Source organism: Isoptericola sp. F-RaC21 (assembly GCF_038593535.1).
GTDB lineage: Bacteria > Actinomycetota > Actinomycetes > Actinomycetales > Cellulomonadaceae > Isoptericola.
In genome coordinates, this window is record NZ_JBCFYX010000002.1 from 287829 (window position 1) to 397350 (window position 109522).

Consider the following 109522-nt stretch of genomic DNA (forward strand, 5'->3'; position numbering starts at 1 on the left):
ACGGCGACGACCGATGACGAGGGCCGCTCCCTGCTGCGCCGTCTCGGCTTCCCCTTCAAGGAGCAGAACTGACATGGCGAAGAAGGCCCTGATCAACAAGGCGGCCGCCAAGCCGAAGTTCGCGGTCCGCGCCTACACCCGGTGCCAGCGCTGCGGGCGCCCGCACTCGGTCTACCGCAAGTTCGGCCTGTGCCGGATCTGCCTGCGGGAGATGGCCCACCGCGGCGAGCTCCCCGGCGTCACCAAGAGCAGCTGGTAAAACCACTACGCCGCAGGTCCGGGCGGTACCTCGGTACCGCCCGGATACCCCGGCGAGGAAGGGCTGGAGCCCAATGACCATGACAGACCCCATCGCAGACATGCTCACGCGTCTGCGCAACGCGAACTCGGCGCACCACGAGACGGTCACCATGCCGCACTCGAAGCTGAAGTCGAACATCGCGGAGATCCTGCAGGCGCAGGGGTACATCTCCGGCTGGACCGTCGAGGACGCGAAGGTCGGCAAGACCCTCACGCTGACCCTCAAGTACGGCCCGAGCCGCGAGCGCGCCCTCACCGGCGTCCGCCGCGTCTCGAAGCCCGGACTCCGCGTCTACGCGAAGTCCACCAACCTGCCCCAGGTCCTCGGCGGCCTCGGCGTGGCGATCCTGTCCACGTCCTCTGGCCTGCTGACCGACCGTCAGGCCCAGGCCAAGGGCGTGGGCGGCGAAGTCCTCGCCTACGTCTGGTAATCCGGAAAGGAGAATCGCCATGTCTCGAATCGGCAAGCTCCCCGTTCCGGTCCCGGCCGGCGTGGACGTCACCATCAGCGGTGCACTCGTGACCGTCAAGGGCCCCAAGGGGACCCTGGAGCACACGGTGCCCGCCCCCATCACGGTCGCTCAGGACGACGGCTCCCTCGTGGTGTCGCGCCCGGACGACGAGCGCGAGTCCCGTGCGCTGCACGGCCTCACCCGCACCCTCCTGGCCAACATCGTCACCGGTGTGACCCAGGGCTACGAGAAGAAGCTCGAGATCGTCGGTACCGGTTACCGCGTCGCGGCCAAGGGGCAGAGCCTGGAGTTCGCTCTCGGCTTCTCGCACCCGGTCGTCGTCACGGCGCCGGAGGGCATCACCTTCGCGGTGGAGAGCCCGACCAAGTTCTCGGTCGCGGGCATCGACAAGCAGCAGGTCGGCGAGGTCGCAGCGAACATCCGCAAGATCCGCAAGCCTGAGCCCTACAAGGGCAAGGGCGTGCGCTACGCCGGCGAGGTCGTCCGCCGCAAGGTCGGAAAGGCTGGTAAGTGATGGCTCTCAAGGTTCTGGGCAAGGGCAAGGCCGTCGCTCGTCAGCGCCGTCACCTGCGCCTGCGCAAGAAGATCAAGGGCACCGCGGCGCGTCCGCGCCTCGTCGTGACCCGTTCCTCGCGCCACATGGTGGCGCAGGTCGTGGACGACACGGTCGGCAAGACCGTGGCTTCGGCCTCGACCCTCGAGGCCGACCTGCGCGCCCTCGACGGCGACAAGACGGCCAAGGCCCGCAAGGTCGGCGAGCTCGTCGCCGCGCGTGCCAAGGCTGCCGGCGTCGAGACCGTGGTCTTCGACCGCGGTGGCAACAAGTACCACGGTCGGGTGGCTGCGGTCGCCGACGGCGCCCGGGAAGCGGGGCTGGAGCTGTGATGGCCGACGTCCGCGATTTCGCACGGAAGATGAGGATCCTCTGATGGCTGCAGGGCAGCGCACCGGCGCCCCCCAGGGCGCCAACGAGTCCAACAAGAACGACGGCCGCCGCGGCGGCGGTCGCCGCGACGACCGCCGTGGCGGTGGCCGCGACGCCGCCGACAAGAACGCCTTCGTCGAGCGCGTGGTGACCATCAACCGCGTCTCGAAGGTCGTCAAGGGTGGTCGCCGCTTCAGCTTCACCGCGCTGGTCGTGGTGGGCGACGGCGACGGCACCGTCGGTGTCGGCTACGGCAAGGCCAAGGAGGTGCCCGCGGCGATCGCCAAGGGTGTCGAGGAGGCGAAGAAGAACTTCTTCCGCGTCCCGCGCATCCAGGGCACCATCCCGCACCCCGTCCAGGGTGAGGAGGCCGCCGGCGTCGTGTTCCTGCGTCCGGCCTCGCCGGGTACCGGTGTGATCGCCGGTGGTCCGGTGCGCGCCGTGCTGGAGTGCGCCGGCATCCACGACGTGCTGAGCAAGTCGCTCGGCTCGTCCAACTCGATCAACATCGTGCACGCCACCGTCGCGGCCCTCAAGGGTCTCGAGGAGCCGGCTGCCGTGGCCGCCCGCCGTGGTCTGCCGCTCGAGGACGTGGCCCCGGCCGCGCTCCTGCGTGCGCAGGCCGCCGGGCTCGCCGAGAAGGCGGCGAAGGCTGACGAGAAGGTGGGTGCGTGATGCCTCGACTGAAGGTCACCCAGGTCAAGTCCGCCATCGGCGGCAAGCAGAACCAGCGTGACACGCTGCGGACCCTCGGCCTCAAGCGGATCGGCGACACCGCCGTGAAGGAGGACCGTCCGGAGATCCGTGGCATGGTCACCACGGTGGCGCACCTCGTCACCGTCGAGGAGGTCGAGTGATCATGGCCGACAACACCGAGAAGTCGCAGCCGCTCAAGGTGCACCACCTGCGTCCGGCCGACGGCGCCAAGACCGCCAAGACCCGCGTGGGTCGCGGTGAGGCGTCGAAGGGCAAGACGGCGGGTCGCGGTACCAAGGGCACCAAGGCCCGCTACCAGGTTCCTGCCGGTTTCGAGGGTGGGCAGATGCCTCTGCACATGCGCCTCCCGAAGCTGCGCGGGTTCAAGAACCCGTTCCGCGTCGAGTACCAGGTCGTCAACCTGGACAAGCTCGCCGCGCTGTACCCCGAGGGTGGCTCCGTCACCGTCGAGGGCCTCGTCGCCAAGGGCGCGGTCCGCAAGGGTCAGCCGGTGAAGGTGCTCGGCAACGGCGAGATCACCGTCAAGCTGGACGTCACGGTCGACCGCGTCTCCGGCTCCGCCAAGGACAAGATCCTGGCGGCCGGCGGCACGGTCTCCGAGGACTGACATCCGCATCAGGGCCGGCGGCGCACACGCGCTGCCGGCCCTGTGTGCTCCCGGCGCGCCTCGGCGGGCGGGGCCACCGCGACGGCGTGTGGTCTGGCTCACTGGTCCGAGGCACGTAGAATCCGTCACGGTCCGCGCCGCGCACCTGATCCGGGTGTCGGCGAGGCCGGGGCCACCCCGGCCGGACCTTGACCGAGTCGGCGTGACGGCGGCGTGGCCCACGGGCTGCGGCGTCGGGAGCTCGCGCCACACCTCGCCGGTCCCCGGCGACACGACAACCCGCCGCGGCGGGCCAGGAGGATAGGTGCTCAGCGCATTCGGCCGGGCTTTCCGGACACCGGACCTGCGGCGCAAGCTGCTGTTCACGATCGCGATCATGGCGCTCTTCCGGGTGGGGTCGCTCGTGCCCTCGCCCGGCGTCGACTACGGCAACGTGCAGCAGTGCGTCGCGGCCCTCGAAGGCAGCACCTCGCTGCTCGGCCTCGTCAACGTCTTCAGCGGCGGCGCCCTGCTGCAGCTGTCGATCTTCGCGCTCGGCATCATGCCGTACATCACCGCGAGCATCATCGTGCAGCTGCTGCGGGTGGTCATCCCTCGCTTCGAGGCCCTGCACAAGGAGGGCCAGTCGGGGCAGTCGAAGCTGACGCAGTACACGCGCTACCTCACGATCGCCCTGGCGATCCTGCAGTCGACGACGATCATCACGACCGCGCGCACCGGGATGCTCTTCCAGGGCTGCCCCGTCGACGTGATCGCGGACGACAGCTTCATGACGGCCACGCTGATGGTCATCACGATGACGGCCGGTACCGGCCTGGTCATGTGGCTCGGCGAGATGATCACCGAGCGCGGCGTCGGCAACGGCATGTCCCTGCTGATCTTCACGTCGATCGCGGCGAGCTTCCCGTCGGCCCTCTGGTCGATCGCGGGCGGCTCGAACGGCCCCCTGAACTTCATCGTGATGATCCTGGTCATCGTCCTGGTGGTCGGGCTGGTCGTCTTCGTCGAGCAGTCCCAGCGCCGCATCCCGGTGCAGTACGCGAAGCGCATGGTGGGCCGCCGCATGTACGGCGGCACCAGCACGTACATCCCGATCAAGATCAACATGGCCGGCGTCATCCCGGTCATCTTCGCGGCGTCGATCCTCGCCATCCCCGGGCTGATCGCCCAGTTCGGCGACCCGACCGCGGGCTGGGTGCTCTGGATCTCGGAGAACCTCGTCCAGCAGTCCGACCCGCTGTACATCGTGCTGTACGTGCTGATGGTCATCTTCTTCGCGTTCTTCTACACGTCGATCACGTTCAACCCGGACGAGGTCGCGGACAACATGAAGAAGTACGGCGGCTTCATCCCGGGCATCCGCGCCGGCCGCCCCACGGCCGAGTACCTCGACTACGTGATCACCCGCATCACCTCCGCGGGCTCGATCTACCTGGCGATCGTGGCGCTCATCCCCACGATCGTGCTCGTGGTGCTGGGAGTCACCACGAACATCCCGTTCGGCGGCACGTCGATCCTCATCATCGTGGGCGTCGGCCTCGAGACCGTGAAGCAGATCGACTCCCAGCTCCAGCAGCGTCATTACGAAGGGTTCCTCCGTTGACCGAGACGACCGAAGGCGGCACCACGGCTGCCACGCCCACCACCCGCCGCGAGCTCCACGGCGCGCGCAGCGCCGAGGCGCGGGTGACGCGCCTGGTGATCATGGGGCCGCAGGGTGCCGGCAAGGGCACGCAGGCCGCGCGCCTCGCCGAGCTGTTCGGCATCCCCGCCATCTCGACGGGCGACATCTTCCGCGCCAACATCAAGGGCGGCACGGACCTCGGCAAGCTCGCGCAGGAGTACAGCGCCAAGGGCGAGCTGGTCCCGGACGAGGTCACCGACCAGATGGTGCGCGCGCGCCTCGGGGAGGACGACGTGAAGGCCGGGTTCCTGCTCGACGGCTACCCGCGCAACGCGCACCAGGTCGAGGCGCTGGACGGCATCCTGGCCGACCTCGGCTGGGAGCTGGACGGGGTCATCGAGCTGACCGCCGCGCGCGACGAGCTGCTGGCGCGGATCGCCAAGCGCGCCGAGATCGAGGGCCGCGAGGACGACACCCCGGACGCCATCGCGCGCCGCCTCGACATCTACGACGAGCAGACCGCGCCGCTGACCGCCGCGTACGCCGAGCGGGGCCTCCTCGCGAAGGTGGACGGCATCGGCGACGTCTCCGAGGTCACCGAGCGCATCGTCCAGGCGCTGGCCGCCGAGCTCGGCTGAGGCCCGCGACGCCATGATCTTCGGTTCGCGCGAGCGCATCGAGCTCAAGACGCCCGACCAGGTGTGCGTCATGCGACGCGCCGGCCTGGTCGTCGCGTCGGCGCTCGAGGCGGTGCGCGCCGCGGCCCGCCCCGGCATGACGACGGCGGACCTCGACGCGGTCGCGGCCCGCGTCATCGCGGAGGCGGGGGCGACCCCGTCGTTCCTCGGCTACGAGGGCTACCCCGCGACGATCTGCGTCTCCGTGTCGGAGGAGGTCATCCACGGCATCCCCGGCGGGCGCGTGCTCGAGGTCGGCGACGTCGTGTCCGTCGACTGCGGAGCGATCGTGGACGGCTGGCACGGCGACTCGGCGACCAGCCTCGTGCTGGGCCCCGACGGCGCGCTGGACGTCGAGACCACCGCGCCGGGCGACGGCGTGGACGCCGCGGACCTCGACCTCGTCCGCGCCACGCGGGCCGGCATGTGGGCCGGGATCGCCGCGCTGGCCGGCGGCAGGCGCCTGGGCGACGTCGGCACCGCGGTCGAGGCAGCGGTGGAGCTGGCCGGCGACCTCTCGGGCGTGGAGTACGGCATCGTCGAGGACTACGTGGGGCACGGCATCGGCACCGCGATGCACCAGCCGCCCGACGTCGTGAACTTCCGCACCTCGGACCGCGGGCCGCGCCTGCGCCCCGGCATGTGCCTCGCCGTCGAGCCGATGGTGACGCGGGGGAGCGGGGCGACCCGGGTGCTGCAGGACGACTGGACGGTCGTGACCGAGGACGGTTCGCGCGCCGCCCACTGGGAGCACACGGTGGCCCTGCTCGACGACGGGATCAGCGTGCTGACCGCCGTCGACGGCGGCCGCGAGGGCCTGGCCCCGTTCGGGGTCGAGCCCGTGGTCCTCGACGTGTGACCGACGACCTTCCGGCCCGTGTTCGCGAGGGCTGTCGCATGGAGTACGATGGTCTGTCGGGTGTAGTCCGTTCGGCAGTTCCTCGATGCAGCCGCGAGCCAGTGGCGCTGCAGACCAGCACCGGTCCGACGTCAGGTCGGCCGGTCGGGACGAGGGTGAGCAGGCGGCACGCACGACATCCGGACCTCCGTCACGTTGCTGGCGGACGCCCGGGGACAGACGAGAGTTAGCGGAGGACATGGCAAAGAAGGACGGCGTCATCGAGATCGAGGGCAGCGTGGTCGAGGCCCTGCCGAACGCGATGTTCCGTGTGGAGCTGGCGAACGGCCACAAGGTCCTCGCGCACATCTCGGGCAAGATGCGTCAGCACTACATCCGCATCCTCCCCGAGGACCGCGTCGTGGTCGAGCTCAGCCCGTACGACCTGTCCCGCGGTCGGATCGTCTACCGCTACAAGTAACCACCACCCCATCGAGCGCCGTCGTGGCGCCGGCACCCGCCGGCGTGCGTACGGCGGCGGAGGAACACTGATGAAGGTCAAGCCGAGCGTCAAGAAGATCTGCGACAAGTGCAAGGTGATCCGCCGGCACGGTCGCGTCATGGTGATCTGCGAGAACCTGCGCCACAAGCAGCGCCAGGGCTGATCGCAGCCACCGCCTGACGGCACACGCTCGCCGTCGGACACAGCGCACCACCACGAACCTCGACCCTCTCTTTCGGAGCGACGCTCCTGCGGGACGGTCGAGGGGAACCTCCGGTCCAGGGGCCGGGGCCCGCGGTCTTCGCGGGAGGGCGGTGCGGCAGACCTCTGGAAGAAGTACAGGAGCCGGAAGGCACATGGCACGTCTGATCGGCGTCGACCTCCCCCGCGAGAAGCGGCTCGAGGTTGCGCTCACGTACATCTACGGCGTCGGCCGTACCCGCGCCCAGCAGACGCTGGTCGCGACCGGGATCAGCCCGGACCTGCGCGTCAAGGACCTCGGTGACGACCAGCTCGTCGCCCTCCGCGACTACCTGGAGGGCAACTTCCAGCTCGAGGGTGACCTGCGCCGCGAGGTCGCCGCCGACATCCGCCGCAAGGTCGAGATCGGCACCTACCAGGGTCTGCGTCACCGCCGCGGCCTTCCGGTGCGCGGTCAGCGCACCAAGACCAACGCGCGCACCCGCAAGGGTCCGAAGCGCACCGTGGCGGGCAAGAAGAAGGCCCGCTGAGAGCAGTCCGTGGCGTGGTCGGCTCCCCGAGCTGAACCGCCCCGGTCCGATCAGACCAGGAGATCAGAGAACACATGCCTCCCAAGACTCGTGCCACGGCCGCGCGCAAGCCGCGCCGCAAGGACAAGAAGAACGTCCCGCTCGGCCAGGCGCACATCAAGAGCACCTTCAACAACACGATCGTCTCGATCACCGACCCGTCGGGCGCCGTGATCTCGTGGGCGTCCGCCGGCCACGTCGGCTTCAAGGGCTCCCGCAAGTCCACGCCGTACGCCGCGCAGCTCGCCGCCGAGTCGGCCGCCCGCCGCGCCCAGGAGCACGGTGTCAAGAAGGTCGACGTCTTCGTCAAGGGCCCGGGCTCCGGTCGTGAGACCGCGATCCGCTCCCTGCAGGCGACCGGCCTCGAGGTCGGCTCGATCCAGGACGTGACGCCCCAGGCGCACAACGGCTGCCGTCCCCCGAAGCGCCGCCGCGTCTGACCCTCCCGACGTCGTCGGGACCCGGGGCCGAGGGATCGGCCCCGGGCCTGTACGACGCCGCAGCCTGCCCGGGCGGGTGGACCGAGTCCCACCCGGGGCCGCGAGCTCTCGCGGATCCGTGATGCGTCATATGGCGGACGCACACTGAAAGGACCTGACCGTGCTGATCGCACAGCGCCCCTCCCTGACCGAAGAGGTCATCTCGGAGTACCGTTCGCGCTTCTCCATCGAGCCGCTCGAGCCTGGCTTCGGCTACACGCTCGGCAACTCCCTGCGCCGGACCCTCCTGTCGTCCATCCCGGGCGCGGCCGTCACCTCCATCCGCATCGACGGAGTGCTCCACGAGTTCTCCACCGTGCCGGGTGTCAAGGAAGACGTCACCGAGATCATCCTCAACATCAAGAACCTCGTCGTCTCCTCGGAGAACGACGAGCCCGTCGTGATGTACCTGCGCAAGACGGGCGCGGGCGTGGTCACGGCCGCGGACATCGTCCCGCCGGCCGGCGTCGAGGTGCACAACCCGGACCTCCACGTCGCGACGCTCAACGACAAGGGCAAGCTCGAGATCGAGCTGACCGTCGAGCGCGGCCGCGGCTATGTGTCCGCGGCGCAGAACAAGAACGACGAGGCCGAGATCGGTCGGATCCCCGTCGACTCGATCTACTCGCCGGTCCTCAAGGTCACCTACAAGGTCGAGGCCACGCGTGTCGAGCAGCGCACGGACTTCGACAAGCTGATCGTCGACGTCGAGACGAAGGCCGCGATCGCCCCGCGCGACGCGCTCGCCTCGGCCGGCAAGACGCTCGTTGAGCTGTTCGGTCTCGCCCGCGAGCTGAACGTCGAGGCCGAGGGCATCGAGATCGGCCCGTCGCCGACGGACTCCGCGCTGGCCGCGGACCTGGCGCTGCCGATCGAGGAGCTCAACCTCACGATCCGGTCGTACAACTGCCTCAAGCGCGAGGGCATCCACCAGGTGGGTGAGCTCGTGGCTCGCAGCGAGGCCGACCTGCTCGACATCCGCAACTTCGGTGCGAAGTCCATCAACGAGGTCAAGGAGAAGCTCGCCGAGCTGGGCCTCTCGCTGAAGGACTCGCCCCTCGACTTCGACCCGTCCAGCGCCGCGTACTTCAGCGGTGGGGACGACGAGGCCACGTACTCGGACGAGCAGTCGTACTGACGTCTCCGCGCCCGCAGCGGCCCGCTCGACCTGACCGGGCCGCGCGGTGCGGAACCACCCTCAAGGAGAACCAGAAATGCCTACCCCCACCAAGGGTCCGCGGCTCGGTGGCAGCCCGGCTCACGAGCGACTGATCCTCGCGAACCTGTCGACGTCGCTCTTCGAGCACGGCCGCATCACCACCACGGAGACGAAGGCGAAGCGCCTGCGCCCCCTGGCCGAGCGCCTCATCACCTTCGCCAAGCGCGGTGACCTGCACGCCCGTCGGCGGGTGCTGACCGTCGTGCGCGACAAGTCCGTGGTGCACACGCTGTTCACCGAGATCGCCCCGGCCATGGCCGAGCGCAACGGTGGCTACACGCGCATCACGAAGATCGGCAACCGCAAGGGCGACAACGCCCCCATGGCGGTCATCGAGCTCGTGACCGAGCCCGTGAGCCCGAAGCAGGCCGTCGTCAAGGAGGCCACGAAGGCCGCCGAGAAGGCCGCCAAGGTCGAGGACGAGAAGCCCGCCACGGACGAGGCCGCCGTCGAGGAGGCCACCGAGGCTCCGGCCGAGGCGCCCGCCGAGGACACGGCTGACGAGAAGGCCGAGGAGACCAAGGAGGCCTGACCTCCCGCGTCCCGCGCCCACGACGAGGCCCCGCTCCACCCCCGAGGTGGCGCGGGGCCTCGTCGTCCCTAGGGTGGGCGCATGGCTGCGCGCACCGGCTCCGGCGGCGTTCCCGTCGTGCTCGTGCACGGCTCGCGCACGTCCGCGACGATGTGGCGCCGCCAGCTCGAGGCGCTGGAGCGCGCCGGCGTCCCTGCCATGGCGACCGAGCTGCCCGGGCACGGCGCGCGCCGGGGGGAGCCGTTCACGCTCGACGGCGCGGTGGCCGCGGTGCGCCGAGACGTGGAGGCGCTCGGCGGGCGCGCGCTCGTCGCGGGGCTGTCGCTCGGGGGCTACGTCGCCATCGAGCACCGCGCGCGACACCCCGAGCAGAGCGCCGGCCTCGTCGCCGCGTCGTGCTGCACGACGTCGTCGTCGGTGCTGCGCCCCGCCTGGCTGTCGCTCGCCCGGTGGATCGAGACATGGCCCGACCACGGGGCGCGGCTGAACGACACCTTCGTCCGCCTCGCCCTCGACGCCGAGGGAGCCCGCGACCTGGCGGCCGGCGGGTTCGCGCTCCGCGCCATGACCCAGGTGCTGCGCGAGCTCGGGCCCACCGACACCCTCGGCGCCCTCGCGGCGGCCAGCAGCCCCGTGTGGTTCGTCAACGGGCGCTACGACCACTTCCGGGCCCAGGAACGGGCCTTCGTCGGCGCGGCCCGTGCCGGCGGCGCCGCGGCCCGGCTCGTCGTCGTGCCGCACGCCCGGCACCTCGTCAGCCTCGACGCCCCGGTCTCGTTCACGCGGACCCTGCTCGAGGCGCAGGCGGTCGTGACGTCCGCCGCGGCGGACCACGCCGCCGTCTCCGCGCCCGCCTCCGTCGCCTGAGCCGGACGTCCGCCGGCGTCAGGCCAACGGCAGGTCCCACGCCCGGGCGCCCCCGACGAGCGCGGCCGAGTTGGGCACGACGACGACGTCGTCGCCCAGCCGGTCGAGGGCGGCAGGGGTGATCCGGCGGGAGTTCCCACCGCCCAGGTACAGCCGGTCCCAGAGGAACACGGGGCGCAGCCCGTCGATCATCGCGACCACGCGACGGGACCACAGGCCGTCGCCCAGACGACGCCGCTCGGGCTCGCCGACGTACTGGTCGTACGTCGCGCCGCGGCGCACGGGCGCGTGCGACCACTCCAGGTGCGGCGCGAGCCGGCCGCCGTCGAACAGGGCGGACCCGAGCCCGGTGCCGAGCGTGAGCACGAGCTCGACGCCGGAACCGGCGACCACGCCGGCGCCGTGCACCTCGGCGTCGTTGAGCACCATGGCCGGCATGCCGAGCCGGGCGGCGAGCGCGCCGCGGACGTCGAAGCTGGCCCACGCCTCGACGAGGTCGGGGACCACCCGCGAGCGGGGGCCCGACCGCGTGATGTAGTGCGGCGTGTGCACCACGACGCCGTGCCGGATCATGCCGGGCATCCCGAGGGTCGCCCGGTGCGCGGCGGGGAGGCGCTCCGCGATGTCGGCCACCGTGTCCAGCAGCAGCGCCGGGGGCAGGGGATAGGGGGTGGGGACCCGCACGGGGGTCGCGTGCGCGGTCCCCGCGGAGTCGAGGACCGCCGCCTTGATGCCGCCCCCTCCGCAGTCCACGGCCAGGGTGAGCACGTCGGAGGGCGCCGGCGCCGGGGAGGTGCCGCCGGCAGGGCGGGGTTCGGGGGTGCGCGCCGTGGCGCCCGGGTCGACCATCACAGGACATCATCCGGCCACAATGGGGCGGTGAGCACGCCGACACCCGCCGCCGACACCCTCCGTGTGCGGCTCGACCTCGCCTACGACGGCACCCACTTCGCCGGCTGGGCCACCCAGCCCCGCCTGCGCACCGTGCAGGGGGTGCTGGAGGACGCCCTCGCGACCGTGCTGCGCACGGGCCCCCTCGGGCTGCCCCGCCCGCGGCTCACCGTCGCCGGGCGCACCGATGCCGGGGTGCACGCCCGCGGCCAGGTGGCCCACGTCGACGTGCCGCGCGGGCGCTGGGAGGAGCTGCCGGGGCGCTCGGACCGGGAGCCCGGGGTCGCCCTCGCCGACCGGCTGGCCGGGGTGCTGCCGCCGGACGTCGTCGTCCATCGGGCCGCCGTGGCCCCCGCCGGCTTCGACGCGCGGTTCTCCGCGCTGCACCGCCGCTACGCCTACCGGGTGGCCGACGACCCGGCCCTGCGCGACCCGTTGCGGCGCGACTGGGTGCTGTGGCACCGTCGCCCGCTCGACGTCGAGGCGATGCACCGGGCGATGCAGCCGCTGGTCGGGCTGCACGACTTCGCCGCCTTCTGCAAGCCGCGCGAGGGTGCCACCACCATCCGCGAGCTCACGCGCCTGTCCTGGGACCGCCCCGTCGACGGGCCGGACGCCGGGCTGGCCGTCGCCACCGTCCAGGCCGACGCGTTCTGCCACTCGATGGTGCGCGCGCTGGTCGGCATGTCGCTGGCCGTGGGGGAGGGGCGCCGTCCCCCGCAGGACCCGGCCGCGGTGCTGGCGGGCCGGACCCGCTCCGCCGCCGCGGGCGTCGTCGCGGCCCGGGGGCTGGTCCTCGAGCACGTCGCCTACCCGGACGACGACGCGCTCGCCGCGCGCGCCGAGCGCGTCCGCGCGAAGCGGGAGCCGGGCGAGGTCGAGGCCGGCTGAGCCCATCGCTGGTCGAGCTGGTCGACACCCGGTACAGGGAATTCGACAAGCTCGATCAGCGAGGGTCAGGGTTCGTCGACCCAGTGGACGGCGGCCTCCTCGGCGCTCGCACCGGCGCCGTCGATCCCCGCGTCCTCGCCGTAGACGTCGTTCTCGCGGTCGCCGTCCTCGCCGGGGTCGGCGAACGGGTCCTCGGCGAGCCGGCCGGCGCGCGTGGTGTCCGGACGGTCGAGCGGGTCGTGCTCCCAGACGTCGGGCTGCTCCTCGCCGAGCCGCTGGTCCAGCGGCTCGCCGGCGGACTCCTCCCACGCCGTCTCGCCCCAGTGGTTGGACCGCGTCCGCTCGAGCGGCGAGTAGCCCTCGTCGAGGACGTCGTCGAGCTCGGGGTCCTCGAGCGTGTCCTCCTGCGGGAGCTGGTCCTCGTCGCCCTCGGCGCCCGTCTCGGGGTCCGGGGTGGTGCCGGGTGTCTCCTGGGTCATGTCACCACGGTGCACCCGGACCGGGGACGCTGCAACGAGGCCGGCGAAGCCGTCGCTCCGGCGTGACCGGCGTCGCTTTGACCCTCGCACCCGGCCACCGCTAAACTGACTCGTCGTTGTGCTATGCCTCCGGCGTCCCGCGTCGTCAGCGCGCCCACTCGCACCGACGATGCCCCGGCCAGGACGCCACCGGAGCACCCGCGCACAACACACCTGACTCATCGGGCGCCGCTTCTCGCCCGACGACACCGAACATGAAAAGGTGACGCAACCGTGCGTACGTACACCCCCAAGCCCGGCGACGTCCAGCGCGACTGGTACGTCGTCGACGCGACCGACGTCGTCCTGGGCCGCCTCGCGAGCCAGGTCGCGACCCTCCTGCGCGGGAAGCACAAGCCGACCTTCGCCCCGCACGTCGACGGCGGTGACTTCGTCATCGTCATCAACGCGGACAAGGTCGCTCTGAGCGGCAACAAGCGGGAGACCAAGCTGGCCTACCGCCACTCCGGCTACCCGGGCGGCCTCCGCTCGGTCAACTACGGCGAGCTTCTCGAGAAGAACCCCGAGCGGGCCGTGGAGAAGGCCGTGCGCGGCATGCTGCCGAAGACCTCCCTCGGGAGCGCGCAGCTCGGCAAGCTGAAGGTCTACCGCGGCGCGGAGCACCCGCACGCGGCCCAGCAGCCCAAGCCGTTCGAGATCACCCAGGTTTCGCAGCAGGCCTGAGCCGCTGCCGGATGCAAAGCGAAGGAATCACAGTGGCCGAGACCACCGTCGACACCGAGCTGGACGAGAACACGCCCAGCACCTACACCTCTGAGTCCGCCGCGCCCGTCGCGGACGGCGGCCAGTCCATCACCGCGCCCGGCGCCGCCGTCGGTCGCCGCAAGGAGGCCGTGGCGCGCGTGCGCCTCGTCCCCGGCACCGGGACGTGGAAGATCAACGGTCGCACCCTCGAGGACTACTTCCCGAACAAGGTGCACCAGCAGCTCGTGAACTCGCCGCTGAAGCTGGTCGAGGTCGAGGGCCGCTTCGACGTCATCGTCCGCATCACCGGCGGCGGCCCCTCGGGCCAGGCCGGCGCGGTGCGCCTGGGCATCGCCCGCGCGCTCAACGCGATCGACGAAGAGGCGAACCGCCCCGCGCTGAAGAAGGCCGGCTACCTCACGCGTGACCCGCGTGCGGTCGAGTCCAAGAAGGCCGGTCTCAAGAAGGCGCGCAAGGCGCCGCAGTACTCGAAGCGCTGATCGAGCGCTCCTTTCCCGCGGGCGCTGCCCTCGGGATCGACAGGAGCGTCAGCGCCGTGGACGGCCCCGTCGGAATCGCTCCGGCGGGGCCGTCCGCACGTCCGGCTACGATCGGTGCGGCGTCCGCGGGGGCGCCGTGGGGTGTGCGTGCGGATCCGCCGCCGCGCCCGGAGGAGGAGACATCGTGCGACTGTTCGGCACGGACGGGGTCCGTGGGCTGGCCAACCGGGACGTCACCGCGGACCTGGCCCTCGGGCTCGGCAGCGCGGCCGCGCACGTGCTCGGCACGTCCGGGGAGTTCGCGGGGCACCGCCCGCGCGCCGTCGTCGGGCGCGACCCTCGGGCGTCCGGGGAGTTCCTCTCCGCGGCCGTCGGCGCGGGCCTGGCCAGCTCGGGGGTGGACGTGGTCAACCTCGGGGTGCTGCCCACCCCGGCGCTCGCCCACCTCGTCGGGGCGATGGACATGGACCTCGGCGTCATGATCTCCGCGTCCCACAACGCGATGCCGGACAACGGGATCAAGTTCTTCGCGCGCGGCGGCCACAAGCTGGCCGACCACGTGGAGGACGAGATCGAGGCCCGCCTCGGCCAGGACTGGGAGCGGCCGATCGGCGCCGACGTCGGGCGCATGCGCTCCGACACCGGCATCGCCGCCCAGCAGTACGTCGAGCACCTCGTGGCGAGCGTCGGCACGACGCCGGACGTCCGCCCGCTGGAGGGCCTGCGCATCGCCGTGGACGCGGCGAACGGCGCCGCGAGCCAGGTCGGCCCGGAGGCGCTGCGCGAGGCCGGGGCCGACGTCGTCGTCATCAACGCCAGCCCCGACGGCCGCAACATCAACGAGAAGGCGGGCTCCACCCACCCGGAGCAGCTGCAGGCCGTGGTCGTGGCCGCGGAGGCCGACTTCGGCGTCGCCTTCGACGGCGACGCGGACCGCTGCCTGGCCGTCGACCACGGCGGTGTGCTGGTGGACGGCGACCAGATCCTCGGCATCCTCGCCCGCGCGCTCAAGGACGAGGGCCGGCTGCCGTCGGACACCCTCGTCGTCACCGTGATGAGCAACCTGGGCCTGCTGCTCGCGATGCGCGAGTCCGGCATCACGACCGTCCAGACGGGCGTCGGCGACCGGTACGTGCTCGAGGAGATGCGGGCGCACGGGTACGGCCTCGGGGGCGAGCAGTCCGGGCACATCATCCTCGCCGACCACGCGACCACCGGCGACGGGGTCCTCACGGCGCTGCACCTCGCCGCGCGCGTGAAGGCGACCGGCCGGCGGCTCGCCGACCTCGCCGCCGACGTCCCCCGCCTGCCGCAGACGCTCGTCAACGTCAAGGGCGTGGACAAGGCCCGCGCGGCCGACGACGAGGGCGTGCGGGCCGCGATCGAGAGCGCGGAGACGTTGCTGGGCGAGACGGGCCGCGTGCTGCTGCGTCCGTCCGGCACCGAGCCGCTGGTGCGGGTCATGGTCGAGGCGGCCACCCAGACGCAGGCCGACGGCGTGGCCGACACCCTCGCCGCCGTCGTGCGCGACCGGCTGGCCCTGTGACGGACCCCGTGGCGGGTGCCGCGCGGGCCGGCGCCGTGGACGAGGCGCTGCGCGCCGCCGTCGCCGACCTGCTCGACCGCGCGGACGCGGCGGCGGGCGGCCCGGGGGTGCTGCCGATCGTGCAGGCGGGGGCACCCGTGCTGCGCACCCCCGCGGCCCCGTACACGGGGCAGCTGGGAGACCTGCTGCCGCGGCTGCTGGCCGCGATGCGGCGCACCATGCACGCCGCCCCGGGCGTCGGGCTGGCGGCGCCGCAGGTCGGCATCGGGCTGGCGATCGCCGTCGTCGAGGACGCCGGGATCTCACCAGACGCCGACGACCCGCGGGAGCGGACGCCGCTGCCGTACCGGGTGCTGATCGACCCGCGGTACGAGCCCCTGCCCGGCCCCGACGGCGAGCCCGAGCGGGCCGCGTTCCACGAGGGCTGCCTGTCCGTGAGCGGCTGGCAGGCCGTCGTCGCGCGGCACCGGCGGGTCCGGCTCACCGGCCGTGACGAGACCAGGGCGCCGATCGACGAGGTGCTCACCGGCTGGCCCGCCCGCATCGTGCAGCACGAGACGGACCATCTGGCGGGCGAGCTGTACCTGGACCACGCGCGCCTGCGCACGCTCACCTCGAACGAGAACCTCGTGCGCTACGGGCAGGTCGTGGGACAGGGGTTCGTGGAACAGGGGTGAACATTCGGCGTTCAGGGTGGAACGGGGGGTATCCCCCATGCAGCCGGTGCCCCGGGACTGCCTAGGCTGGTGCCGTGACGCCGCCCGGCGTCGTGCGACCGCCGGAGGCACGCCTCCCGGCCGACGAACCGAGGGACCGACCTGGTGAACCTGTCGACGATGCTGGCACAGCTGGAGGGCTGGGTCCTCGACCTGGGTGCGTCCTTGTGGATCTACCCGGCCATGTACGTCTTCGCCACGATCGACGGGTTCTTCCCGCCGATCCCCAGCGAGTCGGTGGTCATCACCCTGACCGTGCTCGCCCACTCCGAGGGCGAGCCGTGGCTGCCCGGCGTGCTGGCCCTCGCCATCGCCGGGGCCTGGACGGGCGACCAGATCGCCTACCAGATCGGCCGCGTCGTCGGCACCGAGCGCTTCGGCTTCCTGCGCTCGGCCCGCGGGCGCAAGGCGGTCGAGTGGGCGCGGCACGCGCTGGACCACCGCGGGGCGTCGTTCATCCTCGCGGCCCGGTACGTGCCGATCGGTCGGGTGGCGGTCAACATGACCGCCGGCGCCGTCGGCTACCCGCGCAGGCGGTTCATGGTCTACTCCGGGATCGCCGCGGTGACGTGGGGCATCTACTCGATGCTCATCGGGCTGGCCGCCGCGTCGTGGCTCGGCCACAACACGCTCCTCGCCATGGCCGTCGGCGTGGTCGCCGGCATCCTGCTCGGCGTCCTGGTGGACCAGGTGGTCCAGCGCCTCGCCGGCCCGCCCAGGACGCAGCCGGTGCCCGCCGACGACGAGGACGACGAGACCGACGCCGAGCCCACGAGCCGGGCGGCCTGACCGGGGCTCGCGGGCCTCTCAGAGCTTGCGCAGCCGCACCCGCTGCACGGAGTGGTCCGAGCCCTTCGTGAGCACGAGGGTGGCGCGCCCGCGGGTGGGCAGCACGTTGTGCTCCAGGTTCGGCGCGTTGATCGACTCCCAGATGGACAGCGCGCGCTCCGTCGCCTCGGCGTCGGACAGGTCCGCGTAGCGGCGGAAGTACGACTCGGGCTTGCTGAACGCCGTCCTGCGCAGCTGCAGGAAGCGCTCGACGTACCACTGCCGGATGTTGCGGGTGCGGGCGTCGACGTAGATCGAGAAGTCGAAGAAGTCGCTCACCGCCACCGTCGACTCGTCGACCGCCGACGGCCGCGCCGGCTGCAGCACGTTGAGGCCCTCGACGATGAGCACGTCCGGCTTGCGCACCACGACCTCCTCGCCGGGCACGATGTCGTACACGACGTGGGAGTACACGGGCGCGCGCACCTCGGCCTGGCCCGCCTTCACACGGGACAGGAACCGGATGAGCGCGCGGCGGTCGTAGGACTCGGGGAAGCCCTTGCGGTCCATGATCCCGCGGCGCTGCAGCTCGGCGTTCGGGTAGAGGAAGCCGTCGGTGGTGACCAGCTCGACGTGCGGGGTGTCCGGCCAGCGGGCCAGCATCTCGCGCAGGATGCGGGCCGTCGTCGACTTGCCGACCGCGACCGAGCCCGCGACGCCGATGACGTACGGGGTGCGCGGCGGCTCCTCGTGGAGGAACGTCGACGTCGCGCGGTGCAGCCCGGCGCTCGCCGCCACGTACAGGTTGAGCAGCCGGGACAGCGGGCGGAAGACGTCGTCCACCTCGGCGAGGTCGATCGGGTCGCCCAGGCCGCGCAGGCGCTCGACGTCGGCGTCGGTCAGCGGCAGCGGGGTCGACGCCGACAGGCGGCTCCAGGCCGCGCGGTCGAGGTCGACGTACGGGGACGCCGGCGCGAGCCGGGTGAGGTGCTCGCCCAGGGGCTGCGGGGCCGTGCCGGGTGCGGTGTCGGAGGACTGCGGTGCCACCCGCACGATTCTGCCCGAGAGGGGCCCGTGCGCGACAACCGTGGCGCCGCGGCGGGGTGCGCCGTCACGGGCGGCCAGGGCTCGGCGACGTCGCCGAGCCGCTCCAGCAGGCGGCGGGCGTCGCGCGGCGCGTGGGCGTCGCCGTCGTTGTCGAGGTACACGACGACGTCCTGCCCGGCGTCGTGCCGTCGGCGCACCCAGTCGGCCCAGGAGTCCAGGCGCGCGTTGTCGTAGCGGCTCGCGTAGAGCCGGGTGGGGCCGTGCAGCCTCAGGTATGCCAGGCCGGAGGTGGGGTGGTCCAGCAGCGGCCAGCGACCGGCGCCGTCCGAGACGACCAGGGCGACGTCGTGGTCGCGCAGCAGCCCCAGCGCGGCCGGGTCGGCGAACGAGGCGTGGCGCGCCTCCAGGGCGTGCCGCAGCGGCCTGTCCGGGCCGGGCTCGGTCCAGGCCTCCGCGCGGAGTCGGTCGTCGTGCTGCTGCGCCAGGCGCCCGGCCGCCTCGGTGGTGCGCGGCAGGAGCTCGAGGAACGGGGAGAGCACCTCCGCGTCGAAGGACGCGCGCTCGGGGAGCTGCCACAGCACCGGGCCGAGCCGGTCGCCGAGGGCGAGGAGGCCGCTCGCGACGAAGTTGGCGAGCGCCGTGCGCGGGTCCCGCAGCCGCTTGAGGTGGGTGAGGTAGCGGCTGCCCTTGACGGCGAAGGTGAAGCCCCGCGGCACCTCGTCGCGCCAACGGAGGAACGACGACGGCCGCTGGAGGCCGTAGAACGTCCCGTTGAGCTCGAGCGACGGGAAGCGGGCCGCGGCGTACGCCAGCTCGTCGGCGTGCCGCGTGCCGTCCGGGTAGAAGGGGCCGTGCCAGTGGGCATACTGCCAGCCCGACAGGCCCACGCGGACGCTCGCCACGGCGCCGAGCCTACGGGCGGTCTGGCGGGGCTCGCGCGCGGGACGTGCCGCCGACGCCGTCCGGGGGTGCATCATCGGCGGATGGAGCTGGCCGAGCTGTCCGACGAGCTGGAGATCATCTCGCGCGTGTACGAGCGCCGCTTCGGCGTCCCGCGCACCGACGACTGGCTGGTGCTGAAGCTGCACGAGGAGGTCGGGGAGCTCACCCAGGCGTACCTCGCCCGGTCGGGACGGTCGCGGGACCGCGGGGCCGGCGCCGGGGAGGTCGACGCCGCCTTCCGGGCCGAGCTGGCCGACGTGCTCGCCCAGCTGCTGCTCGTGGCGCGCCGGTTCGACGTCGACCTCGAGGCCGAGCTCGAGCGCAAGTGGTTCCGCTGGCGTCACCTGGTGGAGCCGCAGGACGAGGCGGGCGTCCGCGCCGCGGCTCCGACCGAGCCCTGACGGCTACCGCGCCGTCGCCTCCTCGACGCGGTCGAGCCACTCGCCGACGAGGGCGTCGAACAGCGCCGGCTGCTCGATCTGGAGGTTGTGCCCGGCGCGGTCGAGGACGGCGAAGGTGGCGCGCGGGTAGTGCTCGAGGAGGCGCCAGGCGTCGCGGTAGCCGGTCGAGGAGTCCTGGCGGCCGAGCAGGAACAGCGTCGGGCCGGCGTAGGTCCGGGGCTCGAGCGGGAACGTCCCGGCGTAGCGCGACTCGATGCGTCGGACCGTCTCGGGGTCGGCCGCGGCGAGGCCGGGCACCACCTCGGCCTCGGTGCGCCGCCAGGTCTCGGGGGTCTGCACGACGCCGACGTCGTCGGCGTCGAGCGCGGCCGCCCCGACGTCGGACAGCAGCGCCGGGTCGCGCACCAGGACGCGGTGCGGCGGCACGTCCCGGCGGGCGTGCTCGGGCACGATCATCGGGCACAGCAGCGCGAGCCCCCGCACCCGCGCGGGCTCGGCGGCCACGAGCCCGCGCGCGAGGTACCCGCCGTACGACTCGCCGACGACGACGTACGGGCCGGGGACGAGCTCGTCGACCGCGGCCCGGACGACCGCCAGCACGTCGTCGGTGCTCGCGACGCCGGACGCCGGGCTCGCGCCCATCCCCGGGAGGTCGAGATAGACGCGGCGCCAGTCCCGCCGTCCGGCGAAGGCGCCCTCGAACGCGGTCAGCATGAGGCGGTGGTCCACCGGGAACCCGTGCAGCAGCACGATCGTGGGGGTGTCCGGTCCCGGCGCGGCTCCGCGCTCGACGACGTGGACCGGGGAGCCTGCGGCATCGATCATCACGGGCGGCACGCTACGGCGGGCCGCCCACAGGGGCCGGTCGCCGACCTAGGCTGTGGCCCATGATCATCGGCGTGGGCATCGACGTGGTGGACGTCGCCCGGTTCATGGCGACCGTCGAGCGGGTGCCGCGCCTGCGCGAGAAGCTCTTCACGGAGGCCGAGCGCGACCTGCCGGCGTCGTCCCTCGCGGCCCGGTTCGCGGCGAAGGAGGCCATCGCCAAGGCGCTGGGCGCGCCGGGGAACCTGCACTGGCACGACGCCACCGTGCACCGCACCGTCGGCGGGCCGCCCGAGGTCGAGTTGCGCGGCACCGTGCGGGCCCGCGCCGACGAGCTCGGGGTGACGGCCTGGCACCTGTCGATCTCCCACGACGCCGGCATCGCGTCCGCCATGGTGGTGGCGGAGGGCTGACGGCCCCGCCGTGCGGGACGTCAGCCGACGGACCGCCACCAGTCGAGCGCGACCGGCAGCGCGGTGAGCACGCTGACGTGGCCCGCGCGGGGCCGCAGCCACAGCTCCGCGGCGGGCAGCGCGTCGAGCAGGAGGTCGGCGTGCTGCCGGGGCACCACGCGGTCGGCGCCGCCCTGCACCACCAGGGTCGGGGGAGCGACGTCGCCGAGCGCCACGCCCCAGGGCCGGACGAACGCGAGGTCGTCGTCGACCTGCCCGCCGGGCCACTCCTGGCCGGACCGCGAGGCGTCGGCGCCCAGCGCCGCCCACGTGCCGGCCAGCGTCGCGTAGTCGTCGGCGGTGAAGCTCGACTCGTCGAACTGCGCCGTCTCGGCGTGCCGCTCGCGGGCGGCCGGCCCGTCGAGGGCGGCGCGCAGGCCTCCGTCGTCGACCATCCCGGCGAACCAGGGGCCGTCCCGGCCGGGGCCGGGGTACGGCGCGACGCCCGCGAGGGTGACCGCGCCGGACACCAGGTCGGGCCGGAGCGCGGCGAGGGCCAGCGCGTGCGGGCCGCCGCCCGAGGCGCCGACGGCGAGGCACCGGGTCACCCCGAGCACGTCGAGGGCGTGCGCCACGTCCGACGCGGCGTCCGCCACGGTGCGCCCCGGGCGGCGGGTGGACCCGCCGTACCCGGCGCGGGCCGCGGAGACCACCCGCAGCCCGCGCTCCCGGGCGGCGTCGACGACCGGCGGCAGCAGCGCGCCGGACTGGGGCGACCCGTGGTGCCAGACGACGGCGTCGGCGGACGGCGGGCCGTCGTCGTACGCGACGAGCCGCCGGCCGTCCGGCAGGTCCAGCTCGTGCCGCGAGCCCGCCCCTGTGCCCACCGGCTCAGCCCTGCAGCTCCGGGATGACCTGCCGCTGGAAGAGCTCGATCTGGTCGCGGTCGGCGGCCGCGTTCGGGAAGTAGGTGATGGCGTACGTCATCCCGAGGTCGCCCAGGCCGGAGAGCTTCTCGACGATCTGCTCCGGCGTGCCGACCAGCGGGCTGTTGCGCCAGCTCGCGATCTCGCTCTCGCCCCGCTCGCCCGGCGCGTACTTGCGGAAGTGGGACTCGATCCAGGCGAAGCGGTCGTCCACCTCGGCCTGGTTCTCCCCGATGACCACGTTGTAGTCGGACGAGCGCGTGATCTCCCCGAAGTCACGACCCACGTCGCGGCAGTGCTGCTCGAGGATCGCCGACTTGCGGGCGAAGCCCTCGGGGGAGCCGTCGAAGTTCGTGTACTGCGCGAACCGCGCGGCGATGCGCAGGGTCTTCTTCTCGCCGCCGCCCGCCACCCACAGCGGGACGCTCGGCACCTCGGCGCCGCCGTCGCCCACCGGGAGCCGCTGCAGCGGCTGCGGGTAGCAGAGCGCGCCGTCCACCTGATAGGTCTCGCCGTCGAACGTCCCGGACGACCCGGTGCGCCACATCTGCGTGATGATCTGCAGCCCCTCGTCGAGGGCGCGCAGGCGCTCGCCCGCGCGGGGAAAGCCGTAGCCGTACGCGCGCCACTCGTGCTCGTACCAGCCCGCACCGATGCCGAGCTGCGCGCGGCCGCCGGAGATCGCGTCCACCGTCGAGGCGACCTTCGCCAGGTAGGCCGGGTTGCGGTACGACATGCACGTGCACATCTGGCCCAGCTTCACCCGCTGGGACGCCGCCGCGAACGCCGCCATCAGCGTCCACGCCTCGTGCGTGGCCTCGGTGCTCGGGACCGGGACGGTGTGGAAGTGGTCGTACACCCAGACCGAGTCCCAGGCCCAGGGGCCGCCGGGGATCGGCTCGCCGGCCGCGGCGTTGTCGGCGTAGTGGAGCAGGGACAGCATCGTCTCCCAGTGCTGCTCCGGGGGGACGTCGGTGAGCGAGTGGCGCCAGCCCTGCGGGATGAAGAGTCCGAATCGCATGGGCCCGAGCCTATGCCTCGACCTGCGGCGACGCTGCGGGGCACGGCGGCGCGCGGCAGGATGCGTCCCATGATCTCCGCCTGGTCCGCCGCCGACGTCCGCGCCGCCGAGGAGCCGCTGCTCGCGGCGGGGGTGCCCCTGATGGAGCGGGCGTCGTTCGCGCTCGCGACGCACGTGCTGCGCGACGTCGCCGCCCGCCGCGGCCCGGTCCGTGGCGCGCGCGTGGTCGTGCTCGCCGGGGCGGGCAACAACGGCGGCGACGCGCTGCACGCCGGTGCGGTGCTCGCCCGGCGCGGGCTCGCGGTCACGGCGGTGCTCGTGGCCGAGCGCTTCCACGCGGGCGGTCGCGCGGCGCTGGAGCGCGCGGGCGGCCGGGTCGTCGAGCTGTTCGCGACGCCCGACGCCCTCGGCGCGGTGGTCGACGACGCCGCCCGCGCCGACGTCGTGCTCGACGGCCTCGTCGGCATCGGCGCACGCGGCCCCCTGCGCGACCTCGCCCAGGACGTTGTGAGCGGGTTCTTGGCCCGCATCGACCGGCGTGTCGGGGCCAAGCACCCGCTCACAGCGGCGGGGGACGACCGGCCGCGGGTGGTCGCGGTGGACGTGCCGTCGGGCGTCGGGGTCGACGACGGCGCCGTGGCCGGCCCGGTGCTGCCGGCGGACCGCACGGTGACGTTCGGCGCCGCCAAGCCCGGCCTGCTGCTGCCGCCGGCGGCCGGCCTCGCCGGCGAGGTGAGCGTCGTGGACATCGGGCTGGAGCCCGCCGGGGCGCCCGCCCTGCGGCGGCTGGGGCCCGCCGACGTCGCGGCCTCGTGGCCGGAGCCCGGCCCTGCGGACCACAAGTACACGCGCGGCGTGGTCGGCGTCGTCGCGGGCACCGCGACCTACCCCGGTGCGGCCGTGCTGACGACCACGGCCGCCGTGCGCACCGGCGCCGGCATGGTGCGGTACCGCGGGTCGCGCGACGTCGGCGGGCGCGTGCTGGCTACCCGGCCCGAGGTCGTCACGGCCCCCGGTCGGGTGCAGTCGTGGGTCGTGGGGCCCGGCGTCCCAGGCGGACCGGAGGCGGCGCGCGCGGGCGAGGACGACGGCACGGACGACGGGCAGCACGAGCGCGGCCGGGCGGCGCTCGCCGCGGCGGCCGGACATCTCGCCGGGACCGCGGGCGGGCCGGTGCCCGCTGTCGTCGACGCGGGCGGGCTGGGGCTGCTCGACGAGCACGTGCCCGCGTGGTTCGTGCTCACCCCGCACGCCGGGGAGCTGACGGCGCTGCTGCGGGCGCGCGGCGAGGACGTGCGCCGCACCGACGTCGAGGCCGAGCCGATGCGGTGGGCCCGCCGCGCGCACGAGCTGACGGGCGCGACGGTGCTGCTCAAGGGCGGCGTGACCGTCGTCGTCGGCCCGGACGTGGCGTACGCCCAGGCCGACGGGCCGGGCTGGCTGGCCACCGCGGGCGCCGGCGACGTGCTCGCCGGGGTGCTGGGCGCGATGCTCGCAGCCCGGTCGCGCGACGTCGTCGAGGAGCCGGCGCTCGCGGCGGAGGTCGCCGCCGCGGCGGCGCTGGTGCACGGTCGTGCCGCGCACCGTGCCCGGCCCGGCGGGCCGGTAGCCGCGCTGGACGTCGCTCACGCGGTGCCCGGTGAGGTCGCCGCGCTGCTGGAGACTGCCCGAACTACCTCGCGGTGACCTGGACTACCTCGCGGGGGGCTGGACTACCTCGGCAGGTGCTTCTCCACCAGCTCGACGACGGCCGGGTCGTCGGGGACGGTCTGCGGGGAGAACCGGTGCACCTCGCCGCCGGGCAGCACGACGAACTTCTCGAAGTTCCAGCGGATGCGCCCGTCGTGCCCGCCGGCGTCGGCGGTCTTCTTCAGCTCGGCGTACAGCGGGTGCGTGTGGCGCCCGTTGACCCGGATCTTGGAGACCACGGGGAACGTGACCCCGTAGGTGGTGGAGCAGAACTCGGCGATCTTCTCGTCGGTGGACAGCTCCTGGAGGAACTGGTTGGAGGGGAAGCCGATCACGGTGAACCCGCGGTCGGCGTACGACTTCTGCAGCTGTTCCAGCGCCTCGTACTGCGGGGTGAGCCCGCACCGCGAGGCGACGTTGACCACCAGCACGACCTCGTCGCGGTGCTCCGCGAGCGTGGTCGTCGTGCCGTCCATGCGCTCGAACGGGATGTCGTAGAGGCTCATACGGCCCATCATGCCGCGCGGGACAATGGTCCGGTGCCACCCGGTCCGCGCAAGCACGTCCCGCCCCTGCCCGTGCGGGACGGCCTCAACCCCACACGCCTGGTGCTGCCCCACGACCCGGCGAGCACGGCCCGGTACGCGACGGCGGCGCAGTACCTGCTGGAGCGGTTCGACGCCGACGCGGCCCGGCTGCGGGAGAAGCTCGCCGCGGGGGAGGTGGTGACGGGGACGGGCGCCGTCGTCGACGACGCGACCCCCTACGAGCCGCGCGGCTTCCTCTACCTGTACCGCGACCCGCCCGCCGACGAGCCGGAGGTGCCCGCGCTCGACGAGCTGGAGGTGCTGCACCGCGACGACGACCTGCTGGTCGTGGACAAGCCGCACCTCGTCGCCACGATGCCGCGCGGGCGGTGGGTGACCCGCACCGTGCTCGTGCACCTGCGCGCGACGCTCGACCTGCCCGAGCTGGTGCCCGCGCACCGGCTGGACCGGCCCACCGCCGGCGTCCTGGTGCTCACCGTGCGGCCCGAGGTGCGCGGCGCGTACCAGACGGCGTTCCAGGACCGGGCCGTGCGGAAGGTCTACGAGGCGGTCGCGCCGCTGCCGGAGCCGGGGGCGGTGCTCGACCGCGACGGCACGACGACGGTCCGCTCGCGCATCGTCAAGCACCGGGGCGTGGTGCGCGCCCAGGAGGAGCCCGGGGAGCCGAACGCGGAGTCGCGGGTGACGCTCGTCGCGCGGGACGACGCCCGCGGCCTCGGGCTCTACCGGCTCGAGCCGCACACGGGCAAGACGCACCAGCTGCGCCTGCACATGGCGTCCCTGGGGCTGCCGCTGCTGCACGACCCGTTCTGGCCGGTGCTGCGCGACGACGCGCCCGACGACCCGGACCGGCCGCTGCAGCTGCTCGCCCGCTCGCTCGCGTTCGTCGACCCGATCAGCGGCGAGCATCGCGAGTTCCGCTCCCGGCGTCGCCTCGCCGCATGGCCCGCCGGTGGGGACACGGGTGACGGCGGGAGCGACGGGACGCGGTGAGAGAATCGATGACCGTGAGCACCGAGGTCCCGTCCGAGGTCCCGACCGACACCACCCCCGCGTCGGCCGGCCCGAGCGTTCCTGACGACTTCCCCGACGACGCGCTGGCGCGCGCCGTCGTGGACCTGTCGGCCGTGCGGGACAACGTGCGCGCCCTGGCGGGCCACGCCTCCGGCGCCGCGGTGATGGCCGTGGTCAAGGCCGACGGGTACGGGCACGGGATGCTCCCGGTGGCGCGGGCGGCGCTCGCGGGCGGCGCGACGTGGCTCGGCACGGCGGTCCCGGCCGAGGCGCTCGCGCTGCGCGCCGGCGGCGTCACGACGGACGACGCCCGGGTGCTCACCTGGCTCGCCACCCCCGGCGCGCCGTTCGACCGGCTCGTGGCGGCGGGCGTCGACGTCGGCGTCGCGGCCCCGTGGGCGCTCGACGAGGTGGCCGCCGGGGCGCGGGCCGCGGGCGAGCCGGCGCGCGTGCACCTCAAGGTCGACACGGGACTGGGACGCAGCGGGATCATGCCCGCGGACCTGCCGGACGTCGTGCGCCGGGCGGCCGCGCTCGAGGCCGAGGGCGTGCTGCGGGTGGTCGGCGTGATGTCGCACCTGGCGTGCGCGGACGAGCCCGGGCACCCGTCGATCGCGCTCCAGGCGGCGGCGTTCGACGCGGCGGTCGCCGTCGTCGAGGGCTCCGGGGCGTCGCTCGAGGTGCGGCACCTCGCGAACTCCGCGGCCGTGCTCACCGACCCGCGGCTGCACTACGACCTGGTCCGCCCGGGCATCGCCGTCTACGGGCACTCGCCGGTGCCGCAGCTGGGCGCGCCGGGTGACTATGGGCTGCGCGGGGCGATGACGCTCCAGGCCCGGCTCGCGACGGTCAAGGACGTGCCGGCCGGCCACGGCGTGTCGTACGGGCACCACTACACGACGCCGCGCGACACCCGGCTGGGCGTGGTGCCGCTGGGCTACGCGGACGGCATCCAGCGGCACGCGTCGGGCGGCAGCCTCGGCGTCGGCGGGCCGGTGGGCGTCGGGAGCGCTGCGTCCGCCCGCGTGTTGCGCGTGGCCGGGCGGGTGTGCATGGACCAGTTCGTGCTCGACCTGGGGCCGGCCGGGACCGAGCGCGCGGGCGACGTGGTGACGCTGTTCGGGGCGTCGGACGGCGTCGACCGCGGGGCGACCGTGCCGAACGCCGAGGACTGGGCCCGCGCCGCGGGCACCATCAGCTACGAGATCGTCACGGGCATCGGGGCGCGCGCGGTGCGCGCGTACACGGGCCTCGACAAGACACCCGACACGGAGACCTGGAAGGAAGTGCAGCGGTGAGCGACGTCGTCGTGCGGACGGAGACGGACCTGCCGGACGCGGAGTCCACCCGCGCGCTGGGGGCGGCCCTGGCGGGGGTGCTCCGCGCGGGGGACCTGGTGATCCTCACGGGCGACCTGGGGGCGGGCAAGACGACGCTCACGCAGGGGCTCGGGGCGGCGCTCGGCGTGCGCGGCCAGGTGGCGTCGCCCACGTTCATCGTGGCGCGCGAGCACCCGCCGCTGCCCCGCGAGGACGGCTCGCGGGGTCCGGCGCTGGTGCACGTGGACGCCTACCGGCTCGGCGGCCTGGGGGAGCTCGACGCGCTGGACCTGGACTCCTCCCTCGACGAGTCCGTCACCGTCGTCGAGTGGGGCCGCGGGCTCGCCGAGGCGCTCACTGACGACCGGCTCGAGATCGACCTGGAGCGGCCGCGCGGCACGGCGGCCGGTGCGGATCCCGACGCCGGCGCCGACGACGAGGCCGACCCGGGCGCCGGGACCCGCCACGCGACGCTGCGCGGCGTCGGCCCCCGGTGGGCCGGCGTCGACCTGGCCGCACTCACCGCGCGCTGACCCGTCGAGCACGTCGCTCCCGGGCGGGCGGCGGGAAACGTAGGCTGAGACCGTGGCAGTTCTCGCATTGGACACCTCCGCAGCCGTCGCCGTCGCGCTCGTCGACCCGGGCGGCGCCCGGCTCGCCGCGCGCTCGGCGGACGAGCGCCGCCGGCACGCCGAGTCGCTGGCCCCGCTCGTCGACGCGGTGCTCGCCGACGCCGGCCTGGACCGCACGGACCTCACGGCGGTCGCCGTGGGCACCGGGCCCGCACCCTTCACCGGCCTGCGGGTCGGCCTGGTCACCGCGCGCACCCTGGCGCTCGCGCTCGGGATCGACGTGCTCGGCGTGCCCAGCGTCGACGCGCTCGCCGTGCAGGCGGTCGCCGACCTCGGCCTGACGCCGGGCGACGAGGTGCTCGTCGCGACCGACGCGCGCCGCAAGGAGGTCTACTGGGCGCACTACCGCGTCGTCGCGCACGAGGGGCCGCACGCCGTGCCCGTGGTCGAGACGCTGGCCGGGCCAGGCGTGGACAAGGCCGCGGCCGTCGCCGCCCGCCTCGCGGACGCCCCCGCGGACGGCCGGCTGGTCGTCGTGGGCGAGGGCGCGAGCCTCTACCCCGAGCACCTGCCCGCCGACGACGACGGCCCGCTCGTGCCCGACGCCGCCGTCCTGGCGCGCCTCGCGCTCGCGCGCCGCGCCGCGGGCGAGGACCTGCCCACCGAGCCGCTGTACCTGCGCCGGCCCGACGTCCAGGAGCCCGCGTCGCCGCGCCTCGTCCCCGCCACCGGGAGCCCGGCATGACCACCGAGCAGCCCACGGTGGGCGAGCCGGCGGCGGAGCGGCCCGAGCAGCGCGAGCCGCCCCACCTGCCGCGCACCGTGCAGCACGTCTACGCGCCGTCGTGCCGGCTGCGACCGCTGGGCAGCGCCGACTTCGACCGGGTGCTCCAGCTCGAGCGGGTGCTGTTCGGCGCGGGGGCATGGACGTACGGGATGCTCGCCGACGAGCTGGCGGCGCTCGGCCGCTGGTACGTCGTGGCCGAGCCGGCGGGGCCGGACGCCGTCGCGGTGTACGGGGTCGGGCCCAAGCCGGTCGTCGGCTACGCCGGGCTCTGGTTCGACGGCGACGTCGCGCAGGTCATGACGATCGGCGTCGACCCGCACTACCAGCGGCACGGGGTCGGCCGGGCGCTCCTGGAGGCGCTCGTGGAGCGCGCCCGCAAGCTCAGGGCGGAGGCGGTGCTGCTCGAGGTGCGGGTGGACAACGAGCCCGCGCTCGCGCTGTACGAGCGGCACGGCTTCGAGCGGATCGGGCTGCGCAAGCGGTACTACCAGCCGGAGGACAAGGACGCCTTCACGATGCGCCTGGACCTGCGGGGCCATCGGGCGCCACGAAGGACGGCGTCGTGACCCGCGAGGACACGCCGCGATCGCGGGTGCTGGTCACGGTCGCCGAGCTCGCGGCGGACCTGCGGCTGAGCGCCGGGCCCGACCCGGCGGACGGCGCGCCCGTGCTGCTCGACGTCCGCTGGGCGCTCGGCATGACCGACGGCCGCGAGCGGTACCTCGGGGGGCACCTGCCCGATGCCGTCTACGTGGACCTGGAGTCCGAGCTGGCCGCGGAGGCGTCGCCCGAGGAGGGGCGCCACCCGCTGCCCTCGGCGTCGTCGTTCCAGCGCAGCGCGCGGGCCTGGGGGCTGCGGGGCGACTCGCGCGTCGTCGTCTACGACACGGTGGGCGGCACGTCCGCGGCCCGCGCGTGGTGGCTGCTGCGCTACTTCGGCGTCGCGGACGTGCGCATCCTCGACGGCGGCCTGCCCGCCTGGGTGCGCGCGGGCTACGCGCTGGAGAGCGGCGACGTCACCCGCGCGCCCGGCGACCTCGTCGTGCGGCCGGGGCACCTGCCCGTGCTCGACGCCGACGACGCGGCGGAGCTGGCCGAGACGGGCGCGCTGCTGGACGCGCGGGCCCCCGAGCGGTACCGGGGCGAGACCGAGCCGGTCGACCCGCGGGCCGGCCACGTGCCGGGCGCCGTGAGCGCGCCGACCACGGAGAACCTCCGCGACGACGGCACGTTCCTCGACGAGGAGTCGCTCCAGGGGCGGTTCGCCGACCTGGGCCTGAGCGCGGCCGACGACGGGGACGCCGACGGCGCGCTCGCCGTCGGCGTCTACTGCGGCTCCGGCGTGACGGCGTCCCACGAGATCGCCGCGCTCGCCTGCGCGGGCATCACGGCGGGCCTGTACCCGGGCTCCTGGTCGCAGTGGTCGAACGACCCGACGCGCCCGGTGGCCGTCGGCGACCGTCCCTCCGGCGATTGAGCCTGTCGAAATCCCGGGACCGGGTTTCGACAGGCTCAACCAGCGGTTCACGGGTCAGAGGATCTCGGCGACCTCGTCGAAGGAGAGCCGCGGGCCGCGCGGGTACGGCGAGCCCTCGCCCTCGGCGTGGCCGACGTTGATCACCAGGAACGACTTCCAGCCGGACTCGGCGAAGAACTCGCCGTCCACGCCGTCGAAGTCCATGCCGTTCATCGGGCCGGCGGCCAGGCCGGCGGCGCGCAGGCCGACGATGAGGTAGCCGGCCTGGATGAGGGCGTTGCTGCGGGCCATCTGCTCACGGACGTCCGCGGCGGGCTCCAGCTGGTCCTTCATGCCGGGGTAGGCGGGGAACAGGGTGTCCAGGTGCTGGTGGAAGGCCGGGTCGGCGGCCAGCACGAGGGAGACGGGGGCGCCGGCGACGCGGTCCTTGTTGCCGTCGTTCATGTGGGTGACGAGGCGCTCGCGGGCGTCGCCCGAGCGCACGACGAGGACGCGCAGCGGCAGCGTGTTCATCGCGGTCGGACCGAACTTGGCCAGGTCCCACGCGGCGGCGAGCTGCTCGTCGGTGACGGGCTCGTCCGTGAAGAGCGAGGTGGTGCGGGCGGCGCGGAACAGGAGGTCCGCCACGTCGTCGCCGACGGCGAGGGGCGTGGTCGGGTGCGTCAGGGTCTCGGTCATGGTTGCCTCAACGGATAGATGCAGACGCATGATTCCGCGGACGGGCGTGACGTGCCCCACACCGCCCTCACGAGGGGCGACGTCGCTCAGAGGGCGGTCAGCGGCTCGAAGTCGAACCCGTCGGCGCGCGCGAGGTACAGCCGCTGCTCGGCGTGGTTGCCGCGGAACCGGACCAGCCCGCGCGGCCCGGTGTAGGTGAGGCCGTCGACGGACCGGTCGGTCGCGGCGACGGCGGCGCTGCCCGCCCGCTCGACGATGGTCCGCAGCGCGAGGATCCCCTCGTAGCAGGCCTCCGCGGCGGCGCCGACGGCGGGCGCGTGCAGCCCGTGGTGCGCCGTGTAGCGGCCGACGAGGTCGAGGGCCTCGCCGGTGGCGAGGCTGCGGAACCAGCCGCCGGCCGAGTAGAGGTTCGCGGTGGCGCCCGCGCCGCTGCCCATGAGCATGTTCTCCTCCATGAGCGTGCTGAGGCGCACCACCCGCTCGTGCAGGCCCCGGCGGGCGAACAGGCGGTTGAACCGCACCCCGTTCTGCCCCACCATCAGCAGCAGCACGCCCTCGGCGCCCGAGCGCTCCACGTCGTCGAGCGTCGCCGCGAGCTGCGCGTCGCTCGCGCCCTGCTCCGGCAGGAAGCGCGCCCCCGCGAAGCCGGCGCCGAGCCCGGCCAGCCGCGGCGCCAGCGCGGCGTACGTGCCGCGGGGCCAGGCGTAGTCGTCCCCGACGACGAACCACCGCCGTGCCCCCGTCTCGGACCGCAGCCGCTCGATCGCGGGGAAGAGCTGGGCCGACGGCACCTCGCCGGTGACGTAGAGCCCGGGCCGGGTCTCGGCGCCCTCGTACGCCGCGGGGTACACGTACGGGACGCGGCGCTGCACCAGCGGCACGACGGCGTGCCGTACCGCCGACGTGTGCCACCCGGTGAGCCCGTGGAGGCGGCCCGCGTCGAGCGCCGCGCCGAGCCGGTGGCGCAGCTGGGGCGCGGGCTGCCCGGCGTCGAGCAGCTCGGCGCGCACGGGGCGGCCGAGGATGCCGCCCGTGGCGTTGAGCTCGGCGACCGCGAGCTCCGTGACGGCCTGGCACGAGGGGCCGTAGATCCCGCCCGGCCCCTGGAAGTGCAGCAGGACGCCGACGACGAAGTCCGACATGACGTCCCGTCCGCGCGAGGGGGCCGCGTCCCGGGCCCCGGCCTGTGATGGCCGGTAGTGTACGAGCACCACGGAAGGCGGGTCAGCATGCGGACGGCTGTGCGGTCGGGGAGCACCACGACGGAGCCCGGTGGGGACGTGCCCGAGGCGCCCGCCGACCTCCTGCGCGACTCCGTGCTCGCGGGGCGTCGTGCCGCGCGCCGTGCCGCCGACGTCCTGGCGCAGGCCGGGTGCACGGTGGACGAGTGGCTGGTGCTCGGCGCGCTGGGCCGCCGCCCGGGCGCCACGATGTCCGAGCTGCGCGCGGCGACCGTCACCGACAAGGCGACGCTCGGACGCCGCGTGGACGCGCTCGTCACCCGCGCGCTGGTGTACCGCGAGGTGGACGCGTTCGACCGACGCGTGATCCGCGTCCACCTGTCGTCGCGCGGGCGGGACGTGCTGTCAGGCCTCGACGCGCGGCTGGCGCAGGCGGAGCATGCCGACCAGCCACGCGACGAGTAGCACCCCGGCGAGCACCAGGCCGTACGGCTCGAGGCTGGCCGACGCCCCCGGCAGGCCGGACAGCGCGGGCACGCGCTCGGCGGCCACCTGCATCAGCGTGACGCCGCCGATGCCCACCGCGGCCGCCGCGGACACCCCGGTGACGAGCACGTCGTAGCGCAGGCGACGCCCGCCGGCGGCGCCTCCCGGTCCGCCGGCCTGGGCGTACGCGCGGCGCGCGGCCGAGCCCTGCAGGGAGTCCAGGAGCGACATGCCCGCCGCGAACAGGACGGCCAGCGGCAGCGGTGCGTACCAGGGCACCTGACCCAGCGCGGCCGACGCCGTCATCGCGAGCAGGCCGATCTCCGTGGCGGTGTCGAAGCCCAGGCCGAAGACGAGGCCGACGCCGTACATCCGGCCCGGGCGGTCGGTGGCCCACGCGAAGCGGCGCAGCGCCCACGAGACGGGGCCGCCCACGGACTCGACGTCGTGGTGGTGGCCGCCCCCACCCCGCGCGGCGCGCAGGGCGCGGCGGAGCATCAGCACGTTCACGACGGCGATCGCCAGCAGGAAGGTGCCGGACACCACCGGCCCCCACACCCCGGTGAACCGGCGCCACGGGGACGACTCGTCCTCGAGCGCGGGCGCGAGCGCCTGCACGCCGACGGCGAGCAGCACCGCGGCGGCGACGACCACCGTCGAGTGGCCGAGCGAGAACCACAGCCCCACCCCGCGGGCGTCGCGGCCCTCCCGCACGAGCCGCCGGGTGGTGTTGTCGATCGTGGCGATGTGGTCGGCGTCGAACGCGTGCCGCAGGCCCAGCCCGTACGCGGTGAGGGCCATGACGAGCGTGACCGCGCCCGCGCCGCCGTCGAGCGCGAGGGTGGCGGCGAGGCCGCCGACCCCCACGACGTGCAGGGCGACCACGACGGGGACGGTGCGGGTCATGCGATCTCCTGACGGGGGAGGGCCGGTACGAGGTCGGACCGGTGCAGCGGGCTGAGATGAGCGGACGTGCCCAGCCAGCGCGTCAGCTCGCCGCCGCGCTCCAGGCGCAGCGTCACCGCGCCGTCGGCGCGCGGGGCGCCGGGCTCGGCGGCCGGCGCCGTCTCGTCCCCGCCGGACCCGTGCAGGCGCGTGACGGTGTCGATCACGCGCAGCCCGCCCAGCACGCCGGGCACGGGCCGGTCGCCCGCGGCGGCGACCTCCTCCACGAGCAGGGGCCCGTCGTCGTCGACCGCCGTGGAGCGCAGCAGCACGCGGCCGCCGGCCTCGCCGTCGCGCCCGAGCACGACGGTCTCGCGCAGCACCAGCCGCGCCCCGGCGCCGAGGACGGCGTCGGTGGACCGGGTCACGTCCGCGCCGGTGGACACGACGAACGGCAGGCCCCACCACGTGAGCCGGGCGCCGGCCCCGAGGCGCACCTCGACGTCCCACCGGCACGGCGCGCCGTCGCCGTCGTACGCGACCGTGCCGCCGACGTCGGTCAGGGTGAGCGCACACCCGTCGGCGACGCGGACGCGGACGGTCACGTGGTCGCCGCCGAGCAGCACCGCGCCCGTCGCGACCAGCGCCACCTCGGCGTGCTCGGTCCCGCGCGCGACGGTCCGCACGGCGAGCAGGTCGTCCCGCGTGCGGACGCGCACGGGCGCGCCCGGCACCGCGGGCCGGTCGACCTCGACGAGCGTGAGCCGCACGTCAGTGCGCGTGCGCGTGCTCGTGCCCGGGCTCATGCGCGTGCTCATGGTCGGCGTCGCCGTCCGCGTGGGTGTGCAGCACGCCGCCGCCCGCCTCGTCGGCGTGGAAGTGCGGCGCCATCGGGCCCGGGTCCTGCGCCACGTGCGCGCCGGCGCGGAACAGGTCGAGCACGCCGAGGAGCCACGCCCGCAGCTCCGCGACGGAGGCCGGGTCCGTGCGGGACAGGGCGACGACGTCCCGCCCGTCGCGGGCGGCCGACGCGTCGGCGACCATCTGCGCGACGTCCACCCCCACGTGCGGCGCGAGGTCGGTCTTGTTCACCACGAGCAGGTCGGCGCGGCCGATGCCGGGGCCGCCCTTGCGCGCGACGTCGCCGCCGCCGGCGACGTCGAGCACGAAGATCTGCGCGTCCACGAGGGCGGGGGAGAAGGTGGCGGTGAGGTTGTCGCCGCCCGACTCGATGACCACGAGGTCGAGGGGCGCGAAGTCGCGCTCCAGGTCCTCGGCGGCCAGCAGGTTGGCGGTGACGTCGTCGCGGATCGCGGTGTGCGGGCAGGCGCCCGTCTCGACGGCGCGGATGCGCTCCGGGTCCAGCACGCCGGCGGAGCGCAGGAAGCGGGCGTCCTCGTCGGTGTAGATGTCGTTGGTGATGACGCCGATCCGCAGCTCGTCGGCCAGCGCGCGGCACACCGTGGCGATCAGCGAGGACTTGCCGACGCCGACGGGGCCGGCGACACCGAGGCGCAGGGCGCGGGCGGGAGCGGGGTTCGTGGGGGGAGTGGTCTCAGGCACGGAACAACCTCTGGGTCGTGAGGGCGTGGGCCTCGGCCCAGCCCTCGGTCAACGGGGCTCCGGAGGCCGGGATGTCCTCCGGGGTGGCGCACGCCGCGACGCGGAGCACGTGCTCCTCCGCCGCCGCGCACGCGTCGAGGACCCACCGCGCGGGGGCGAGGGGGTCCAGCGGCTCGAGCTTGAGCAGGGCCGACGCCGCGGTCTGGGCGTCGTCGTAGACGGTGAGGCGGACGACGTCCGCGGGCGGGAGGCCGGTTGCCGCCGCGATCGCGCCGAGCACGACCGCGCGCGGCAGGGCGCCGGCGCCCCGCGGGCCGCCCGGCGCGTGGCCGTCGGGACGGCGCGATGCCGCGTCGTGGTCCACCAGCACGCGGACGGCCGCGCTGCCCGGCCACAGCGTGCGCGCGACGCGCAGGTAGCCGCGCCCGAGCAGGCGCGAGGCGTCCCGCAGCGCGGGCGACGGCGTCCGCGCCGCCCAGGCGCGGACCACGGCGTCGACCCGGGAGCCGTGCTCGGGCGCCCCCGGCTCGGCGTCGGCGAGCAGCCGCGCGGCGACGACGGCGGTGCCGGCCTCCACGAGGCTGACCGTCGTCGCGCGCCCCACCATCCAGGCGGGCACGTCGGACGGCGGCATGCCGCCGCGCAGCGCGGGCTCGAGGCTCGCGGAGTGCGCGTGGCCGCCGCCGGGCAGGCGGGCGTCGGCGAGCAGCAGCGCGACCGTCGCGGGGTGGGGGGCGAGGAGCGTCATGGAGACCTGGCCCGGCTCAGAACATCGAGTAGAGCTGGGCGAGGGGCAGCCGGGCGGCGGGCGCGGGCTCCACCAGGTCGCCGTCCACCCGGATCTCGAAGGTGTCGGGGCGGATGTCGATGGCCGGCAGTGCGTCGTTGTTGCGCATGTCCGCCTTGGTCAGGCCCCGCGTGGGCGCGACGGCGGCCAGCCCGCGGCGCAGGCCGAGCCGGGAGGCCAGGCCGTCCTCGATCGCAGCCGGCGCGACGAACGCGAGCGAGTGGTCCGCGCCGACCGCGTCGCCGAACGCCGGGCGCTGCAGCACGGGCTGGGGCGTGGGGATGGACGCGTTCGGGTCGCCGAGCGCGGCCCAGGCGATGACCCCGCCCTTGATCACGAGCTCCGGACGGAACCCGAAGAACCGCGGGTCCCACAGCACCAGGTCGGCCAGCTTGCCGGGCTCCACGGAGCCGATGTGCGCGTCCACGCCGTGCGCCACGGCCGGGTTGATCGTGTACTTCGCGACGTACCGCCGGGCGCGCTCGTTGTCTGCCGGCTCGGCGGACGACAGCGCCCCGCGGCGGTGCTTCATCACGTGCGCCACCTGCCAGGTGCGGGTGATCACCTCGCCGATGCGGCCCATCGCCTGGGCGTCGGAGGAGGTGATGGAGATGGCGCCCAGGTCGTGCAGCACGTCCTCGGCGGCGATCGTCGTGGCGCGGATGCGCGACTCGGCGAACGCGAGGTCCTCCGGGACGGCCGGATTGAGGTGGTGGCAGACCATGAGCATGTCGAGGTGCTCGGCCACCGTGTTCACCGTGTGGGGGAGGGTCGGGTTGGTCGACCCGGGCAGCACGTGCGGCAGGCCCGCGATGGTGAGGATGTCGGGGGCGTGCCCGCCGCCCGCGCCCTCCACGTGGTAGGCGTGGATCCCGCGCCCGTCGATCGCGTCGATCGTGGACTGCACGAAGCCGGCCTCGTTGAGCGAGTCCGAGTGCAGCGCCACCTGCAGGCCCCACTCGTCCGCGGCCCGCAGCGCGGCGTCGAGGGCCGCGGGCGTGGAGCCCCAGTCCTCGTGCACCTTGTAGCCGGCCGCCCCGGCGAGCGCCTGCTCGGCGAGGGACTCGTCGCTCACCGTGTTGCCCTTGCCCAGCAGCAGCACGTTGAGCGGCAGGTGGTCCAGCGCGCGCAGCACGGACCGCAGGTGCCAGGCGCCGGGGGTGACCGTGGTCGCCTTGGAGCCCTCCGACGGTCCGGTGCCGCCGCCGGCGACGGTCGTGATGCCGGTGGCGAGCGCCTCGCGCAGCGCGGACGGCGACAGCAGGTGCACGTGCGGGTCGAAGCCGCCTGCGGTGAGGATCCGGCCCTCTCCGGAGATCACGTCCGTGGACGGCCCGATGACGAGGTCGGGGTGCACGCCGTCCGCGACGTCGGGGTTGCCGGCACGGCCCAGGGCGACGATCCGCCCGCCGCGCAGCCCGACGTCGGCCCGCACCACGCCCCACCAGTCGAGGACGACGACGCCGGTGATCACGGTGTCGGGCGCGCCGTCCGCGCGGGTGCGGGTGGACTGCGCCATCGACTCCCGGATCGACTTGCCGCCGCCGAAGACGGCCTCCTCACCGCCGACCGTGCGGTCCTCGGTGACCTCGATCCACAGGTCGGTGTCGCCGAGGCGCACCTGGTCGCCCACCGTCGGTCCGTACAGCGCGGCGTAGCGCGCGCGGTCGATCCAGACCATCAGCTCTCCTCCGTCCCCGCGACGGGCCCCAGGGCGCCGCCGTCGGCCTTGCCGCGCTGGATGCCGGGGACGCGCCGCGCGCCGCGGATCGTCACGGCGTCGACCTCGCGGCTCACGCCGGGCTCGAACCGCTGGGACGTGCCCGACGGTACGTCGAGCCGGAAGCCGTGGGCCGCGGCGCGGTCGAAGCGGAGCGCGGCGTTGGCGTCGGGCAGGTGCACGTGCGAGCCCACCTGGACCGGGCGGTCGCCGGTGTTCTCGACGACGAGCCGCAGCCGCTCGGGGGCGGGCCGGGGGTTGAGCTCGATCCGGCCCGGGGCGACGCGGACGGCGCCGGGGCCGGTGGGCGCGGGTGCGGACACGGGGCCCTCCTGTCAGGTCGTGGGTCGTGGTCAGGGGATGGGGTGGTGCAGGGTGACGAGCTTGCGGCCGTCGGGGAACGTGGCCTCGACCTGGACGTCGGTGAGCAGCTCGGGCACGCCGTCCATGACCTGCTCGCGGGTCAGCACGTCGCGGCCGTCCTGCATGAGGGCGGACACGTCGGCGCCGTCGCGCGCCCGCTCGATGACCCAGCAGGCGAGCAGCGCGACGGACTCGGGGTGGTTGAGCCGCACGCCGCGCGCGAGCCGGTCGCGCGCCACCATGCCGGCGACGGCGAGCAGCAGCTTCTCGGTGTCGGCGGGGGTCAGGTGCACGGGAGCTCCTCGGGTCGGGCGGACGGTCGGCCGGTCACAGCGCCATCGCCTCCCGCGCGCCCGCGACGGCGGCGGCCCCGCCGCCCGCGCCGCGGTGGGTCACCCGCCCGGAGGCGAGGACGGCGTACTCGGCCGCGTGCTCGACGGCGTAGCCGAGGTGCTGCTCCACCAGCAGGGCGGACAGGCCGCCCGCGGTCGTCAGCGTGGTGATCGCGGCGTAGATCTCGGTCACGACGTTCGGCTGGATGCCCTCGGCGGGCTCGTCGAGCACCAGCAGGCGTGGCCCGGTGACCAGCGCCCGGGCGATGGCGAGCTGCTGGCGCTGGCCGCCCGACAGGAGGCCCGCCTGGCGGCCGAGCAGGTCGCGCAGGGCGGGGAAGAGGTCGAGCGCCTCGTCGGTGCGCCGTCGGCCCGCGGCGCCGTGGGCGTCGGCCACGACCTGCAGGTTCTCGCGGGCGGTGAGCTGGCCGAACGACTGCTGGCCCTGCGGCACGTAGGCGATCCCCGCGCGGACGCGGCGGTGCGTCGCCCAGCGGGTGACGTCGTCGCCGGCCAGCCGCACGGCGCCGGAGCGCACCGGCAGCAGGCCCAGCACCGCCTTGAGGAGCGTCGTCTTGCCCGCCCCGTTGTGGCCCAGCACCGCGCTGAGCGACCCCTCCGCGACGGCGAGGTCGACGTCGTGCACCACCGTCGTGCGGCCATAGCCCGTGCTCACGCCGTCCAGCTCGAGCATCATGCGGGTCCCTCCGTCGTCGTGGCCCTGCTGTCGGCCGAGGCGCCCGTGGGGGCGCCGAGGTACACCTCGACGACCGCCGGGTCCCGCTGCACCTCGGCCACGGTGCCCTCCGCCAGGACCCGGCCCTGGTGCATCACGGTCACCGAGTCGGCGTAGGAGCGCAGGAACTCCATGTCGTGCTCCACGACCACGACGACGCGCTGCGAGCCGACCCGGCGCAGCAGCTCGCCGGTCTCCTCGCGCTCCGCCTGGGTCATGCCCGCGACGGGCTCGTCGAGCAGCAGCAGGTGCGCGTCCTGCACCAGCAGCATCCCGATCTCGAGCCACTGCTTCTGGCCGTGCGCCAGGACGCCGGCCGGGACGTCGCGCAGGGCGGCGAGCCCGACGGTCTCCATCGCCTGCTCGACCGCCTCCGGGACGCCGCGGCGCCGCCGCAGCAGCGTGCCCGCCCGGCGTCGCGCGCCCGCCGCGATGTCGAGGTTCTGCAGCACCGTGAGCTCCTCGAACACGCTCGCCGTCTGGAACGTGCGGCCGACGCCCGCGCGGGCGACCCGGTGGGTGGCGCGCCCCAGCAGCTCGGTGCCGCCGAAGCGCGCCGACCCCGCCGCGGCCCGGACCAGGCCCGTGACCGCGTCGATGAGGGTCGTCTTGCCCGCGCCGTTCGGCCCGATGAGGAACCGCAGGTCCCCCTGGGTGACGGTGAGGTCCACGTCGCGGACGGCGACGAACCCGCCGAACTCGACGCGCAGCCCCCGCACCTCGAGGTAGTCGTGGCGGAACCGGGCGGTGTCGTCGCCCAGCAGCGCGTCGGCAGCCGCCAGGTCGATCTCCGGCGTGGTCATGCGCGGCTCCCTTCGGGCAGGAGGTCGGCGGCGTCCGGCGCGGTCGCGCCGTCCGGCGTCGCGGGGGCGTCGGGCTCGTCCTCGCGCACGGGTCGCCGGCGGCGCCAGGTCGCCAGCAGGGAGGCGAGGCCGCCGGGCAGGAACGCGACGACGAGGATGAACAGGGCTCCCTGGAGGTAGATCCAGCCGGACGGGAACTGCTCGGACATGGAGGTCTGGGCCCAGCTCACGGCGATCGACCCGAGCACGGGCCCGAGCAGCGTCGCGCGACCGCCGATCGCCACCCCGACGAGGAAGCCGATCGACGGCACCACCCCGACGTCGGCGGGGGAGATGATCCCCACGATGGGCACGAACAGCGCCCCGCCCACGGCGGCCATCACGGCCGCGACGACGTAGGCCGCCGTCTTGATCGCCGCCGGGTCGTAGCCGAGGAACCGCACGCGGTCCTCCTGGTCGCGCACCGCGACGAGCACCTCGCCGAAGCGTGAGGTCATGAGCTGGCGGGCGACCAGGACCATGACGAGCAGGACGCCCGCGGCGATCAGGTAGAGCATCCGCTGGTTGACCGGGTCCGCGAGGTCGTAGCCGAAGAACGACCGGAACCCGTTGAGCCCGTTGGTGCCGCCCGTCGTCTGCTGCTGGCCGATCAGCAGGATGGCGAACGCGGCGGCGAGCGCCTGCGAGAGGATCGCGAAGTACGCGCCGCGCACCCGCCGGGTGAACACCGCCCAGCCGAGCAGGGCCGCGAGCGCGGCGGGCACCAGCACCACCAGGGCGAGCGCGACGGCGGGGGAGCGCAGCGGCTCCCACCACCCCGGCACCTCGCCCGTGCCGTAGAGCATCATGAAGTCGGGCACGCCGCCGGGGCCGGCGTCGGCCAGCTTGAGGTGCATCGCCATGAGGTAGGCGCCCAGGCCGAAGTACACGCCCTGGCCGAGGGTGAGCAGCCCGCCCCGGCCCCAGGCGAGGCCGATCCCGACGGCGACCATCGCCAGGCAGAGGAACTTGCCCAGCAGGCCGAGCCGGAACGGGCTGAGCAGCACCGGGGCGACGGCGAAGAGCAGGACGGCGGCGAGGCCGAACCCGGCCAGGGCGCGCGCCCGGCCGGGGCGGGTCAGCGCCGACAGGCGCCCTGCGACGGAGGTGGTGGGGGTGCTCATGCGAGGCTCCTCGTCCGGACCGACACCAGACCCTGGGGCCGGACCTGCAGGAAGGCGACGATGACGACGAAGACCAGCACCTTCGCGACCGACGCCGTGGTGGAGTACTCGAAGAACGCCTGCAGCAGGCCGAGCGCCGTCGCCGCGATGACGGTGCCCTTGACCTGACCGATGCCGCCCGCGACGACGACCAGGAACGCGTCGACGATGTAGCTGGTGCCGAGGGTCGGGCCGACGGACCCGAGCAGCGTGAGGGCCACGCCCGCCACGCCGGCCAGCCCGGAGCCGATGAAGAACGTCAGCCGGTCGGTGGCCCGGGACGAGATGCCCGACGCCTCGGCGAGGTCCCGGTGCTGCACGACGGCCCGGATCCGCCGCCCCAGGGGCGTGGCCCGCAGGACGAGGGCCAGCGCGACGACGCACACCACGGCCAGCGCCAGGATGAACAGCCGCGTCTTCGGCAGGGCGAGCCCGCCGACGGTGACCGCGCCGGACAGCCAGCCGGGCGCGGCCACGTCGACGTTGGGGGCGCCGAACACGTCGCGGGCCACCTGCTGCAGCACGAGCGCGACGCCCCAGGTGACGAGCAGCGTGTCGAGCGGGCGCCGGTACATGCGGTGGATGAGCGTGGCCTCGAGCAGCAGCCCGAGCGCCCCGCCCACCAGGAAGCCGAGCGGCAGCGACACGAGCAGGCTCGCGCCGGGGTCGCCGAGGAGGCCCTGGATCACGAACGCCGTGTAGGCGCCCGCCATCATGAACTCGCCGTGGGCCATGTTGATCACGCCCATCTGACCGAACGTCAGGGCGAGGCCCAGGGCCGCGAGCAGCAGCACGGAGCCGAGGCTCAGGCCCGCGAACAGCTGGGAGAGGAGGGTGTCCATGTCGTGTCCGTGTCCCCGGCGCGCCGGTTCAGGACAGGCCCTCGGCCCAGTCGTAGCCCTCGAGGAACGGGTCGGGCTCGATGGGCTCGTCGGAGCTCCACTCGGTGTGGATCAGCCCGTCGGCGCCGATCTTCCCGATGAGGGCGGTCTTGGCGACGTGGTGGTTGTCGCCGTCCACGACGACGGTGCCCTCGGGGGCGTCGAAGGAGACGCCGTCGGCGGCGGCCTGGACGTCGGCGACGTCGAAGGACTCGGCCTTCTCGACCATCGCCTTCCACAGGTACAGCGACGTGTACGCGGCCTCCATCGGGTCGGACGTGACGCGGTCCTTGCCGTACTCGGCCTGGAACGCCTTCACGAACGCGTCGTTCTCCGGGCTGTCGACCGTCTGGTAATAGTTCCAGGCGGTGAGCTGGCCCTCGACGTTGTCGACGCCGATGCCGCCGACCTCCTCCTCGGCGATCGAGACGGAGACGACGGGCATGTCGTCGGCCGACAGGCCGGCGTTGTTGTACTCCTTGAAGAACGCGACGTTGGAGTCGCCGTTCAGGGTATTGAAGACGGCGTCGGCTCCGGCGGCCTTCACCTTGTTGACGATGGTGGAGAAGTCCGTGTGGCCGAGCGGCGCGTACTCCTCGCCGACGACCTCCATGCCGTTCGCCTCCGCGTAGGCGTTGATGATCTTGTTCGCCGTGCGCGGGAAGACGTAGTCGGAACCGACGAGGAACAGCGTCTTCGTGCCCTGCTCCTTGAGGTAGTCGAGGGCCGGCACGATCTGCTGGTTCGTCGTGGCGCCGGTGTAGAAGATGTTCTTCGACGCCTCGAGGCCCTCGTACTGGACCGGGTAGAACAGGAGCGAGTCGTTCGCCTCGAAGACGGGCAGCATCGCCTTGCGCGACGCCGACGTCCAGCCGCCGAACACCGCGGCGACGCAGTCGCTCGTGATGAGCTTGGTCGCCTTCTCCGCGAAGACGGTGGGCTCCGACTGACCGTCCTCGGTGACGACCTCGAGCTGCTTGTCCAGCACGCCGCCGTCTGCGTTGATCTCCTTGGCGGCCAGCTCGAGGGAGTCGTGCACGGTCTGCTCGGAGATCGCCATCGTGCCCGACAGCGAGTTGAGGAAGCCGACCTTGACCGTGTCGCCCGACGTGTCGACGCAGCCGGCTGCCGCGGACGCCGAGGCGTCGCCGCTCGCCGCGTCGACCCGGGCCCCGCAGGCGGAGAGGGCCGCGACCGCGAGGACGGCGAGCGAGGCGACGACAGGTCGGGTGGTGCCGGTGCGCGTGGTGCCCGTGGTGCCCGTGCTCTTGCGAGGACGCATGGTGCTCCGTTCGTGGCCGTGGCCCGGAGGCCCGAATAGGTTCAGATGAACCCAAGTACGGCCACGTGTCCTCGCCGTGAGTTCGGTGTCACCATCGTGTTACGGCTGGTCGGGGCGTCGGCCCTCGATCCGGTGCGATCATGGGAGCCATGGCACACGCGCACACCGGCGGCGATCCCCTCGTGCTCGGGATCGAGACCTCCTGCGACGAGACGGGCGTCGCGCTCGTGAGGGGAGACACGCTCCTCGTCGACGCCGTCGCCAGCTCCATGGACGAGCACGCCCGCTACGGCGGGATCATCCCGGAGGTCGCGAGCCGCGCCCACCTCGAGGCCATGGTGCCCACCATCCGGCGCGCGCTGGGCGAGGCCGACGTGGACCTCTCCGAGATCGACGCCGTCGCGGTGACGGCGGGCCCGGGCCTCGTCGGGCCGCTGACGATCGGCGCCTCCGCGGCCAAGGCGCTCGCGATCGGGCTGAACAAGCCGCTGTACGGCATCAACCACGTCATCGGGCACGCCGCGGTGAACCAGCTCGTGGACGGGCCCTTCTCCGGCCGCACGATGGCGCTGGTCGTCTCCGGCGGGCACAGCACCCTCATGCTCGTCGACGACGTCGCGACGCACGTCACCGAGCTCGGCTCGACGCTCGACGACGCGGCGGGGGAGGCCTTCGACAAGGTCGGCCGGCTGCTGGGCCTGCCGTACCCCGGCGGCCCGCACATCGACCGCCTCGCGCGCGAGGGCGACCCCGAGGCGATCCGCTTCCCCCGCGGCCTCACGGCTGCCAAGGACCAGGCGAAGCACGCGTACGACTTCTCGTTCTCGGGTCTCAAGACGGCCGTCGCCCGCTGGATCGAGGCGTGCGTCGACTCCGGGCGCGAGGTCCCCGCGGCCGACGTCGCGGCGTCGTTCGCCGCCGCCGTGGCCGACGTCCTCACGGCCAAGACGATCGCCGCCTGCCGGCGCCACGACGTCGACACGCTCGTCGTGGGCGGCGGGTTCTCCGCCAACAGCCAGCTGCGCGACATGGCCGCGAAGCGGTGCGCCGAGGCCGGCATCGACCTGCGCATCCCGCCGATCCGCTACTGCACCGACAACGGCGCGATGATCGCCGCCCTGGGCTCCGCCGTCGTGCGCGCCGGGGTGGCGCCGTCGAGCTTCGACTTCCCCGTGGACTCGTCGATGCCGATGACGACCATCACCGTCTGAGCACCGTCTGAGAAAAGTCCTCGGCGCGGGCGCCGGCCGCGGCTAGCGTGCCGGTCGTGACGACGACGCGCCCCAGCATCCACCAGCACCCGCTCGCCTACCTCGTCGGGCTCGAGGGGGTCGCCCTGCTGCGCGCGTTCGCCGGCGAGCACGACCGCGCCTTCGTCGAGGCGCGCCTGGCCGACGTGCGTGCGCTGCTCGACGCGGCCGACCGGTTCGGCGACGGTCAGGACGTGCCGCCGATCACCACCCAGGACGGCTACCGGCACTGGGCGCCGCGCTACGACGCCGGGCCGAACGGATTCTGGGGGATGGAGGAGCCGCTCGTCCGCCCGCTGATGGAGCGCTCCGAGCCCGGCCTCGTGATCGACGCCGCCTGCGGCACGGGCCGGCACACCCGGTGGCTCGTCGAGCAGGGGCACGAGGTGCTCGCGTTCGACACCTCGGAGGACATGCTCGAGATCGCCCGCGCCAAGGTTCCCGGCGCCCGGTTCGCGCGGGCCGACCTGCACGACCTGCCGGTGCCGGACGCCTCCGCCGACCTTGTGGTGGTCACCCTCGCGCTGAGCCACGTGCGGGACCTCGGCCCGGTGCTCGCCGAGCTCGCGCGGGTGCTGCGGCCCGGCGGCCGCCTCGTCGTCTCCGACACCCGCGGGCACTACGTCGGCTCGCCGCTCTACCCGCTCGTCGAGGGCGCGGACGGCGAGTTCGGGTACATCCCGAACTGGCGGCACGAGACGAGCGAGTACCTGCAGGCGGCGCTGCCCGTGGGCCTGGTGCCGCGGTTCTGCCGCGAGTACGCCGGGGGCGCCGCGGACGACGCCGCCGCCCCGGAGTTCACCGCGGCCCCGCACCCCGGCACCGGTGGCTTCGACCCCGCCGCGGACCTGGACTTCGAGGACCCCACGAGGCCGCCGAACATCTGGGAGATGATGCCGTGGGTCGAGGCGGCCACGCACGCGGCCTACGCCGGGGCGCCCGTGCTCATCGTGTGGGACTTCGAGAAGGAGTAGGCGTGCTGCAGGTCGTGCCGACGTCGGCGGGGCCGGTCGAGGTCTCCCGGACCGGCCGCGGCGAGAGGCCTGCCGTGCTGTTCTTCCCGGGCGGCCACTGCTCCGCGGCGACCGACTGCGGCGGGGACCTGTACACGGACCTGGGTCTCGACGTCGTCTCGTTCTCCCGGCCGGGGTACGGGCGCACGCGGGTCGGGGCGATGGTCGCCGCCGCGTTCGCCGACGTGGTGGCCGAGGTGCGCGGTGCCCTGGGGCTCGGCCGGGTCGCGGCGGCGGTGGGGGTGTCGTTCGGCGGGCTGCAGGCCGTGCAGGTCGCGGCGCACCGGGGGATCGGCGCCGAGCGGCTCGTGCTGCACAGCTGTGCGCCCTCCACGCTGGCGTACCCCGACAGCAGGGCCGAGGCGTGGCTCGCGCCGGTGGTCTTCTCGCCGCTGCTCGAGGGCGCGACCTGGTGGCTGGTGCGCCGGCTCGTCCGCTCGGACGCGGGCCTGCGCCGCATGCTCGCCACCCTCTCCACGCTGCCCGCCCGGCAGTGGTGGGACGGGCTCGGTGCCGCCGACCGCGACGCCGCCCGGGCGATGTTCCGCGGGATGCGCTCGCGGCGCGGGTTCGTCACCGACCTGCGCCAGGCGCGGCCCGCGGCGGCCGCGGCGCGTCGTGCGGCGCTGGCACGCGTCGAGTGCCCCGCCCTGATCACCGCCTCGCCCACCGACGGGGGCGTCGCCTACCGGCACGCGCTCGACCACCGGGAGCACCTGCGCGACGCCCGGCTCGTCGAGCTGGACTCGCCCACGCACCTGTGCTGGATCGGTCCGGGCAGGCCCCGGCTCGCGGCCGCCGTGCGCGACTTCCTGGCGGGTGCGGTGACCTAGTGGCGTGGCTCGGACCCGTGGGATCGGGTGCGAGCTCGCCACCCTGCGCAACGTCCACCCCGTCCTCGGTTCCCTGACAGGCAGCTCACCAGGGAACCGGGCCGTGCTCGTCGAAGAAGCCGCCGGTCGGGCCGCCGTCGGGCAGCGTGGCGAGCCGGACGACCACGGCCGCGCCGTCGGCGGCGGTGCGGGTGAGGCCGGGAAACGCGGCGGTGAAGTCGGTCGCGGACGGCCCCGGATCGGCGGCGTTGACCAGGATGTTGCGGCCGCGCAGCTCCTTGGCGTACTGCACGGTCAGCGAGTTGAGCGCGGTCTTGGACGGGACGTACGCAGCCATCGGCGGGCGGGTGGCGAAGTAGTCCTCGGGGTCGGTCATCCGGGCGATAGAGCCCAGTCCACTGCTGACGTTGACGATCCGGGCGGCGGGGGAGCGGGCGAGCAGCGGCAGCATCGTGTCGGTCACGCTCATCACGCCGAACACGTTGGTCTCGAACACCTCGCGTACAGCGGGCAGCCCGACGCTGCCAGGGCTCTGGGCGGCGAGGCCGCCGGAGATGCCGGCGTTGTTGACCAGGATGTCCAGCCGACCCGAGCGCTCCTCGACCCAGCGGGCGGCGGACAGGACGCTGGCGTGGTCGGTGACGTCCAGGGTGACGGGGTGCACCCGCGGGCCCAGCTCGGCCGCGGCTGCCGCACCGCGGTGCGGGTCGCGCGAGGCCAGCAGGACGTTCGTGCCGAGCGAGGCGAGCTGGGCTGCCACCTCGCGCCCGATGCCCTTGTTGGCACCGGTGACCAGCGCAGTCATGGTTTCTGTCATGCGTTCAGCCCACCACGGGGGCGGCCGGGAGCTCCAACACCGACCAGGTACGCAGCGATACCGTGCGGGTATGGACTCCGTGGAGGTCCGCGAGCTCGTCTACTTCACCGCTGTCGCCGAAGAGCTGCACTTCGGTCGGGCGGCCGCCCGGCTAGGGATGACCCAACCGCCGCTCTCCCGCGCCATACAGCAGCTCGAACGACGGCTGGGCGTAGCCCTGTTGGAACGTGGCGGTCGCCGGGTCGCGCTGACCGAGGCGGGGGCCGTCCTGCTCCGCGAGAGCCGTACGGTGCTCGACGCCGCGTCGGCCGCGACGCGTCGCACCCGGCGGGCCGGCCGCGCCGATCCGCGTCTGGTCCTGGCCATCAAGCCGGGCGGCGACGGTGGCCTGCTGCCTGCGATCCTCGACGCCTATCAGGCTGAGCCGGGTGCGCTGCCGGTCGAGCTGGTGTGGAGCTTCGGCGAGCGTGAGATCCTCCTGCGGGAGGGTCGTGCCGACGCCGCCCTGCTTCACCGCCCCCACCACGACCTCACCGGCCTGGACACCCAGGACCTCCTGACCGAGAATCAGCTTCTCGTGATGTCGAGCTCGCATCGCCTCGCGGGCTGTGCCCGGGTCTGCCTGGACGACCTCGCCGGGGAGCCCCTGCCGCGCTGGCCGGGCGCATCTGAGGATGGCTTGCACGGACCCGAGGTCTACGACCTCGGGCAGCTTCTCCACCTCATCGCCTTGGGCCGCATGGTCGCCGTCCTCCCTTCCTCCATCCACGACCAGCTCCGCGACGACCTGGTCGCTGTCCCGGTCGACGATGCCGAGCCCACCACGCTCGTCCTCGCCTGGCCCGAGGACGCCACGTCCCCAGCTCTGGCAGGCTTCGTCCGCGCGGCCGCCGACGTGGCGGGCGAGGCGACGGGCCACGGCGGGTAGGGCGAGGAGACACGCGGGGCCGGCCCCCGCCGAGACGGCACCTCGAGGCCGGATGACGGACACCGGACGGCGAACCGACGACGCGGTCGACGATCCGAGCCGCTCGCTGTGCTAGCCCGCTGCGGGTAGCGGCCTGCCCGCGTGCAGCTCGGCGACCAGCGACGCGACCACGGCCTCGAGGGCGGCGGGCCCGCCGCCGTGCGCGCGGGCGACCTCGCGCTGCCGCTGGTACGACGCGCCACGCCGCACGATCTCCCGCACGCCGTCGAGCTCGGTGGCGCAGCCCAGTCGCTCGGCGACGGGCTCGAGGGTCGTCAGCAGGCGAGGGAGCGCGTCGGTGACGAGCTCCTCCTCGCCCGCGTCGTCGAGGATGATGATCGCGTCGGTGCCGTACCGGGCCGCGCGCCACTTGTTCTCGTGGACGAACCACGCCGGCATGGTGGGCAGCCGGCGGCCGGCGTCCAGCAGCCCCGACAGGTGCTCGACGAGGCAGTGCACCAGCGCGCCCAGCGCCGCGAGCTCGAACGTGTTGGACGTGCCGTCGCAGATGCGCACCTCGACCGTGCCGAAGTGCGGGGCGGGTCGCACGTCCCAGCGCACCTCCGTGAAGTCGTCGATGACGCCGGTGTGCAGCATGTCGGCGGTGTACCGCTCCAGCTCCGACCACGCCCCGAACTGGTAGGGCAGCCCGGCCGTGGGCAGCTGCTGGAAGATCATCGTGCGCATCGACGCGTAGCCGGTGTCGTCGCCCCCGAAGAACGGCGACGACGCCGACAGCACCTGCAGGTACGGCAGGTACACCAGCAGGGAGTTGACGATCGGCAGCACCTTGGCGCGGTCCTCGATGCCCACGTGCGCGTGCACGCCGTAGACGATCTGCTGCCGGCCCACCACCTGCGCCCGGTCGACGACGGTGGCGTACCGCTTCTTGTCGGTCACCTTCTGCTGCGACCAGTGCGCGAACGGGTGGGTGCCCGCGCCCATGAGGTCCACCCGCATGGGGCCGGTGGCGTCGTGGATGGCCGCGACGCCGCGCTCGAGGTCGGCGATCGCGTCGGGCACGGTGCGGCGCACGTCGCTGATCACCTCCACCGTGTTCCGCAGGAACTCCGGCTTCACGTAGCGGTGCCGCACGTCGTCGGCCACCGCCTCGATGACGGCGGGCGCCACCTGCCGCAGGTTGCCCGAGTCGGCGTCGACCAGCGCGAGCTCCCACTCGAGCCCGACGCTCGACCGCTCGGAGGCGGCGAATTCCAGCACCATGCGGGTCATGCTTCCACGGCTCAGCCTCCGAGGCGCTCGACGACCAGCACGTGCTGGGCGCCGGCGACGCGCGTGAGCACCAGCGTGGCCTCGGCGTCGCCCTTCGGGGCGAGCTGCGAGCGCAGCTGCTCGGGCGTGACAGCGGTGCCCCGCTTCTTGATGGTCAGGCGGCCCACGCCGCGCTCGCGCAGATAGGCCTTGAGCCGCTTGAGGTTGAACGGCATGACGTCGAGGACCCGGTACCCGGTGGCGACGGGCGCCGTCCCCGCGGCCGGGGGAGCGGCGGGCTGGTCGGTCGTGACGTACGCGATGGTGCGGTCGAGCAGCCGCCCGCCGAGCTCGTCGGCGGCGTGCGCCACGAGCCCGGCGCGGATGACGGCGCCGTCCGGCTCGTACAGGTAGCCGCCGACGGCGCCGACCTCGGGCACGAGGTCCGCGCCGCCCGCGTCGGTGCGCACCAGGCGGGACGTCGTCGTACCCCCCGACGTCGCGAGCACGAGGGCGGACCGGCCGGGGCCGTCCGGGGCGAGGGGCCCGAACCACAGCCCGGCCTCGACGACGTCGCCGTCCACGGAGACCCACTGCGTCTCCGCGTCCTCGGGCAGCCCCTGGTGGGGGATCCCGGGCCCGACCTTGATGCCGAGCGCCGGGACCTCGGACCGCAGCGCCCACACGGCGTCCAGCGGGGGTGCGTAGGCCGCCGGGTCGAACACCCGCTTGCCGCCCCGGGTGCGTCGTGCCGGGTCGGCGTACACGCCGTCCACGCCCTCGGCGGCGAGGTCGAGCGCGAGGCCGTCGGCGTGCCGCACCTCGGCCTCGGGGAAGTGCCGCAGGTTCACGGTGGCGAGCGCGGCGGTGATCTCGTCGACGTCGGTCGCGAGCACGCGCAGCCCGACGCCCGCGAACGCGAGCGCGTCCGCGCCGATCCCGCTGGTGAGGTCCGCGACCTTGGTGACGCCGGCGGCGAGGTAGCGCCGCGCGTGCAGGGCCGCGACGACGAGCCGCGTGGCCTGCTCCACGCCGTCGGGGGTGAAGAGCATCCCGTCCGCGAAGTCGCCCAGCTTGGCGCGCGCCTTGGCCCGCAGCCGCGACTGGGTGAGGGCGGCCGCCGCGAGGTCCGCGTCGACGCCGTCGGCGCGCAGCCGGGTGGCCAGGGCCATCGCCTGCTTCTCGTCGTAGGGCGGCAGCGAGTTGACCAGCGCCCACCCGTCCGGGCTCAGCAGCTTGCTCACGGAGGAGGGGTCCATCAGGCCATCGTCTCAGGCGCGAGGTGACGCCCTGGGCGAACGACCGGCGAACCTCTGGCACTCGACTTGTCAGAGTGCTAACGCCTGCCTAGATTTGTCGTCAGCGACCGCAGGCTGTTACCGGCACCCGCGACGACGGCCAGCCCTCGGACGCGACCTGGTCAATCAGCAAGTCCATCCACGCATCGCGAATCAAGGAGGTCCGACGTGTCGGTCCCCATCAAGCCGCTCGAGGACCGGATCGTCGTCAAGGCCATCGAGGCCGAGACCACGACCGCTTCCGGCCTGGTCATCCCGGACACCGCCAAGGAGAAGCCCCAGGAGGGCGAGGTCCTGGCCGTGGGCGAGGGTCGCTTCGACGACAAGGGCAACCGCGTCCCCGTCGACGTGAAGGTCGGTGACAAGGTCATCTACAGCAAGTACGGCGGCACCGAGGTCAAGTACGCCGGCGAGGACTACCTCGTCCTGTCGGCCCGCGACATCCTCGCGGTCGTCGTCTCCTGACGACGTCCCGAACGCAGAAGGCCTCGCACCGTCGTCGGTGCGAGGCCTTCGTGCTCTCAGCCGGTCTTGCGGGCGCCGCCGGCGAGGATCGCGGAGCGCTCGTCCTCGCTGAGCCCGCCCCACACCCCGTAGGGCTCGCGCACCCGGAGCGACTGCTCCCGGCACTGCATCATCACGGGGCACGAGCGGCAGATCGCCTTGGCCGCCTCGGCCCGACGTCGGCGCGTGGATCCGCGCTCACCCTCGGGGTGGAAGAACAACGTGTCGTCCGCGTCGCGGCAGGAGCCCTGGTACTGCCACTCCCACAGCTCCATCACCGGACCGGGAAGCCTCGAGATCTCCGTCATGGCGAACAACCTACAAGTTGTGCAGAAGTTGTTCAAGGTCCGATTTCGTGACCGGATTCGATGGTTCACTGTTCAACTTCCCCGCCAGTGCTGAACGGGTTCGCCTCGCTTCTGAACGGCTTTGACCTGCAGTGTCGGCATATACGGCGGCGCGCCCGGGGGAGCAGTGGCGACCCCTCGGTCCTCTCGGCAGAATCGAGGCCATGACCTCATCCCGACCCGCTCCTCATGGGGGCGGGTCTCGCGCGTCGAGCCCGGGCCTCGCCGTCGCGGCGGTCGCCAGGCGCCTGGGGGTGGCCCCGGCGACCCTGCGCACGTGGGACCGCCGCTACGGACTCGGCCCGTCCGCCCGCACCGCGGGATCGCACCGCCGCTACACGCCCGAGGACGTGGCGCGCCTGCTCGTGATGCGTCGGCTCACGCTCGAGGGCGTCGCGCCCGTCGACGCCGCGAAGGCTGCGCTCGAGGCGGGCGTCGAGGAGCTCGAGGAGGCCACCGAGGACGCCGCCGCGGGCACCGAGCCCGACGAGGAGGACGACGCGGAGCGCGACGCCGAGCGGGCCGCGCCCGCGCCCGACGGGGACGTCCCGCGGCGTGCCCACCTGCGCGCCCTGCCCGGCGGCGGCGAAGGGGCCTCCTCGGCTCCCGGCCACGTGCCCGGTGGGAGCGCTTCCGGACGCGTGTCGGCCGTGGTGGACGCCGCCCTCGCCTACGACCAGGCCGGCTGCGACGACCTGCTCGCCATTCCGGCGCAGGGCGACCCGGCCGCCTGGTGGACCGAGATCGCCGAGCCGGCATGGCAGCGCGTCGCCCAGCGCACCGTGCTCGCGGGCCCCGGCGCCGTCCCCGAGGTGGTGCTCGCGACGGCGGCCCTGCGCGCGCTGCGCGACTTCACCGAGGCGTTCGAGCGGGCCATGGTCGCGGGCGGCGCCCCGCCGGCCAACCACCCCAGCCGGATGCGCAAGATCGTGCTCATCTTCGCGGCGCCCGACGAGGTCGTGCCGCTGTCCGCGCACGCGCTCGCGGCCGCGCTGACCGCGAAGGGCGCGACGGCGCGCATCGTGACCGGCCCGGCCAGCACGCACCGCTCGCTCGAGCTGGTGACGATGGTGCGGCCCGCGGCGCTCGTCCTCGCGACGGCGCAGCGGCGTCCCGACCTGGACCTCATCCACGCGGTGCACGACGGGTTCGCGGAGCTGCCGATCATCGTCAGCCTGCGGCGCGACGACGCCGCGAGCGAGCTGCCGCTGGCGGCGACCGTGCAGCGGGTGCGGTCCTTCACCGCCATGCTGCACGAGGCGCTCGCCGTCGTGACGTAGCCGGGCGGCGTCGATGGCGTGACGTCCGCCACGAGCGGGCGCCGGAGGGCGAACGCGCCGGAATAACGCGGCCGCCCAGAACGTAGACTCCTGTCATGACGGACTCGACCTCGCCCGCGCACGACCCGTTCGGATTCCTCGGCCTCACCTACGACGACGTCCTGCTGCTGCCGGGGTACTCCGACCTCGCCCCGTCGGACATCGACACCACCTCGCGCCTCACACGTGAGATCTCCCTGCGCGTGCCTCTCGTCTCGGCCGCGATGGATACCGTCACCGAGTCGCGGATGGCGATCGCGATGGCCCGCCAGGGCGGCATCGGCGTGCTGCACCGCAACCTGTCGATCGAGGACCAGGCGTATCAGGTCGACCTGGTCAAGCGGACGCAGACCGGCATCATCTCCAACCCGGTGACGATCGGGCCGGACGTGACCCTCGAGGAGCTCGACAAGCGGGCGGGGGAGTACCGCATCTCCGGGTTCCCCGTGGTCGACGCGGGCGGCCGTCTCACCGGCATCGTCACCAACCGCGACCTGCGGTTCACCCCGGTCGCCGAGTGGGGCACCACCAAGGTCTCCGAGGTCATGACGCCCGCCCCGCTGATCACCGGCCCGGCCGGGATCTCGCGCGAGGACGCCACGCTGCTGCTGCGCAAGCACAAGCTCGAGCGGCTGCCGCTGGTCGACGAGGAGGGCCGCCTGGCGGGCCTCATCACCGTCAAGGACTTCGTGAAGTCCGAGCAGTTCCCGAACGCGTCGAAGGACGGCCAGGGTCGCCTCCTCGTCGGCGCGGCGATCGGCTACTTCGGCGACGCGTGGGAGCGCGCGACGACGCTGGTCGACGCCGGCGTCGACGTGCTCGTCGCGGACACCGCGCACGGCAACGTCCGGATGCTCATCGACATGGTCCGCAAGCTCAAGACGGACCCGGCGACCCGCCACGTGCAGGTCATCGGCGGCAACGTCGCGACGAAGGAGGGCGCGCAGTCCTTCGTCGACGCCGGCGCGGACGGCATCAAGGTGGGCGTCGGCCCTGGTTCGATCTGCACCACCCGCGTCGTCACCGGCGTGGGGGTCCCGCAGATCACCGCCGTGTACGAGGCGTCGCTGGCCGCGCGCGAGGCGGGGATCCCCGTCATCGCCGACGGCGGCATGCGCCACTCGGGCGAGATCGGCAAGGCGATCGTGGCCGGCGCGGAGGCGGTCATGCTCGGCTCGATGCTGGCCGGCACCGAGGAGGCGCCGGGCGACAAGATCCTGGTCAACGGCAAGCAGTACAAGGCGTACCGCGGCATGGGCTCGATGGGCGCGATGTCCTCGCGCGGCAAGAAGTCCTACTCGAAGGACCGCTACTTCCAGGCCGAGGTCACCAGCGACGACATGATCGTCCCCGAGGGCGTCGAGGGTCAGGTGCCCTACAAGGGCACGCTGCACACCGTGGCGCACCAGCTCGTCGGCGGGCTGCACCAGTCGATGTTCTACGTCGGCGCCAGCACCATCCCGGAGCTGCAGGCCAAGGGCCGCTTCGTGCGCATCACGTCCGCGTCGCTCAAGGAGAGCCACCCGCACGACGTGCAGATGACCGTCGAGGCGCCCAACTACACGGGATTCTGACATCTCGCCGGTCGAGCCTGTCGAGACCCGGGTCTCGACAGGCTCGACCGGCGGAGGGTCGGGTCAGCTCGCCATGACGCGCGCGTGCAGGGCCTGGACCGCGTACCGGGCCGACCAGAACGCGCCGTGCTGCCAGGCGGACACCTCGGACATCCAGTCGCCGGCGAAGTAGACGCGGCCGGCGCCCTGCTGGAGCAGCCTGAACCCGGCCGACTCCGTGTTCGGGTACGCCCACGCGCCCTCGATGTACGGCACCTTGTGCCAGGCGATGGAGAACGACGACTCGAGCTCGGTGCGGTACTTCTCGCCGTGGATCTTCACGCCCTGCTCGACGGCGCGGCGCTCGCGCTGGCGCGGGGTCATGTCCGCGTAGGCGCGGGCGTTGGCGCCGGTGTTGTAGTAGCCCACCACCAGGCCCTTGCGCTCCCCGTACCCGTACGACGGGTACCAGATGTGCGCGAGGTCCATGTCCGTCTCGGTGATGCCGCCGAAGATGCGGTGGTCGTCCTCCCACCACCGCGACCGGTACTGCAGGCCGATCTTTCCCGCGGGGGAGCCGACGGAGAACTCCCCGAGCGCCGCGTCGACCGCGGAGCCCCAGTTGGTCTCCCAGCGGCGCATCAGCCCGGCGGGAGCGGCGACGACGGCGAAGTCCGCCTCGATCTGGCGGGGGCGCCCGTGGCCCGGGGTGTACGTGACCCGGACGCCGTCGCTCGTGTTCTCCACGGCCGTGACCGGGGAGCCGAAGTGCACGTTCTGCGTGCCGATCGCCTTCACGAAGTACCGGTACGTCGTGTCCATGCCGCCCTTGGGCTGGAACATGAGCATCGACTGCTCCCAGTTGATCTCGAACGGGAAGTACTGCCCCACCTTCGAGGCGAGCACCTCCGAGACCGTGCCGGGGCCGGGCAGGGGCGTGCCGTGCTCGTTCCACGCCGAGGGGTACGTCGCGAACCCGCGGTTGTCGCCGCCGGCGTAGCTGCCGTCCGCCCCGAGGGAGCCCCAGCTGCGCAGGAAGGAGCGCAGGTTCTCCTTGTCCTCGGCGGTGAGCCGCTGGTCGAGCGCGCCCTGGTCCGTGGCGTAGCTCAGCAGCTCCGACGTGTACCCGAAGACGTCGGCCTTGGCCGTGCGGTACCGGACGGGGTTCCCGGGCGTGGCGCCGCTCTTCTCGTTGTAGAGGTAGGCGTCGGCGTTCGCGTTGGTGAAGACCTCGTACGGGACGCCGAGCTCGCGCAGGTAGTCCATGGTGACCATCCACTGCGCGATGCGGCCGGCGCCGGCGTTCATGTAGACGCCGTCGTCGAACCGCGCCGTCTGGGTGACGCCGTCGACGTCGGTCTCGGAGTCGCCGCCGCGGATGGTCAGGGTGCGGCCACCGGGGCGGTGCCGTGCCTCGAGCACGGTCACCCGGTACCCGGCCTTCTGGAGCTCGTACGCGGACGCCAGGCCCGCCGGGCCGGCGCCGACCACGACGACCTTCTTGGCGGACCGTCCCGTGAGCGTGAAGTCGCCGGACCGCGGCGGGGTCCAGGCGGCGGCGGTGGGCTGGGCGGCGGCCGTCGGGGCGAGGCCCATCGCGCCCATCGTGGCGAACATGACGCCGGCGCTGGACCCCACGCCGACGGCCTGGAGGAAGTTGCGGCGGGAGACGCCGGACGGGCGGCCGTCGGCGGTGGTCGTGTCAGTGACCATGTGGCACTACCTCTCTGTCGAAAGGTCTGACGGGCGGACGCGAGCGGCCCTCGATGCCGGGCGCCGCCGTCAGCACCGCGCCCGACGGTAGGCGTGCCGCGTCACGGCACGGCGTCGGCGGGGTTACCGGGCGGTCGCCCCCGGTAACGGTCGGGTTTCCTGCGCGTCGGTGCAGGTCAGCGACCCGCGACCGACCCTCGCCCGACATCGGGGCGAAACGGCGCGCGCTTACCGTCCCGGCATGAAGAACACCACCAAGGTCGTCCTCGCCGTCGTCGTCACGACCGCCGTCGCCGTCCCCGCCACGGCCGTCGCGGGCGGACGCCTCTTCGAGCCGCGGCCCACCGAGGCGCACTCCTTCGTCACCGGCGACACCCCGTCCATCGCCGACGGCGTGGCCCTCGGCAAGAACGTGGCCTGGTACAAGTCGTCCGGCCTGGGACCGTCCGCGCTGAACACGGCACCGGGGGCGTCCGCCGAGGAGCGGTACGTCCCGACCGACGTCTTCCCCGGCGGCGAGCTGCCCGACGGGGTGACGCTCACCGAGGCGCAGGGGATCAACGCGCTGATGCGCATCGGGGAGAACCTGGAGCGGGCCGGCCTGTCGTACGACGACGTCGTCTCGATGCGCGTCTTCCTCCAGAACCCCGACGGCGAGGAGGCCATGGACTTCGCCGGCTGGAACCGGGCCTACCGGCAGTTCTTCGCGAACACGAACCTCGCCACCGGCGAGCCGCTCGGCGTCCAGCTCGGCTCGACCGCGGGCGCGCCGATGGTCGTCAACGCGGCCCGCCCCTCGCGCTTCGCCCTGGAGATCGAGAACCTGCCGGTGGACGGCTGGCTCGTCGAGGTGGAGGTCGACGCGGTGTACGACCGGTAGGCCGGGTCAGTCCCGGAAGGTCTCGATGTTGGCGCCGAGCTCGCGCAGGCGCTCGGTGAGGCCCTCGTAGCCGCGGGCGATGATGTCGACGCCGCGGAGCACCGACGTGCCCTTCGCGGCGAGCATCGCGAGCAGGATGACGACGGCGGGGCGCAGCGCGGGCGGGCAGCTCACCTCGGCGCCGGACCAGCGCGTGGGCCCGCTGACCTGGAGGCGGTGGGCGTCCAGGAGCCGCACGTCCGCGCCGAGGCGCGTGAGGTCCGTGAGGTGGATCGCGCGGCCCTCGTAGACCCAGTCGTGGATGAGGGTCGTGCCCGTCGCGTTCGCGGCGATCACGGCGAAGAACGGCAGGTTGTCGATGTTGAGGCCCGGGAACGGCATGGGGTGGATCTTGTCGATCGGGGCGTGCAGCTCGCTCGGGTGCACCGTGACGTCGACGAGGCGGGTCCGCCCGTTGCGGGCGACGTACTCGTCGCTCTGGGTGTAGCGCAGCCCCATCTCGGCCAGGGTGGCGAGCTCGATCTCCATGAACTCGATCGGGACGCGGGCCACGGTGATCTCCGACCCGGTGACGATGCCGGCGGTGAGCAGGCTCATCGCCTCGACCGGGTCCTCGGAGACGGCGTACTCCACGTCCACGTCGATGTCCGTGCGCCCGTGGACCCGCAGCGTCGTCGTGCCGATGCCCTCGACCCGGACGCCGAGCAGCTCGAGGTAGAAGCACAGGTCCTGGACCATGTAGTTGGGGCTCGCGTTGCGGATGGTCGTCACGCCGTCGCGGCGGGCGGCGGCCATGAGCGCGTTCTCGGTGACGGTGTCGCCGCGCTCCGTGAGCACGACGGACAGGTCGGCGCCCGACGTCGGCGCGACCGTGGCGTGGTAGTTGCCCCCGGTCGCGGTGACGGCCAGCCCGAACGGGCGCAGCGCGATCATGTGCGGCTCGACGGTGCGCGTCCCGAGGTCGCAGCCGCCCGCGTAGGGGAGCTCGAAGGTGTCGCGCAGGCCGAGCAGCGGGCCCAGGAACATGATGATCGAGCGGGTGCGGCGCGCGGCGTCGACGTCGATGGCGGCCAGGTCGAGCTGGTCGGGCACCACGATCTCGAGGTCGCGGCCGCCGGTGGTCCACGTCGCGCGGACGCCGACCGACCGGAGCACGTCGACGATCCGGTCGACCTCGACGATGCGGGCGACGCCGCGCAGCGTGGTCGTGCCGCGGTTGAGCAGCGACGCGCACAGCAGCGCGACCGCGCCGTTCTTCGAGGAGTTCACGTCGATGCGGCCCGAGAGGGTCTGCCCGCCGCGCACGCGCAGGTGCGCGTGCTTGGGCCCGCCGAGGCTGATGATCTCCGAGTCGAGCGCGAGGCCGATCCGGTTGAGCATCTCGAGGCTGACGTTCTGCGCGCCCTGCTCGATCCGGTGGACGGCGCTCTGGCTGGTGCCGAGCTGTTCCGCGAGCTGTGTCTGCGTGAGGCCGCGGTGCTGGCGGGCGCCGCGGATGAGGGCGCCGACCTGGCTCAGAGGTGCATCGTCGATCATCGTCATGCGACCGACGGTATCTCATGGATGAGATATCGGTGCGGCGATCCGTCGGCAATGTGGCGCGTTCGACCCTCTGGCCAGGCCGCATCATCCGCGTGGTGAGATATGCCTCGTCAGCCGGCGTCGGCCGCGGGCCACGCGGGCGACGTGGGCGGCCGGCCGCCGGGGGTCGCGGCGCGCTCCGCGTTGACCCGTTCCGCCCAGGCCCGGTGTGCGCCCGCCTGGGCGGCGTGCAGCGCGTCGAGCGCGGCCCCGCGCAGGTGCGGGTGCGCCACGAGCTGGGCGTCGAGGACGTCCAGCGTGGCGAGGACGTCGACGTCGGCCCGGTGGAGCTCGCCGTCGCCCTCGATCCCGTACAGGGCGCACAGGTCGCCGAGGCGCCGCTTGCCCTCCCGGGCGCGGTCGAGCCACCGGTCGAGGACGAGGGGGTCGAGCACCGGCGCGACCGGCCTGCCGAGCCGCTCGGGCACCGTGGGCAGCCCGTGGCGGGCGAGCTCGACGTCCAGCAGGGACAGGTCGAACGACGCGTTGTAGGCGACGAGCGGGACGCCGCCGCGCACGTGGTGGACGAGGATCGCGGCCATCTCCTCGAGGGCCCCGACGGCGTCCTGGCCGTGCGCGCGGGCCTCGGCCGTGGAGATGCCGTGGATCGCCGTGGCCTCGGCGGGGATCTCGACGCCCGGGTCGAGCAGCCACGTGCGCACCGAGCGCGTGCCGTCCGGGCCGCGCAGCACGAGCGCGGCGGTGACGATGCGGTCGGCCTCGACGTCCAGCCCGGTGGTCTCCGTGTCGAAGCCGAGCAGGGGCCCGCGCGACCAGCCGGGATCGGGTGCGGCCGCCGGTGCGTCGTGCTCCGCGTACGTCGTCATGCCCCCGGACTGTGCCACCGGCCACCGACAGCACGCGCCGGTAGGCTGTCCGGGTGAGCAACGAGATCGAGATCGGACGCGGAAAGCGCGGCCGCCGCGCATACTCCTTCGACGACATCGCGATCGTGCCCTCGCGGCGCACGCGCGATCCGAAGGACGTCTCCGTGGAGTGGCAGATCGACGCCTACCACTTCGAGCTGCCGATCATGTCCGCGCCGATGGACTCCGTGATGAGCCCCGACACGGCGGTGGCGCTGGGGAACCACGGCGGCCTCGGCGTCCTCGACCTCGAGGGCCTGTGGACGCGGTACGAGTCGCCGGAGACGCTGCTGGCCGAGATCCGCGACCTGCCCGCCGAGCGCGCGACGCAGCGCATGCAGGAGATCTACGCCGAGCCGATCAAGCCCGAGCTGATCACCCAGCGCCTCAAGGAGGTCCGCGCCGCGGGCGTCACCGTGGCGGGCGCGCTGTCGCCGCAGCGCACGCAGGAGCACTACCAGACGGTGGTCGACGCCGGCGTGGACCTGTTCGTCATCCGCGGCACGACGGTCTCCGCCGAGCACGTCTCCGGCAACGCCGAGCCGCTGAACCTCAAGCGGTTCATCTACGAGCTCGACGTGCCCGTCGTCGTGGGCGGCGCGTCCACCTACACCGCGGCGCTGCACCTCATGCGCACGGGCGCGGCCGGCGTGCTCGTCGGCTTCGGCGGCGGCGCCGCGCACACCACGCGCGTGGGCCTCGGCATCCACGCGCCGATGGCCACGGCCGTCTCCGACGTCGCCGCGGCCCGCCGCGACTACCTCGACGAGTCGGGCGGCCGGTACGTGCACGTCATCGCCGACGGCGGCGTGGGCCGTTCCGGCGACATCGTCAAGGCGGTCGCCTGCGGCGCCGACGCCGTGATGCTGGGCGCGGCGCTCGCCCGCGCCGAGGAGGCGCCGGGCAAGGGCTGGCACTGGGGGCCGGAGGCCCACCACCCGGCGCTGCCGCGCGGCGAGCGCGTCGAGGTCGGCACCGCGGGCACGCTCGAGCAGGTGCTGTTCGGGCCGAGCGGCACCGCGGACGGCACCCTGAACCTCGTCGGCGCGCTGCGCCGGGCCATGGCGACGACCGGCTACTCCGACCTCAAGGAGTTCCAGCGGGTCGAGGTCGTCGTCTCGCCCTACCAGCCGCGGTGAGCGGATCCCCGGTAGAGCCTGCCGAGACCCTCGTGGTCTCGACAGGCTCGACCGACGTCGCGTTCCGCGAGATCGCGGACGACGACGTCGAGCAGGTCGTCGCGCTGTGGGAGGCCTGCGGGCTGACCCGGCCGTGGAACGACCCACGCCTGGACATCGCCGACGCGCGGGCGAACCCGACGTCGACCGTGCTGGTCGGCGTGGGCGAGGGCGGCGTCGTGGCCTCCGCGGTGGTCGGCTACGACGGCCACCGCGGGTGGATCTACTACGTCGCGGTCGACCCGAGGGAGCAGGGAAGCGGCCTCGGCCGCGCGGCCGTGGCCGCCGCCGAGGGCTGGCTCCGCGCCGCCGGCGCGCGCAAGGTGCAACTCATGGTCCGCGCGACGAACGCGCAGGTGGTGGGCTTCTACGACCGCCTCGGGTATGCCGACCAGGAGACGGTCGTGCTGGGGAAGTGGTTCGACGGTTCGCGCTGAGAGCGAACGTCCGGGCGGAACCGGGGCGACGGTTGCCGAGGTGTCGGGCGACCCGCGTAGGGTGTCGGCCATGTCCACCGCGCACGAGGGCGACGGCGCTCTCGGGGAACTCCTCGACCCCGAGCTGCCCGCCGCCACCTATGTCCTGGAGCCCGACGTCGTGGAGCCGCTCACGCGGCGCATCGTCACGTCCCACACGGCCGGGACCCACCGCTCCACCCTCCCCTTCACGGGCGCCCCGCTGGCGGCGTTCCCGCTGTCGTCGCCGGACGACGTCGCGTCCGCGGCCGCCCGGGCACGGGCCGCGCAGGGTGAGTGGGCGCACACGTCGCTGCGCGAGCGGACGGCCGTGCTGGACCGGCTCGGCGCCCTGGTGCTGGAGCGCCAGTCGGAGATCCTCGACCTGATCCAGATGGAGTCGGGCAAGGCGCGGCGCAGCGCGTTCGAGGAGGTGGCCGACGTCGCGATGGCGTGCCGTCACTACTCGGCGCGCGGGCCCGGCTACCTGGGCGAGCGCCGGGTCCCCGGCATGCTGCCCGTGCTCACCGGCGCGCGCGTGCACCGCCGCCCCGTCGGCGTGGTCGGCGCGATCGCGCCGTGGAACTACCCGTTGTCCCTCGTGCTGTCCGAGGCGATCCCGGCCCTGCTCGCGGGCAACGCGGTGGTGCTCAAGCCGGACCCGCAGACCACCCTGTCGGCCCTGTGGGTCGCGGAGATCCTCCAGGACGCGGGGCTGCCCGACGACCTGTTCCTCGTCGTCGCGGGCGGCGGGGACATCGGCGCGGCGCTCGTGGACCACGTGGACCACATCGCCTTCACCGGCTCGACGGCGACGGGCCGCAAGGTCGCGGCCCGGGCGGGGGAGCGGCTCGTCGGCACCACCCTCGAGCTGGGCGGCAAGAACCCGCTGTACGTCGCGGCCGACGCCGACCTGGACTCGGCGGTGCCGGGCGTCGTGCGGGCCTGCTTCGCCAACTCCGGCCAGCTGTGCATGTCGATCGAGCGCCTGGTGCTGCACGAGCGCATCGCGGACGCGTTCCTGGAGCGGTTCGTGGCCGCGGTGCGCGACCTCACGCTGGGCACGGGGCTCGACTACACGGCGGACGTGGGCTCGCTGGTCTCCGCCGCGCAGCTCGAGCGGGTCAGCGGGCACGTCGACGACGCGCTCGCCAAGGGCGCCCGCGCGCTCGTCGGCGGCGTGCACCGCTCCGACGTCGGCCCGTACTTCTATGCCCCGACCGTGCTGGACGACGTCCCCGAGGACGCGCTGTGCACCCGCGAGGAGACGTTCGGCCCGGTCGTCGCGGTGACCCGCGTGGCGTCGGACGACGAGGCGGTGCGCGTCATGAACGACACGGAGTTCGGCCTCAACGCGAGCATCTGGTCCACCGACGTGGCACGCGCCAAGCGCCTGGCGGCGCGGGTGCAGTCGGGCACCGTGGTGATCAACGACGGGTACGCCTCCGCCTGGGGGTCCGCGGCCGCGCCGATGGGCGGCTTCAAGGCCTCGGGGCTGGGCCGCCGGCACGGGCGCGAGGGCATCGAGGCCGTCACCGAGGTGCAGACCGTCGCCGTCCAGCGCGGTGCCCGGTTCGGCCTGTCCCTCGACACGCTGTACGCGCTCGGCGGGGAGACGCCGAGCCGCGTGCTCTCCGTCGCGCTCGGCGCGATGCGCCGGCTGCGCCTGCCGTAGCCGCCCGCCGTCGCCGCGCTCAGGGCCGGGCGAGGAAGGAGCCCAGGGCGGCCTGCGCGGCGGGCTCGCCCAGCAGGCGGGCGAAGACGGCCCCCTCCTCCTCGATCCGGTCGAGCACGGCGGCCTGCGCTCCGGACCGCAGGAGCCGCTTGGTCTCGACGACCGCGGCGACGGGCTTCGCGGCCAGCCTGGCGGCCTGTGTGCGGGCGAGACCGAGCACCTCGGCATCCGGGAGCACCCGGTTGACCAGCCCGGCGTCGCGCGCCGTGGCGGCCGGGAGGGGCTCGCCGAGCAGCAGGGCCTCGGCGGCACGCTGGTGCCCCACGACCTGCGGCAGCAGCAGGCTGGAGGCGGCCTCGGGGACCAGGCCGAGGTCCACGAACGGGAACAGCAGCGTCGCCCCCTCGCCGGCGTACACGAGGTCGCAGTGCAGCAGCATCGTGGCGCCGACGCCGACGGCCGGGCCGCAGACGGCCGCGACGACCGGCTTGGGGAAGCGCGCGAGCGCCCGCAGGAAGCGGAGGGCGGGGAGGTCGCCGCCGGTCTGCGGGAGGCCGACGAAGTCGCCGATGTCGTTGCCGGCGCAGAACACGCGCTCGTCGCCCTGCAGCACCACCGCCCGGACGTCCGCGTCCGCGGCCGCGGCGTCGAGCGCGTCGGCCAGCGCCGCGTACATCGCGGTGGTGAGCGCGTTCTTCTTGGCGGGACGGTTCAGGGTCACGGTGGCGACGCCCTCGGCGACGCTGGTGAGGACGTCAGCGGTCATGCCGAGACGATAGCCGCCGTCAGAGCTCGCGCACCGCTGCGCGCCACGACGCCGGCACCTCGCGCAGGTGGTACCAGGCCCGGCGGACCGGGTGCGCGCTCGCGGCCGAGACGCCCACGCCCTGGGCGTCGAGGCCCGCCCGGACGGAGCTGAACAGCGCGCGCCGCAGGTGGTAGTCCTGCGTGACGACGACGGCGGTGCGTGCTCCCAGCCGGGCCGTGCGACGAGCGGACGCCGTGGTGTCGAGGCCCTCGCGGTCCAGGGTCAGCGCCTCGTCCGGCACGCCCCGGCCGAGGATCCACCGCCGCATCGCGGCGGGCTCGTCGTAGGGGGTGCCGTCGCGGCGCGGCAGGCCGTCGCCGCTGAGCACCACCCGGTCGGCGACCCCCGCGTGGTACAGCTCGGCCGCCGCGTCCAGCCGGCGGCGCAGGTAGGGCGACGGCGTGCCGTCGGGCCTGATGCCCGCGCCGAGCACGAGGATCGCGTCCGCCGGCTCGACGTCCGTGGGTGACGGGCGGACCCTCCGGTGCCCGACGAGCTGCACCCACGCGACCGGGCCGAGGACGGCCAGCGCGAGCGCACCGACGACGGCGACGGCCCGCCGCCGGAGGCTCACGCGGCCCCGCCGACGAGCGCGGCGCGCTCGGCGTGCAGGTTCCGTGCGGCGGCGTCGGCCCAGCGGGCGACGGCCGCGGGCGACCGGAACAGGTGGGGCAGGCCGGCGAGCTGGTCGAGGACGGCGGCCCGGCCGGCGCGGAACGCGTCGTCGGGCACGTGCCCGTACTCGGCGCGCACCTGGGCCGCGTAGCGCGCGTAGCGGCGGGGCTCCGCGCCGAGGATCGCGAGGTCCGCGTCGCTGACCAGGGCGCCGGTGACGTCCTGGGCCGCGGGGTCGTGGGCGGTGGTCACGAGCACGAGCCGGGCCACCTCGTCCACGTCGCGGTCCCCGAGCGTCGTGCCGGCGCCCGCGGGACGGGCGGTCCCGGTCAGCGGCCGCAGCAGCGTGCCCACCAGGGCGGCCGAGCGCTCCTCGTCGTGGCCCGCCTCGCCGTCGTGCACGGCGTCGTGGAACCACAGCGCGACGGCGGCGTGCCAGGACGCGCCGTCCGCGCCGTCCGCGAGCAGGAGGTCGAGGGAGTCGAGGGCGTCCGCGAGGTGCAGCCGCGAGTGGTACACGCGGTGCGGCTCGCGCCAGCGGTCCACGAGGTCCCGCCCGACCTCCGCGACCGCGGCGACCGCGCCCGCGTCGTCGGGCGACCACAGCGCCTCCCACCGGCCGAGCAGGGCGTCGCGGGACGCGCGCCGACGCTCCCAGCCCGGCACCCGCAGGACGGAGCCGGCGAGGCGCCGGGACAGCTCGCCGCCGGACACGGGCACCGCCCCGGCGGCCACCAGCGCGTCGTGGTGCTCGGCGGGGACGTCGTAGTGGTCGAGGTCGAAGGCGCGGTCGCCGACGCCCTGGGCACGGGCGAACGACCGCAGCTCGTGCAGGGACGTGTCGGAGACCAGGTGCGACCAGAGGGTGCCGTGCGCCGGCCAGGCGGGCGGGTCGAGCCAGATCGTCATCGGCGCACCCGCCGCACGGCCAGCGCGTCCGGGACGTCGCGGCGGTCGCCGAGGTCCTCGCCGCGGGCGAACGCTCCCCAGACAGCCCGCACCTCTCGCGCGGAGCGCTGCAGGTCGTCCCACGACGCGCCGCGGACGAGCGCCGCCGTCGACCACGCCTTCTCGTCGCCGAACAGCAGGGGCAGGTCGACGGTGTGGGCGGCGCCCCACGGGCCCGCCGGCGCGGCCCACGTCACGACGTACCGCCACGCGGCGCCGCCGGCGGCCGCGTGCCGGGTGGCGAACCGGCGCGCGGGGCGCCCGTAGACCGCCGCGGTGACGGCGGCGACCAGGGCGCGGCGCGCCCACGGCCCGACGACGGGCAGGGCCGCGAGGCGCCGGACCGCGGGGAGCCGGGGGACGAACAGCCGCACCTCCTCGGCGGTGCTCCCGACGAGCAGCGCGACGTGCGGGGCGGCCGCGTCCCACGCAGCCTCGATCTCGTCCTCGGGCGGGAGCGGGTCGTGGCCGTACTGCGTGCCGAACGGCATCGCCGCGCGCAGGCCGGAGCCCCGCGCCGCGGCGGCGACGCGCGCCTCCGCGGCCACGACGTCCGCGACCGGCGTCCGTGCGGAGATGCCCGCGGCGGCGCGCGCCATCGCCGCGTTCATCCGCGCTCGTCCGCGCGAGATGCCGAGCGGCGCGCTCTGCACGATCGCGCGGTCGACCAGGGCTGCGGCGGCCGGGACGGCCAGCAGGTGCGCCACGGCGTCGCCGCCGGCCGACTGCCCGAACAGCGTGACCCGGGCGGGGTCGCCGCCGAACGCGGCGATGTTGCGGCGCACCCAGCGCAGGGCCTCGAGCTGGTCGAGGAGGCCCAGGTTCGCCGGCCGTTCCGCGCCGTCGCCGAGGAAGCCGAACAGGCCCAGCCGGTACGTGACCGCCACGACGACCACGCGCTGCTCGGCCACCAGCGGCCGGGGGTCCATGATCGGCAGGTCGCCCGCGCCCGAGGTGTACGAGCCGCCGTGGATCCACACCATGACCGGCAGGCGGTCGTCGGGTCGCACGTCGGCGGGCATCGTGACGGACAGTCGCTGGCAGTGCTCGTCGCCGGGGACGCCGGCGCCCGGCGACCCGAGCACCTCGTCGAGGAAGGGGACCGGTGCCTGCGGGCAGGCGGGGGACCAGGACGTCGCCTCGAACGGTGTGTCACGGTCGGGGACCGGCACGGGCCGCTCGAAGCGGTCCGCGTGGGCGTACGGGATGCCGGTGGCGCGGACGACGTCGTCGTCCGCCCAGCCGTCGACCGGGCCGCAAGGAGGCGTGAAGCGCAGCATCGCGGTCGAGACTAACCCCGGCCGGTGGCGCCGTCCTCGTCCTCGTGGTCGGGCAGGTCGCCGAGGGCACGCCGCACCTCGCCGACGATCCGCGCCATCGCGGCCTCGGCGGCGTCGGGATCGTGCTCGGCCACCGCCCGGGCGACCGCCTCGTGCTGGTCGAGCGCCTCGGGGGCGGGGGAGGGCGGCATGAGGCCGAGGTGGGTCCGTCCGGCGAGGACCTCGGCGACGACGTCGGCCAGGGGACCGAACATCTCGTTGCCGCTCGAGCGCAGCAGCAGCTCGTGCATGCGCACGTCGAGGGCGAGGAACTCGGGGAGGTCGCCCGCCTCGCCGAGGGTGCGCATCCGGCGGGCGAGGTCGACGAGCTCGCCGCGCACCTGGGGGGTGGCGTGGCGGGCGGCGCCGGCGGCGGCGAGCGGCTCGACCGCGTGCCGCAGCTCGGTGAGGCTGCGCAGCTGGGCGTCCCGGCCGGGGCCCCGCAGCCGCCACCGGATGACGCGGGGGTCGAGGACGTTCCAGTCCTCCATCCCGAGCACCACGAGTCCCACCCGGCGGCGTGAACGCACCATCCCGAGACCCTCGAGCATCCGCATCACCTCGCGTGCCACCGTCCGCGAGACCCCGTGCTCGGCGCCGATCCCGTCGAGGGTCAGGGGAGTGCCCGCCGGGACGTCTCCGCTGGTGATCGCGAGGCCGAGCGCGTCGAGCACTCCGGCGTGCAGGGACGGTGACGACATGGGCGGAGCCTATCGACGCGCCGGCCGGGCGGCGATTGGTGTGATCAGTCTTGTCAAAGGTAGTACCAATAAGGCATCCTCGGACGACGCGGTGACGCAGCAGTCGCCGCGGGGCCCGCCCCAGCGGGTCGCCGACCGAACAGGGAAGTCGAGATGGACACTGTCGTCATGGACGCCACCGGTGACGCGCGGGCCGAGAGCACGCAGCGCCCGCCGGTCGCCGGGCACCTCGTCGTCATGGGCGTCGCCGGCTCGGGCAAGACCACGATCGCGGGGATGCTCGCCGCACGCCTCGGCCTCGACGTCGCCGAGGCCGACGAGTTCCACCCCCAGGCCAACATCGACAAGATGTCGGCGGGCACCCCCCTCACCGACGCCGACCGCGCGCCCTGGCTCGCCGCCATCCGCGACTGGCTGACGGGGGAGACCGACGCCGGGAGGTCCGCCGTCGTGACCTGCTCGGCGCTCAAGCGCACCTACCGCGACGTGCTGCGCGGCGCGCACGGCCGCGTGCGCTTCGTCCACCTCGACGGCAGCCCGGAGCTGCTCGCCGACCGGATGGCGCACCGCAGCGGGCACTTCATGCCGACGACCCTGCTCCCGTCCCAGCTCGCCACGCTCGAGCCGCTCACCGACGACGAGGACGGCATCAGGATCGACGTCGCCGCCGCGCCGGAGGACATCGTCGCCAGCGTGCTCGCCTGGCTCGCCGACGAGCGCTGAACCGCCGGCCTGAACCACCCGCCTGAACCGCCGGGCCGAACCGCCCGCCCCACCCGCACCGCGAGGACTTCGCCATGCCCACACACGTGCCCACAGGCGTGCTCACCGCCATGCCCACCGCCATGCCCACCGCCATGCCCACCGCCGCGCCCCTCGACGACTGGAGCCAGACCCTCACGGCCGGGCCGCTGCTCGCCATCGCCGCGGGAGCCGTCGCGCTCCTGCTCCTGCTGATCATCAAGGTCCGCCTGCACGCGTTCCTCGCGCTCGTGCTGGTCAGCGTGCTCACCGCGGTGGCCGCCGGACTGCCGAGCGGCGGCATCCTGGACGTGCTGCTGGACGGCTTCGGCTCCACCCTCGCGTCCGTGGCCCTGCTCGTCGGGCTCGGTGCGATGCTGGGCCGGCTGATCGAGACCAGCGGTGGCGCGAAGGTGATGACCGACGTGCTCATCGCGAAGTTCGGGGAGAAGCGCGCGCCGCTGGCCCTCGGCGTCGCGTCGCTGATCTTCGGCTTCCCGATCTTCTTCGACGCCGGCCTCGTGGTGATGCTGCCGATCGTGTTCGCCGTGGCCCACCGCCTCGGCGGGTCCCTGCTGCTCTACGGCCTGCCCGTGGCGGGCGCGTTCTCCGTGATGCACATCTACGTGCCGCCCCACCCGGGCCCCGTCGCCGCGTCCGAGTTCCTCGGGGCGAACGTCGGCACCGTCCTGCTCCTCGGCCTGGTCGTGGCGATCCCCACCTGGTACGTCGCCGCCTACCTCTTCGGTCGGTTCGCCGGCCGGCGGTTCGAGCTGCCCGTGCCCGCGATCCTCGGCCGCGCGGACGCGGTGCAGGCCGCGAACCCGCCGCGGTTCGGCACCGTCGTCGGCATCCTGCTGCTGCCGCTCGTGCTGATCTTCGCCAACACCGGTCTGGAGACGGCGGCGTCCGCGGGGTGGATCGCCGCCGAGAGCCCGGTCGTGACCTGGGCGGGCGTCGTCGGCTCCACCCCGGTGGCCCTGCTGGTCTCGGTGCTCGTGGCGGCCTGGGCGCTCGGCCGCCGTCGCGGCGTCGAGGGCACGGTGCTGGAGCAGACGCTGGACTCCGCGCTGGGGCCGGTCTGCTCCGTCATCCTCATCACCGGCGCCGGCGGCATGTTCGGCGGGGTGCTGCGCGCGTCGGGCATCGGCGACGCGCTCGCCGACGTCCTGGCGGACCTGGGGCTCCCGGTGATCGTGGCCGGGTTCGTCATCGCGGCCGTGCTGCGCGTCGCGCAGGGCTCGGCCACGGTCGCCCTCACGACGGCGGCCGGGCTCATCGCCCCGGCGGTGGCGGCGGGCGGGTTCAGCCAGCTCGCGACGGCCGCGATCGTCGTCGCGGTCGCGGCCGGCTCCGTGGTGCTCAGTCACGTCAACGACTCGGGGTTCTGGCTCGTGGGCCGGTTCTTCGACATGGACGTGGCGACCACGCTGCGCACGTGGACCGTCATGGAGACGGCCATCGGCGTCATGGGCTTCGGGATCGCCTGCGTGGCGTTCGCGCTGGCCTGACCGCGGCGGCCGGCCGGCTCAGCCCGCCGTGACCGACGACGAGGGCCGCAGGTGCTCCACCGCCTCGACGCACTGCCGGGCGATGGCGAGCTCCTCCATCGTGGGGATCACCATGACCAGCGTGGACGTCCAGTCGGGGGAGATGATGCGCTCGCCGCGGCCCGGGGCCGCGTTGCGCTCGGGGTCGACGGCGATGCCCATGCCCTCCAGGCCCTCGCAGACCGCGGCGCGGACGGCCGTGTCGTTCTCGCCCACGCCGGCCGTGAACGCGACGACGTCCACGCGGCCCAGCAGGGCGGCGTAGGCGCCGACGTACTTCTTCAGGCGGTGGATGTAGACGTCGAACGCGAGGGCGGCGTCTTGGTCGCCGTCGTCGATGAGCCGCCGCAGCTCGCGGAAGTCGTTCACGCCGGACAGGCCGAGCATCCCCGAGCGCTTGTTGAGCAGCGTGTCGAGCTCGTCGATGCCCATCTCCGCGTTGCGGGCCAGGTGGAAGACGACGGCCGGGTCGATGTCGCCCGACCGCGTGCCCATGACCAGCCCCTCCAGCGGAGTGAGCCCCATGGAGGTGTCGATCGGGACGCCGCCGGCCACCGCCGACGCGGACGCGCCGTTGCCCAGGTGCAGCACGATCGTGTGCAGGTCCTGCACGCGGCGGCCCAGCACGCGCGCCACCTTGCCCGCCACGTACTGGTGGCTGGTGCCGTGGAAGCCGTACCGGCGCACGTCGTACTCCTGCGCCACCTTCCGATCGATCGCGTACGTGTACGCCTCGGCGGGCAGGGCGGAGAAGAACGCCGTGTCGAAGACGGCGACGTGCGGGACGTCGGACAGCAGCTCGCGCGCCACCCGGATGCCCTGCACGTTGGCCGGGTTGTGCAGCGGCGCGAGCGGCACCAGCGCCTCGATGCGGTCCACCACGCCGTCGTCCACCACGACCGGGCCGGAGAACTCCGCGCCGCCGTGCACCACCCGGTGCCCGACGGCGTAGATGCCGGCGTCCGCCAGCCGCGGGCCGATCTCGTCGAACATGCCCAGGGCGAGGCGCAGCGCCTCGCCGTGGTCCGGCACCTCGAGTTCGCGGCGGGTCTTGTTGCCCGCGAACGTGTGGGTGACGATCCCGGACGGCTCGCCGATCCGCTCGATGGTGCCGGCCGCGATCGCCTCCCCGCCCACGGGGTTGACCAGCTGGTACTTGAGCGACGACGAGCCCGAGTTGAGCACCAGCACGGACCCGTGCGCCCCGTACGCGCTGTACGGGTTGGGCCGCTCGGCCTCGGGGACGATGCTCATGCGGTGGCCTCCTGTGCCTGTGCCTCGAACGACTGGGCCTGGATCGCCGTGATGGCGACCGTGTTGACGATGTCGGCCACGAGCGCGCCGCGCGACAGGTCGTTGACCGGCTTGTTCAGCCCCTGCAGCACCGGCCCGACGGCGACCGCGCCGGCCGACCGCTGCACGGCCTTGTACGTGTTGTTGCCCGTGTTGAGGTCGGGGAAGACGAACACCGTCGCCTGCCCGGCCACCGACGACTCCGGCAGCTTCGACTTCGCGACCGACGCGTCCACGGCGGCGTCGTACTGGATGGGCCCCTCGACCGACAGGTCGGGGCGGCGCTCGCGGACCAGCCCCGTGGCAGTGCGGACCTTGTCGACGTCCGCGCCCGAGCCGGAGGTGCCCGTCGAGTACGACAGCATCGCGACCTTCGGGTCGACGCCGAACTGCGCCGCCGTCGCGGACGACGAGATGGCGATGTCCGCGAGCTGCTCCGCCGTCGGGTCGGGGATGACGGCGCAGTCGCCGTACACCAGCACCCGGTCGGTCAGGCACATGAGGAACACCGACGACACCACGGAGACGCCCGGCTGCGTCTTGACGATCTCGAACGACGGCCGGATGGTGTGCGCCGTCGTGTGCGCGGCGCCCGACACCATCCCGTCCGCGAGGCCGAGGTGCACCATCATCGTGCCGAAGTACGAGACGTCCGTGACGATCTCGCGCGCCCGCTCCACCGTCATGCCCTTGTGGGCGCGGAGGGCCGCGTACTCGGTGGCGAACCTCTCGACGTGCTCCGGGTCGGTGGGGGACAGCACCGTGGCGGCGGCGATGTCGAGGCCCAGCTCGGCGGCGCGCGCCCGGATCGACGTCTCGTCGCCCAGGATCACGAGGTCCGCGATGCCGCGGGCCAGCACGGTCGACGCGGCGCGCAGGATGCGGTCGTCGTCGCCCTCGGGCAGCACGACGCGGCGCCGGTCGCCGCGCGCCCGCTCGATGAGCTCGTACTCGAACATCAGCGGCGTCACGACGCGCGTGCGCGGCAGGTCCAGGCGGGCGAGCAGTGCCCCGCCGTCCACGTGCTGCTCGAACAGGGCGCGCGCGACGTCGACCTTGCGGGTCGAGGCGACGGTGACGTAGCCGTGCGTCTCCGCCGCGCGCCGGGCCGCCTGGTAGGTGTCCAGCGCCGTGGCGACGACGGGCACGCGGGGTCCGAGCGCCGACAGCAGCTGCGCGATCACGCCGCGCGGCACGTAGCCGCCGGTGAGCACGATCCCCGCCAGCGACGGGAAGGTCGCGGCGGAGTGCGCGGACAGCAGCCCCAGCAGCACGTCCGACCGGTCGCCGGGCAGGATGACGACGGCGCCGTCGGAGAGGTGGTCGAGCACGTGCTCGAACGACATCGCCCCGACGATGACCTCGAGCGCCTCGCGGCCCAGCAGGTCGGGGTCGCCGAGCATGAGCGTGCCCTCCACGGCCTCGGCCAGGCGGCCGACCGTGGGTGCGTGCAGGAACGGCTCCTCGGGGATCGTCCACACGGGCAGGTCGAGGTCGCCGACCAGCGCCGTCGCCCCCGCCGCGAGCACCCGCGGGGGGCACCGGTTCACGACGACGCCCACCGGCTGCGCGTGGTTGGCGTGCAGCTCGGACACGCTGAGCCGCACCAGCGCCCGCACGTCCTCCGGCGAGCGCTCGCGGCCGGACGCCACGAGCAGCACGGGAGCGCCCAGGTTGGCCGCGACGCGCGCGTTGAACGCGAGCTCGGTCGCGCCCGCCACGTCCGTGTAGTCGGTGCCGACCACGACGACGGCGTCGCACCGCTCCGCGACCGCGTGGTAGCGGTCGACGATCCGCGAGAGGGCGGCCTCCGGGTCGGCGTGGACGTCGTCGTACGTGACGCCGACGGCGTCCTCGTAGGCGAGGTCGACGCCGTCGTGCTGCAGGAGCATCTCCAGCACGTGGTCCCGCGGGGCGTCGCCCCCCGCGTCCGACGCCGGCGGCGACGGCACGCGGGAGACGGCCCGGAACACCCCGACGCGCGAGACCTGCCGGACCAGGAGGTCCAGCACGCCCAGCGCGACCGTCGACTTGCCGGTCTCGCCCTCGGGGGAGGCGATGTAGAGAGAGCGGGTCGTGCTGGTCACTCGTTGTCGCCACCCGTCGCCGCGGTGGAGTCGTACTGGGGGCCGCCGTTCTCGGTGGCCGTCTCGCCGACGTCGGGCCACACCCAGTCGCGCACCTCGGGGATGTCCTCCCCGTGCTCGCGGGTGTACTGGCGCGCGGCGAGGCGGGCGTCCACCATCTCCTGGCGCAGGCCCGCGTACGTCGAGCGCAGTGACGGCACCCGGTCGATGACGTCGATCACCAGGTGGTAGCGGTCGATGTCGTTGAGCATCGCCATGTCGAAGGGCGTCGTCGTGGTGCCCTCCTCCTTGTACCCGCGCACGTGGATGTTCGCGTGGTTCGTGCGGCGGTACGTGAGGCGGTGGATGAGCCACGGGTAGCCGTGGTAGTTGAAGATCACTGGCTTGTCGGGCGTGAACAGCGTGTCGAAGTCCTTGTCCGACAGCCCGTGCGGGTGCTCCTTCTCGTCCTGCAGGCGCATGAGGTCGACGACGTTGACCACGCGGACCTTGAGGCCCGGCACACGGTGGCGCAGGATGTCGGCGGCCGCCAGCACCTCGAGCGTGGGCACGTCGCCCGCCGCGCCGAGCACGACGTCGGGGGACTCGCCCTCCACCTCCGTGCCCGCCCAGTCCCAGATCCCCAGGCCGCGGGTGCAGTGCGCCACCGCCTGCTCCATCGACAGGAACTGCGGCGCCGGCTGCTTGCCCGCCACCACGACGTTCACGTACTGCCGTGACCGCAGGCAGTGGTCGTAGGTGGACAGCAGCGTGTTGGCGTCCGGCGGCAGGTACACCCGCACAATCTCCGCCTTCTTGTTCACGACGTGGTCGATGAAGCCCGGGTCCTGGTGGCTGAAGCCGTTGTGGTCCTGGCGCCACACGTGGCTCGAGAGCAGGTAGTTGAGGCTCGCGATCGGTCGCCGCCACGGGATGTGGTTGGTGACCTTGAGCCACTTGGCGTGCTGGTTGAACATCGAGTCGACGATGTGGATGAAGGCCTCGTAGCTGGTGAACAGGCCGTGCCGCCCGGTGAGCAGGTAGCCCTCCAGCCAGCCCTGGCACTGGTGCTCGCTCAGCTGCTCCATGACGCGGCCGGCGCGGACCAGGTGCTCGTCGACCTCCGGCGAGAAGTACTCGGCGTTCCACTGCTTGCCGGTCACGTCGAACGTGGCCTGCAGGCGGTTGGACGCCGTCTCGTCCGGCCCGAAGATCCGGAAGTTGTCCGGGTTGCGCCGGATCACCTCGGTGAGGAACTGGCCCAGCACCCGCGGCGCCTCGACCGCGCCGGCGCCCGGGGCGGGGACGTCGACGGCGAAGTCGCGGAAGTCGGGCAGCCGCAGGTCGCGCAGCAGCACGCCGCCGTTCGCGTGCGGGTTGGCGCTCATGCGCAGCTCACCCGCGGGGGCCAGCTCGCGGATGTCGTCGAGGATGCGCCCGTCGCCGTCGAACAGCTCGTCGGCCCGGTACGACTTCAGCCACGTCTCCAGCACCTGGAGGTGCTCCGGCGTGTCCCGCGCGCTGGCGAGCGGCACCTGGTGCGCGCGCCACGAGCCCACCGTCTTCTTGCCGTCGATGTACTCGGGGCCCGTCCAGCCCTTCGGCGTGCGGAACACGATCATCGGCCACGCCGGGCGCGCCATGTCCTCGCCCTCGACGGCGGCCTGCGCCTTGATCTCGGCGATCTCGTCGAGCACCTCGTCCAGCACCGCGGCGAAGCGGCGGTGGATCGATTCGTGCGACTCGTCGCTCTCGTCGGCCACCTCGAACCAGTGCGGCTTGTGCCCATACCCGACCATGAGCGACTCGAGCTCGTCGCGGCCGATGCGGTCGAGGATCGTCGGGTTGGCGATCTTGTACCCGTTGAGGTGCAGGATCGGCAGCACGACGCCGTCCTGCGCGGGGTTGAGCAGCTTGTTCGAGTGCCAGCTCGTGGCGAGCGGGCCGGTCTCGGCCTCGCCGTCGCCCACGACGGCCGCCACCAGCAGGTCCGGGTTGTCGAACACGGCGCCGTACGCGTGCGAGAGGGCGTAGCCCAGCTCGCCGCCCTCGTGGATGGAGCCCGGCGTCTCGGGGGCGACGTGGCTCGGGATGCCGCCGGGGAAGGAGAACTGGCGGAAGAGGCGGCGCACGCCGTCGGCGTCCTCGGTGATGTCCGAGTAGAGCTCGGAGTACGTGCCGTCCAGGTAGGTGCTCGCGACGAGGCCCGGGCCGCCGTGACCGGGGCCGGCGACGTAGACGGTGGACTGTTCGCGCTCCTTGATGGCCCGGTTGAGGTGGGCGTACAGGAAGTTCAGGCCCGGTGTCGTGCCCCAGTGGCCCAGCAGGCGGGGCTTGACGTGGTCACGGGTGAGCGGCTCGCGCAGCAGCGGGTTGTCGAGCAGGTAGATCTGCCCCACGGACAGGTAGTTCGCCGCCCGCCACCACCGGTCGATCCGGTCGACCGTCTCGGCCGAGAGCTCGGCGCCGCCGCCGGCACGCCACGACGTGGGGCTGACGGTGGGGGTGGTCGTGGTGCTCATCACACGCTCCTGTGGCTCGGGGAAGGCCGGCGCCTTCATTCCACCGCACCCGGTCCCGGAATGCAGCACGACAGGCGAGGTCAGGGGCCGTGACGTGGATCTGGCGGCCTGTCAGGTGCCCCTCGACGCACGGATTCCTGAGGTGGGCCTCCGGCCGATTACGGTGGAGCCGTGCCCAGCCCCCAGCCCGCCCGCAGGTCGTTCTGGGCGGTGGCCCTCCAGCCCCGCATGATCGGGATCCTGCTCCTCTTCCTGCTTGCCGCCGCCGTGTGCGGCCGGCTCGGGGTGTGGCAGCTCGACCGCGCCTACCAGCGCGCTGAGCTCGCCGCCCAGCAGGAGGCCACGGAGCAGGCCTCGCACGGCCCGGAGGCCCTCGGCGACCTGCTGCCGCCGCAGACGGCGTTCCCGGGCGAGCTGGTCGGCACCGAGGCGTGGGTCACGGGGGAGTACGAGACCGACGGGCAGATGCTCGTCGCCGGGCGGGCGCTGGACGGCCGCACCGGCTACCTGGTGCTCACCCCGCTGCGCGTCACCGACGACGGCACCGGCGGCGCGTCGTGGGCGGACCTGTCGGGGCCGCCCGTCGTGCCCGTCGTGCGTGGCTGGGTGGACTCGCCGACCCCCGACGCCGCGGCGCTCGACGTGCCCGACGGCGAGGTGCGCGTCACCGGGTGGCTGCAGGCGTCGGAGTCGGTCCTGGAGGGCGCGGAGCCGCTGCCCGACAACCCGGACGGCCCGCCGCTGATCGACTCCATCTCCACCGGGTCGCTCGTCAACACCTGGGGCGGGCCGATCTACTCCGGGTACGTCGTGCTCACGGCGGCCGACCCCGCGCAGCCGACCGCGGCCGAGGGTGGCCCCGCGCCGCTCCCGCGCCCGGTGCTCGAGGGCAGCGACGGCGTGAACCTGCAGAACCTCTTCTACGCGCTGCAGTGGTGGGTCTTCGGCCTGTTCGCCGTGTTCCTGTGGGTGCGGCTCGTGCGCGACGAGGCGGCGGGGACGAAGCGTGGCCGCACGCACGACGACTCCGACGATCCCGTCGGCACGGGTATCGCGGGCCTGCCGGGCTGAGCCGCTGTCGGTGGTGGCCGCCACCCTGGACGGATGGCGGGCATCGACCTCAAGCGAGAGCCGCGGTTCCACTACCGGGCGGCGACGACGCCGGAGCTGGTGACGCTTCCGTCTCGGCCGTTCCTCATGGTCGACGGCGAGGGCGACCCCGACACCGCGCCCGCCTACCGCGAGGCGGTCGAGACGCTGTACCCGCTCGCGTACGCGCTGCGCGCCGCCGTCAAGCAGGCGACGGGCGACGCCTACACCGTCCTGCCGCTCGAGGGACTCTGGTGGGCCGACGACATGAGCCGGTTCAGCGTGGACGCCAAGGACGAGTGGCGCTGGACGCTCATGATCGGCCTGCCCGACGCCGTCGAGCAGGTCGACGCCGCGGACGTGATGGCCCGCGCCGTCGCGACGAAGCAGCCCCCGGCCGGCGAGCGCGTCCGCCTCGAGCGCTACGACGAGGGCGAGGCCGCCCAGGTGCTGCATCGCGGTCCGTTCGCCACGGAGCCCGCGACGATCGAGCGCCTGCACGCGTACATCCGGGCCGAGAGCTTGGCGCTGCGCGGCCTGCACCACGAGATCTACCTGTCCGACCTGCGCCGTACCGCCCCCGAGAAGCTGCGCACGATCATCCGCCAGCCCGTCTCCTCGAGGTAGTCCGGAAGCTGCCGAGGTAGTTCGCACCGCGCCGAGGTAGTTCAGATCCCCGCGAGGAAGTCCACGATCCTTCGGGGACTCGGACTACCTCGCGGGGCGGGCGGGCTACTCGTGCTGCCAGCTGTGCCAGAGCTTGGCGTAGTCGCCGCCGGCGGCGACGAGGTCGTCGTGCGGGCCGATCTCGGTGATGCGGCCGCCGTCGACGACGGCGACGCGGTCGGCGTCGTGCGCGGTGTGCAGGCGGTGCGCGATGGCGACCACCGTGCGGCCGGTGAGCACGGCGTTGAGCGACCGCTCGAGATGGCGGGCGGCGCGTGGGTCGAGCAGCGACGTCGCCTCGTCCAGGACGAGCGTGTGCGGGTCGAGGAGCACCAGCCGCGCGAGCGCGACCTGCTGCGCCTGCGCCGGCGTGAGCGTGTGCCCGCCGGACCCGACCGCCGTCTCCAGGCCGTCGGGCAGGGTGGCGGCCCACGACGCGGCGTCGACCGCCCCGAGCGCGCCCCACAGGGCGTCGTCGGTGGCCGAGGTGTCGGCGAGCCGCAGGTTCTCCGCCAGCGACCCGACGAACACGTGGTGCTCCTGGGTGACCAGCGCGACGTGGTGTCGCAGGTCCTCCAGCGGCAGGTCGACGAGCGGCACGTCGCCGACCGTGACCGACCCGCCGGTGGGCGGGTGGATGCCCGCGAGCATGCGGCCCAGCGTCGACTTGCCCGCGCCGGACGGACCGACGACGGCCAGCCGCTCGCCGGGGGCGAGGTCCAGGTCGATGCCGTGCAGCACGTCGTGTCCCTCGCGGTACGCGTACCGCACCGACCGGGCGCGCACGTCCTCGGACGTGGGCACCGCGGTGCCCGCGGTCCGGTCCGGGCCGACCAGCCCGACGCCGACGACGCGCGCCAGCGCGACCGCCGCGACCTGCAGCTCGTCGAGCCAGAACACCAGGTCGAAGACGGGGCCGCCCATCTGGTGCCCGTACATCGCGATCGTGGCGACGGTGCCGACCGTCGTGACGTCCTGCGTGACGAGCCAGCCGCCCCACAGGATGACGACGATCGGCGCGATCGCGACCGCGGCGTCCAGCGCCGGGATGAGCCGCAGCCGCAGGCCCAGGGTGTACGACTCGGCGTCGAAGGCCTCGCGCAGGTCGCGGTCGATCCGCCGCCGGATGCGCGCGCCGAGGTGCAGGGCGTCGGTGGTGCGGGCGCCCTCGACGGACTCGGTGATGGAGCCGTTGATCGCGGCGTACGCCGCGGACTCGCGGAGGTAGCCCGGCGTCGCGCGCTTGAGGTACCAGCGGGTGGCCACGACGATCAGCGGTACGCCGGTGAGCAGGCCGAGCGCCACCAGCGGGCTGGCCAGGAACGACGCGACCAGCGTCAGCACGATCGTCACGACGCACACCAGCACGCGCGGAACGCCGAACCGCACGGCGTGCTGCAGCTTGTTGACGTCGTTGGTGGTGCGCGCGACGAGGTCCCCGGTGCCCGCCTTCTCCACCGTGGACAGCGGCAGGCGCGTCACGGTGTCCATGAACTCCTCGCGCAGGTCCGCGAAGACCCGCTCGCCGAAGACCATGGACAGCCGCTGCGCGTACCTGGTGATGACGGCCTGCGCGACGACGGCGCCCACGAGCACGAGCGCCAGCGTGTCGACCGCGGACAGCGTGGTGCCGGCGGCGACCTCGTCGATGATCCGGCCGAGCAGGAACGGGCCCGCGAGCCCGGCCAGCGCGGCGAGCGTGTGCAGCACCGCGACGCCGCCGAGCTGGCCGCGGTGGCGCCGGAACAGGCGGCCCACCGTGCGGTTGACCTCGGTGCGGTCGGCGATGGGCAGCAGGTTCGGGTTGGTGGTGTCGCTCATCGCGCCGCTCCTTCCAGGTCGGTGTCGGACGTGTCGGCGGCGCGGTCGTCCTCGGCCATGCTCCGGCCGACGACGGCGCGGTACGCGGCGCCGTGGGCGTCGCGGCGGGCCAGCAGCTCGGCGTGCGTGCCGCTGGTGGCGACGGTGGCATCGTCGTCGAGCAGCACGACCTCGTCGAGGTGGTCGAGCACCAGCGGGCTGGCGGTCACGACGAGTGTCGTGCGGCCCCGCCGGACCTCGGCCACGCGCTCCGCGATCCGGGCCTCGGTGTGGGCGTCCACCGCGCTGGTGGGCTCCACGAGGACGAGGATCTCCGGCTCGGTGAGCAGCGCCCGCGCCAGGGCGACGCGCTGCCGCTGCCCGCCGGAGAGCGACCGGCCCTTCTCGGGCAGCTCGCCGGCGAGGCCGCCGGGCACGCTGTCGAGCACGTCGTGCGCGTCCGCCGTGACCATCGCGGCCAGCAGGTCGGCCTCGGTGGCGCGGCCGCGCGCGTCGAGCGCCTCGCCGAGCACGCCGGAGAACAGGTGCGGCGTCGCCTCGGAGACCACGACCCGGTGGCGCAGGGTCTCCTTGTCGAGGTCGGACAGCAGCACCCCGCCGAGCCGCACCGGGGTGCCGGCCTCGGCCTCGTCGTCGAGCCGGCCGAGCCGCGTCGCGATGCGTGCCGACGCGTCGGGGTCCGCGCTGACGAGCCCGACCACGCGGCCCGGGCGCAGCACCAGGCCGCTGGCCTCGTCGGCGAGCTCGGCCCCCGCGGGCGGGGCGTCGGCGGGCGTCGCGGGGGACGGCGTGGCCTCCGTGACGCGCAGCACGTCGAGGATCTTGCGCGACGAGATGACGGCGCGGATCACCATCTGCAGCATCTGCGTGGCCATCTGCACCGGCCAGGCGAGGAACGCGGCGTAGCCGTAGAAGGTCACGAGCTGGCCACTGGTGATCTCGCCCCGCACGGCCGCCCGGGCGCCGAGCCACAGCACGAGCGCGGCGAGCAGGCCCGGCAGCAGCACCTGGAGCCCGTCCAGCACCGACTGCAGCACCGCGACGCGCACGCCCTGGTGCCGCACCTCCTGCGACTGGCGTGCGTAGCGGGCGGCGAACTCGTCCTCGCCGCCGATGCCGCGCAGGATGCGCAGGCCCGAGACGGTGTCCGCGCCGAGCGACGTGAGCCGCCCGGTGGCCTCGCGCTGCGTCGTCTGGCGCGACTGCAGCGGCTTGACCAGCAGGCCGAGCACGGCCGCCACCGCCGGGATGCCGAGCGCCAGCACCAGGCCGAGCTGCACGTGCTGCGACAGCATGATCGCCACGACGACGACGTACGCCAGCACGCCGCCGGTGAACCGGCCGGCCATGGAGAACATGTCGCCCACGCGCAGCGCGTCGTTCGCGACGGCGGAGACGACCTCTCCCGTGGGCAGCTTGCGCGTGATCGCGTGCCCCGCCCGCGACGCCTTGTAGCCCACGAGCTGGGAGAACGACAGCGACGCCCGCACCCAGTTCTCGACGTCCCAGATGTGGTTGAAGATGCCCGCGACGACGATCACGGCGGCGGCGCCGAGCATCGCCCCGCACCACGCGAACAGCGGGCCGCCGAAGCCCTGCGACAGCCCCTCGTCGATGGCGCGACCGATGAGCAGCGGGGCCGCGGCCGACGCGAGCATCGCCACCACGCCCGCCACCAGCGACTTCGCGAGCACGTCGCGCTGGCGCCACCCCTGCCAGGCCAGGAGCCGGGCGGGGGACGTCAGGGGAGGGTTGCCCACGTCGGGCAGGGGGAGGGGGCGCACGGTCGTCCAGCCTACGAACATTCACCGACACCGGGCCACGAATTAACTGCCGCCTTTCACGCCTACGATGCTGGGGTGAGCACGCCGCAGCAGACCCCCGCCCCGCAGCCGTCGTCGTCGCCCGCCGGCGGCGCCAGCCAGGCCCAGGCCGAGGCCGCCATCCGCAAGGCGCGCGGCGCCCTGAAGCGGTACAAGTTCATGGCGATCCTCACCGGTGTGATGCTGCTGATCCTCTGCTTCGAGCTGGTGTTCAAGTACGTCATCAAGGTCGACGTCGTCGTCGACTACCTGGGCTGGGTCCCGTTCGCGCACGGCTGGATCTACGTGGTCTACCTCGTCACGGTGCTCGACCTGTGGTCCAAGATGCGCTGGGGCTTCGGGCGCCTCGCCTCGATGGTCTTCGCCGGCGTCGTGCCGGTGATGTCGTTCATCCTCGAGAAGCGGGTGCACGCCGACGCCGACGCGAAGCTGGTCGCGCTCGAGCAGCGGTACTCGGCATGACGGCGCTCGCCCCGCTCGTCGCGCCCGGCCCGGAGCTGGACGCCGCCCGCCTCGCCCGGTACTCCCGGCACCTGCCGCTGCCCGGCGTCGGCCCGGAGGGGCAGCGCCGGCTCGCCGCCGCGCGCGTGCTCGTCGTGGGCGCCGGCGGGCTGGGCAGCCCGGCCCTGCAGTACCTCGCCGCCGCCGGGGTCGGCACCCTCGGCGTCGTGGACGACGACGTCGTGGACGTCTCCAACCTGCAGCGCCAGGTGGTGCACGGCACCGCCGACGTCGGCAGGCCCAAGGTCGAGTCCGCCCGCGACCGGCTCGCCGACCTCGCGCCCGACGTCGAGGTCGTGGCCCACCCCGTGCGCCTCACCCCCGAGAACGTGCTCGACATCGTCGGCGGGTACGACGTCGTGCTCGACGGCGCGGACAACTTCCCGACGCGCTACCTCGTCTCCGACGCGGCCGAGATCCTCGGCGTGCCCGTGGTGTGGGGCGCCATCCACCAGTTCGACGGCCAGGCCGCCGTGTTCTGGGGCGCGCCGCGCCTCGCCGACGGGTCTCGCGAGCGGGGCGTGACCTACCGCGACGTCTTCCCCGTGCCCCCGCCGCCCGGCACCGTGCCCGACTGCGCGACGGGCGGCGTGCTCGGCGCCCTGTGCGGCACGGTCGGCTCGGTCATGGCCACCGAGGCGGTCAAGCTGATCACCGGCGCGGGCACCACCCTGCTCGGGCGGATCGCGGTCTACGACGCCCTCGAGCTCTCGTGGCGCCAGCTCACCGTCCGCCCCGACCCGACGCGCGAGCCCGTGCACGAGCTGCTGGCCGACGACGCCGCGTACGCCGCGTTCTGCGGCCTGCCCGCGCCGGTGGGTGGGTCCGCGGACGCCGCGAGCGCCGAGCTCGGCCCCGCCAGCATGAGCGCCGTCGACGCCGCGGCGCTGCTCGCGGGCGACGGCCCGGTGGCCCTCGTCGACGTCCGCGAGGACTGGGAGGCCCAGGCCCTGCCCGTCGCGGGCGCGCGCCTCGTGCCGAGCGGCTGGTTCTTCGGGCCCGACGGCGCCGACGTCGCGCGCGCCGAGCTGCCCGCGGACCGGCCCGTGCTGCTGGTCTGCGCCGCCGGCGCCCGCTCCGCCCGCGTGGCCGACGTCGCGCGCGCCGCCGGCGTCGACGCCCGCTCCGTCGAGGGCGGCGCGCCCGCGCTGCTCCTCGCCGCGAGGTAGTCCAGCATCCCGCGAGGTAGTTCGGCCCGTGCCGAGGTAGTTCGAATCCCCGCGAGGTAGTTCCTCTCGGCAGGTCTTGAACTACCTCGGCAGGTCTTGAACTACCTCGGCAGGACTTGAACTACCTCGGCCGGTCGTGAACTACCTCGTCAGAGCGCGAGGTCGAGGCGGCCGTCGGGGGAGGAGCTGGCCAGCGCGCCCTCGCGGCGCGGGATGCGGCCGGCGCCGGCAGCCAGCCGCCCGGACTCGACGGCGAGGCGCATCGCGTGCGCCATGCGGACCGGGTCGGCGGCGCGCGTGACGGCGGTGGCGAGCAGCACGCCGTCGCAGCCGAGCTCCATCGCGAGGGCGGCGTCGGACGCGGTGCCCACCCCGGCGTCGAGGATGACCGGCACGCGCGCGGCGGCCGCGATCGCCTCGATGTTGCGCGGGTTGAGCACGCCCAGGCCGGTGCCGATGGGCGCGCCGAGCGGCATGACGGCGGCGCACCCGACGTCCTCCAGCCGCCGGGCCAGGATCGGGTCGTCGTTGGTGTACGGCAGCACGACGAACCCGTCGCGCACCAGCCGGTCGGCGGCCTCGACGAGGCCGATCGGGTCGGGCAGCAGGGTGACGTCGTCGGCGATCACCTCGAGCTTGACCCAGTCGGTGCCGCACGCCTCGCGGGCGAGCTGCGCGGTGAGCACGGCCTCGGCGACGGAGAAGCAGCCCGCCGTGTTGGGCAGGGCTCGGATGCCGAGGCGCTCGAGCAGGCCCCAGATGCCGCCGTCCTCGGCGCCCGCGCCACCGGGGCGCACCGCGACGCGGCGCATGGCGACCGTCGTGAGCCCGGTGCCGGACGCGACCAGCGCATCCTCGAGCGTCATGAGGTTCGACGCGCCGCCCGTGCCCATGACGAGGCGCGAGCCGATCTCCGTGCCGGCGACCACCAGGGGATCCACGAGCGGGTGGGCGGTTGGACGCGACGTGGCTGCGACGTGCGTGCTGGTCATGGTTCCTCCGTGCTTCGTGGTCAGCCGCCCTGGACGGCGGTGACGATCTCGACCCGGTCGCCGGGCGCGATCCGGGTGCCGGCCCACAGGCCGCGGGGGACGACGGCGTCGTTCACGGCGACGGCGATGCCCGCCGCCGTGCCGTCGGCGACGAACGCGGGGACGAGGGCCGCGACGACGGCCTCGACGCCGTCGCCGTGCGGCCCGTCGAGCGGGTAGGTCTCGCCGTTGACGACGGCGGTCGCGGAGGTGGACGGCGTGCTCACGGGAGGGCTCCTTCGGTGGTGGCGGGCGCGAAGCGTCGCGGGTCGGCGGCGGCGAGGGCGTCGTGGGTGTCGTCGGGCGGCGGCGCGCCCGTGAGCGCGGCGACGACGGCGTCCGCGGTCAGCGGCGCGAGCAGCACCCCGTTGCGCCCGTGCCCGACGGCGGCGAGCAGGCCGGGCACGGCGGTGGCGCCGACCAGCGGCAGGTTGTCGGGGGTGGCCGGGCGGGCGCGCGGGGTGACGTCGACCAGCGCGGCCTCGTCGATCCCGGGCACGAGCGCGCGGGCGTCGCGCAGCAGGGCGAACACGCCGCCGGCCTCGGCGCGGCGGTCGTCGGGGCGCTCCTCGCTGGTGGCACCGACGACGATCTCCCTGTGCCCGGGCCCGCTGCCGGGCCCCGCGCCGGTGCCCGCGCCCCGCGGCACGACGTACACCGGTCGGCCCTGCACCGTGCCCCGCACCACGTGCTCGAGCGGCAGCTCAGGGCCGGCGTCCAGGCGCAGCGTCACGCCCTTGACCGGCCGCACCGGCACGCGCACCTCGGGCACGCCGTCGAGCAGGGCGGACGTCGTGCCCGCGCCGGTCGCGAGCACCACCGCGCCGGCGGCGTGCCGCGACCCGGCGTCGTCGTGCACCGCGACCGCCCGGCCGGCGGCGTCGCGCTCCAGGCGCACGGCGGTGCGGCGCACGACCGCATCGCCCAGCGCGTGGGCCAGGGCCGCGTGGGTGGCCCGCGGGTTGACGGCCAGGTCGCCCTCGACGACGGCTGCCCCGGCGAGCCGCGGCCCGAGGTACGGCTCGCGCCGCCGCGCGTCGGCCACGGGGACCTCCGCGGACGCGAGCCCCCACTCCCGGTGCAGGGCGAGGACACGGCGCAGCAGCGCGAGGTCGTCGGCGTCGTACGCGACAGCGAGAGACCCGGCGCGCAGCAGCGGGACGTCGTGTCCGGTCGCGACGGCGAGGTCGGCGGCGAACGCGGGCCAGCGGGCGGCCGACGCGAGGTTGAGGCGGGCGAGCTCCCGCTCGCCGAAGTCCGCCTCGCTGACGGCGGCGAGCATCCCCGCGGCGGCGTGCGTGGCGCCGTCGCCCGGCGCCGGGTCGAGCACGGTGACGGACAGCCCGGCCGTCGCGGCGCGCCAGGCCACGGCGAGGCCGACGATGCCGCCGCCCACGACGACGACGTCGGACGTGCTGCTGGGCGTGGGCATGTGCGCTCCCTTCGCTGGCATGACCCAGATCAGGTTCGACGGTCGGCTCCTACGCCCTCTCAGCCCCGAGCGGGGCTCCCGTGCCCGGCCACTGTAACGCGGGCCGTGGTTACCCTGGCCGGCGTGACCACGACCACGCCCGATCACGGGACCAGCGACGCACCCGGCACGACCCGCTCCCGTCTCGCCGAGGCCCGCCTGTACCTGTGCACCGACGCCCGCGAGGAGCGCGGCGACCTGGAGGACTTCCTGCACGCGGCGCTCGCGGGCGGGGTGGACGTCGTGCAGCTGCGCGACAAGACGCTCGACGTCGCGCGCGAGCTGGAGCTGCAGGAGCTCGTGACGCGGGTGGCCGGCGAGTACGGCGCCCTGTGGTGCGTGAACGACCGGGCCGACGTCGCCGGGCTGACCGGCGCGCCCGTCGTGCACATGGGCCAGCGCGACCTGCCCGTGCCCGCCGTCCGCTCGCTGCTCGGGGCCGCACCCGTGCTCGGCCGGTCCACCCACTCCGCCGCGCAGGCGGCCGAGGCGGAGGCCGACCTGGACGTCGACTACTTCTGCGTCGGCCCGCTGTGGGCCACGCCCACCAAGCCCGGTCGTGCGGCCGTCGGTCTCGACCTGCTCCGCGAGGTCGCCGCGACCCGCCCCTCGACGCCGTGGTTCGCCATCGGCGGCGTCGACGCCGAGCGTCTGGACGCCGTCCTCGACGCCGGGGCGACGCGCGTCGTCGTCGTGCGGGCCATCACGCAGGCGCCCGACCCGGAGCGCGCGGCCCGCGACCTGCGGGAACGCCTGGGCTGAGGCGAGGCCGGTCCAGGGCGCGCTGCGGGGAGAACTCCCCATGGTCGGCCCCTCGCGCCCGGCTCGGCGCTCTGCCAGGGTGGAGGCTCACCCTCTGCCAGGCCGGTGACGGCCGGCGCCCGAACCCCTGGAGCCCCCATGAACGCACGGACCCCGCGCGCCCGCGCCACCGCAGCTCTCGCGCTGGTCGGAGCCCTGTTCCTTGCCGGCTGCACGGGTGGGGGAGGCGACGACGGAGGGTCGGCGGCAGGGGGCGCGGGCGAGGCGCCGGCGAGCCAGGCGGCGGAGGGCGGCGGCGAGACGGACCCTGGCACGGCCTCGGTCGCCGACCAGGTGATGGCCGAGCAGACGATCGCCACCCCGCACGGCTCGGACGCCGCCCCGGGCGGCGAGCTGACCGCGACGCTGCGCGCCGTCGAGGTCGCCGACGGCGCGATGACGGTCCGGTGGGCGCTGCGCTGGGACGACGAGGACGCGCCGGCCGACGCGGGCGCGAGCTGGTACGACATGTCCCTCGAACCGTCGACCACGGTGACCGACCGTGCCGGGCTCAAGGCGTACCGGCCGTTCTGCACCGAGGGGGCGTGGCAGGAGGACACGGACGACTCGACAGCGGCCGCGGTGGCGCAGATCAAGTGCCGCGAGTCGATGCTCGTGTCGCCGTTGGAGAAGCACGCCTTCGATTTCCCCAACCACGGCACCATCGAGGTGTCCGCCGTGCTGCCCGCCCCGGAGGGCAAGCCCGCGACGGTCGACGTCCTGCCCGCCGAGGGCCTGCCGCTGTTCACCGGCGCGACGGTGACGTACGCCGACGGCGGCGCCGAGTGAGCGCCCGACGGGCCTTCGTCCCGCTCGCCGCGGCCCTGGCGCTCGCGGCCGCCGGCACCACCCCGGCGCTCGCGGCGACCGATCCGGCACCGTCGTCGTCCCAGCCCGGTGCCACGGGTGGTGCCGCGGCCGCCGACCCGGAGCTGATGCGGGAGGCCGCGGAGGCACTCGCCGAGGACTCGACGCGGGTCGAGGCGGCGGACGTGTCCGCCGAGATGGCCGCCGACGCCACGTTCGACCTGCGGACGGACGACTCGACGTTCCCGCTCCGTCCGGACGACTCGACCACCACGCTGGAGTCGAAGCAGGAGAAGAAGGACGACACGGTCGTCACGCTGACGTCCGACCTGCTGTTCGACTTCGGCAAGGCGACGTTGACGCCGGAGGCGAAGAAGGCGGTCGCGGAGCTGGCGGGGGACGTCCCGCAGGACGCGACGGTGCGCGTGGACGGCTACACCGACTCGATCGGGACGGACGCGAAGAACCTCAAGCTGTCGAAGCAGCGGGCGAACGCCGTCGCGGACGTGCTCGGCTCGGAGCGCCCGGACCTCACGCTCAAGGTCAAGGGCCACGGCGAGGCGGACCCCGTCGCGGAGAACGAGGTGGGCGGCGAGGACAACCCCGCGGGCCGCGCGCTCAACCGTCGGGTCGAGGTGACCTACCCGACGCAGTAGCGGGGGGAGCGGTCAGCGGCGGGCGCGGTACGCCACGACCAGATGACCGACGGAGCTCGTCTCGAGCGCGGCCGCGCCGACGGCGAGGACGAGCCAGTCCCAGGCGCCGGCGCCCTGGAGCGCGAGGAACAGCAGCGCGGCGGCGCTGACCTGGACGGCGACGAGAGAGATCCGTGCGGTGCCAGAGGCACCCGCACGCGCCGGTATCCTTGGCCGGGTGACCGCCACCCCTGACGCCACGCCCACCACCGCCGACCTCGCGGCCACGCCGCGGCCGGTCCTCGTCGTCGACTTCGGCGCCCAGTACGCGCAGCTCATCGCGCGCCGCGTGCGCGAGGCCCGCGTCTACTCCGAGATCGTGCCGCACACGTTCACCACCGAGCAGATGCTCGCGAAGAACCCGGCGGCGATCATCCTGTCCGGCGGCCCGTCGTCCGTGTATGCCGCGGGCGCGCCGTTCGTGGACCCCAAGCTGTTCGAGGCCGGCGTGCCGGTGCTCGGCATCTGCTACGGCTTCCAGGCGATGGCGCAGGCGCTGGGCGGCACCGTGGCGCAGACGGGCACGCGCGAGTACGGCGGCACCGAGGTGGACGTGTGCGCGGCCGGCATGCTGCTGGAGGGCACGCCCGAGCACCAGACCACCTGGATGAGCCACGGCGACTCCGTGCACGCGGCCCCCGAGGGCTTCGAGGTGCTCGCGACGTCGTCCGGCTCGCCCGTCGCCGCGTTCGAGGACACCGGCCGCCGCCTGTACGGCGTGCAGTGGCACCCGGAGGTCAAGCACTCCGCCCACGGCCAGGCCGTGCTGGAGAAGTTCCTCTACTCCGGCGCCGGCCTGAAGCCCGACTGGACGCCCGGCAACGTCATCGCCGACCAGGTCGCCGCGGTCCGCGCTCAGGTCGGCGACGCCCGCGTCATCTGCGCCCTGTCCGGCGGCGTCGACTCCGCCGTCGCCGCCGCGCTGGTGCAGCGCGCCGTCGGCGACCAGCTCACCTGCGTGCACGTCGACCACGGCCTGCTGCGCGAGGGCGAGGTCGAGCAGATCGAGCGCGACTTCGTCGCCTCGACGGGCGTGAAGCTCATCATCCGCGACGAGAAGGAGCGGTTCCTCACCGCCCTCGCGGGGGTCAGCGACCCGGAGACGAAGCGCAAGATCATCGGCCGCGAGTTCATCCGCGTCTTCGAGGACGCGCAGCGCGACATCGTCGCCGAGGCCGGCGCGCACGGCGAGGAGGTCAAGTTCCTCGTGCAGGGCACGCTCTACCCGGACGTCGTCGAGTCCGGCGGCGGCGAGGGCGCGGCCAACATCAAGAGCCACCACAACGTGGGCGGCCTGCCCGACGACCTGCAGTTCGAGCTGGTCGAGCCGCTGCGCACTCTGTTCAAGGACGAGGTGCGCGCGGTGGGCCGCGAGCTCGGCGTGCCGGAGGAGATCGTCTCCCGCCAGCCGTTCCCCGGCCCCGGTCTCGGCATCCGCATCGTCGGCGAGGTCACGGCGGAGCGCCTCGAGACCCTCCGCAAGGCGGACGCCATCGCCCGCGAGGAGCTCACCAAGGCCGGCCTGGACGACGAGATCTGGCAGTGCCCCGTCGTGCTGCTGGCCGACGTCCGCTCCGTCGGCGTGCAGGGCGACGGCCGCACCTACGGCCACCCGATCGTGCTGCGCCCGGTGTCCTCCGAGGACGCCATGACCGCCGACTGGACGCGCCTGCCCTACGACGTGCTGTCCGTCATCTCCACCCGCATCACCAACGAGGTGAGCGAGGTCAACCGCGTGGTGCTCGACGTGACGAGCAAGCCGCCGGGCACCATCGAGTGGGAGTGAGGGGGTCGGGCGTGGGGCGAGGCGGTGTCGTTCGGGAGAATGATTCGCTCGTTCCTCGCTCGGCTCTCCCGAACCACACCGCCTCGCCCCACGCCTGCGGGTGTGCGGTCAGGAGATGGCGAACGAGCTCGCGCGGTTGTTGAGCGAACCGAGCTTGCCGGTCCGGTCGACCCAGCCGGTGTGCGCCCCGTTCTTCGACGCGCCGTCGAACAGCTTCACGTCGCAGTGGTTGTACGTCCGGACCGACGTCACCTTGTTGGACATCGCGCCGAGGACGGAGCCGCCCTCGTTGTCGGTGGTCTTCGCCGTGCAGCCCACCTTGTACTTCGGGTTGAAGATCACCACCTGGCGGCCGCTGTAGCTCGCCCCGTCGTAGAGGCGCGCGACGACGAGCCCCTTGCCGATGGCGTAGTCCTTGCAGCCGAACGTGCCGTCGATGACGGCGCAGTAGAGCGTGCCCGCGGCCGCGGTCGCGCGCACGTCGGCGACCGTGACCGGCTTCTCGCTGGTCACCGCCTCGACCTGGACGGGTGCGCCGCCGTCGTCCGGCGCCGCCGTGGCGGCCGGGGCGGTCATGCCCAGGGCCGCGATCGCCGCGAGACCGCCGACGACGGCGGCGAGCCGTGCGCGGCGGGTGCGGGTGCGTGTCGTGATGGTCATCGTCGCTCCTCACGTCTGCCGGCGATCCCCTCGTCGCCGGTCACGAGACACGAGGCGCCCCCGGCCCGCGGTGATACGCCGAGGCAGCGATCCGTCCCTGACCAGGGACGACGACTGCGCCGCGCTCAGCGGGCGAGCGCGGCGGCCTTCTGGTAAGCGGCGTCGACGTCGGCGAGCACGCGCGGCCACGACGTCGCGAGCTCGGCGGAACGGTTGTGCGCGACGATCGCGTCGAGCAGGTCGGGGTCGTCGGCGAGACGGACGAGGGCGTCGGCCATCGCGGCGTCGTCGTCGACCAGGAGGGCGTCGCGGCCGTCGACCAGGCGCTCCGCGACCCCCGACTGCGAGCGGCTGACGACGGCGAGGCCCGCGGCCTGGGCCTCGAGGGCGGCGATGCCGAACGCGTCCTGCACGGCCGGGGCGACGAACACGTCGGCGCGGACGTACAGGCGCTTGAGCTCGGTGGGGGTGAGGCGGCCGACGAGCCGGACCGTGTCGGCGAGGCCGTGCTCCCGCACCCAGCGCCGCGCCTCGGCCAGCTGCGGGCCGTCGCCGCCGATCGTCGCGACGATCCGTCCGGGCGCCTTCGCCACCGCCGCGGCGACCGCCTCGAGCATCGGCAGCACCCGTTTGCGGGGCGCGAACCGGGTGGCCGACACGACGTGGACCTCGCGCCCCTCGGCGCGCTCCCCGCGCTCGACGCGCGGCAGCCGCCACGCCTCGACGTCGATGCCGTTGCCCAGCACGGACACGCGCTCCGCCGCGGCGTCGGCGCCCAGCCGGCGGCCGACGACGCGGCGCAGGGGAGCGGCCGTCAGCTCGCTGACCGCCGACCACTGCACCGGCCACGCGGACCACCGGGTCGCGCGGTCGAGCGCGGCGAACGCGCGCTCCCAGCCGCCCCACACGGAGTGCACGGTGAGGACGGCGGGCAGCCCGAGCCGGGTCACCGGGCGCACCGCCAGCTCCACCGTGGGGGCGAGCACGCCCATGTGCAGGTGCACCGCGTCGGGCCGGCGGCCGTCGGCCTCCAGCGCCCGCAGCCGCGCCCGCACGTGCGCCGTCGAGCGCGGGTGGACGGGGTAGCCGCCCGGCACGCGGGCGGCGACGCGGTGCACGACGACGCCGTCGCCGTCGCGCCGGGTCGTGACGCCGTGCCCGCCGGTGGCGTCCGGGGTGGTGGTGATCACCTCGACGTCGTGCCCGGCCTGCGCCTGCCGCCGGGCCAGCCGGGCCACCTGGGTCTCGATGCCGCCGAGGAGCGGCAGGTAGGAGTCGGAGACGTGGACGATGCGCACCGGGTCATCCTGCCATCGCGGCGACCTGCGGGTTCGTCGGTCCTCGTCGCGCCATGGCCGCGATGCGGCGCTACGGTGCGAGGAGCGGTACTCGGAACGCACGCATCAGACCTACCCCTCAGGAGAGGTGCGACATGTCGAGCACGGTCACCGTCCATCCGACCAAGGGCGTCCGCGGGATCGGCCTGGTCACCGTCATCGCGGGCATCGTCATGATCATCGCCGGCCTCGGGGTGTGGGTGGTGGTGTCCCAGACCCTGTCCGCCGAGGAGATCACGGTGTCCGAGGACGCCAACATGTTCGCCGGCCAGCACGTCGCCGGGCCGTTCACCGCGTACGCGCAGGCCGAGGTGATCGACAAGCACGCGACCGAGATGGCGGACGGGCAGACCTACGCGCAGCTGGACCAGGACGACCCGGTCCGCGACAGCGTGATGGACGCGTCGTTCCTGCGTGCCTCCCTGTTCACGTCGGTCGTCGCGTTCGGCGTCTGCGCGCTGGTGATCGGCCTGGGCATCGTGTTCATCCTGCTCGGCAGCGCGCTACGGAAGCTCGCCGGCGGGCCGCAGGTGGTGATCGACTCGCCCTCGCTCACGTCCGAGGGCGGCCTGTCGCACGCCGCGCACCGCGCCGACCCCGTCGAGCCGGAGCGCCCGACGACGCCGACGACGCCCGCCACGCCGCCCGAGCGCCCGAGCACCCGCACGGCTCCCGAGGCGCCCGCCAGCGGGACGCCGGGGTCCCCGGCGTCGCCTCCCTCGACGTCCCCGTCCACGTCGCCGTCAACACCTCCGAACGTGTCCCCGTCGACGCCCCCGGAGGAGCCGCCGGCCGCGCCCCCGGTGGGCGGTGCCCCGTCGGCCTGAGGACCGACCCGGGACAGCACGACGACGCGGTGGCGACCCGAGCAGGGTCGCCGCCGCGTCGTCGTGCGGGGATCGTCAGCGGTCGGCCGTCGCCCGGCGCCGGCGGCGCACCGCGCTGACCACCGAGCCGATGACCAGCAGCGCGCCCGCCGCGGCCAGCAGCACGATGGCGGCCAGCTCGACGTCGATGTGCGCCCCCGCGGCGTTGGCCAGCAGCCCGACGCCGAAGGCGACCACGAGGAAGCCCCACACGATCGTGCTCGCCCGGGGCCCGGCGGCGTGGGCCGACCGGTCGTCCTGGGCCTGCGTCGCCGCCGGGGCGGGCAGGGGGTCGGGCGCCGGCAGCGGCTCGTGCGCCGGCGTGGGCAGCGGGTCCGGCGCGGGCAGCGGAGGCGGCCCGGACAGGTCGGGTCGGTCCGGCCGGTCGAAGATCGACAGCGGGTCGTCCGGCCCGGCCGGGGGCAGGGCGCGGGTGCCCTCCGTCGCGGGCAGGGCGCGGGTCTCGTCCGCCGCGGGCAACGCCTGCGTCTCGTCGGCCGCCGGGAGGGCCTGGGTCTCGTCGAGCGAGAGGAGCGCCTGGGTCTCGTCGGCTGCGGGCAGGGCCTGGGTCTCGTCCGGCTCGGGGGCGGGCGTGGTCGGCTTGTCGTCGCTCATCAGGACTCCTCGATGGTCAGGTCGCCGGCGCGGACGTCGACGTCGAGCAGCAGGCGCGCGCCGTCGCCCTCGCGCACCTCGTCGGTGCGGAAGCGGGCGGGCCCGTTCGTGTACGTGTTGACGGAGCTGTCCTGCCCGTCGGCGCGCCAGGTGGCGTTGCCGGCGATGACCTCGATGTCGGCCTCGACGGCCTCGTCGGCGGGGATCCGCACCACGGTGCTGCCCGCCGTCATCGAGATGGGCACGACCACCGGGTCGCCCGGCGTCACGCCGGCGAGGTCGAGCGAGGTGAGGTCGACGACCGCGCTGCCGAAGCGGACGCTCACGCCCTCCTCGGCCTCGGCGACCGTGCTGGGCGTCAGGGTGCCCTCGCTGATGACCGCGGCGGCGCCCGACTGCTGCGGCGTGTCGTCCCAGAAGTCCCAGGAGTCCCGGCCCCCGGCGAACGGCCAGGTGAAGACGCCGGCGATCAGCGCGAGGATCGCGAAGAACGTCAGCCCGCCGCCACGGCGGCCGCGCAGCCCCGTCACGACCAGTCCGAGCCCGAGGACCACGATGGAGGCTCCCAGCCAGGTGGGGCCGAGGGCGACGCCCAGGTTGCCCGTCCGGTCCAGCACGAGGAGCAGCGCACCGCCCAGCAGCACGAGCCCGAGCACGATGCCGACCGCTGCGGCGCCCGGACCTCGCCGGGTGCGTGCCGCGAGCTCGGCCTCTCGCGCCTGGCGACGCGCGGCCCACTCGGCCTCGCGCGCCTGTCGCCGTGCGGCCCACTCGGCCTCCCGCGCCTGCCGCTGGGCGGCCCGTTCGGCCTCGCGGGCGTCGGCCGGTGCGGCCGTGCCGGGCTGCGGTGCCGAGGCGTTCGCGACGTACGGCGCCGGGGGCGCGGGGGTGAACGTGTCGGTGGGCACGGGGCCGCTCGCACCGGGAGCGCCCGGCGCAGGCGCGGCGGGGTACGGCGGTGCCGCGGGGTACCGCGGTGCGCCCGCCCCCGGCCGCGCCCGGCGGTCGCGGATCAGCTTGACGACCAGCCAGACGATCCCGACCCAGACGGCGACCCACAGGAGGGCGCCGATCCACTCGATCCCGAAGCCCCACCAGCTCAGGCCGTCGCCCCAGGCGAAGCCGACGATGAGCGCGACGACCGCCCCGAGGAGCGCGACGTCGAAGTCGCCCCGGAACGCCTGCTGCAGGTGGATGCGACCGTCCCGCTCCGGGAGCAGCGCCCACGCGACCGCGTAGATGACGATGCCCGCGCCGGTGAGGAAGAAGCTGAGGATCAGCAGGCCACGCACCAGCAGCGGGTCCAGGCCGAACCGGTCGGCCACGCCGCCCGCGACGCCGCCGACCCATCGGTTGTCGGACCGGGTGAGGCCGATGCGGCGGATGGAGTCGAAGAAGCCGTCGCCGGTGCGGCGCGGCGGGGTGCCGCCCGCGGCGGGGGCGCCGCCGGGCCCGGGCTGCGAGCCGGGCGGCTGGGGGAGGTCGTCGGTGCTCATGGCTCCATCCTGTCGACCGACCAGCCCGCCCGGCATCGGGTGCTGCCCTGACGCGACCCTGATTCGGGGTGCCGGGCCACCCTGAAACCTCGGGATCCCGCGCCCCGGGGCGCCCCTGACGTGCCAGGATCGGGAGCATGACCACCGAGCGACCCCCGCGCCTGCCGCTGCGCCGTCCCCCCAGGGGGCGGATGCTCGGCGGTGTCGCCGCGGGCCTGGCCGCGCACCTGGGGATCCCGGTCGCGGTGGTGCGCATCGCGTTCCTGCTCCTCACCCTGGTGGCGGGGGCGGGCGCGGTGGCCTACGTCTTCTGGTGGGTGACCGTGCCGTCGGGAGACCCGCGGCAGGCCGCGGACACCACGCCGACGTCGCTGCAGCGGCTCGCACCGCGCCTGCGCCTGCGCGGCCCGGTCGCCGCGCTGCCCGTCCGCGACGTCCTCATCGGCGCGGCCCTCATCGCGGGCGCGTTCGTCCTGGTCGCGATCCGCGCGGGCTGGGACGTCGGCGCGTCGTGGGTGCTGCCCGCGCTCGTCGCCGTCGGCGGCCTGGCGCTCGCGTGGAGCCAGCTCGACGCCGCGCACCGCGGCCGCGCCGGGGACGGCGGCCAGACCCGGCGCTCGACCCTCGTGCTCCGGCTCGTGGGGGGCGTCGTCCTCGTCATGGTGGGGGTGCTGCTGCTCATCGGCCAGGACGCCCCCGTCCCCGTGCTGATCCAGGCGGCGGTCGCGTCGCTCGCGGTCCTCGCAGGCGCGGCGCTCATGCTCGCTCCCTGGTGGCTGCGCCTGGTGCGCGAGCTGGGCGACGAGCGCGCCGCCCGCGCCCGCGAGGCCGAGCGCGCGGACATCGCCGCGCACCTGCACGACTCCGTGCTGCAGACCCTCGCCCTCATCCGCTCGCGCGCCGACGACCCGGAGGCGGTGGCCCGCATGGCCCGCGCCCAGGAGCGCGAGCTGCGCGAGTGGCTGTACACCGACCGCACGGCGCCGGGCACGTCGCTCGCGGCCGAGCTGCGCGCGCTCGTGGCGGAGGTCGAGGACGGCCGGGCCGTCGAGGTCGAGTCGGTCATGGTGGGCGACTGCGTCCCCACCGAGGAGACGTCGGCGCTGCTGCAGGCGTCGCGCGAGGCGCTGGTGAACGCCGTCGTGCACGGCCGCCCGCCCGTCACCGTCTACCTCGAGGTGACCGACGCCGCCGTGGAGGTGTTCGTCCGCGACCGCGGCGACGGGTTCGATATGGACGACATCGCGCCCGACCGGTTCGGGGTGCGAGAGTCGATCCTGGGTCGCGTGCACCGCCGCGGCGGCACCGCCGACGTGACCAGCCGCCCCGGGTGGGGCACCGAGGTGCGGCTGCGCATGCCGCGCGACGGGCGCGCCGACCCGGTCGAGCCCGACCCGCCGGCCGAGCCTGCCGAGACCCAGGTGCCGACCGGCTCGACCAGCGATTCCGACGAAGGAGCACGCACGTGACCGCCACGCCCGACGCACCCCAGCCGCCCACCGGGCCGGTTCCCGTCGTCCTCGTCGACGACCACCACATGTTCCGCACCGGCGTGCGCGCCAGCCTGGACGGCCGCGTGCAGGTGGTGGGCGAGGCGGCGGACGTCGACCAGGCGGTCGCCGTCGTGCACGAGCACCGCCCGCCCGTCGTGCTGCTCGACGTGCACCTTCCCGGCGGCAACGGGGGCGGCGGGGCGGAGGTCGTCCGCCGGTGCGCCGACGTGCTCGGCGAGACGAAGTTCCTCGCCCTGTCCGTGTCCGACGCGGCCGAGGACGTCGTGGCGGTGATTCGCGCCGGGGCGCGCGGGTACGTCACGAAGAACATCTCGGCGTCCGACCTGTCCGGCGCCGTCGTGCGGGTGGCCGGGGGAGACGCCGTGTTCTCGCCGCGCCTCGCAGGCTTCGTCCTGGACGCGTTCGGCACCGCCGCGGGCGACGTCGCCGTCGCGGACGACGAGCTGGACCGCCTGTCCAAGCGCGAGCAGGAGGTCATGCGCCTCATCGCGCGCGGCTACTCCTACCGCGAGGTGGCGAGCGAGCTGTTCATCTCCATCAAGACGGTCGAGACGCACGTGTCCGCCGTGCTGCGCAAGCTGCAGCTGTCCAGCCGCTACGAGCTCACGCGGTGGGCCGCGGCGCGCCGGCTGCTCTGAACCTCTCCGCGAAGCGTGCGGTGAAGAGGTCCAGACCCTTGCGCCGGATCACGGTCTCCCGCGGGGCCGCCACCGCGGTACCGTCCGGCGCCGGGAGCTGCCCCACACCGCCCCGTGACCCGAGCGGCAGCAGGATCCGGGGCACGGGCGCGACGTCGTGCACGGCCTCGGGAGGCATGCCCCGCAGCTGCGCCCTGAGGTTGTCCACCACGGTCAGGGCCTGGGTCTGCGCGTGGGTGGCCATCTTCGCCTCGGCGAGGTGCGCGATGTCGCCGAGCGCGTACACGTTCGCGTGGCCGCACACCCTCAGATGGTCGTCGACCGGGACGGTGCCGTCGTCGGCGAGCCCCACGAGACGTCCGTCGGCGAGGTAGTCGGTGTTCACCCGTGATCCGAAGCTGCGGAACCAGATGTCGGCGGTGATCTCGGTCCCCGGGTGCGTCGTGACGGTGAAGGTGCCGGCCGTCCCGCTCTCCGTGGGCGGCAGACCTCGCAACGACGTGCTGAGCTGCACGTCGATGTCCAGCTCCTTGAGCTGGCGACGGAGGTCGTCACGCACCTCGGGCAGCAAGCGGGGGAGGAGCGTGTCCGAGCGGTCGACGACCGAGATCCGCTTGTCCGGCCAGACCTCGCGGATCTCTCCGGCCAGCTCGAGGCCCACCGGGCCCGCCCCGAGGATCAGGACGCGGCCGGCCCGTGCGAGCTGTCGGTGTGTGGCGGCCAGCTCGTCGAGGGCCGCCGCGGTGGATGCCTGCCGAGGCCGCGCCGGAAACGCGTAGCTCGATCCCGTCGCCAGCACCAGGTAGTCGGCGTCCACGCGCCCGCCACCCGCGAGGACGACACCGGCGGCGTCCACCGACGCGGCCGCGTCGCGGACGACCCTGCCGCGCTCGAGCAAGGTCCGGTACGGGAAGAAGGTGTGCGGCGCCCAGCGAGGTCGGGTCAGGGCCCGCAGCTGGCCTGCCACGTTGACGAAGGCGTCGCGGGGGTCGATGAGGACCACGTCCGCCTCGTCGTCCAGGGCTCTCGCGACCAGGGTGCCGCCATAGCCGCCTCCGACGATCGCCACGGTCCGTGTCATGTGTCGGCTCCGATCTCGCGTAAGAGTTGATGTGTCAACTCTTACGGTGCGCCGACAGAGTTGATCTGTCAACTCGTCCAGGACCGGGCCGGGAGCCCGCCGCGGCGGTGCGCCCGAGAGGGCGCGCGGCAGGTCTACGCGTCGTCGTCCCGCGCCGGCGCGCCGGCGCGGCTGATCATCGCGGAGCTCCAGGAGTCGATCGCGCGGAGCTGCGCGGGCGACGCCACGTCGAAGAAGACCTCGCGCAGCGCGCGGGCGTGCACGGCGGTCGCCTCCGCGGTCAGGCGACGGCCCTCGGGCGCGAGCCGGACTCCGGTCCGGCGACCCCGGGCGCCGCTCTCGACCCGATCGACCAGCGCGCGGGACTCCATCCGCGTGAGCTGGTGCGCCACCCTGCTCTTGTCCCAGTCGAGCGTCTCGGCGATGTCGACGACCCGCAGCTCCTCGTCCGGCGCGCGGAACAGCGTGACCAGGACGCTGAACTCGGCCTTCGAGACCCCGCAACGGGTCTGCAGGCGTCGGTCGACCTCGGACGCGAGCAGGCGCTGGGCGCGCGTCCAGCGCTCCCAGAGCTCCCGGTCGTCCCCGGTGAGCTCTCCCGTCGTGTCGGCCATCGCACGAGTCTAGGTGACGAGTTGATACGACAACTATGTGTGGCGGGGGTCCGCGTGAACTGTCTCACCGCCGCGCGGACGCGCGGGCGGCGGCGCGGTAGCGCTGGGCGACGACGTCCACGAGCTCGCCGGGCGCGTCCTCGTGCGTGACCAGGAGCGGCGCGGCGGTGACGTCCCCGCCCGCGCGGGCGGCCAGGTCGGCGAAGAAACCCGGCGCGAGCAGGTACGACGCGACGACGACGCGACGGCCCGGGTCCTGCGCCCGCGCGGCCGCGACGACCTCGTGCACGCGCGGCGTGGCGTTCGCGATGTACCCGACGGCGACGGTGCGGCCCAGGCGCTCGCCGAGGCGGGCGGCGGTGGTCTCGCAGTCGGCGACGGCGCGCGCGTCGCTCGACCCGGCCGCGGCCAGCACGACGGTGTCGTCGTCGCGCAGCGCGGCCTCGGCGAGGCGGCGCTCGAGCACGTCGACCAGGCGGTCGTCGGGCCCGAGCGCGCCGCCGAGCGTCACGTCGTCGCCGCCCGCGACGGCGGCGTCCACGTCCTCGCGCAGGTCGACGTGCACGTGGTAGCCCGCCGACAGCAGCAGCGGCACGACGACGGTCGGGGCGTCGACGCTCCGCAGGCCCGTCAGGCAGGTCGGGACGTCGGGCTGCTGCACGTCGACGAAGCCGGCGTGCACCGGGACGTCGGGCAGGCGGGCGGCCACCGCCTCGACGAGGGTCGCGACGGCGCCCGCGCCGGTGGCGGACGCGGTCCCGTGCGAGACGGCGAGGAGCGCGGGCGTGGTCATGCCCGCGACCCTAGGACGGGCGTCGACCCGCGCCGTTTCGTCCGCGTGAACCTCGGTCACGACGTCCGCACCGCGGGGGCCGCCGCGGTGTGAGCGGCACCGTGAGCCGACGCGGGCCCCGTCCAGGCCGGGCTGCGCCGCACGACGTCGCCGACGACGGTCACGGCCGGCGCCTGCACGCCCACGGCGCGCGCCCGGTCGGCGATGTCGGCGAGGGTGCCGACGGTGGTGCGCTGGCGGGCGCCGAACCCGTCCTCCACGACGGCGACGGGCGTGTCCGCCGGCCGTCCGGCCGCGACGAGGGCGCGGGCGGTGTCCGCCAGCCGGGTGACGCCCATGAGCAGCACGAGCGTGTGGTCCGTGCCGCCCGGCACCTGCCCGACGTCGTCGTGGCCGGTGAGCACGCTGAACCCGCGGGCCAGCCCGCGGTGCGTGACGGGGATGCCGGCCGCCGCGGGGACCGAGACGGCGGAAGTCACGCCCGGCACGACCTCGACCTCGATCCCGGCGGCGCGGCAGGCGTCGAGCTCCTCGCCGCCGCGCCCGAACACGTACGGGTCGCCGCCCTTGAGGCGCACCACGTCGCGGCCGGCGAGCGCGCGGGCCACCAGCAGCGCGGTGATCTCCTCCTGCGGCACGGGATGGTGGCCGGACGTCTTGCCGACGTCGACCACCTCGACGTCGTCCCCGAGCCCCGCCAGCAGCGAGCGCGGCGCCAGGCGGTCCACGACGACGACGTGCGCCGCGGCGAGCAGGCGCCGCCCGCGCACGGTGATGAGGCCCGCGTCGCCGGGGCCGCCGCCCACCAGGGCCACACGGCCCGGCCGGGTCGCGTGGCTCTCGCCGGCGTCCCGGACCGCGCGCAGCGGCAGGCTGCCGTCGTCCAGCCCGGCCACGACGGCGTCGCGCACCCGCACCGCGCGGCGCGGGTCGCGGCCGGCGGTGACGGCGACGGCGAGGTCGCCGGCGGGCCGCCCGGCGGCGTCCGTCACGGGCGTGCGGGCCACCGCCGGCACCCAGGCCGAGCCGAGCGCGGCGTCCCCGGCCGTGACGCAGAACGTCCGCAGCAGCTCGGCGTCGCCGGCCACGCGGGCGTCCACCTCCGGGTCGCCGGTCGCGGTGTGCACCAGCCACGCCCCGTCGAGGTCGCCGTCGCAGTACCCGCGGGTGATGCGCTCGATCGCGCCCGCGGAGACGAGCGAGGCGATCTCGGGCACGACGTCGGGCGCGATCACGCGCACCCGGGCGCCCGCGGCGAGCAGGCCGCGCACGCGGCGCAGCGCCACGGGGCCGCCGCCCACGACGATGACGAGGCGGCCGGCGACCCGCAGGCCCAGCGGGTACGTGTCGTGCGGCGGGGTCGGCCGCGACCCGCCCGAGGACCTCCTGCGCCCGCTCATACGTGCAGCCCGCACTCGTCCTTGTCCCGGCCGGCCCAGCGCCCGGCGCGGGCGTCCTGACCGGCCTCGACGCGCTGGGTGCAGGGCTCGCAGCCCACCGAGGGGTACCCGTCGCTGAGCAGGGGGTTCACCACCACGCCGTGCGTGCGGGCGTACTCCTCGACCTCCTCGTCGGTCCAGGCCGCGAGGGGGTTGATCTTCACGACGCCGTTGCGCTCGTCGAACGAGACGAGGGGCGCGTTCGCGCGGGCCGCGGTCTCGCCGCGACGGACGCCGGTCGCCCAGGCCTCGTAGCCCTGCAGGGCCTGCCGCATGGGAGCCACCTTACGCATGGCGCAGCAGGCCTCGGGGTCCCGGTCGTGCAGGCGCGGGCCGTGCTTCGCGTCCTGCTCGGCGACGGTGAGCTCGGGGCGCACGTCCACCACGTCGACGTCCATCTCGATCTCGACCGCTCCGCGCGTGCCGAGCGTCTCCGCGAAGTGGTAGCCGGTGTCGCCGAACAGCACGTCGACGAACGGGAGCTGCCGGGAGACCAGGTGCGCGAGCACGAGGTCCTGCATCGACGACGCGACCGCGAGGTACGGGCCGAACTCCCGCACCGCCCACGCGACGACCTCCTCGGTCGTGGCCTCGGGGCGGTCGCCGTCCGCGTGCAGCTGCGCTTGGCCCCGCTCGACGACGTGCCGCAGCTCCTCGACCGAGCGCCGGTGCCGCGACGCGCGGGCGCGCTGCCGGGCCTCGCGCGACTCCTCGCGCGCCGCGGCCCGGGCCCGCACCTCGGCGAGCCGCCCGCCGCCCGACGCAGAGGCGAGCAGCGTGACCGGGGAGGACACCTCGACGGCGGTCACCGCAAGGCCTCCTCGTCGGCCCGGTGCGCCCACTGCGCGAACGTCTCGCCGCCGTCGTGCTCGGCGTCGTACCGCCGCACGACGCGCTCCACGTAGTCGCCGACCTCCGACGCCGGCACCTTGAGGCCGCGCACCGTGCGGCCCAGCCCGCCGGCGTCACGCCCCTCGCCGACCAGGCCGCCGCCCAGGTGCACCTGGAAGCCCGGCATCTGCTCGCCGTCGACCGTGATGATCTGACCCTTGAGGCCGATGTCGGCGGTCTGGATGCGGGCGCACGAGTTGGGGCAGCCGTTGACGTTGAGCTCGATGGGCCGGTCCAGGCGGGCGGTGACGTCGCCCAGCCGGTCCTCGAGCTCGCCGATCACGCGCGCCGCGGTGTCCTTGGTGTCGACGATCGCGAGCTTGCAGAACTCGATGCCCGTGCAGGCGATGGTCGAGCGGCGAAAGAGGCTCGGGCGGGCCGTGAGGCCCAGCGGCTCCAGGCCGTCCAGCAGCTCGTCGACCCGGTCGGCCGGGACGCCGAGGATCACGACCTTCTGGTGCGCGGTGAGCCGCGCGGAGTCGGCGCCCACGCGCTCGATGAGGTCGGCCAGCCCGGTGAGCGTGTTGCCGCCGACCCGGCCCACGACGGGCGCCGCGCCCACGTAGAACCGGCCGTCCTTCTGCTCGTGCACGCCCACGTGGTCGCCGGGGCGCGTGGCCGGCGCGGGGGCCGGGCCGTCGGGCAGGGCGTAGCCGAGGTACTCCGTCTCGAGGACCTCGCGGAACTTCTCGGTGCCCCAGTCCGCCAGCAGGAACTTCAGGCGGGCCTTGTTGCGCAGCCGCCGGTAGCCGTAGTCGCGGAAGATGCGGATGACGCCGTGCCAGACGTCGGGCGCCTGGTCTTCGGTGACGAACACGCCCAGCCGCTCCCCGAGGCGCGGCGTCGTGGACAGCGCACCGCCCACCCACAGGTCGTAGCCGGGCCCGAGCTCCGGGTGCACCACGCCGACCAGCGAGATGTCGTTGATCTCGTGCACCACGTCCAGGCTGGGGTGCCCGGTGATCGCCGTCTTGAACTTGCGCGGCAGGTTCGCCAGCTCCGGGTCGCCGATGTACCGGCGCTTGATCTCGAGGATCACCGGCGTCGGGTCGATGATCTCGTCCGCCGCGATGCCCGCGACCGGGCTGCCGAGGAACCCGCGGGGGGAGTCGCCGCACGCCGTCGTCGTCTCGAGGCCCACCGTGTCGAGGCGGCGCCAGATCTCCGGCATGCTCTCGATCTCGATCCAGTGGTACTGGATGTTCTGCCGGTCGGTGATGTCGGCCGAGCCGCGCGCGAAGTCGGCCGAGATGCCCCCCAGCACCCGCAGCGCCTCCGGCGTGAGCGGCTGGCCGTCGGAGCGGACCCGCAGCATGAAGTACTTGTCCTCGAGCTCGTGCGGCTCGAGCGTGGCGGTGCGGCCGCCGTCGATCCCGGGCTTGCGCTGCGTGTAGAGGCCCCACCAGCGGAACCGGCCGTGCAGGTCGTCGTCGGCGATCGAGTCGAAGCCCTCACGCGCGTAGATCGACTCGATGCGCTCGCGGACGCCGAGCGGCGCCGCCTCCTGCTTGAAGACCTCGTTGTGGTTGAGGGGTGCGGTGCCGTCGACCTTCCACTGCCCGTTCGGACGCGCGGCGCGCGGCGGGCGGACGCGGGCAGGGGCGGCGTTCTCGCTGGTGGGTGCGGTGGTCTGCGTCGTCATCTGGGGGAGTTCCTCGGGTCCTCGGGGGCGGGACGCGCGACGACGAGCGACTCAGCGGGGGTGGGCCGAGGACCGACGGCGCGCGCCGGTGCTCAGGAGCCGCGCGGTGGCGGCGGGGCTGAGGTAGGGCGCGATCAGCGACAGCAGCACAGACAGCTGCGCATGCTGCGACGCACGCACGCCGGCATCTCGTGACGAGTCGTCACGAGGAGGCGGTGCGCGGCCGTGGTCATGGGGATGACCGTAACCGCACCGAGCGGTCCCGCGCGAGACCGGGTCCACATGCTGGGACCACATGCTGGGACGGCGCCGGGAATGCTTGCGCCGAGGCCCCGGGTGTGACATGTGACGGGTTGCGGACACCGGCGTCAGATCCCTGTCGGGGCGCGGATAGGCTGGCCCGCATGGAGTTCCTCTACAACGTCTTCGTCGCGCTCCACTTCGTGGGCTGGGCGATCGTCCTCGGCGGCTACATCGCGTCGATCAAGAGCCCCGGCCTCTACCGCGGCGTCTTCCACGGCGCCGCGACGGCCGTCGTCGCGGGCGTCCTCATGGTCGGTACGGCCGAGATGGCGGACCTCTGGGCCGACGGCGGCCCGAGCATGGCCAAGATCGGCGTCAAGCTCGTGATCGCGCTGATCATCGCGGTGCTCGCCTTCGTCGCCAAGCGCCAGGGCTCGAAGGGCGACAACGGCACCGGCGCGGTCGCCCCGGGGCTCAAGCACTCGATCGGCGCCCTGACGCTGGTCAACATCCTGGTCGCGGTCTTCTGGAACTGATCGCGGGGCTCTCGGGGCAGCGGCGATGAGCGTCCTGGGGGAGGTGCTGGTCGGGCTGGCGATCGCCGTCGGCCTGGTCGGCATCGTCGTGCAGGTGCTCCCCGGCAACGTGCTCGTGCTGGGGAGCATCCTCGTGTGGGCGTGGGTGACCGGCGGGACGGCGGCCTGGGTGTGCTTCGCCGTCGCCGCCCTGGTGGTCGTGGCCGCCGAGACGTGTCAGTGGCTGCTCGCCGGCCGCCACATGCGCCGCGCCGACGTGCCGTGGAGCTCGCTCGCGATCGCCGGCGTCGCCGGGATCGTCGGGTTCTTCGTCGTGCCCGTCGTGGGGCTCTTCCTGTTCTTCGCCGGCGCGGTCTTCCTCGTGGAGCTGACCCGGCGCCGCGACGCCGCCGTCGCCTGGGCCGCCACGCGCGCGGCGCTCAAGGCGACGCTCATCACCATCGGCGTGCAGCTCGCCGGCGGCCTGGCGGCGACCGTCGCGTGGGTCGTGGGGCTCGTCGTCACCTGAGGGCGGTCAGCACGGCGGCGTGGGGTGCATGAGGTCGCACCGCCCCATGCGGTGCGGCACGGGGTCGTCCGGGACGGGTGCCGTCCTCTCCACCCGTGCGGACGTGACGTTGTCGACCACCGTGAGGGTGCCCACGGCACCCGCGGCGCCGAGCGCCGCGGCCAGGACGATCCGGACGGCCTGGCGCCCCCGCCTGGACGGGGGCGCGGTCGGCGCAGGGTCCGGGACCGGGTCCCGCGGGCCGTCGCCGGCCCAGATGTCGAACACGATCGGAGTGCTCACGGCCGCCTCCTGGGTGGGCGTCCCCAAGGCCACCGTGCCCGCCGGGCCGCCGGCGGTGCATCAGGCGTTGCCCTTGCCCCCGGCGGCGTCCCCCGGCGGCACCCGCGCCCCGAGCTCGGCCCGCGACCGGATGCCGAGCTTCGCGTACGCGCGTGAGAGGTGCGCCTCGACCGTCTTGGTGCTCATCCCGAGCGCGGTCGCCACCTCCCGGTTCGTGTGGCCGCGGGCCGCGAGCGCGCAGACGCGCTCCTCCATCGCCGTCAACGCACCGCCGCTGCGGGCGGCCGACGACCGGTCGACCTCCGCCCGGGCCACGTCCCGCCACAGGGCGCAGCCGACGGCGTCCAGCTCCGCCACCGCGCGCCGCGCCGCCTCCACCGAGACCGCGCGACGCCGGGCACGCCGCTCCAGGCGGGCGCGCGCGACGAGGGTCCGGCCGCGCTCGTGGCCGTTGTCCGGCCGTCGGGCGAACGACGCGAAGGCGTCGTCGAGCAGCCCGCGCGCGCTCTCGACGTCGCCGAGCGCCCGCGCGACCTCGGCCCGCCCGAGGGCGAGCACGCCGTGCAGCCACGCCTCGCCCGACCGGGCGGCGATCGGCTCGTACCGGTCGAGCACGGCGGCGGCCTCGGCGGCGCGGCCCGTCGCGACGAGCGCCTCCACGAGGTCGGGCAGGAACCCGGCGAACCCGGGATGCCGGTGCCCGGACGCGACGGACAGCCGTTCGAGCGGCCGGAGCAGCTCGACGACGGCCGCGGCGTCGCCGCGCGCGAGGAGCACCGACGCCAGCGCGGACGCGGGCAACGACCCCACGTGGGCCGCGCCGAGCGCCTCGAACTCCTCGACCGCCCGGCGGGACGTCGCGACGCCCGCGTCGCCCTGGGCGGTCCACGCCTGCAGGTGGGCCTGCGCCGTGCGCGCCATCAGGTCGAGCACCGGTCCGTCGACCTGACGGGCGCGGTCGGCCAGCGCCTCGACCGCCGCGCGCGCCGTGTCGAGCTCGCCGAGCCGCGTCGCGGCCCGCGCGGCGTAGAACTGGACGAACCAGAGATCGGTCTCCTGCCCGCGGACGCGGCAGCGACGCTCCGCCGCCAGCAGCAGCGGCAGGGCGTCGCCGGGGCGCCCGGAGAAGAGCAGGGCGGCCGCGACGTTGACCGTGGGCCAACGGATCGCCGGGACCACCCGCTCGGGGCTCTCGAGCCGCAGGGCGCGGCGCGCGCCGGCCCTGTCGAAGCCCTGCCCGGTGAGCTGGCCCAGCACGACCCGCGCCGCGACCAGCTCGGCCAGGACGCCGCCGTCCGACATCGAGGACGCGTTCACCTCCTCGATCACGGACCGCGCCAGGTCGACCTGCCCGCCGTTGAGCAGGCTCGTCCCGAGGTCGCCGAGGAGGGAGGCGCGGAGGGCGTCGTCCGCCGCCGCGAGGTCCACGGCGGAGCGGAGCGCGGTGACCGACCCCTCGAGGTCGCCGAGGCGGAACCTGCCCTGCCCGACGGCGCCCAGCGCCCGGGCCCGATCGAGCGGGTCGACGAGCGCGGGCAGGGCCTCGGAGGCCAGCTCCACCGCGCGGCCGTACGAGTCGATGCGGAGCTGGTCCTGCGCCGCCTGCAGCAGGCGCTGCGGCGACCGCGCGCCCAGGCCGAGGGCGAGATCGTCCAGCTCGGCCGCGACCGACGTCGCGCCGCGCCCGCGTGCGGCGCCCGCGGCGGTGTCGAGGGCCTCGAGGACGAGGGACTCCGGGCCGGAGGCGGCGTACGCGAGGTGCCGGGCCCGCGCCTCGCCGTCGACGATCTCCGCCAGCCGGCGGTGGCGCACCCGGCGCAGCCCCGGGGGTGCGGCGTCGAGGATCCCCAGGGCGAACAGCGGGTGCACGAACCGGACCCGCCCGTCCACGATGCGCACGACGCCCGCGTCCTCCGCCGCCGACACGTCGTCGTAGCCGCCGTGGACCCTCGCCAGCAGGTCGGTCCTCGGGTCGGCCAGGCAGGCGGCGGTCAGCAGGACGTCGCGGGTCGGGCGGGGCAGCCCCCGCACGCGCTCCGCCACCAGCGCGCGCAGGTTCGCCGGGAGGGTGCCGGTCCCGCGGCGTCGCCAGTGGGTGGCGAGCTGGACCGCGAAGAGCGGGTTGCCGTCCGCGGCCCCCACGAGCCGGTCGAGCGCGGCGGGCCCGAGGGCGGTCCCTGCGACCGCGACCGCGAGGTCGGCCACGTCGGCGGGTGTCAGGGGCGCGAGCGGCAGGCGCGTGAGCCGGCGGGGGTCGGCCGGCTCCACCACGGGGACCGGGGTCGCCACGACGGACGGGTCGTCGGAGGTGCGCGCGCTCGTCAGGACCGCGAGCCTGCCGGTCACCCGACGGCATGCGTACGCCAGGGCCTGGTGGCTCGACGGGTCGAGCCACTGCAGGTCGTCGACGGCGACGAGCACCGGCCCGCGCGCCGAGGCGACCTCGAGCAGGCTGCTGGCCGCGGCCGCGACGAGCTGCGGCCCGCCGTCGGGCCCCGCGGCCTCGGTGCCGAGGGCCGCGGCGAGGGCGCGCTGCTGCGGCTGCGGGAGGTGCGGCACCGCGTCGGCCAGGGGAGCCAGGACCTCGCGGAGGCCCGAGTACTCGAGCCGGACCTCGGCGGGCGACGGGCGGCCGGCCAGGACGAGCAGCCCCCGCTCGCGCGCCCGGTCGAGGGCGGCGAGCCACACGGTCGTCTTTCCGATCCCGGGCGGCCCGCTCAGCGCCAGGGCCGCAGGCCCGTCCTCCGCCGCGCCGAGCAGGTCGTCGACGGCGGCCAGCGCTTCGAACCGCCCCACGACCCGGGGGGTGGTCACCCGCCGATGATCCCACCGGAGCAGCCTCGGGAGACGCCGAGCGGGCGCGATTCACCCGGGTGCTCAGGCCGCGCCCGGCCGCGGCGCGTACATGATCACCGCGACGCCGGCGAGGCAGAGGAGGGCGCCGACGACGTCCCAGCGGTCCGGACGAAAGCCGTCCACCACCATGCCCCACACCAGCGACCCGGCCACGAACACCCCGCCGTACGCGGCGAGGATCCGGCCGAAGTGCGCGTCCGGCTGCAGGCTCGCGAAGAACCCGTACACGCCGAGGGCGATCACGCCCGCGCCGACCCAGATCCAGCCGCGGTGCTCGCGCACCCCCTGCCACACCAGCCAGGCGCCGCCGATCTCGAAGACGGCGGCGGCGAGGAAGAGCAGGATCGAGCGCAGCACGGTCATGCGCAGGAGTCTCGCGCCCCGGGCGGGCGCGCCGCGAGCCCGGGCCGGTCAGCCGGCCGGGTTCTCGGTCGCGTACAGCCTGTTGCCGTCGGGGTCGCGGAAGGAGAACATCGGCGGCGCCGACCCCCACAGCAGGAGCTCGTCGACGTCCGCCCCCGCGTCCGTCAGGGCGGTGTGCGCGGCGCGTGCGTCGGGCGTGACGAGCCGCACCCCGGTGTCGACGCCGGCGGGCAGCTCGTCGCCCGCCCGCACCAGCGCGAGCGACGTGGTCGCGCCCGGCGCGGCGACGTCGACCCAGCGGAAGCCGGGCTGCAGCTCGGCGTCGAAGCGGACCTCGAGCCCGAGCGGCCCGGTATAGAAGGCGAGCGCGGCGTCCTGGTCCCGGACGGGGATCGCGACGGTCTGGACCTCGGTGAAGCGGGCTGCGGCCATGGTGGTTCCTCCTCGACGGTCGCCCGGTGCCGGACGCTCCGGGTGCGCACGGTGGACCGGGGGCGCTCGCCGTTCTCATCGGCGCCTAGGGTGGCGGTCGGCAGGCACGGCACGACGGAGGACCCATGACGACGCACGACACGGCAGCGCAGCACGACGACCGGTGGGCGGTGCGCGTCGCCACGCTGGACGACCTGGACGCGCGGACCGCCTACGAGGCGTGGCGCCTGCGGCAGGACGTGTTCGTCGTCGAGCAGGAGTGCGCGTACCCCGACCTGGACGGCCGGGACGCCGAGCCCACGGCGCGACACGTCGTCCTGCTCGACCCCGCGCGCGACGGCCGGGTGGTCGCGACCGCCCGCGTGCTCGACGACGGCGACGTCCAGCGCATCGGCCGCGTGGTGTGCCACCCGGACGTGCGCGGCACCGGGGCATCCGGCGTGCTCATGCGCGCCGCCCTCGAGGCGGCCACCGCCGACGCGCCGCAGGCCGACGTCGTGCTCGGCGCGCAGTCGCCCCTGACCGGCTTCTACGGGCGGTTCGGCTTCGCCCCGGACGGGCCCGAGTACCTCGAGGACGACATCCCGCACACCCCGATGCGGCTGCGCCGCCAGGGGTGACGCCCGGCTAGGTCGTCGGCGCCCCGAGTCGCACGGCGCCGGCGATTCGGCGCGCCCGTGCCGCGGCGTCCGGCACCGCGTCGAGCCCCGCGTAGGTGGCCAGGAACGCCTCGAACAGCGCGGCGCCGGCCAGCGTCCGGGCGGTCGCCTCCGTGTCGACGTCGGCGGCCAGGCGGCCGTCGCGCACCTCGGCGTCGAGGTAGGCCTGCAGCTGGAGCGCCGGCCCGTGCGGCCCCGCGCCGCGGCGCCCCAGCCCTTCGCGGTGCGCGACGAGCAGCTCCGGCGCACCGAGGATCGACGCCGCCATGGGGAACGACCGGGCGTAGAACGCGAGCAGCTGGCCGACGAGGGTCGTGACGTTCTCGGCGACGGTCGCGCGGCCCACGAGGTCGGCGGGCTCGTCGAGCCGCGGCGCGCGCTCGGACAGGACGCCGAGGAACAGCTCCTGCTTGTCCGTGAAGTGCTTGTAGAGCAGCGCCTCCGAGCAGCCCGCCGCCCGCGCGATCTCCTTGGTCGTGGCCCGGGCGATCCCGCGCTCGCGCAGCACGGCCGCCGCGGCGTCGAGGATCCGGTCGCGCGTGCTCATGCGTCCTCCTGGTCGTGGTCCGCCGTACGCGGACCGGTCCGTCGAGCCCGTTCGCGCACCCGTTGACACGCGGTGGACCCGCCCCTCATCCTAGGGGTGAGTAAACACTTACTCACCAACGGACCCGAGGAGACGTTCATGAAGATCGCCGTGCTGGGAGCGACCGGCCGGACGGGCCGGCTGGTGGTCTCCGAGGCGCGCCGCCGCGGTCACCACGTCGTGGCGGTCGTGCGCGACCCGGCCCGCCTGGACGGCCTGACGCCGGACGACGTCGCGACGGCGGACGGGCTCGACGCCGCCGCGGTCACCGCCGCGCTCGCGGGGGCCGAGGCCGTGGTGTCCGCGCTCGGGCCGGTCCCGGGGAGCGAGCCCGGCGTGCAGGGGGAGCTCACCGAGGTGCTGGTCCGCGCGGCGCGCGACGCCGGCGTGCTCCGCGTCGTCGTCGTGACCGCGAGCGGCTGGGTGGTCGACGGCGACGACCCGCTGTCGCGCTACCTCGCCAAGCCGATCCTGGCCCGGGCGCTGCGCGACGCCAACGCCGGCTTCGCCCGCGCCGAGCCGGCGGTGCGGGCCTCCGGGCTCGACTGGACGATCGTGCGGCCGCCGATGCTGCGCGACGGCACGGCCCGCGGCCGGTACCACCAGCGCCGGGACGGGAACGTGCGCTGGCGCTGGTCGATGCGTCGCGCCGACCTCGCCACGGCGGTCTGCGACCTGCTGGGGGACCCGACGGCGGTCGGTGCGACGGTGTCGGTCGCGGGCTGAGCGGTGGGCCGGCCCGGGCGGGACCGGGATGTCGGCCGCGGAGCCTAGGCTTGGTCCACGATGACCTCCCTGTTCGACAGCCTGTCCCTGCCCGGGTTCGACCACGCCGCGAAGGACGACACCGCACGCCTGCCGTC

General features: G+C 74.5%; 121 protein-coding genes and 1 riboswitch (2 of these 122 only partly in view). Of the genes, 63 read left to right on the top strand and 58 right to left on the bottom strand.

Going from position 1 to position 109522, the window contains the following annotated elements; all coding sequences use genetic code 11:
- The 18 genes from rplE to AAG589_RS06745 all read left to right on the top strand — a co-directional run.
- On the top strand, positions 1-72 hold the end of the coding sequence (gene rplE, locus AAG589_RS06660) for a 50S ribosomal protein L5 (RefSeq protein WP_430566470.1). Its footprint begins 504 nt before the window's first position; the window shows 72 of its 576 coding nt (coding positions 505-576); the start codon falls outside the window, past its left edge; it ends in the stop codon at positions 70-72.
- 1 nt (position 73) lies between these two features.
- Positions 74-259, top strand: a complete 186-nt coding sequence (locus AAG589_RS06665) for a type Z 30S ribosomal protein S14 (RefSeq protein ID WP_069386379.1) — start codon at positions 74-76, stop codon at positions 257-259.
- 73 nt (positions 260-332) lie between these two features.
- A complete protein-coding gene (gene rpsH, locus AAG589_RS06670; protein ID WP_380244185.1) occupies positions 333-731 on the top strand; it encodes a 30S ribosomal protein S8 in 399 nt (132 codons plus the stop codon).
- A gap of 19 nt (positions 732-750) precedes the next feature.
- The gene (gene rplF / locus AAG589_RS06675) at positions 751-1287 is read left to right on the top strand and encodes a 50S ribosomal protein L6 (protein ID WP_430566471.1); all 537 of its coding nucleotides are present in this window, start codon (positions 751-753) and stop codon (positions 1285-1287) included.
- Positions 1287-1658 (top strand): 50S ribosomal protein L18, encoded by a 372-nt coding sequence (gene rplR / locus AAG589_RS06680; protein ID WP_429727854.1) that lies wholly within the window; start codon positions 1287-1289, stop codon positions 1656-1658. Before rplF ends, rplR begins: the two co-directional genes overlap by 1 nt.
- Positions 1659-1701: 43 nt before the next feature.
- A complete protein-coding gene (gene rpsE, locus AAG589_RS06685) occupies positions 1702-2373 on the top strand; it encodes a 30S ribosomal protein S5 (RefSeq protein ID WP_380244182.1) in 672 nt (223 codons plus the stop codon).
- The gene (gene rpmD / locus AAG589_RS06690; protein WP_079573239.1) at positions 2373-2555 is read left to right on the top strand and encodes a 50S ribosomal protein L30; all 183 of its coding nucleotides are present in this window, start codon (positions 2373-2375) and stop codon (positions 2553-2555) included. Before rpsE ends, rpmD begins: the two co-directional genes overlap by 1 nt.
- A 2-nt stretch (positions 2556-2557) precedes the next feature.
- Positions 2558-3022 carry a 50S ribosomal protein L15 gene (gene rplO / locus AAG589_RS06695; RefSeq protein WP_430566472.1) on the top strand — a complete coding sequence of 155 codons (465 nt, stop codon included), beginning with the start codon at positions 2558-2560 and terminating at the stop codon, positions 3020-3022.
- Between the two features lie 304 nt (positions 3023-3326).
- Positions 3327-4625 carry a preprotein translocase subunit SecY gene (secY, locus tag AAG589_RS06700; protein ID WP_430566473.1) on the top strand — a complete coding sequence of 433 codons (1299 nt, stop codon included), beginning with the start codon at positions 3327-3329 and terminating at the stop codon, positions 4623-4625.
- Between the two features lie 101 nt (positions 4626-4726).
- Positions 4727-5284 (top strand): adenylate kinase, encoded by a 558-nt coding sequence (locus AAG589_RS06705; RefSeq protein WP_446719713.1) that lies wholly within the window; start codon positions 4727-4729, stop codon positions 5282-5284.
- A 13-nt stretch (positions 5285-5297) separates the two neighbouring features.
- Complete coding sequence (gene map, locus AAG589_RS06710; protein ID WP_430566475.1) at positions 5298-6182, top strand: type I methionyl aminopeptidase; 885 nt, start codon at positions 5298-5300, stop codon at positions 6180-6182.
- 238 nt (positions 6183-6420) lie between these two features.
- Positions 6421-6642 (top strand): translation initiation factor IF-1, encoded by a 222-nt coding sequence (gene infA / locus AAG589_RS06715; RefSeq protein ID WP_012867920.1) that lies wholly within the window; start codon positions 6421-6423, stop codon positions 6640-6642.
- Between the two features lie 70 nt (positions 6643-6712).
- Positions 6713-6826, top strand: a complete 114-nt coding sequence (gene rpmJ / locus AAG589_RS06720) for a 50S ribosomal protein L36 (protein WP_009740505.1) — start codon at positions 6713-6715, stop codon at positions 6824-6826.
- A 193-nt stretch (positions 6827-7019) separates the two neighbouring features.
- Complete coding sequence (gene rpsM, locus AAG589_RS06725; RefSeq protein WP_430566476.1) at positions 7020-7394, top strand: 30S ribosomal protein S13; 375 nt, start codon at positions 7020-7022, stop codon at positions 7392-7394.
- 74 nt (positions 7395-7468) lie between these two features.
- The gene (gene rpsK, locus AAG589_RS06730) at positions 7469-7873 is read left to right on the top strand and encodes a 30S ribosomal protein S11 (protein WP_380321664.1); all 405 of its coding nucleotides are present in this window, start codon (positions 7469-7471) and stop codon (positions 7871-7873) included.
- Positions 7874-8033: 160 nt separating this feature from the next.
- The gene (locus tag AAG589_RS06735) at positions 8034-9050 is read left to right on the top strand and encodes a DNA-directed RNA polymerase subunit alpha (RefSeq protein ID WP_430560137.1); all 1017 of its coding nucleotides are present in this window, start codon (positions 8034-8036) and stop codon (positions 9048-9050) included.
- A 76-nt stretch (positions 9051-9126) separates the two neighbouring features.
- The gene (rplQ, locus tag AAG589_RS06740) at positions 9127-9663 is read left to right on the top strand and encodes a 50S ribosomal protein L17 (RefSeq protein ID WP_430566477.1); all 537 of its coding nucleotides are present in this window, start codon (positions 9127-9129) and stop codon (positions 9661-9663) included.
- Positions 9664-9744: 81 nt separating this feature from the next.
- Positions 9745-10530, top strand: a complete 786-nt coding sequence (locus AAG589_RS06745; RefSeq protein ID WP_430566478.1) for an alpha/beta fold hydrolase — start codon at positions 9745-9747, stop codon at positions 10528-10530.
- Between the two features lie 18 nt (positions 10531-10548).
- On the opposite strand, the gene AAG589_RS06750 is transcribed toward AAG589_RS06745, so the two are convergent.
- Positions 10549-11379, bottom strand: coding sequence for an ROK family protein (locus tag AAG589_RS06750; RefSeq protein WP_430566479.1), 831 nt, complete (start codon positions 11377-11379; stop codon positions 10549-10551).
- Between the two features lie 30 nt (positions 11380-11409).
- On the opposite strand from AAG589_RS06750, the gene truA reads away from it, so the two are divergent.
- A complete protein-coding gene (gene truA / locus AAG589_RS06755) occupies positions 11410-12312 on the top strand; it encodes a tRNA pseudouridine(38-40) synthase TruA (RefSeq protein ID WP_430566480.1) in 903 nt (300 codons plus the stop codon).
- Positions 12313-12377: 65 nt separating this feature from the next.
- Here the strand turns inward: truA and AAG589_RS06760 are convergent, their stop codons facing one another.
- Positions 12378-12791 carry a DUF5709 domain-containing protein gene (locus tag AAG589_RS06760; RefSeq protein WP_430566481.1) on the bottom strand — a complete coding sequence of 138 codons (414 nt, stop codon included), beginning with the start codon at positions 12789-12791 and terminating at the stop codon, positions 12378-12380.
- Positions 12792-13064: 273 nt separating this feature from the next.
- Here AAG589_RS06760 and rplM point away from each other — a divergent pair, with 273 nt between their 5' ends.
- The 5 genes from rplM (at position 13065) to AAG589_RS06785 (ending at position 17086) form a co-directional block, all read left to right on the top strand.
- Complete coding sequence (gene rplM, locus AAG589_RS06765; RefSeq protein ID WP_430566482.1) at positions 13065-13514, top strand: 50S ribosomal protein L13; 450 nt, start codon at positions 13065-13067, stop codon at positions 13512-13514.
- A gap of 32 nt (positions 13515-13546) precedes the next feature.
- Entirely contained in the window at positions 13547-14035 is a 489-nt protein-coding gene (gene rpsI, locus AAG589_RS06770) for a 30S ribosomal protein S9 (RefSeq protein ID WP_430566483.1), read from the top strand.
- A gap of 181 nt (positions 14036-14216) precedes the next feature.
- Positions 14217-15581 carry a phosphoglucosamine mutase gene (glmM, locus tag AAG589_RS06775; RefSeq protein ID WP_430567157.1) on the top strand — a complete coding sequence of 455 codons (1365 nt, stop codon included), beginning with the start codon at positions 14217-14219 and terminating at the stop codon, positions 15579-15581.
- On the top strand, positions 15578-16258 hold the full coding sequence (locus AAG589_RS06780; protein ID WP_446719685.1) for a peptide deformylase: 681 nt from the start codon (positions 15578-15580) through the stop codon (positions 16256-16258). Before glmM ends, AAG589_RS06780 begins: the two co-directional genes overlap by 4 nt.
- 159 nt (positions 16259-16417) lie before the next feature.
- Positions 16418-17086: a DedA family protein gene (locus tag AAG589_RS06785; RefSeq protein ID WP_430566484.1), complete on the top strand. Its 669-nt coding sequence runs from the start codon at positions 16418-16420 to the stop codon at positions 17084-17086.
- A gap of 18 nt (positions 17087-17104) precedes the next feature.
- Here the strand turns inward: AAG589_RS06785 and coaA are convergent, their stop codons facing one another.
- On the bottom strand, positions 17105-18064 hold the full coding sequence (gene coaA, locus AAG589_RS06790) for a type I pantothenate kinase (protein WP_430567159.1): 960 nt from the start codon (positions 18062-18064) through the stop codon (positions 17105-17107).
- Positions 17965-19014 (bottom strand): DUF72 domain-containing protein, encoded by a 1050-nt coding sequence (locus tag AAG589_RS06795; RefSeq protein ID WP_430566485.1) that lies wholly within the window; start codon positions 19012-19014, stop codon positions 17965-17967. The genes coaA and AAG589_RS06795 overlap by 100 nt, the downstream gene beginning before the upstream one ends.
- 81 nt (positions 19015-19095) lie before the next feature.
- Here AAG589_RS06795 and AAG589_RS06800 point away from each other — a divergent pair, with 81 nt between their 5' ends.
- The gene (locus AAG589_RS06800; RefSeq protein WP_430566486.1) at positions 19096-19455 is read left to right on the top strand and encodes a pyrophosphatase; all 360 of its coding nucleotides are present in this window, start codon (positions 19096-19098) and stop codon (positions 19453-19455) included.
- Between the two features lie 3 nt (positions 19456-19458).
- Here AAG589_RS06800 and AAG589_RS06805 read toward each other — a convergent pair whose 3' ends face one another.
- The gene (locus AAG589_RS06805; protein ID WP_430567160.1) at positions 19459-20280 is read right to left on the bottom strand and encodes an alpha/beta fold hydrolase; all 822 of its coding nucleotides are present in this window, start codon (positions 20278-20280) and stop codon (positions 19459-19461) included.
- A 62-nt stretch (positions 20281-20342) separates the two neighbouring features.
- Here AAG589_RS06805 and AAG589_RS06810 point away from each other — a divergent pair, with 62 nt between their 5' ends.
- Entirely contained in the window at positions 20343-20693 is a 351-nt protein-coding gene (locus AAG589_RS06810) for a holo-ACP synthase (RefSeq protein ID WP_430566487.1), read from the top strand.
- 20 nt (positions 20694-20713) lie between these two features.
- Here the strand turns inward: AAG589_RS06810 and AAG589_RS06815 are convergent, their stop codons facing one another.
- Positions 20714-21559 (bottom strand): alpha/beta fold hydrolase, encoded by an 846-nt coding sequence (locus AAG589_RS06815; protein WP_430566488.1) that lies wholly within the window; start codon positions 21557-21559, stop codon positions 20714-20716.
- 4 nt (positions 21560-21563) lie between these two features.
- Positions 21564-22619, bottom strand: a complete 1056-nt coding sequence (locus AAG589_RS06820) for an LLM class F420-dependent oxidoreductase (protein WP_430566489.1) — start codon at positions 22617-22619, stop codon at positions 21564-21566.
- Between the two features lie 69 nt (positions 22620-22688).
- Here AAG589_RS06820 and AAG589_RS06825 point away from each other — a divergent pair, with 69 nt between their 5' ends.
- Positions 22689-24305: a bifunctional ADP-dependent NAD(P)H-hydrate dehydratase/NAD(P)H-hydrate epimerase gene (locus tag AAG589_RS06825; RefSeq protein WP_430566490.1), complete on the top strand. Its 1617-nt coding sequence runs from the start codon at positions 22689-22691 to the stop codon at positions 24303-24305.
- Between the two features lie 26 nt (positions 24306-24331).
- On the opposite strand, the gene AAG589_RS06830 is transcribed toward AAG589_RS06825, so the two are convergent.
- The gene (locus AAG589_RS06830) at positions 24332-24814 is read right to left on the bottom strand and encodes a glutathione peroxidase (protein ID WP_430566491.1); all 483 of its coding nucleotides are present in this window, start codon (positions 24812-24814) and stop codon (positions 24332-24334) included.
- A gap of 33 nt (positions 24815-24847) precedes the next feature.
- On the opposite strand from AAG589_RS06830, the gene AAG589_RS06835 reads away from it, so the two are divergent.
- The 6 genes from AAG589_RS06835 (at position 24848) to AAG589_RS06860 (ending at position 30025) form a co-directional block, all read left to right on the top strand.
- Entirely contained in the window at positions 24848-25849 is a 1002-nt protein-coding gene (locus AAG589_RS06835) for a pseudouridine synthase (RefSeq protein WP_430566492.1), read from the top strand.
- Between the two features lie 104 nt (positions 25850-25953).
- Positions 25954-27168: an alanine racemase gene (gene alr, locus AAG589_RS06840; protein ID WP_430567161.1), complete on the top strand. Its 1215-nt coding sequence runs from the start codon at positions 25954-25956 to the stop codon at positions 27166-27168.
- Positions 27165-27722 carry a tRNA (adenosine(37)-N6)-threonylcarbamoyltransferase complex ATPase subunit type 1 TsaE gene (gene tsaE, locus AAG589_RS06845; protein WP_430566493.1) on the top strand — a complete coding sequence of 186 codons (558 nt, stop codon included), beginning with the start codon at positions 27165-27167 and terminating at the stop codon, positions 27720-27722. The genes alr and tsaE overlap by 4 nt, the downstream gene beginning before the upstream one ends.
- 52 nt (positions 27723-27774) lie before the next feature.
- Positions 27775-28506 carry a tRNA (adenosine(37)-N6)-threonylcarbamoyltransferase complex dimerization subunit type 1 TsaB gene (tsaB, locus tag AAG589_RS06850; RefSeq protein ID WP_430566494.1) on the top strand — a complete coding sequence of 244 codons (732 nt, stop codon included), beginning with the start codon at positions 27775-27777 and terminating at the stop codon, positions 28504-28506.
- The gene (gene rimI / locus AAG589_RS06855) at positions 28503-29114 is read left to right on the top strand and encodes a ribosomal protein S18-alanine N-acetyltransferase (RefSeq protein WP_430566495.1); all 612 of its coding nucleotides are present in this window, start codon (positions 28503-28505) and stop codon (positions 29112-29114) included. Before tsaB ends, rimI begins: the two co-directional genes overlap by 4 nt.
- Complete coding sequence (locus tag AAG589_RS06860) at positions 29111-30025, top strand: sulfurtransferase (protein ID WP_430566496.1); 915 nt, start codon at positions 29111-29113, stop codon at positions 30023-30025. The genes rimI and AAG589_RS06860 overlap by 4 nt, the downstream gene beginning before the upstream one ends.
- A 54-nt stretch (positions 30026-30079) precedes the next feature.
- Here AAG589_RS06860 and AAG589_RS06865 read toward each other — a convergent pair whose 3' ends face one another.
- Together AAG589_RS06865 and AAG589_RS06870 are read right to left on the bottom strand one after the other, a co-directional pair.
- On the bottom strand, positions 30080-30703 hold the full coding sequence (locus AAG589_RS06865) for a malonic semialdehyde reductase (protein WP_430566497.1): 624 nt from the start codon (positions 30701-30703) through the stop codon (positions 30080-30082).
- 86 nt (positions 30704-30789) lie between these two features.
- A complete protein-coding gene (locus tag AAG589_RS06870; protein WP_430566498.1) occupies positions 30790-31845 on the bottom strand; it encodes a substrate-binding domain-containing protein in 1056 nt (351 codons plus the stop codon).
- Positions 31846-31932: 87 nt separating this feature from the next.
- On the opposite strand from AAG589_RS06870, the gene AAG589_RS06875 reads away from it, so the two are divergent.
- Positions 31933-32349, top strand: a complete 417-nt coding sequence (locus tag AAG589_RS06875; RefSeq protein ID WP_430566499.1) for a MarR family winged helix-turn-helix transcriptional regulator — start codon at positions 31933-31935, stop codon at positions 32347-32349.
- On the opposite strand, the gene AAG589_RS06880 is transcribed toward AAG589_RS06875, so the two are convergent.
- Genes AAG589_RS06880 through urtA form a run of 12 tightly spaced genes read right to left on the bottom strand, consistent with a single transcriptional unit; the run spans position 32290 to position 42924 of the window.
- Positions 32290-33276, bottom strand: a complete 987-nt coding sequence (locus tag AAG589_RS06880; RefSeq protein WP_430566500.1) for a HoxN/HupN/NixA family nickel/cobalt transporter — start codon at positions 33274-33276, stop codon at positions 32290-32292. The genes AAG589_RS06875 and AAG589_RS06880 overlap by 60 nt on opposite strands.
- A complete protein-coding gene (locus tag AAG589_RS06885; protein WP_430566501.1) occupies positions 33273-34073 on the bottom strand; it encodes an urease accessory protein UreD in 801 nt (266 codons plus the stop codon). Before AAG589_RS06885 ends, AAG589_RS06880 begins: the two co-directional genes overlap by 4 nt.
- Entirely contained in the window at positions 34027-34818 is a 792-nt protein-coding gene (ureG, locus tag AAG589_RS06890; protein ID WP_430566502.1) for an urease accessory protein UreG, read from the bottom strand. Before ureG ends, AAG589_RS06885 begins: the two co-directional genes overlap by 47 nt.
- Positions 34811-35566: an urease accessory protein UreF gene (locus AAG589_RS06895; protein WP_430566503.1), complete on the bottom strand. Its 756-nt coding sequence runs from the start codon at positions 35564-35566 to the stop codon at positions 34811-34813. Before AAG589_RS06895 ends, ureG begins: the two co-directional genes overlap by 8 nt.
- 16 nt (positions 35567-35582) lie before the next feature.
- Entirely contained in the window at positions 35583-37286 is a 1704-nt protein-coding gene (locus AAG589_RS06900; protein ID WP_430566504.1) for an urease subunit alpha, read from the bottom strand.
- A complete protein-coding gene (gene ureB, locus AAG589_RS06905; RefSeq protein WP_430566505.1) occupies positions 37286-37648 on the bottom strand; it encodes an urease subunit beta in 363 nt (120 codons plus the stop codon). Before ureB ends, AAG589_RS06900 begins: the two co-directional genes overlap by 1 nt.
- Positions 37649-37678: 30 nt before the next feature.
- Positions 37679-37981 carry an urease subunit gamma gene (locus AAG589_RS06910; protein ID WP_430566506.1) on the bottom strand — a complete coding sequence of 101 codons (303 nt, stop codon included), beginning with the start codon at positions 37979-37981 and terminating at the stop codon, positions 37679-37681.
- 34 nt (positions 37982-38015) lie between these two features.
- Positions 38016-38717: an ATP-binding cassette domain-containing protein gene (locus tag AAG589_RS06915; RefSeq protein ID WP_430566507.1), complete on the bottom strand. Its 702-nt coding sequence runs from the start codon at positions 38715-38717 to the stop codon at positions 38016-38018.
- Positions 38714-39559: an urea ABC transporter ATP-binding protein UrtD gene (gene urtD, locus AAG589_RS06920; RefSeq protein ID WP_430566508.1), complete on the bottom strand. Its 846-nt coding sequence runs from the start codon at positions 39557-39559 to the stop codon at positions 38714-38716. The genes AAG589_RS06915 and urtD overlap by 4 nt, the downstream gene beginning before the upstream one ends.
- A complete protein-coding gene (gene urtC, locus AAG589_RS06925; RefSeq protein ID WP_430566509.1) occupies positions 39556-40722 on the bottom strand; it encodes an urea ABC transporter permease subunit UrtC in 1167 nt (388 codons plus the stop codon). Before urtC ends, urtD begins: the two co-directional genes overlap by 4 nt.
- Positions 40719-41603: an urea ABC transporter permease subunit UrtB gene (gene urtB / locus AAG589_RS06930; RefSeq protein ID WP_430566510.1), complete on the bottom strand. Its 885-nt coding sequence runs from the start codon at positions 41601-41603 to the stop codon at positions 40719-40721. Before urtB ends, urtC begins: the two co-directional genes overlap by 4 nt.
- Before the next feature lie 28 nt (positions 41604-41631).
- A complete protein-coding gene (gene urtA / locus AAG589_RS06935; protein ID WP_430566511.1) occupies positions 41632-42924 on the bottom strand; it encodes an urea ABC transporter substrate-binding protein in 1293 nt (430 codons plus the stop codon).
- A gap of 140 nt (positions 42925-43064) precedes the next feature.
- Here urtA and tsaD point away from each other — a divergent pair, with 140 nt between their 5' ends.
- Genes tsaD through AAG589_RS06950 form a run of 3 tightly spaced genes read left to right on the top strand, consistent with a single transcriptional unit; the run spans position 43065 to position 46020 of the window.
- A complete protein-coding gene (tsaD, locus tag AAG589_RS06940; protein WP_430566512.1) occupies positions 43065-44135 on the top strand; it encodes a tRNA (adenosine(37)-N6)-threonylcarbamoyltransferase complex transferase subunit TsaD in 1071 nt (356 codons plus the stop codon).
- 56 nt (positions 44136-44191) lie between these two features.
- Positions 44192-45148, top strand: coding sequence for a class I SAM-dependent methyltransferase (locus AAG589_RS06945; protein ID WP_430566513.1), 957 nt, complete (start codon positions 44192-44194; stop codon positions 45146-45148).
- Positions 45149-45150: 2 nt separating this feature from the next.
- Positions 45151-46020 carry an alpha/beta fold hydrolase gene (locus AAG589_RS06950; RefSeq protein WP_430566514.1) on the top strand — a complete coding sequence of 290 codons (870 nt, stop codon included), beginning with the start codon at positions 45151-45153 and terminating at the stop codon, positions 46018-46020.
- A gap of 85 nt (positions 46021-46105) precedes the next feature.
- Here the strand turns inward: AAG589_RS06950 and AAG589_RS06955 are convergent, their stop codons facing one another.
- Positions 46106-46825 (bottom strand): SDR family NAD(P)-dependent oxidoreductase, encoded by a 720-nt coding sequence (locus tag AAG589_RS06955; RefSeq protein ID WP_430566515.1) that lies wholly within the window; start codon positions 46823-46825, stop codon positions 46106-46108.
- 82 nt (positions 46826-46907) lie between these two features.
- On the opposite strand from AAG589_RS06955, the gene AAG589_RS06960 reads away from it, so the two are divergent.
- Positions 46908-47765 (top strand): LysR family transcriptional regulator, encoded by an 858-nt coding sequence (locus AAG589_RS06960; protein ID WP_430566516.1) that lies wholly within the window; start codon positions 46908-46910, stop codon positions 47763-47765.
- Between the two features lie 111 nt (positions 47766-47876).
- On the opposite strand, the gene AAG589_RS06965 is transcribed toward AAG589_RS06960, so the two are convergent.
- Both AAG589_RS06965 and AAG589_RS06970 read right to left on the bottom strand, forming a co-directional pair.
- Entirely contained in the window at positions 47877-49028 is a 1152-nt protein-coding gene (locus tag AAG589_RS06965) for a glutamate--cysteine ligase (RefSeq protein WP_430566517.1), read from the bottom strand.
- Positions 49029-49048: 20 nt separating this feature from the next.
- Positions 49049-50275, bottom strand: coding sequence for a class I SAM-dependent methyltransferase (locus AAG589_RS06970; RefSeq protein WP_430566518.1), 1227 nt, complete (start codon positions 50273-50275; stop codon positions 49049-49051).
- 207 nt (positions 50276-50482) lie between these two features.
- Between AAG589_RS06970 and groES the strand changes: the two genes are divergently transcribed.
- The gene (groES, locus tag AAG589_RS06975) at positions 50483-50779 is read left to right on the top strand and encodes a co-chaperone GroES (RefSeq protein WP_430566519.1); all 297 of its coding nucleotides are present in this window, start codon (positions 50483-50485) and stop codon (positions 50777-50779) included.
- A 56-nt stretch (positions 50780-50835) separates the two neighbouring features.
- On the opposite strand, the gene AAG589_RS06980 is transcribed toward groES, so the two are convergent.
- A complete protein-coding gene (locus AAG589_RS06980; RefSeq protein ID WP_380317624.1) occupies positions 50836-51126 on the bottom strand; it encodes a WhiB family transcriptional regulator in 291 nt (96 codons plus the stop codon).
- Positions 51127-51329: 203 nt separating this feature from the next.
- On the opposite strand from AAG589_RS06980, the gene AAG589_RS06985 reads away from it, so the two are divergent.
- Both AAG589_RS06985 and guaB read left to right on the top strand, forming a co-directional pair.
- A complete protein-coding gene (locus AAG589_RS06985; protein ID WP_430566520.1) occupies positions 51330-52445 on the top strand; it encodes a MerR family transcriptional regulator in 1116 nt (371 codons plus the stop codon).
- Between the two features lie 95 nt (positions 52446-52540).
- Entirely contained in the window at positions 52541-54058 is a 1518-nt protein-coding gene (gene guaB / locus AAG589_RS06990; RefSeq protein WP_430566521.1) for an IMP dehydrogenase, read from the top strand.
- Between the two features lie 63 nt (positions 54059-54121).
- On the opposite strand, the gene AAG589_RS06995 is transcribed toward guaB, so the two are convergent.
- The gene (locus tag AAG589_RS06995; RefSeq protein WP_430566522.1) at positions 54122-55750 is read right to left on the bottom strand and encodes a flavin monoamine oxidase family protein; all 1629 of its coding nucleotides are present in this window, start codon (positions 55748-55750) and stop codon (positions 54122-54124) included.
- A gap of 241 nt (positions 55751-55991) precedes the next feature.
- On the opposite strand from AAG589_RS06995, the gene AAG589_RS07000 reads away from it, so the two are divergent.
- Positions 55992-56630: a Rid family hydrolase gene (locus AAG589_RS07000; protein WP_430566523.1), complete on the top strand. Its 639-nt coding sequence runs from the start codon at positions 55992-55994 to the stop codon at positions 56628-56630.
- 6 nt (positions 56631-56636) lie between these two features.
- On the opposite strand, the gene AAG589_RS07005 is transcribed toward AAG589_RS07000, so the two are convergent.
- Together AAG589_RS07005 and AAG589_RS07010 are read right to left on the bottom strand one after the other, a co-directional pair.
- A complete protein-coding gene (locus AAG589_RS07005) occupies positions 56637-58172 on the bottom strand; it encodes a helix-turn-helix domain-containing protein (protein ID WP_430566524.1) in 1536 nt (511 codons plus the stop codon).
- 110 nt (positions 58173-58282) lie between these two features.
- Positions 58283-59038: an exonuclease domain-containing protein gene (locus AAG589_RS07010; RefSeq protein WP_430566525.1), complete on the bottom strand. Its 756-nt coding sequence runs from the start codon at positions 59036-59038 to the stop codon at positions 58283-58285.
- Positions 59039-59091: 53 nt separating this feature from the next.
- Here AAG589_RS07010 and AAG589_RS07015 point away from each other — a divergent pair, with 53 nt between their 5' ends.
- The 3 genes from AAG589_RS07015 (at position 59092) to AAG589_RS07025 (ending at position 62385) form a co-directional block, all read left to right on the top strand.
- Positions 59092-60216 (top strand): GuaB3 family IMP dehydrogenase-related protein, encoded by a 1125-nt coding sequence (locus AAG589_RS07015; protein ID WP_430566526.1) that lies wholly within the window; start codon positions 59092-59094, stop codon positions 60214-60216.
- Positions 60213-60692 carry a GNAT family acetyltransferase gene (locus AAG589_RS07020; protein ID WP_430566527.1) on the top strand — a complete coding sequence of 160 codons (480 nt, stop codon included), beginning with the start codon at positions 60213-60215 and terminating at the stop codon, positions 60690-60692. Before AAG589_RS07015 ends, AAG589_RS07020 begins: the two co-directional genes overlap by 4 nt.
- Positions 60693-60762: 70 nt before the next feature.
- Positions 60763-62385, top strand: coding sequence for a succinic semialdehyde dehydrogenase (locus tag AAG589_RS07025; RefSeq protein ID WP_430566528.1), 1623 nt, complete (start codon positions 60763-60765; stop codon positions 62383-62385).
- 19 nt (positions 62386-62404) lie between these two features.
- On the opposite strand, the gene AAG589_RS07030 is transcribed toward AAG589_RS07025, so the two are convergent.
- From AAG589_RS07030 to AAG589_RS07050, 5 genes are read right to left on the bottom strand one after another with little or no spacing between them, the layout of a single operon-like run.
- On the bottom strand, positions 62405-63151 hold the full coding sequence (locus tag AAG589_RS07030; RefSeq protein ID WP_430566529.1) for an enoyl-CoA hydratase: 747 nt from the start codon (positions 63149-63151) through the stop codon (positions 62405-62407).
- A gap of 19 nt (positions 63152-63170) precedes the next feature.
- Positions 63171-63767 carry a SanA/YdcF family protein gene (locus tag AAG589_RS07035; protein WP_430566530.1) on the bottom strand — a complete coding sequence of 199 codons (597 nt, stop codon included), beginning with the start codon at positions 63765-63767 and terminating at the stop codon, positions 63171-63173.
- Positions 63764-64717, bottom strand: a complete 954-nt coding sequence (locus AAG589_RS07040; protein WP_430566531.1) for a DUF4031 domain-containing protein — start codon at positions 64715-64717, stop codon at positions 63764-63766. The genes AAG589_RS07035 and AAG589_RS07040 overlap by 4 nt, the downstream gene beginning before the upstream one ends.
- Positions 64714-66036 carry a carboxylesterase family protein gene (locus AAG589_RS07045; RefSeq protein ID WP_430566532.1) on the bottom strand — a complete coding sequence of 441 codons (1323 nt, stop codon included), beginning with the start codon at positions 66034-66036 and terminating at the stop codon, positions 64714-64716. The genes AAG589_RS07040 and AAG589_RS07045 overlap by 4 nt, the downstream gene beginning before the upstream one ends.
- A gap of 11 nt (positions 66037-66047) precedes the next feature.
- Entirely contained in the window at positions 66048-66776 is a 729-nt protein-coding gene (locus tag AAG589_RS07050) for a FadR/GntR family transcriptional regulator (protein WP_430566533.1), read from the bottom strand.
- Between the two features lie 168 nt (positions 66777-66944).
- Between AAG589_RS07050 and AAG589_RS07055 the strand changes: the two genes are divergently transcribed.
- Positions 66945-67499, top strand: coding sequence for a gluconokinase (locus AAG589_RS07055; RefSeq protein ID WP_430566534.1), 555 nt, complete (start codon positions 66945-66947; stop codon positions 67497-67499).
- 134 nt (positions 67500-67633) lie between these two features.
- On the top strand, positions 67634-69028 hold the full coding sequence (locus tag AAG589_RS07060; protein WP_430567162.1) for a GntP family permease: 1395 nt from the start codon (positions 67634-67636) through the stop codon (positions 69026-69028).
- Between the two features lie 18 nt (positions 69029-69046).
- Here AAG589_RS07060 and AAG589_RS07065 read toward each other — a convergent pair whose 3' ends face one another.
- The 3 genes from AAG589_RS07065 to AAG589_RS07075 are packed head-to-tail and all read right to left on the bottom strand — an operon-like array spanning position 69047 to position 74948.
- Positions 69047-70321, bottom strand: coding sequence for an acetate/propionate family kinase (locus AAG589_RS07065; protein WP_430566535.1), 1275 nt, complete (start codon positions 70319-70321; stop codon positions 69047-69049).
- Complete coding sequence (gene pta, locus AAG589_RS07070; protein ID WP_430566536.1) at positions 70318-72447, bottom strand: phosphate acetyltransferase; 2130 nt, start codon at positions 72445-72447, stop codon at positions 70318-70320. The genes AAG589_RS07065 and pta overlap by 4 nt, the downstream gene beginning before the upstream one ends.
- On the bottom strand, positions 72444-74948 hold the full coding sequence (locus tag AAG589_RS07075) for a phosphoketolase family protein (RefSeq protein ID WP_430566537.1): 2505 nt from the start codon (positions 74946-74948) through the stop codon (positions 72444-72446). Before AAG589_RS07075 ends, pta begins: the two co-directional genes overlap by 4 nt.
- 171 nt (positions 74949-75119) lie before the next feature.
- Here AAG589_RS07075 and AAG589_RS07080 point away from each other — a divergent pair, with 171 nt between their 5' ends.
- Together AAG589_RS07080 and AAG589_RS07085 are read left to right on the top strand one after the other, a co-directional pair.
- Positions 75120-76019 (top strand): SURF1 family protein, encoded by a 900-nt coding sequence (locus tag AAG589_RS07080; RefSeq protein WP_430566538.1) that lies wholly within the window; start codon positions 75120-75122, stop codon positions 76017-76019.
- 33 nt (positions 76020-76052) lie between these two features.
- Positions 76053-76664, top strand: a complete 612-nt coding sequence (locus AAG589_RS07085; RefSeq protein WP_430566539.1) for a GyrI-like domain-containing protein — start codon at positions 76053-76055, stop codon at positions 76662-76664.
- Between the two features lie 105 nt (positions 76665-76769).
- Here the strand turns inward: AAG589_RS07085 and AAG589_RS07090 are convergent, their stop codons facing one another.
- Together AAG589_RS07090 and AAG589_RS07095 are read right to left on the bottom strand one after the other, a co-directional pair.
- Entirely contained in the window at positions 76770-78524 is a 1755-nt protein-coding gene (locus AAG589_RS07090) for an ABC transporter ATP-binding protein (RefSeq protein WP_430566540.1), read from the bottom strand.
- A complete protein-coding gene (locus tag AAG589_RS07095; RefSeq protein WP_430566541.1) occupies positions 78521-80329 on the bottom strand; it encodes an ABC transporter ATP-binding protein in 1809 nt (602 codons plus the stop codon). Before AAG589_RS07095 ends, AAG589_RS07090 begins: the two co-directional genes overlap by 4 nt.
- Positions 80330-80383: 54 nt before the next feature.
- Here AAG589_RS07095 and AAG589_RS07100 point away from each other — a divergent pair, with 54 nt between their 5' ends.
- Complete coding sequence (locus AAG589_RS07100; RefSeq protein ID WP_430566542.1) at positions 80384-80809, top strand: DUF3817 domain-containing protein; 426 nt, start codon at positions 80384-80386, stop codon at positions 80807-80809.
- A complete protein-coding gene (locus AAG589_RS07105; RefSeq protein ID WP_430566543.1) occupies positions 80806-82017 on the top strand; it encodes a ThiF family adenylyltransferase in 1212 nt (403 codons plus the stop codon). The genes AAG589_RS07100 and AAG589_RS07105 overlap by 4 nt, the downstream gene beginning before the upstream one ends.
- Before the next feature lie 149 nt (positions 82018-82166).
- Here the strand turns inward: AAG589_RS07105 and AAG589_RS07110 are convergent, their stop codons facing one another.
- The 3 genes from AAG589_RS07110 to thiO form a co-directional block, all read right to left on the bottom strand.
- Positions 82167-83009, bottom strand: a complete 843-nt coding sequence (locus AAG589_RS07110) for a thiazole synthase (RefSeq protein ID WP_430566544.1) — start codon at positions 83007-83009, stop codon at positions 82167-82169.
- Positions 83010-83029: 20 nt separating this feature from the next.
- A complete protein-coding gene (gene thiS / locus AAG589_RS07115; protein WP_430566545.1) occupies positions 83030-83275 on the bottom strand; it encodes a sulfur carrier protein ThiS in 246 nt (81 codons plus the stop codon).
- Complete coding sequence (gene thiO / locus AAG589_RS07120) at positions 83272-84480, bottom strand: glycine oxidase ThiO (RefSeq protein WP_430566546.1); 1209 nt, start codon at positions 84478-84480, stop codon at positions 83272-83274. Before thiO ends, thiS begins: the two co-directional genes overlap by 4 nt.
- A riboswitch (TPP riboswitch) is annotated at positions 84470-84572 on the bottom strand. (Overlaps the previous gene by 11 nt.)
- Positions 84573-84603: 31 nt before the next feature.
- Between thiO and thiE the strand changes: the two genes are divergently transcribed.
- The 3 genes from thiE (at position 84604) to AAG589_RS07135 (ending at position 86783) form a co-directional block, all read left to right on the top strand.
- Positions 84604-85281: a thiamine phosphate synthase gene (gene thiE / locus AAG589_RS07125; protein ID WP_430566547.1), complete on the top strand. Its 678-nt coding sequence runs from the start codon at positions 84604-84606 to the stop codon at positions 85279-85281.
- 138 nt (positions 85282-85419) lie between these two features.
- Positions 85420-86109, top strand: coding sequence for a hypothetical protein (locus AAG589_RS07130; RefSeq protein ID WP_430566548.1), 690 nt, complete (start codon positions 85420-85422; stop codon positions 86107-86109).
- Positions 86106-86783, top strand: a complete 678-nt coding sequence (locus tag AAG589_RS07135) for an OmpA family protein (RefSeq protein WP_430566549.1) — start codon at positions 86106-86108, stop codon at positions 86781-86783. Before AAG589_RS07130 ends, AAG589_RS07135 begins: the two co-directional genes overlap by 4 nt.
- Before the next feature lie 12 nt (positions 86784-86795).
- Here AAG589_RS07135 and AAG589_RS07140 read toward each other — a convergent pair whose 3' ends face one another.
- Positions 86796-87011, bottom strand: a complete 216-nt coding sequence (locus AAG589_RS07140; RefSeq protein WP_430566550.1) for a hypothetical protein — start codon at positions 87009-87011, stop codon at positions 86796-86798.
- Here AAG589_RS07140 and guaA point away from each other — a divergent pair.
- The gene (gene guaA / locus AAG589_RS07145; protein ID WP_430566551.1) at positions 87001-88608 is read left to right on the top strand and encodes a glutamine-hydrolyzing GMP synthase; all 1608 of its coding nucleotides are present in this window, start codon (positions 87001-87003) and stop codon (positions 88606-88608) included. The two genes, AAG589_RS07140 and guaA, sit on opposite strands and share 11 nt — an antisense overlap.
- 108 nt (positions 88609-88716) lie before the next feature.
- Here the strand turns inward: guaA and AAG589_RS07150 are convergent, their stop codons facing one another.
- Together AAG589_RS07150 and AAG589_RS07155 are read right to left on the bottom strand one after the other, a co-directional pair.
- Positions 88717-89268 carry a hypothetical protein gene (locus AAG589_RS07150; protein ID WP_430566552.1) on the bottom strand — a complete coding sequence of 184 codons (552 nt, stop codon included), beginning with the start codon at positions 89266-89268 and terminating at the stop codon, positions 88717-88719.
- Positions 89269-89393: 125 nt separating this feature from the next.
- The gene (locus AAG589_RS07155; protein ID WP_430566553.1) at positions 89394-90566 is read right to left on the bottom strand and encodes a glycosyltransferase family 4 protein; all 1173 of its coding nucleotides are present in this window, start codon (positions 90564-90566) and stop codon (positions 89394-89396) included.
- Between the two features lie 134 nt (positions 90567-90700).
- On the opposite strand from AAG589_RS07155, the gene AAG589_RS07160 reads away from it, so the two are divergent.
- Positions 90701-91432: a hypothetical protein gene (locus tag AAG589_RS07160; RefSeq protein ID WP_430566554.1), complete on the top strand. Its 732-nt coding sequence runs from the start codon at positions 90701-90703 to the stop codon at positions 91430-91432.
- Positions 91433-91507: 75 nt separating this feature from the next.
- On the opposite strand, the gene AAG589_RS07165 is transcribed toward AAG589_RS07160, so the two are convergent.
- Complete coding sequence (locus AAG589_RS07165) at positions 91508-92086, bottom strand: hypothetical protein (RefSeq protein WP_430566555.1); 579 nt, start codon at positions 92084-92086, stop codon at positions 91508-91510.
- Positions 92086-93582: a PspC domain-containing protein gene (locus AAG589_RS07170; protein WP_430566556.1), complete on the bottom strand. Its 1497-nt coding sequence runs from the start codon at positions 93580-93582 to the stop codon at positions 92086-92088. The genes AAG589_RS07165 and AAG589_RS07170 overlap by 1 nt, the downstream gene beginning before the upstream one ends.
- A gap of 137 nt (positions 93583-93719) precedes the next feature.
- Between AAG589_RS07170 and AAG589_RS07175 the strand changes: the two genes are divergently transcribed.
- A complete protein-coding gene (locus AAG589_RS07175; protein ID WP_430566557.1) occupies positions 93720-95051 on the top strand; it encodes an ATP-binding protein in 1332 nt (443 codons plus the stop codon).
- Positions 95052-95119: 68 nt separating this feature from the next.
- The gene (locus tag AAG589_RS07180; protein ID WP_446719714.1) at positions 95120-95734 is read left to right on the top strand and encodes a LuxR C-terminal-related transcriptional regulator; all 615 of its coding nucleotides are present in this window, start codon (positions 95120-95122) and stop codon (positions 95732-95734) included.
- On the opposite strand, the gene AAG589_RS07185 is transcribed toward AAG589_RS07180, so the two are convergent.
- The 6 genes from AAG589_RS07185 to AAG589_RS07210 form a co-directional block, all read right to left on the bottom strand.
- The gene (locus AAG589_RS07185; RefSeq protein ID WP_430566559.1) at positions 95700-96815 is read right to left on the bottom strand and encodes an NAD(P)/FAD-dependent oxidoreductase; all 1116 of its coding nucleotides are present in this window, start codon (positions 96813-96815) and stop codon (positions 95700-95702) included. The genes AAG589_RS07180 and AAG589_RS07185 overlap by 35 nt on opposite strands.
- A gap of 134 nt (positions 96816-96949) precedes the next feature.
- On the bottom strand, positions 96950-97429 hold the full coding sequence (locus tag AAG589_RS07190; protein ID WP_430566560.1) for a MarR family winged helix-turn-helix transcriptional regulator: 480 nt from the start codon (positions 97427-97429) through the stop codon (positions 96950-96952).
- A gap of 64 nt (positions 97430-97493) precedes the next feature.
- The gene (locus AAG589_RS07195) at positions 97494-98222 is read right to left on the bottom strand and encodes a sirohydrochlorin chelatase (protein WP_430566561.1); all 729 of its coding nucleotides are present in this window, start codon (positions 98220-98222) and stop codon (positions 97494-97496) included.
- A gap of 56 nt (positions 98223-98278) precedes the next feature.
- A complete protein-coding gene (gene cobA, locus AAG589_RS07200; RefSeq protein ID WP_430566562.1) occupies positions 98279-99622 on the bottom strand; it encodes a uroporphyrinogen-III C-methyltransferase in 1344 nt (447 codons plus the stop codon).
- Positions 99619-100470 (bottom strand): phosphoadenylyl-sulfate reductase, encoded by an 852-nt coding sequence (locus AAG589_RS07205; RefSeq protein ID WP_430566563.1) that lies wholly within the window; start codon positions 100468-100470, stop codon positions 99619-99621. The genes cobA and AAG589_RS07205 overlap by 4 nt, the downstream gene beginning before the upstream one ends.
- Positions 100467-102194 carry a nitrite/sulfite reductase gene (locus AAG589_RS07210; protein WP_430566564.1) on the bottom strand — a complete coding sequence of 576 codons (1728 nt, stop codon included), beginning with the start codon at positions 102192-102194 and terminating at the stop codon, positions 100467-100469. The genes AAG589_RS07205 and AAG589_RS07210 overlap by 4 nt, the downstream gene beginning before the upstream one ends.
- 404 nt (positions 102195-102598) lie before the next feature.
- On the opposite strand from AAG589_RS07210, the gene AAG589_RS07215 reads away from it, so the two are divergent.
- Both AAG589_RS07215 and AAG589_RS07220 read left to right on the top strand, forming a co-directional pair.
- Entirely contained in the window at positions 102599-102973 is a 375-nt protein-coding gene (locus AAG589_RS07215; RefSeq protein WP_430566565.1) for a hypothetical protein, read from the top strand.
- A 25-nt stretch (positions 102974-102998) separates the two neighbouring features.
- Complete coding sequence (locus AAG589_RS07220; RefSeq protein ID WP_430566566.1) at positions 102999-103481, top strand: DUF456 domain-containing protein; 483 nt, start codon at positions 102999-103001, stop codon at positions 103479-103481.
- 6 nt (positions 103482-103487) lie between these two features.
- Here the strand turns inward: AAG589_RS07220 and AAG589_RS07225 are convergent, their stop codons facing one another.
- From AAG589_RS07225 to AAG589_RS07240, 4 genes are all read right to left on the bottom strand, one after another.
- Positions 103488-103763 carry a hypothetical protein gene (locus AAG589_RS07225; protein ID WP_430566567.1) on the bottom strand — a complete coding sequence of 92 codons (276 nt, stop codon included), beginning with the start codon at positions 103761-103763 and terminating at the stop codon, positions 103488-103490.
- Positions 103764-103823: 60 nt separating this feature from the next.
- Positions 103824-106577 (bottom strand): ATP-binding protein, encoded by a 2754-nt coding sequence (locus tag AAG589_RS07230; RefSeq protein WP_430566568.1) that lies wholly within the window; start codon positions 106575-106577, stop codon positions 103824-103826.
- Between the two features lie 63 nt (positions 106578-106640).
- On the bottom strand, positions 106641-106982 hold the full coding sequence (locus tag AAG589_RS07235; protein WP_430566569.1) for a YnfA family protein: 342 nt from the start codon (positions 106980-106982) through the stop codon (positions 106641-106643).
- 48 nt (positions 106983-107030) lie between these two features.
- Positions 107031-107414: a VOC family protein gene (locus AAG589_RS07240; RefSeq protein ID WP_430566570.1), complete on the bottom strand. Its 384-nt coding sequence runs from the start codon at positions 107412-107414 to the stop codon at positions 107031-107033.
- Positions 107415-107539: 125 nt separating this feature from the next.
- Here AAG589_RS07240 and AAG589_RS07245 point away from each other — a divergent pair, with 125 nt between their 5' ends.
- On the top strand, positions 107540-108034 hold the full coding sequence (locus AAG589_RS07245) for a GNAT family N-acetyltransferase (protein ID WP_430566571.1): 495 nt from the start codon (positions 107540-107542) through the stop codon (positions 108032-108034).
- A gap of 7 nt (positions 108035-108041) precedes the next feature.
- On the opposite strand, the gene AAG589_RS07250 is transcribed toward AAG589_RS07245, so the two are convergent.
- Positions 108042-108620 carry a TetR/AcrR family transcriptional regulator gene (locus AAG589_RS07250; RefSeq protein ID WP_430566572.1) on the bottom strand — a complete coding sequence of 193 codons (579 nt, stop codon included), beginning with the start codon at positions 108618-108620 and terminating at the stop codon, positions 108042-108044.
- A gap of 138 nt (positions 108621-108758) precedes the next feature.
- Here AAG589_RS07250 and AAG589_RS07255 point away from each other — a divergent pair, with 138 nt between their 5' ends.
- Together AAG589_RS07255 and AAG589_RS07260 are read left to right on the top strand one after the other, a co-directional pair.
- A complete protein-coding gene (locus AAG589_RS07255) occupies positions 108759-109385 on the top strand; it encodes an NAD(P)-dependent oxidoreductase (protein WP_430566573.1) in 627 nt (208 codons plus the stop codon).
- 60 nt (positions 109386-109445) lie between these two features.
- Positions 109446-109522, top strand: partial view of a UvrD-helicase domain-containing protein gene (locus tag AAG589_RS07260; RefSeq protein WP_430566574.1) — the 5' end (the start) only. The gene runs 2629 nt beyond the window's last position; only the first 77 of its 2706 coding nucleotides appear in the window; it begins with the start codon at positions 109446-109448; the stop codon falls past the right edge of the window.

Bases quoted from the DNA above. Each gene is read 5' to 3' on its own strand.
- AAG589_RS06665 (WP_069386379.1), top strand. From the start codon at position 74: ATGGCGAAGAAGGCCCTGATCAACAAGGCGGCCGCCAAGCCGAAGTTC.
- rpsH (WP_380244185.1), top strand. From the start codon at position 333: ATGACCATGACAGACCCCATCGCAGACATGCTCACGCGTCTGCGCAAC.
- rplF (WP_430566471.1), top strand. From the start codon at position 751: ATGTCTCGAATCGGCAAGCTCCCCGTTCCGGTCCCGGCCGGCGTGGAC.
- rplR (WP_429727854.1), top strand. From the start codon at position 1,287: ATGGCTCTCAAGGTTCTGGGCAAGGGCAAGGCCGTCGCTCGTCAGCGC.
- rpsE (WP_380244182.1), top strand. From the start codon at position 1,702: ATGGCTGCAGGGCAGCGCACCGGCGCCCCCCAGGGCGCCAACGAGTCC.
- rpmD (WP_079573239.1), top strand. From the start codon at position 2,373: ATGCCTCGACTGAAGGTCACCCAGGTCAAGTCCGCCATCGGCGGCAAG.
- rplO (WP_430566472.1), top strand. From the start codon at position 2,558: ATGGCCGACAACACCGAGAAGTCGCAGCCGCTCAAGGTGCACCACCTG.
- AAG589_RS06705 (WP_446719713.1), top strand. From the start codon at position 4,727: ATGGGGCCGCAGGGTGCCGGCAAGGGCACGCAGGCCGCGCGCCTCGCC.
- map (WP_430566475.1), top strand. From the start codon at position 5,298: ATGATCTTCGGTTCGCGCGAGCGCATCGAGCTCAAGACGCCCGACCAG.
- infA (WP_012867920.1), top strand. From the start codon at position 6,421: ATGGCAAAGAAGGACGGCGTCATCGAGATCGAGGGCAGCGTGGTCGAG.
- rpmJ (WP_009740505.1), top strand. From the start codon at position 6,713: ATGAAGGTCAAGCCGAGCGTCAAGAAGATCTGCGACAAGTGCAAGGTG.
- rpsM (WP_430566476.1), top strand. From the start codon at position 7,020: ATGGCACGTCTGATCGGCGTCGACCTCCCCCGCGAGAAGCGGCTCGAG.
- rpsK (WP_380321664.1), top strand. From the start codon at position 7,469: ATGCCTCCCAAGACTCGTGCCACGGCCGCGCGCAAGCCGCGCCGCAAG.
- rplQ (WP_430566477.1), top strand. From the start codon at position 9,127: ATGCCTACCCCCACCAAGGGTCCGCGGCTCGGTGGCAGCCCGGCTCAC.
- AAG589_RS06745 (WP_430566478.1), top strand. From the start codon at position 9,745: ATGGCTGCGCGCACCGGCTCCGGCGGCGTTCCCGTCGTGCTCGTGCAC.
- AAG589_RS06750 (WP_430566479.1), bottom strand. From the start codon at position 11,379: ATGGTCGACCCGGGCGCCACGGCGCGCACCCCCGAACCCCGCCCTGCC.
- AAG589_RS06760 (WP_430566481.1), bottom strand. From the start codon at position 12,791: ATGACCCAGGAGACACCCGGCACCACCCCGGACCCCGAGACGGGCGCC.
- AAG589_RS06785 (WP_430566484.1), top strand. From the start codon at position 16,418: ATGCTGGCACAGCTGGAGGGCTGGGTCCTCGACCTGGGTGCGTCCTTG.
- AAG589_RS06800 (WP_430566486.1), top strand. From the start codon at position 19,096: ATGGAGCTGGCCGAGCTGTCCGACGAGCTGGAGATCATCTCGCGCGTG.
- AAG589_RS06805 (WP_430567160.1), bottom strand. From the start codon at position 20,280: ATGATCGATGCCGCAGGCTCCCCGGTCCACGTCGTCGAGCGCGGAGCC.
- AAG589_RS06810 (WP_430566487.1), top strand. From the start codon at position 20,343: ATGATCATCGGCGTGGGCATCGACGTGGTGGACGTCGCCCGGTTCATG.
- AAG589_RS06820 (WP_430566489.1), bottom strand. From the start codon at position 22,619: ATGCGATTCGGACTCTTCATCCCGCAGGGCTGGCGCCACTCGCTCACC.
- AAG589_RS06825 (WP_430566490.1), top strand. From the start codon at position 22,689: ATGATCTCCGCCTGGTCCGCCGCCGACGTCCGCGCCGCCGAGGAGCCG.
- AAG589_RS06830 (WP_430566491.1), bottom strand. From the start codon at position 24,814: ATGAGCCTCTACGACATCCCGTTCGAGCGCATGGACGGCACGACGACC.
- rimI (WP_430566495.1), top strand. From the start codon at position 28,503: ATGACCACCGAGCAGCCCACGGTGGGCGAGCCGGCGGCGGAGCGGCCC.
- AAG589_RS06865 (WP_430566497.1), bottom strand. From the start codon at position 30,703: ATGACCGAGACCCTGACGCACCCGACCACGCCCCTCGCCGTCGGCGAC.
- AAG589_RS06870 (WP_430566498.1), bottom strand. From the start codon at position 31,845: ATGTCGGACTTCGTCGTCGGCGTCCTGCTGCACTTCCAGGGGCCGGGC.
- AAG589_RS06875 (WP_430566499.1), top strand. From the start codon at position 31,933: ATGCGGACGGCTGTGCGGTCGGGGAGCACCACGACGGAGCCCGGTGGG.
- AAG589_RS06880 (WP_430566500.1), bottom strand. From the start codon at position 33,276: ATGACCCGCACCGTCCCCGTCGTGGTCGCCCTGCACGTCGTGGGGGTC.
- AAG589_RS06885 (WP_430566501.1), bottom strand. From the start codon at position 34,073: ATGAGCACGCGCATGAGCCCGGGCACGAGCACGCGCACGCGCACTGAC.
- AAG589_RS06895 (WP_430566503.1), bottom strand. From the start codon at position 35,566: ATGACGCTCCTCGCCCCCCACCCCGCGACGGTCGCGCTGCTGCTCGCC.
- AAG589_RS06900 (WP_430566504.1), bottom strand. From the start codon at position 37,286: ATGGTCTGGATCGACCGCGCGCGCTACGCCGCGCTGTACGGACCGACG.
- AAG589_RS06915 (WP_430566507.1), bottom strand. From the start codon at position 38,717: ATGATGCTCGAGCTGGACGGCGTGAGCACGGGCTATGGCCGCACGACG.
- urtD (WP_430566508.1), bottom strand. From the start codon at position 39,559: ATGACCACGCCGGAGATCGACCTGGCGGCTGCCGACGCGCTGCTGGGC.
- urtC (WP_430566509.1), bottom strand. From the start codon at position 40,722: ATGAGCACCCCCACCACCTCCGTCGCAGGGCGCCTGTCGGCGCTGACC.
- urtB (WP_430566510.1), bottom strand. From the start codon at position 41,603: ATGGACACCCTCCTCTCCCAGCTGTTCGCGGGCCTGAGCCTCGGCTCC.
- urtA (WP_430566511.1), bottom strand. From the start codon at position 42,924: ATGCGTCCTCGCAAGAGCACGGGCACCACGGGCACCACGCGCACCGGC.
- tsaD (WP_430566512.1), top strand. From the start codon at position 43,065: ATGGGAGCCATGGCACACGCGCACACCGGCGGCGATCCCCTCGTGCTC.
- AAG589_RS06955 (WP_430566515.1), bottom strand. From the start codon at position 46,825: ATGACTGCGCTGGTCACCGGTGCCAACAAGGGCATCGGGCGCGAGGTG.
- AAG589_RS06960 (WP_430566516.1), top strand. From the start codon at position 46,908: ATGGACTCCGTGGAGGTCCGCGAGCTCGTCTACTTCACCGCTGTCGCC.
- AAG589_RS06965 (WP_430566517.1), bottom strand. From the start codon at position 49,028: ATGGTGCTGGAATTCGCCGCCTCCGAGCGGTCGAGCGTCGGGCTCGAG.
- AAG589_RS06970 (WP_430566518.1), bottom strand. From the start codon at position 50,275: ATGGACCCCTCCTCCGTGAGCAAGCTGCTGAGCCCGGACGGGTGGGCG.
- AAG589_RS06980 (WP_380317624.1), bottom strand. From the start codon at position 51,126: ATGACGGAGATCTCGAGGCTTCCCGGTCCGGTGATGGAGCTGTGGGAG.
- AAG589_RS06985 (WP_430566520.1), top strand. From the start codon at position 51,330: ATGACCTCATCCCGACCCGCTCCTCATGGGGGCGGGTCTCGCGCGTCG.
- guaB (WP_430566521.1), top strand. From the start codon at position 52,541: ATGACGGACTCGACCTCGCCCGCGCACGACCCGTTCGGATTCCTCGGC.
- AAG589_RS06995 (WP_430566522.1), bottom strand. From the start codon at position 55,750: ATGGTCACTGACACGACCACCGCCGACGGCCGCCCGTCCGGCGTCTCC.
- AAG589_RS07000 (WP_430566523.1), top strand. From the start codon at position 55,992: ATGAAGAACACCACCAAGGTCGTCCTCGCCGTCGTCGTCACGACCGCC.
- AAG589_RS07005 (WP_430566524.1), bottom strand. From the start codon at position 58,172: ATGACGATGATCGACGATGCACCTCTGAGCCAGGTCGGCGCCCTCATC.
- AAG589_RS07010 (WP_430566525.1), bottom strand. From the start codon at position 59,038: ATGACGACGTACGCGGAGCACGACGCACCGGCGGCCGCACCCGATCCC.
- AAG589_RS07025 (WP_430566528.1), top strand. From the start codon at position 60,763: ATGTCCACCGCGCACGAGGGCGACGGCGCTCTCGGGGAACTCCTCGAC.
- AAG589_RS07030 (WP_430566529.1), bottom strand. From the start codon at position 63,151: ATGACCGCTGACGTCCTCACCAGCGTCGCCGAGGGCGTCGCCACCGTG.
- AAG589_RS07040 (WP_430566531.1), bottom strand. From the start codon at position 64,717: ATGACGATCTGGCTCGACCCGCCCGCCTGGCCGGCGCACGGCACCCTC.
- AAG589_RS07045 (WP_430566532.1), bottom strand. From the start codon at position 66,036: ATGCTGCGCTTCACGCCTCCTTGCGGCCCGGTCGACGGCTGGGCGGAC.
- AAG589_RS07050 (WP_430566533.1), bottom strand. From the start codon at position 66,776: ATGTCGTCACCGTCCCTGCACGCCGGAGTGCTCGACGCGCTCGGCCTC.
- AAG589_RS07055 (WP_430566534.1), top strand. From the start codon at position 66,945: ATGGACGCCACCGGTGACGCGCGGGCCGAGAGCACGCAGCGCCCGCCG.
- AAG589_RS07060 (WP_430567162.1), top strand. From the start codon at position 67,634: ATGCCCACCGCCGCGCCCCTCGACGACTGGAGCCAGACCCTCACGGCC.
- AAG589_RS07065 (WP_430566535.1), bottom strand. From the start codon at position 70,321: ATGAGCATCGTCCCCGAGGCCGAGCGGCCCAACCCGTACAGCGCGTAC.
- AAG589_RS07075 (WP_430566537.1), bottom strand. From the start codon at position 74,948: ATGAGCACCACGACCACCCCCACCGTCAGCCCCACGTCGTGGCGTGCC.
- AAG589_RS07085 (WP_430566539.1), top strand. From the start codon at position 76,053: ATGGCGGGCATCGACCTCAAGCGAGAGCCGCGGTTCCACTACCGGGCG.
- AAG589_RS07090 (WP_430566540.1), bottom strand. From the start codon at position 78,524: ATGAGCGACACCACCAACCCGAACCTGCTGCCCATCGCCGACCGCACC.
- AAG589_RS07095 (WP_430566541.1), bottom strand. From the start codon at position 80,329: ATGTTCGTAGGCTGGACGACCGTGCGCCCCCTCCCCCTGCCCGACGTG.
- AAG589_RS07105 (WP_430566543.1), top strand. From the start codon at position 80,806: ATGACGGCGCTCGCCCCGCTCGTCGCGCCCGGCCCGGAGCTGGACGCC.
- AAG589_RS07110 (WP_430566544.1), bottom strand. From the start codon at position 83,009: ATGACCAGCACGCACGTCGCAGCCACGTCGCGTCCAACCGCCCACCCG.
- thiO (WP_430566546.1), bottom strand. From the start codon at position 84,480: ATGCCCACGCCCAGCAGCACGTCCGACGTCGTCGTCGTGGGCGGCGGC.
- AAG589_RS07130 (WP_430566548.1), top strand. From the start codon at position 85,420: ATGAACGCACGGACCCCGCGCGCCCGCGCCACCGCAGCTCTCGCGCTG.
- AAG589_RS07150 (WP_430566552.1), bottom strand. From the start codon at position 89,268: ATGACCATCACGACACGCACCCGCACCCGCCGCGCACGGCTCGCCGCC.
- AAG589_RS07160 (WP_430566554.1), top strand. From the start codon at position 90,701: ATGTCGAGCACGGTCACCGTCCATCCGACCAAGGGCGTCCGCGGGATC.
- AAG589_RS07165 (WP_430566555.1), bottom strand. From the start codon at position 92,086: ATGAGCGACGACAAGCCGACCACGCCCGCCCCCGAGCCGGACGAGACC.
- AAG589_RS07170 (WP_430566556.1), bottom strand. From the start codon at position 93,582: ATGAGCACCGACGACCTCCCCCAGCCGCCCGGCTCGCAGCCCGGGCCC.
- AAG589_RS07175 (WP_430566557.1), top strand. From the start codon at position 93,720: ATGACCACCGAGCGACCCCCGCGCCTGCCGCTGCGCCGTCCCCCCAGG.
- AAG589_RS07180 (WP_446719714.1), top strand. From the start codon at position 95,120: ATGTTCCGCACCGGCGTGCGCGCCAGCCTGGACGGCCGCGTGCAGGTG.
- AAG589_RS07185 (WP_430566559.1), bottom strand. From the start codon at position 96,815: ATGACACGGACCGTGGCGATCGTCGGAGGCGGCTATGGCGGCACCCTG.
- AAG589_RS07190 (WP_430566560.1), bottom strand. From the start codon at position 97,429: ATGGCCGACACGACGGGAGAGCTCACCGGGGACGACCGGGAGCTCTGG.
- AAG589_RS07195 (WP_430566561.1), bottom strand. From the start codon at position 98,222: ATGACCACGCCCGCGCTCCTCGCCGTCTCGCACGGGACCGCGTCCGCC.
- cobA (WP_430566562.1), bottom strand. From the start codon at position 99,622: ATGAGCGGGCGCAGGAGGTCCTCGGGCGGGTCGCGGCCGACCCCGCCG.
- AAG589_RS07210 (WP_430566564.1), bottom strand. From the start codon at position 102,194: ATGACGACGCAGACCACCGCACCCACCAGCGAGAACGCCGCCCCTGCC.
- AAG589_RS07215 (WP_430566565.1), top strand. From the start codon at position 102,599: ATGGAGTTCCTCTACAACGTCTTCGTCGCGCTCCACTTCGTGGGCTGG.
- AAG589_RS07220 (WP_430566566.1), top strand. From the start codon at position 102,999: ATGAGCGTCCTGGGGGAGGTGCTGGTCGGGCTGGCGATCGCCGTCGGC.
- AAG589_RS07235 (WP_430566569.1), bottom strand. From the start codon at position 106,982: ATGACCGTGCTGCGCTCGATCCTGCTCTTCCTCGCCGCCGCCGTCTTC.
- AAG589_RS07240 (WP_430566570.1), bottom strand. From the start codon at position 107,414: ATGGCCGCAGCCCGCTTCACCGAGGTCCAGACCGTCGCGATCCCCGTC.
- AAG589_RS07245 (WP_430566571.1), top strand. From the start codon at position 107,540: ATGACGACGCACGACACGGCAGCGCAGCACGACGACCGGTGGGCGGTG.
- AAG589_RS07250 (WP_430566572.1), bottom strand. From the start codon at position 108,620: ATGAGCACGCGCGACCGGATCCTCGACGCCGCGGCGGCCGTGCTGCGC.
- AAG589_RS07255 (WP_430566573.1), top strand. From the start codon at position 108,759: ATGAAGATCGCCGTGCTGGGAGCGACCGGCCGGACGGGCCGGCTGGTG.